The organism is Robertkochia sediminum, from assembly GCF_016786255.1.
Taxonomy (GTDB): Bacteria; Bacteroidota; Bacteroidia; order Flavobacteriales; family Flavobacteriaceae; genus Robertkochia; species Robertkochia sediminum.
In genome coordinates this window covers 22,517-137,859 of record NZ_JADMKT010000074.1, presented here as the reverse complement: position 1 = coordinate 137,859, position 115,343 = coordinate 22,517, and the positions used below count along the sequence as shown (strand labels likewise).

Sequence of the window (115,343 nt, the reverse complement as noted above, 5' to 3'; positions counted from 1 at the left end):
TCACGACAACCGATGCTGAAGGTTTTAGGTGATCTTCGAGATTGGTCTTGGAGATAAATCCGTCGATATGCGGATCTTCGGTATATTTCGCCACCGTATTATAGGGGTTCTTACTGGGAGCAAGCCACACTTCATTATTCTTATACACCGGTAATTTGCGGTCGGTATACCCGAAAGCAACAGGGTGGGTCAGGTCGAGGTCGACCTCAAAAATGGCTCCGCCAACCTCTTCTCTTCCGAGGTGTTCTGCATGATCAATATAGGGTTTGCGCGCTGTAATTTCCGATGCGTCCTTCTCTGGGGCTTCGGTAAGTGCGGCATCACCCATTTCATTTTCGATCACCCATTTTACAGCGCTTCCTGTAGCGATCAGGGTATTTCCTTTAGCTACCCAATCTTTGAGCTTTGCCTTTGCACTGCTGTCTAAGGCGTTATACCTCCCGGATACCATCACCATGGTGTTGTATGGGTCTAAAGAAGCGTTTGGCATATTTCGCATCGGGATCTTGGTAATGGGCATTTCAACACGCTGGTCTAAAAGGTGCCATACTTCCCCGGCTTCATAAGAGTTCACTCCCTGGCCTACGGGCATGAATACCTTAGGTGTTGTAAGAGGTACGACATGACGACTTCCGAGGTCGATTCCTTGTCCTCTGTTATAACCCGTATTCACAGGGTATACCGGTACTCCGAATCGTTCCACTCCTGCTTTGATCATCTCATACACTTCCTCAGCGTCCTGATCTTGCCTGCTCACGGGAATAATAAGGGTGCCCGGGCTAAATGTTTGTGCATTGCCGTTAATAGTGCTTGTAAATCCTTTAGCGGCCGATTGCACTCTGAGTTTCTGTTCCTGGAGGTAGTTGAGAAATGCCGCACTGTTGTAGTCTCTCCAGTCTACCAGGTAGGCATAATTAGATCGTGATAATTCTGGAATGGTTCCCAGGTCGGTGGTTGTGGTTACTCTGTCTCCGATTTTGATCCTGGTTTTTACCGGCTGGTATGTTACATTGTAGAAATTTGCCAGCGACCAGGCAGAAGCGTCGTAGAACACACTATCGCGATAGGAGTCGTAGGTTTCAAAAACGGTCTGCACCATGCGGTATTGTGGTTGTTCGGTAGGTACTATAAAACGGTCGTCTCCGCTTTTGTAGACTTCGATGCGGTGTATGAGTAATTTGTCCATGAACGCTTTCAGCCGGTTCAGGTCGTTCTTTACTTCGAATTCATAACCCCGGATCCCGCTTTTTCGGGCGTTATCCAATCCTGAACGGAAAAAACGCTGCTGGTAATCCCTGAGGTATTCTTTGTTATCTACTGCGGCTTTTACCGTAGCCATCCCTGAGGTGTATTGGTTTCTGATGGTGAAAGGAAAGGTCACTTGCCCCATATCGGTATCCTGAACATGTCCGCGGGAACTGGCTTGCTCAAAGAGAAGTCCGAGTCCGCCCTGCAGGTCGGGGTAAGACGATCCGTAACCGGGGTAGGTGCCGTCAAAGGCTTCACCGGTAAAATACAGTGATCCTATCTCGTCCAGTGCATCGGCAAAATAGTCCCCGAAAAGCTCGTTCAACTTTTCGTAATTTTCTTCAGGCATGATGGGGTCCTTGGACCCGATGGCTTTCATGGGTTCGAAAAAGTAGGTGCTTTGGGTGCCCATTTCATGAAAATCGGTCACCACATTCGGGTACCAGTGGTGATACCAGTTGAGCTTGCCCCGGCTTTCAGGGTGAATGGCCAGAAGCCAGTCCCGGTTGAGGTCAAACCAATAGTGGTTGGTTCTTCCCCTGGGCCAGCCTTCATTGTGTTCGATATCCTGGGGGTCTGCCACGAGTGGGTCACCCTTAAAGCTGTTGGCCCAATGGGTATGTCTGTCTCTGCCGTCCGGATTAATGGTGGGGTCCAGGAAAACAACCCCGTTTTGACGGTATTTACTGATCTCAGCGTGCTCAGATGCCACCAGGGTGTAAGCTGTTAGTAATGCTGCCTCTGAACTCGAGGGCTCATTTCCGTGAACATTGTATCCCAGTTGAATGAAAACAGGCAGGTTTGCCGAAGATTTGGCTTCTCCCTGAAGATTGTTCAGGTGTTCCTTGCGATAGTTTTCAAGGTTGGCCAGGTTGTCCGGTTCGCTAATGCGCAGGATCACCAGGGAGCGACCTTCGTATGTTTTGCCGTATTCTTCGATCTCAGCGCGGTCGGATACGGCAGCAAGGGTCTTGAGATAGGCAACGATGAGGTCATGACGGGTGTGTTGTTCTCCGATCCCGTAGCCCAGAAAATCTTCTGGTGTGGGGATCTCACTGCTATAAGGTTGGTATTTTTCTAAAAAGTAGTCCTGAGCCATCCCGAAATGAAAGGCAAGGAAGAGCACAGGGAGGAGTGGTTTAAAGATTTTCATACGGGTATATGGTGTTTAAACCTACAAGATATGGAATATCTTTCAGGCTTTACACGTTAAACATGCCCATATGTGTGCTTAGGTGAATCTTGCGGTTGGCTTAGGGTGTTCGAAAACAGTGACATAGGTGGTGGCAGCGATGGTGAAGAGGAAATAGATCAGCATCATTTCTTTACCGTAGGGGATGAGCTGCGAGATGCCGAACCATTCTCCTGTGGTCAGGATAAAGGCGATCCCGGCGATGGAACGCAACCATTCGATCCAGGCTCCCAGCGGATGGCCATCCATGAGGCTTGAGTATCCAAAGATCCCGGCAAAGACGAATAAGCCGAAAAGGAGCAGGCCGTCAAAACCGATCTCACTGTAGTTATAGAACATGAACAGCATAAGGGCTGTACTAAATACCAGTTGAAAAATGGCGTATCCCTGGAGAAAGGGTGTGGCCTCGGGAGCGTATTTCTTAAAGTGGTATACGTCCTCGATGATCGCTACGGGATATTTGTCTTTAACGTCCGCCGGGCGCCATCCAGTGGGCATGAACCAGATGCGGAGCTTATCTACCAGGCTTTTGGTGCGCCAGGCATCTTTTAAGAGTCGCCAGAAGTGTTGAAAATTAATGATCACCGGATTCCAGGTGGAGGCAGGTTTAAGCACACCATAGACCGGTGGTACTTCGTCCAGTTCTTCCTGAAAGGTGCCGAACATACGGTCCCACACACAAAAGATCTGTCCGAGATTCTTATCAATGTATTCCGGATTGATGGCATGGTGCACCCGGTGTTGTGATGGCGTTACGATAATGTATTCCAGCCATCCCATTTTACCGATATGACGGGTGTGATACCAGAATTGTAAAAAGAGTTGTACGGGAGCCAAAATGGCAATGACCTTTGGGGGTACGCCTAGAAAAGCTGCCGGTAATAACAACAGCGGAAAATAGGCGAAGATATTCGAAATAGATTGACGCAGGGCGCAGGCCAGATTGAACTCTTCACTACTGTGGTGGATCACGTGCTGATTCCAGAAAATATTCACCTTGTGACTCAACCTGTGATTCCAGTACCCTGCAAAATCAAGGGCTATAAATCCTATAACATAGACAGCCCAGGTGGCTTCGATCTCTATCAGGGCGAGGTGTTCTTCGAGAAAAGGGTAGGAGACCAGGACTACTGCGAGTCCCAGAGAGTCTTTAATGATGTTGGTAAGCCCGGAACTCAGGCTGGAAACGGTGTCCATGACCGTATGGGTTTGTTTTTTGGCAAAATATCCATAGAGGATCTCAAGCAAAACCAGTCCTATAAAAAAGGGGATGGCGTATAGTAATGCGGTGGCATAGGTTTCCATTGGTGGTGTAATGCGTTTGGTTCTTTTAAATATAAGGTATTTGGGGCATATCAGGCGGTAAGGGCCTCTTTTTTAGGTTGGATGATCTTCTTTTTATAGGCTCCCGATTCTCTGAAGTACACTTTGAAATGCACTCCGATCTCTGAGTCTTCCTTGATCAATTGTCCGCGCAGCTGGCGAACGAGGTTGTTGATAAGCCGTAATCCGAGAGAATTTGGTTTCCCGGTGAGAATGGCATCAGAAAATCCTATTCCGGTATCCTTAAGCTGTAGCAGGAAGTTGTCTTCGCTATCTTTCTCAAGGGTGATGGTGATCTGTCCGTGCTCTTCTCCGAGGATCCCGTGTTTCAGGGTGTTGGTAATAAACTCGTTAATGAGTAATCCCAGAGGGACAGCAGTATTTACGCCTAATTTTATATCAGACATTCTAATGTCAAGGTGGATGTTGTTATCTGCACCCTTTACAGAACGTACCAGTTGAGAAACAAGTTGTTCGGTGTATTCCTGGTATTGGATCTTTGAAATATCGTCGTAAGCGTAGAGCATCTCGTGGATGAGCGCCATGGAGATCACGCGGTGTTTGCTGCTGAGCAATAATTCGCGGGTGTTATCGTCATCAACTCCTCTGGATTGCATGCTGAGCAAGCTGGATACGGTTTGCAAATTATTCTTTACGCGGTGATGGATCTCCTTGAGCAGGATCTCGTCCTGGGCAATGCGCTTTTCGAGTTGGTTATTGTCGTGCCGGGCTTTGGATTGTGCCGATCTGAGGGCGTTTAAACTGCGGTGGTTGTAAAGCACGGTGGCGGTAATAAGAACAGATGCCAGTGCAACCAGCCATACGGCGTCAAGCTGGAAGTATGCTGCAGGGATCAGAAGTAATGAGAGAAATAGCGCCACCATATTAACCTTGTCGGCTGAGCGATAGGTAGGAGAGGTATTTTCCTTTTTCCGGGGCGTGTAGGCGTTCATCTTCGATCTTGGGCTTTAACGGTTGTTCCGTTTGCCTGGGGGCTTTACGTAATTCCGGTCCGGAGTTTCCCGGATCGGGGACTTCGAGCAGGTTTTCACCTGTCCGGTTTTTCCGTAATAAATATATTCAAAATTTGGGAATAAAAAAGGGGAAGCCTCATTTAAGCTTCCCCTTTTTTAAGGTTGTGAATCGTGAACTATTACGATCATTCTTCTGTAAGTACCCATTGGCCTGATTCGATCAGGGGAATGGCCTGTTTGAACTTCACGGTTTTGTTTTCTCCGTTGGCCACATTTTTAATGGTCACTTTTTCGTTCCTTCCGATCTTTGGACGTTCGCGAACGATGGTCTCAGTTACCTGAGGGCGTTGCGGGGTTTGTCCGGCGGCGCGATTTTGAGCGGCCATTTCGTCGGTATTCGGAATTTCTTCCTTCGAGGTTTTATAGTCTTCCTTTTTGCGAACTTCCTTGGCTTCCTGGATGTTGCTGGTATCTTCGGTAGGTAGTTCTCCTTTGAAAAGGAAAGAAACTACTTCGCGGTTCACCTTATCGATCATCGCTTTAAAGAGTTCGAAAGCTTCGAACTTATAAATGAGAAGCGGATCTTTCTGTTCGTGAACAGCCAGCTGTACCGATTGCTTCAGTTCGTCCATTTTACGAAGGTGGGTTTTCCACGAATCGTCAATAATGGCCAGAGTGATGTTCTTCTCGAAATCGTTCACCAGCTTTTTACCTTCCGATTCGTAGGCTTCCTTTAGGTCGGTCACTACTTTCAGGGTTTTTACACCATCGGTAAATGGTACTACGATACGCTGGAAGCGGTCGCTTTGGTTTTCAAAGACATTTTTGATCACCGGGAAGGCCGTAGCGGCATTTCGCTCCATTTTCTCCTGGTAGTAAGTAAAGGCTTCCTTGTATACTTTAGAGGCGATCTCTATATAGGTCATCGATTTGAACTCTTCTTCAGAGATCGGAGATGTTATAGAGAAGTGCTTGATCAGTTCGAATTCGAAGTTCTTGAAATCATTAGCCAATTTGTTGTTCTCGGCAATGCTTTCACAGGTATCGAACACCATGTTCGCGATATCCAGTTTTAAACGGTCTCCCTGAAGGGCGTGTTTTCTACGTTTGTAAACCACCTCACGCTGAGCGTTCATCACATCATCGTATTCCAGTAGTCGCTTACGAATACCGAAGTTGTTTTCTTCCACCTTCTTCTGGGCGCGTTCGATAGACTTGGTCATCATGCTGTGCTGGATCACCTCACCTTCTTCAAGTCCCATGCGGTCCATGATCTTGGCTACACGGTCAGACCCGAACAAACGCATCAGGTTATCTTCAAGCGATACGTAGAACTGTGAGCTACCCGGATCTCCCTGACGTCCTGCACGACCTCTTAACTGACGGTCTACACGGCGGGAATCGTGGCGCTCTGTACCGATGATGGCGAGTCCGCCGGCATCTTTAACTTCTTTAGATAGTTTAATATCGGTACCACGACCTGCCATGTTGGTAGCGATGGTCACAACGCCGGGGTTACCGGCCTGGGCAACGATATCGGCTTCTTTTTTGTGGAGTTTCGCGTTGAGTACGTTGTGCTCGATCTTTCTGATGGAAAGCATTTTTGAGAGCAACTCTGATACTTCTACAGAGGTTGTACCTACGAGGATCGGACGACCTTGCTGAACCAGCTTCACGATATCCTCGATCACGGCATTGTACTTCTCTCTCTTGGTCTTATAAATAAGGTCTTGTTTATCGTCTCTTGCAATAGGTCTGTTGGTCGGGATCTCGACAACGTCAAGTTCGTAGATCTCCCAGAACTCTCCGGCTTCGGTGATGGCAGTACCGGTCATTCCCGATAGCTTGCTGTACATACGGAAGTAGTTCTGAAGGGTAATGGTCGCGAAGGTCTGGGTCGCAGCCTCGATCTTCACGTTCTCCTTGGCTTCGATCGCCTGGTGGAGACCGTCAGAATACCTTCTTCCATCCATGATCCTACCGGTTTGCTCGTCTACGATCATCACCTTGTTATCCATAACCACATAGGCTACATCTTTTTCGAACAGGGTGTAGGCCTTTAACAGTTGGTTCAGGGTGTGGATGCGTTCGCTCTTTACAGAGAAATCTTTAAAGAGTTCTTCTTTCTGCTCTGCTTCAGCTTCGGCCTCCAGTCCCTGGTTTTCGATCTTGGCGATCTCTGTCCCGATATCGGGCATTACGAAGAACTGTGAATCGGTATCTCCCGAAAGGTATTCGATACCCTTATCGGTAAGTTCGATCTGGTTGTTCTTCTCATCGATCACGAACCACAAGGCCTCATCGACCTTAGGCATTTCGCGATTGTTATCCTGCATGTAGAAATTCTCGGTTTTCTGCAGCAGTTGTTTTACGCCTTCTTCACTAAGGAATTTGATAAGCGCTTTGTTCTTAGGTAAACCGCGATATACTCTTAGAAGTTGGAATCCGCCTTCCTTGCTGTCGCCGGAAGCTATAAGCTTTTTTGCTTCGGCAAGAACTCCGGTAAGGTATTGACGTTGCTTGGAAACGATGTCGGCAACCTTAGGTTTGAGCTCGTTAAATTCGTGGAGGTCTCCTTTAGGAACCGGCCCGGAAATAATAAGCGGTGTTCTTGCGTCGTCAATAAGTACCGAATCGACCTCATCGACGATGGCGTAATTGTGTTTGCGCTGTACCAGGTCTTTGTTGGTGTGCGCCATATTGTCTCTCAGGTAGTCAAAACCAAATTCGTTGTTGGTACCATAGGTGATATCGGCCAGGTAAGCCTGTCTTCGGCTTTCTGAATTCGGTTGGTGATTGTCGATACAGTCTACAGACAATCCATGGAATTCAAACAGAGGTGCCATCCACGCGCTATCCCTTCGGGCCAGGTAGTCGTTCACCGTAACCAGGTGCACCCCGTTTCCGGTTAAAGCGTTGAGGTATACAGGCAGGGTAGCCACGAGGGTCTTACCTTCTCCCGTTTGCATCTCTGCGATCTTCCCCTGGTGCATGGTGATACCACCGATGAGCTGCACGTCATAGTGGATCATATCCCAGGTAACCTCTTTTCCGGCTGCATCCCATGAATTGCTCCAAATGGCTTTGTCGTCTTCCAGGGTTACGTAGTCGTGATTGCCCGAGATCTCTCTGTCAAAAGGCGTTGCCGTTACGGTAATGCTGGTGTTATTGGTAAAGCGCTTGGCTGTTTCCTTAACCACAGCGAACGCCTCCGGAAGGATGTCGTTAAGCACCTGCTCGGTAGCCTTGTAGGCCTGCTCTTCCAGTTGATCGATCTCGTTATAGAGTGCTTCGTTCTTGTCGATATCGATAGAAGACTCGGCTTCGGTCTTTAATTTGGCGATCTTTTCGTCAAAGTCTGTACGGGCAGCTTTGATCTTAGTCTTAAATTCCAGTGTTTTTTGTCTGAGCTCGTCGTGAGAAAGCGATTCCAGGGCTGCTTCGTGAGATTTGATCTTATCTACAAGCGGCATCATTGCCTTTACATCTTTCTTTGCTTTATCTCCGACAAAGATCTTGATTACGGAATTGAGTAAACTCATTATTTTAATATCTTGTTAAGCACCCAAAATTAAACAAAAAAAAAGCCTCCTAAGAGACTTTTAACGTTATAATATCAGGGTGTATGTTAATATTCATCCTCGTTCCAGAGGTAGTCTTCTTCTGTTGGGTAATCCGGCCAGATCTCCTCAATTGACTCGTACATATCTCCTTCATCTTCCATTGCCTGCAGGTTTTCAACTACCTCCAATGGAGCTCCGGTTCTAATAGCATAATCAATTAATTCGTCTTTTGTTGCTGGCCAGGGGGCATCGTCTAAATAGGACGCCAATTCTAATGTCCAATACATATGCTATTTGGTTTAATGATTTTGTGCAAAAATAATTTTTTAAGTTAAAAAGTCAAGTAAAATCTATGTTATTTGCAAATTATTTCTAAGAACGTAAATAACGGCCGATCCTGTAAGGGATATCGTAATTAATGGTGTGAGTTTTCAACGGCCATTAAGACTTTTTTTCCGGTATCCATGGAACCTCTTCCGCCTGCAGATCTTTAGTCAACTTCCGTGCCAATACGAACAAATAGTCAGATAACCTGTTCAGATATCGAATAACGATCTTTTCAAAAGGCTCATTCTCATAGAGGTGGGTGGCTCTGCGCTCTGCCCGGCGGCAAACCGTACGCGCCAGGTGACAATATGACACGGCAGGGTGCCCTCCGGGCAAGATGAAATGTGTCATTGCCGGTAATTCGGCATCCATTTTGTCAATGGCCTCCTCCAGGATGGCGATATCCTTGTCTTCGATCCTCTCGATGTTCAGACGGTCTTTTCCACTTTTTAGTTTTTCCTTTTCGGGAGGGGTGGCCATAATGGCACCTATGGTAAACAGCTTGTGTTGAACCGCGATGAGCAAGTCTTTGGTCTCCTTGTCGATCTGCTGATCTCTGAGCAGCCCGATCCATGAGTTGAGCTCATCTACAGTGCCGTAGCTTTCTATTCTAATGTGGTGTTTTGCAACGCGGTCTCCTCCAAAAAGGGCAGTGGTGCCAAGGTCTCCGGTTTTAGTGTAGATCTTCATTCCTTGCGATGTTTTTATTTTTTTTCTTTTTCAAATGGTAGTTCTCTCCAAAGTTCCGGTGTCTGCGCGATCTGTTTCTTCGCATATTCGACCGGTTGTTCCAGAGGACTAACCCTAATAGCAAAGCTAAAATAAGGAACCCGATCAGGAAATCGTTCATTTCACTTGTCTTTTTTATAAGATAGTGAATTACAGTCTGATGGTGAAATTTTCTTTTGCCTGTTGTGCTCTTTTCCAGGCCATCCCTATGCGGTGGCAGTCAACGGTGAGGTGAATTTCAGGATGCTGTGTTAAGGCGCGCCAAAGCGGGGTGTCACTGGTTTTATTCAGGAGTATGACCGTTTCGTTCCCCAAACGTTCCAGCAGGGGTGCGATCGCAGTAGGTTCTAATTGGTCCTGTGACTCCAGGAACACTAGTGATGCCCCGGAAGTAAGCGTATTTACAAAGCTCCCAAGGGCGATAACGGGGGCCTCTGCTCCAAAGAGGTGGTGGAGGCTGTTGTTCAATGCTCTTTGGTATTTTCCCGGTAGGCTATCGAAAAACGGTAATTCTTTTGCCGTTGGATGCTTGGGCATTTTATCTTTATGTCGCAGGGCTTTGGTCACCAGGTCATATACGAAGGGGGAGTGAACCCCGTGTTCGTTGGTCGAGCGCAGCAGGTATTTAAAGTATGTGATCACGGGTTTCATGCGTACTTCAGGCACCTTCCATTTTCATGGAAAGTTCGAACCATCGTTCTGTTTTACTATCTATTTCATCAATGATCCCCTGGAGTAGTATCGATTGCTTGTCGATTTCATCACCTTCGAGCTCGCCGGTGGCAAAGCGTGCTTCGGCTTCTTTTTTCTCCCGTTCCAGTTTTTTTATCTCCCGCTCCAGGCGTTTGTATTCCTTCTGTTCGTTATACGAAAGCGAACTGTTGGCGTCCTTTTTCCAATTCTTTTTCTGTGCGGTCTCTTCAGAAGGTTCTTCTTCTGCCGGAGCAGGACTGCTCTCATAGGCGCGATAGTCGGTGTAGTTACCGGGGAAGTCCTCGATAACTCCCTCCCCTTTGAAAACAAAGAGGTGGTCTACGATCTTATCCATAAAGTACCTGTCGTGAGATACCACGATCAGGCATCCCGGGTAATCCAGCAGGAAGCTCTCCAAAACGTTCAGGGTAACGATATCGAGGTCGTTGGTGGGCTCATCCAGGATCAGGAAGTTCGGATTCTGAATAAGGACCGTACACAGGTAGAGGCGTTTTTGCTCGCCTCCACTGAGTTTCTCCACGTAATCGTACTGTTTTTTCCGGTCAAAAAGGAAGCGCTCCAGTAGTTGGGCCGCAGAGATCTGCCGGCCTTTGGTCAGGGGGATGTAATCTCCGAACTCTCGTATCACTTCGATCACCTTTTGTCCGGGTTTTATCTGAATACCTGATTGGGTGTAATACCCCAGTTTCAGGGTTTCACCGTGAACTACCTTCCCGCTGTCGGGTTTCATGGCTCCGGTGAGGATATTTAAAAAGCTGGTCTTTCCGGTCCCATTCTTTCCGATGATCCCTATGCGTTCGCCTTTTTTAAAGGTGTAATCGAACTTGTCCAGGATCACCTTGTCGCCAAAGCGCTTCCCGAGGTTGTGCAATTCGATGATCTTGCTCCCCAGGCGTTCCATATTGATCTCCAGCTGAACCTTGTGTTCTTTACGCCTCTGGTGCGCCTTTTCTTTGATCTTATAGAAATCGTCTATGCGCGACTTGGATTTTGTGGTTCTTGCCTTAGGTTGCCTGCGCATCCAGTCCAGTTCTTTGGTAAAGAGGTTCTTTGCTTTTTCAACCGATGCTTTTTCGGCCTGCATCCTGGCTTCTTTCTTTTCCAGGTAGTAGCTGTAGTTCCCTTTGTACTGGTAGAGCTTACCATTTTCCAATTCGATGATCTCGTTGCAAACACGCTCCAGAAAATAGCGGTCGTGGGTCACCATGAACAGGGTGATGTTCTCCCTTGCAAAATAGGCCTCCAGCCATTCGATCATTTCAAGGTCGAGGTGGTTGGTGGGCTCATCCATGATAAGCAGATCGGGAGTGTTGAGCAGGATGCTGGCCAGGGCCAGACGTTTTTTTTGTCCTCCGGAAAGGGATGCTACTTTCTGATCCATTTGGTCGAGCTTGAACAAGAAGAGCATCTGCTTGTACTGGGTTTCAAAATCCCAGGCGTTGTGGGCTTCCATCTGTTCGAAGGCCTGCTGATAGGCCTCCTGGTCTTCGGGTTGCAGGAGGGCCTGTTCGTACCGGTGAATCACTTTCAGGGTCTTATTGTCTGAGGCGAAGATGGTTTCTTCTACTGTGATCTCCGGGTCCAGGTCCGGTTCCTGGGGCAGGAAGGCAATATGGATCCCGTTACGGGAAACTACCTGGCCCGAATCGGGTTCTTCCTTTCCGGTAATGATATTGAGCAGGGAAGTTTTTCCGGTACCGTTCTTGGCGATAAAGGCAATTTTCTGGTCCTTATTGATCCCAAAAGATATGTCGGTAAAGAGTACGCGTTCCCCGTATGAGCGGGCGATATTTTCAACAGATAGATAGTTCAATCGCTGTAAGTTTTTTGCAAAAATAATTCAAAAGTCCCGGTAAACTCGCTTATTTCCCTTTTTTACGTCCGATGGCAAAAAGTACGATGAATCCGGACAGCAGGGAGGCTATTCGCGCAATGTAGTCGCCATAACGGGAATAGATGGTCGCCTGGTCGTTAATGGTAAGGGTACCTTTTAAGGTGCCTTTTTCTCCATACCCAAGGGTTTGTAGCAGTTCGCCTTTTTCACTGATAACGGCCGAGATCCCGGTGTTGGCGCTTCGGGCTATGCTCTTTCGATTTTCAATGGCGCGGAGGCGGGCATAGCTCAGGTGTTGTTGGTGTCCCTGGGTGTGGTCCCACCAGGCATCGTTGGTGATGATACACAGGAAATTGGCGCCTTTCTTGACGTAGTCGGTCACGAATTCTCCGTATACCGATTCATAGCAAATAATTGGGGCCGGACGCAGGTTACTGTTCGCAGAAGCGAAAACGCTTCGTTCTTCCTGGGTGGCTCTGGAGAGTACGGTTCCTCCCAGGTCGATCATGATATTTCCCAGGATAGGTTCCAGCACTTCTTTAAAGGGGAAATTTTCGACACCTACCACCAGTTTTGATTTGATATAGGTCTGGGTGTTTCCTTGGTTGTCGAGATTTAGCGCAGTATTATACACCTCGAACCAGTCTCCTCTAGGCGTTTTATTGGCCGAGGGAGAAGGTCTTTTCGGACCCTGATAGAGTTTGTACATATCGGCTCCTGTAATAAGCTGGAGGCTGTCGTAGCGCGACAGGAAACTTTCGAGGATATATTTTTCCCGGCTGAGGTTGAATCCGTCCATATTACTGGTGTTGGCCAGCATCGTTTCCGGGGCGATCACGTATCGCGTGGCCGCGCCAGTCACAGGTTCGGCCATGGCTACAAGAGATTCGGCAACCTTGTGGTTGGGGGCGTTGTATTTTTCGGTGTAGGGATCGGTATTGGGTTGTACGATCACTACTTCAGCCTTTTCCTTGCCTTCTTCATAGGTATTCCAAAGCACGAGGGAGATCACCACCGGGATGGCGATCTTCAGTACCTGTCGCCCAATGCCCAGGCTTAGCGTCTTTGGGTTTCCGGTTTCCCGGTATTTTAAAATGGCGTTATAGGTGCTTATGTTCACAAGCCATATCCAGAGGGCACCACCGAAAGATCCGGTGTATTCATACCACTGTATCCATGCTATCTGATCAGCGAAGACGTTCCCCAGGTTGAGCCATGGCCATGAGAAGTCCCAGTTGAGGTGGAACTTTTCAAAGGTCATCCAGATCGCCGGAAGAAAAACGAGATGGATCTTAGAGGGCAGTCTTTTGGCGACCCAGTGGTACAGGGAAAACACCAGGGTCATTAATAAGGTGTTTACCAACAGAGCGAAGATCATTCCGAAGGGGGTAGAATACCAGATCCACCAGGTGGTAATACTGTTCCAGATGAGAAAGGCGAGGTAGCTCAGGGCAAATACGCGAAGGCCCTTTCTGGGTTGGGCAGACAGGCGGATCTTGCGTTCCAGGAGCATGAGCGGGACAAATGCGAAGAAAATAAGCAGCGGCATGCCGTAGGTGGGCCATGCACCGGCCAGTAGCGCTCCGGAAAGAACCGCGAGTAGTAGTAGATTCCTCATAACTGTGGTTTGGAGTGCTAATATCAGCATTTTCTTCGAAGTTCTCCTGCTTGTCGGGATGTCCGGCCCTTGTTTGGGAGTCAAAAAGTGCTACGGTCGCAGAGAAATGCGCATTTAAAGTAGTATTTTTACTTAAAGTTTCACCTTCATGAAAAAGCACATTCCGAACCTGATCACCATGTTGAATCTGTTAAGTGGCTGTATTGCTGTGGTATTGGCGGTGCAGAACCATTTGCATCTTGCAGCATTCTTTGTCTTTCTCGGGATCTTCTTTGATTTTTTTGACGGATTGGCAGCGCGGGTGCTCAAGGTTCAGAGTGAATTGGGCTTGCAGTTAGATTCGCTGGCCGATGTGGTGACCAGCGGGGTAGTTCCAGGGATCGCCATGTACCAGATGCTGGCCATGTCTCAGGGCGGATTCGTTCTGGGCTGGGAGGGTACAGCAGCTTCGAAGGAGGTGGTATGGGTAGGAGAGGATATCGTGCCTTTAGCATTGGTCGGATTCCTCATTACCTTGTCTTCTGCCTATCGACTTGCGAAATTCAATATAGACGACGATCAGAAAACATCATTTAAGGGGTTGCCTACGCCGGCAAACGCCCTGTTCATTCTTTCCTTACCACTTATTCTTAAATATCAGGATAACCTGGTGATCAATAATTGGTTGATGAATCCGTGGGTATTGCTATTCATCACCTTGCTGAGTACCTATATGCTCAACGCTCCTGTGCGCTTGTTCGCATTGAAGTTCAAGAGTTGGGGGTTTAAAGGCAATGGGGTGCGGTATACCTTCCTGTTGCTTTCGCTGGTCATGGCGGCAACCATGAAATTCCTGGCCATTCCGCTCATCATTATTTCTTATGTGATCTTATCGGTGGTCGATACCCAGGTACTCAGAAAGTAAGGAATTAGAATTCCAGTTTCTTTCGGCGTAATTCGAAGTTTTGTCCCAGGTATACTTTACGTACCATCTCGTCTGCAGCAAGTTCTTCAGGTTCTCCGGCTTTAAGAATGCTACCTTCGAACATGAGGTATGAGCGCTCTGTGATAGCGAGGGTCTCCTGTACGTTGTGGTCGGTGATCAGGATCCCGATATTCTTATTCTTAAGCTGGGCAACGATACGCTGTATGTCTTCAACCGCAACCGGGTCTACCCCTGCGAAAGGTTCGTCAAGTAGAATGAACTTAGGGTCGGTCGCCAAGGCTCTCGCGATCTCTGTTCTTCTTCTTTCACCTCCTGATAACAGGTCGCCTCGGTTCTTGCGAATATGACCAATATTAAATTCGTCAAGAAGGGCTTCCACCTTCATTTCTTGCTCTTTCTTGGAGAGTTTGGTGAGCTGCAGTACGCTTCTGATGTTATCTTCCACGCTGAGCTTTCTGAATACCGATGCCTCCTGGGCCAGGTAGCCAATACCGTTTTGAGCTCGTTTGTACATGGGGAAGTCGGTGATCTCCATGTCGTCGAGAAATATCTTACCTCCGTTGGGTTTGATAAGTCCTACGATCATGTAGAAGGAAGTGGTTTTTCCCGCACCGTTTGGTCCCAGAAGTCCGACGATCTCTCCGCGGTTCACTTCGAGGGATATCCCTTTTACTACCTTTCGTCCTTTGTAGGACTTCATGATATTTTCTGCTCTTAACTTCACGGTATTTTGTTTTTTGCCTCCCGAAACGAATGTTCGGATCAGGTCAAATTTAACCAAATCCCCGGGATGGTCCCGGGGATTTAAGAATTAATTATCGTTGGTGGTGGCCTCCAGGGCGTCCCAATATTCGTAGGCTCTCCTAAGGTGAGGGATCATAATAGTACCTCCGATGAGGGTGGCTACCCCAAGGGCCTCTTCAACCTCTTTCCATGTAAGGCCTTCCTTATGACATGATTCCAGGTGATACTTTACACAGTCGTCACAGCGCAAAACTGCAGATGCTACCAATCCGAGGAGTTCCTTGGTTCTTTTGTCTAATGCTCCTGCGGTAAAGGCGTTGGTATCCAAATTAAAGATACGCTTGATGATCTTGTTATTATCGCCCAGGATACGATCGTTCATCTTTGAACGATAGCTGTTAAATTCTTCTACGGGATTTGACATTATTTTCTTTTTCTTAGTTTTTTAGCTTCTTTTTTTATCACGATCCTCGAAATATGGATGCTGATCTCGTACAGTACCAATACAGGGATCGATACTACGATCTGGCTGGCTACATCGGGCGGCGTAATAATGGCTGAAACGATGAGTACCAGAACAAGCGCGAACTTACGGTATTTTTTGAGGAATTCTGGAGTAACCAGTCCGATCTTGGTCAGGAAATAAATGATAATGGGAAGCTCAAAAATGAGTCCGCAGGCGATCACTGCAGCCCTGACAATAGCTATGTAAGAGGAGAGGTCGATGTCGTTGAATACCTCTTCACTTACCCGGTAGTTGGCGAGGAAGTTGATGGATAGCGGACTAACCACATAATAACCGAACAATACGCCTGAGAAGAAAAGCAGGGATGCGATAAAGATAAATCCTCTGGCATTTCTACGTTCGTTATCGTACAGTCCGGGGCTTATGAACTTCCACATCTCATAAAGGATGTAGGGGAAGGCAAGGATGAATCCGGCCCATATCGAGGTCCAGATGTGAGCAGAAAATTGTCCTGCCATTTGCCGACTCTGAATACGAAACTGAGGGCCTTCACAAAAGGCTTCGTTTAGGTTGAGCGATTGCGCGATATTACAGAAAAGACGATAGGTGGGGAAATCGGCCTTCTTAGGGCCAAAAAGTACCGTATCGAAAATAAAGTCTTTAGCTAAAAATGCTACTACGGCCACAATGACCACGGCCAGGGTCGACCGGATCAGGTGCCATCTGAGTTCTTCTAAATGATCGAGAAATGACATCTCTTGGGGGCTGGATTGTGCTGCCATTAAATAATGCCTTCTTTTATGAGGTCGTGTAGATGGATGACCCCTGCGTATTTACCATCCTGATGAACTAATAATTGGGAGATCTCCTTACTTTCCATGAGCTCCAGGGCGTCAACGGCCATCATGTCGGCTTCAACAGCCTTCGGATTGGCCGTCATGATATCTCCTGCCTTAAGTCCGTTGATGTCATGATGCTTTTTAAGCATGCGACGAATATCTCCGTCGGTGATGATCCCGACGATCTTATCGTTCTCAACCACTGCTGCCACACCGAGCATCTTTTCGGAGATCTCTACGATCACTTCGCGTATATCGGTGTCTTTGCTTACCTGGGGTTTCTGATTCACAGAAGAGATGTCTTCAACTCTCAGGTATAATTTTTTACCCAAGGCTCCTCCCGGATGGTATTTTGCAAAATCGTTGCTGCTGAAACCTTTGAGGTTGAGGAGGCAAATGGAAAGGGCATCCCCGATCACCAGCTGAGCTGTGGTGCTTGTAGTGGGAGCCAGGTTGTTCGGGCAGGCTTCTTTCTCAATGTAGGCATTGAGCACGTAATCGGCCTGTTGTCCCAAAAAGGACTCCTTGTTTGCTGTGATGGCTACCAGCTTGTTCGGACCGTTCTTGATCAACGGCACCAGGACCTTGATCTCCGGAGTGTTTCCGCTTTTGGAAATACAGATCACCACATCGTCTTCCTGAATGGTCCCCAGGTCACCGTGAATGGCGTCTGCGGCATGCATGAAGATCGCCGGTGTACCTGTAGAGTTCAGGGTGGCAACTATCTTTGTCGCTATAATGGCGCTTTTTCCGATACCGGTAATGATCACGCGCCCTTTGGAGCGATAGATCATTTCTACAGCACTGGCAAATTCTTCGTCAATGAAAGAAGCGAGTTCCTGAATGGCATGGGCCTCAGTTTCAATCGCCTCTCTGGCATCGGCTATGATAGCATTTTTGTCGATCAAGATTTTATTTTTTAAAAATTCAATAAGAAAAAGATTGCTTATCTTTAGTAGTGCAAATGTAAATAAAATAGTAAAACGGAAGGATGAGTACAGCTGAAATTGACTTGAGCGCGGCGCTGAAGAAGTATTTTGGATTTAGTCAGTTTAAAGGGCTCCAGGAGGAAGTTATCAGGAATATTGTAAACGAAAAGAACACATTTGTGATCATGCCCACCGGAGGTGGTAAATCGTTGTGTTATCAGTTGCCTGCCTTGGTGAAAGAAGGTACCGCGATCGTGATCTCCCCCCTGATCGCTTTAATGAAGAACCAGGTAGATGCTATTCGTGGCGTAACCGCCGAAGAGGGAGTAGCTCACGTGTTGAATTCTTCCCTCAATAAAAGTGAAGTTAAAAGAGTAAAAGACGATATAAGCAGCGGAGTGACCAAACTTCTTTATGTGGCACCCGAATCGCTTACTAAAGATGAGTACGTAGAATTTCTTAAAACAGTAAAGATCTCTTTCGTAGCTGTAGATGAAGCGCACTGTATCTCTGAATGGGGTCACGATTTCCGACCCGAATACCGAAACATCAAGACCATTATCAACCGCCTGGGCGACGATATTCCGATCATCGGACTCACAGCTACTGCAACCCCTAAGGTGCAGGAAGATATTCTTAAGAATTTGGCCATGAGCGATGCGGAAGTCTTTAAGGCTTCCTTTAACAGGCCTAACCTGTTCTATGAAGTACGGCCGAAGACCAAGAACGTCGACGCCGATATTATTCGCTTCGTAAAAACCATGGAAGGCAAGTCAGGAATTATCTATTGCCTGAGCCGGAAGCGGGTAGAAGAACTGGCGCAGACCCTTCAGGTGAATAAGATCAAGGCCGTTCCATACCATGCCGGTCTCGATGCTAAAACACGGGCTCGTCATCAGGATATGTTCCTGATGGAAGAGATCGATGTGGTGGTAGCCACGATCGCTTTCGGTATGGGGATCGATAAGCCTGATGTGCGTTTTGTGATACACCACGACATCCCTAAAAGTATAGAGAGTTATTACCAGGAAACAGGTCGTGCCGGCCGTGATGGCGGAGAAGGGCACTGCCTGGCCTTTTATTCCTATAAAGATATTGAGAAGCTCGAGAAGTTTATGAGCGGTAAGCCTGTGGCAGAACAGGAGATCGGTCATGCCTTGCTGCAGGATATGGTGGCCTATGCCGAAACGTCCATGTCCCGCCGTAAGTTCATTCTCCATTATTTCGGGGAAGAATTCGATGAGGTCAATGGGGAAGGTGCTTCCCTGGATGATAACGTGAGAAATCCTAAAAAGAAACACGAGGCCAAAGACGATGTGGTCAAGGTGCTGCGCGTGATCAAGGATACCAAAGAAAAGTACAAGGCTAAGGAGATCGTAAACACCCTGATCGGGAAGACCAATGCCCTGATAAAGTCTCACAAGACCAATGAGCGTCCTTTCTTTGGGGTCGGGCGTGAACATGATGATAAATACTGGATGGCGCTGATACGTCAAGTGTTGGTGAGCGGACTCATTCGCAAGGAGATCGAGCAATACGGGGTGCTGCATCTCACAGATGCAGGGAAGACATTCCTTAAAGCGCCGGAGTCGTTTATGATGACAGAGGATCATAGTTATGAGGACCTTGGTAACGAGGAGGTGGTCACGGCCAGTAAGGGTGGTGGCGCCGATGAGCAGCTTTTGAAGATGCTTAAAGACCTGAGGAAGTCGCAGGCGAAAAAGTTGGAAGTGCCGCCATTTGTGATCTTCCAGGATCCTTCTTTAGAAGATATGGCCTTAAAATATCCGGTAACACGAGATGAACTTATCAATATTCACGGAGTCGGTGAAGGGAAGGCGAAAAAATACGGAAAACCATTCCTTGAGCTTATCGAGAATTATGTGGAGACTAATAATATTCAGCGTCCGGACGACCTGGTCGTAAAATCTACCGGAGCAAATTCTGCACTTAAGCTCTACGTGATCCAAAATATTGATCGCAAATTACCGCTGGATGATATCGCTTCAGCAAAAGGTCTGGAAATGGATGACCTCCTGAAAGAAATGGAGCAGATCGTTTATATGGGTACCAAGCTCAATATTGACTATTGGATCGAGGATCATTTTGATGAAGATCAACAGGAGGAGTTACATGAGTATTTTCTGGAGGCTGAGAACGATAAGATCTCGGTGGCCATGGAGGAGTTCGATGGCGATTACGAAGAAGAGGAACTTCGATTGTTTCGAATTAAGTTCATTAGTGAAGTAGCAAATTAACCAACCCACTTTTATATTTTTAGAAAAGGGGAGGCTCCGGCCTCCCCTTTTTTATGTGTATACTTTTTTAAGGGCTTTGGTAAATGCCGTGACCTCTTCGGCTGTCCCCGTGCTTATCCGGCACCAGTCGGTAAAAGGGGGGAAGGGTCTGCCGATCTGTACTCCCTGTTCCAGCATGGCCCGGTGCAACTCGTGGATAGGTCTTCCGGAGTGGAAGAATACGAAGTTGGTTTGGGAAGGCAGGTATTCCAATTCCAGTTGGTCAAGGGTAGCGCAGATCATTTGCCTGGCCTCCTTGTTCTTTTTAAGGCTGAATTGGTAAAAAGCCTTGTCACTTAGTGCGGCCTTAGCGCCTTGTATGGCGGGAACATTGCTATAGGCCATCACCTTATCGCGGATCTTTTTTGCCAGCTTTTGGGTAGTCACCAGGTAGCCTATGCGCATACCGGCCATGCCGTATACCTTGGAAAATGTTCTGGATACGATCACCTGTTTACCCTCTTTAACCATTGCGACCAGGGAAGGGTACTCCGGGTCTTCGATAAAGTCATAATATGCTTCATCACTAAAAAGAATGGTTTTTTGGGCTATGGCTTCACTGTATTCGAGAAGCACATCTTTCGGGAGTAAGGTTGAGGTGGGGTTGTTGGGGTTGCACAAAAAAACAAGGCTGGTCTTATCTGTGATCGCGTTATTTATGGCGGGCATATCGTATTCCAGGGCATCGTTGAGCGGTACCCAGTTCACTTTGGATCCCCACTGACTCGCATAGGTCATCATGGCCAGGAAGGTTGGCTTTCCGGCAATGATCTCTCCGCCGTTAGCGGCAAAGGTAACCCCACAGGCTTTAAGGGCTTCGGTAGAACCTCCGGTGATAATGATCTGCTCCCTGGTTACTCCTTCTTTTGCCGCCAGCATTTCCGCCAGCTCGTCGGCATAGCGATAAGGATAGCGGCACGCGATGGAGAATGACTCCTGAACCGCATTGCGAACCGCTTCTGAGGGGCCGTAAGGATTTTCATTAGAGCTCAGTTTGATCACGTCTTCCAGCGGTCTTGGATGGAAGGTCGCGCGTTCTTTTGCGGTAAGGGCGTACAGGCCGTTAACGCCTCCTAATAGTGCCGCCCCTCCGCCCAGGGCAGTATTGCGGATCCAGTCTCTTCTGTTCATAATGTTCTTGATATTAGATGGTTGGTGAATTTAAAGATACGGTTTTTGGGCAATAGGGAATAGGGAATAGGTGCTCCTTCGCTAAAGCTTCGGAGGGTAAAAGGGTAAAAGGGTAAAAGGGTGAAGGGGTAAAGGGGTAAAGGGGTAGTCTAGTAGTCGTCTTTGCGAGGAGCGCAGCGACGTGGCAATCTCATGAAATTAGATAAAGGGGTGATAGGTAATACGTAAAGAGGGGTATTGTGGATTTTGAATTTTTCATACCTACGTAACTGCGTACCTGCGTAACCGGTACACGGAGTCAAGAATAAAGAGCAAAGAGTTAAGGCGGTTAGGTGTTACGAGTTAAGGGTTACGAGTTAGGGGTTTAAGTGAATAGTGGATTTTGGATTCCCTACCAGCATATCGCCTTTTACTTACATCACCGTGTCACCGCCTAACCGTATCATTGCATCTCTGCGTCACCGCGTCACTACATAGTCAGTTAACGGCGTCAATGTGACACAGTTCCCTTCAGCAATTTATCGCTTCAGCAATTCATCGCTTCAGCAATTTTAAAAATCTTCAGCGTCTAATTCGAGATCTGGTAGTACCGGTCAATACAGTCTTCCTTGTCGTTGTAGAATTCTTTGATAAACCGGAAGGTCGAATCGAGGATCTTTACAGAAGCCACATTGTTCTTATTCACGTAGGCCACGATCTTGCTCAGTTTCATGGTGTCAAAACCGTATCCCAGTAAGCCGTTGGTGATCTCCTTGCCGAATCCTTTTTTCCACTCTTCTTTCAAAAGGCGGAATCCGATCTCGTATTCGTCCTTTTCATTTTTCACCAGGGCGCAGGTGCCTATGAACCTATGGTCTTCGATACTCATGATGGCCCAAACCCAAAAGTCATTACCTCGCTTTTTGTAGAAGCTTATCACCCGTTCCAGATCGGCCTTGTTCTCTTCAAGGCTGTAGGTCTTACCTCCTACATAACGCATCACAGCATGGTCATTTTGCATGCGGTGGAATTCAGGGAGGTCTTCCCTGCTTAATTCACGTACGTATAGTCTCTTTGTGGTGAATAGCATGGCCTAAAGTTACTATAAATAAGCCTCTTTGGCTACTGCTTTTAAGTTATATAACGCTGTTTGTAAGTATTTTAACAGTTAGTTCGGAGGCGTTAAGCGTAACCGGTACACCGAGTGGGAGGGTGGCATTCTCGTCGATATGTCCAATGGGGAGTCCGTATGCGATAGGAATGTTCATGTCTCCGAATCGGTCGGTAAGTACTTCTTTCAGGGAGAAGGAGTCCGGATTTCGGGCCGTATTACAGCCGTTAAAGATGCCCAGAATCACCCCTTTGGCCTTATTAAAGGTTGCCGATTGTCTCAGCTGCGTGAGCATGCGATCAATGCGGTAGGGCTCTTCTTCGATCTCTTCAATAAAAACGATCTTATTGGTATAGTCGGGTTCAAATGGCGTTCCGGTCATGGCCGCAAGGAGGGAAAGATTTCCTCCGGCAAGAATTCCGGTGGATTCGCCTTCGCAAATGGTGTAGGGTGTGAATTCCGGTCCGTAGCTCTTCTCTTCCAGCTCATAAGGAAAAGGGCTCAGGGTCACTGTTTCCGTATTTCCGTCTATGATCTTTTGAAAGTGCTCCCGATTGAAATCCGTATCCAGGGTGGTGCCTACCGGTGCGTGAAAACATACGAGTCCGGTTTTTTCATGCATGGTGTTCAGTAGGGCCGTAATATCACTGAATCCGGCAAATACCTTGGGATTACTCTTTATAAGTTCCCAGTCGATATTAGGGAGTATTCTGGTGCATCCGTAGCCTCCGCGTACGCAAAGGATACCGTCAACATCAGGGTTGCGGAACATATGGTGCAGGTCTGCCAGTCGCTCTTCGTCGGTATTGCTCAGGTAGCCGTAATTGCCTTCAATGCGGGTAGTGTGATACACCTTGTAGCCCAGGTCTTCGATATACCCTATAGCCTCCTGGAGTTTTTCTGAAGAAACAGCATAGCCCGGGGCGATGAGTCCGAGCGTGGCTCCCGGGGTTAATCTTTTGGGTAGCACCAGTTCTTCAGTTGTTGTCTCAAGGGTAGGGGTCATGCCCATCAGGGTGCTTGCCGGTAAAAGAGATACTGCAGGTACAGCTATGCTTTTTTTGATGAAGTTTCTTCTTTCCATAAGGTTGTTCTGGTCTGTTTGGGAATAAATGTAACAGGAATATTTATAAAATCCTTCCTAAAAATCGGGGTAGTTGTCCCGGGGATTACAATTCATCCTTAAAAATCTACAATTGGGTAAGTCATCTTTCATGATATGTAAAAGGTGTGGCATCTTTGAGGTGTCGATCAAAAAGAACAGTTATGTTACGTATAATCTTTTACCTTGCAGTTGCGATGCTTGATCTTATCAGTGTCGATAAGGACAAGACCACTAAAGAACATGTCGCGAAGCAGGAGGTAGTGGTTGTTGAAACGGCACCTAGTACTGTTGGTAAAAGCGGCTGTTACCATGTGGGATCTCGCAAGCCATGAACCACGACCTAATGTAATCGAATAACCATGACCTTGAATCAATTCATAAAAGAGTTTGTCAAAGCCTTTCTTATAGGGGTGGCGGTCTTTTTGCTCGTGTTGGGTATCAACAGGATCTACAATGAAGACTTTACCCTGGTATTTAACCGGGAGTTGGGATTAGATTTTCTTCGCAACCAGGTGTTTTCCCTGCTTATTTATTTCGGGAACATGGTGGTTATTCGCTTTCTTCTGAAGCGTTATGGCGTGAATCTCTTTAAATTCAGACGTATGGCCCTGGCGGTCCTGTCGTCGGTTTTAGTTACCGTGCTTATGATCTTCCTGGCCAATGCGATCTTTAAGATCGGGGTCGATGGATACAGCCTGGAGGAGTTTCTTGCGCAAGAAAAGGTGGGGTATTACCGGTTTACCATCATACTTTCTTTAGTGATCACTTTAATGTTCTACCTCTTCTTTTACTACAAGCAAAAGAAAGAACGGCAGGTGGCACAACAGCAGGTGATCGCCGGAGCGGCTACAGCGCAGTTCGATGCCTTAAAGAATCAGTTGGATCCGCATTTTCTTTTCAACAGTTTAAATGTATTGAGCAGTTTGATCGAGGAAAATCCCGATGCGGCACAAAATTTCACCACCGGACTCTCAAAGATCTACAGGTATGTGCTGGAGCAAAAGAGCAAGGAGCTTGTATCTCTGGACGAGGAGCTCAGGTTTGCCCGAACCTATGTGCGCTTGCTTAAAATGCGTTTTGAAGAAGGGATACAATTCGAGATCCCTGAGGCAGCTTCAGATCCCGATTACAAGGTAGTGCCCTTGTCGCTTCAGCTATTGTTGGAGAATGCCGTAAAACACAATGCAGTAAGTGCGGCCGAGCCTCTGGTGATAAGAATTCGGGAAAACGACGGTTACCTCGAGGTAGTAAATAATTTACAACCAAAACAGGTTATAGGTAAGGGAAGTAGGGTTGGTCTGAAGAATATTGCAGATCGTTATGCCTTGCTTACCAAAAAGGAAATTTATAAGGATCAGTCCGGAGGGGTATTCAAAGTGAGCATCCCGCTCTTGACAAAAAAAGTATCAAATATGGAAGTGCAGGAAGAATATATCGAAAACCGCAAATACTTGCGGGCTAAAGAACGAGTAGAGAATCTAAAGGGTTTCTACTGGAATCTCGCCTCTTATGTAGTGGTGATCCCCTTTCTGGCATGGCTCAATTATCAAACCACCAGTTTTCCGTGGGTGCTTTTCCCTATGTTGGGTTGGGGCTTTGGGCTCGCCGCTCACGGCATGGAAGCCTTTGGGTATAATCCGATCTGGGGGAAACGCTGGGAAGAGAAAAAGATCCGCGAGATTATGGAACAGGAAAACAAGAATAAAAATATGTACTCATGAAAGACATGGATAAAGACAACCGATTATTGCGTGCCCAGGAACGGGTGCAGGAACTCAGGAAGTTCTACACGGGTATAGTTACCTATCTTTTCGTAGTGGGTATCCTGGCCGGACTAAACTATTACACCAATGAATTCAGGAACCCCTGGTTTCTATGGGTTGCCGGATTTTGGGGACTGGGGATCCTGTTCCAGGCGGCGAAACTTTTTGGGTTTAATCTCCTTTTCGGTAAGAAATGGGAAGAACGAAAGATTCAGGAATTCATGGAGGAGGAACGCCGTAATGGTGACCGCTCTACATGGGAATAAAACACAAGAACTATGGAAGTTAAAGAGCAATATGATCGCACGGCATATGAGCGTGCAAAGAAAAGGGTCGATGAACTCAAAGGGTTTTATTGGCACCTGGCGATCTATATCATTTTCAATAGCTTTAATTTTTTGAATTATTTTGTGGGGAAGGAAGCTTCCGATCACATGGAGCTTTGGATCGTGTTACTCATCTGTTTTGCCTGGGGTGTTGGATTGGCTTTACACGCCTGGCATGTGTTTGGAATGCATATTGTATTTGGAGCCGACTGGGAGGCGCGAAAAATAAAAGAATTTATGGATGAGGATGCCTGAACGAGGGTGCCTTCCCTGATGGATCAATCTAAAACTGTATTTACGAATGAAAGCGATCATTGTTGAAGACGAAGCCCCTGCGGCAAGACGGCTACAGCGTATGCTGGAAAGCAGCGATGTTACCGTGTTGTCCTGTCTGGCGTCGGTAAAGGAGGCCGTTCAGTATTTTTCTGAGCATGAGGCTCCGGATGTGATCTTTCTCGATATCCAACTATCAGACGGATTGTCGTTCGAGATCTTTGATCAGGTTGACCTTCCGAGTGCGATCATCTTCACTACGGCCTATGACGAATACGCATTGCAGGCGTTTAAGCTTAATAGCATAGATTACCTGCTAAAGCCTATTGATGTGGAGGAGCTCGAGCAGGCCTTGCATAAATACAGGAACTTTAAGCCTGAAGCCCAGCCCTTGCCGGTAGATCTTGAAGATATTAAAAGGCTGCTGGTACATCCCGAAGACCGTACCTATAAAAAGCGTTTCGTGACCAGGGTGGGGCAGCACCTAAAGCTTATTCCCGTGAATGAGATCGAGTGCCTCTACAGTGAGAACAAGGGTACCTATGCCTTTACCAATGAAGGGCGTAATTACTTGCTGGACCGCAGTCTCGATCAGCTACAGGAAGAATTGGATCCTGAAAAGTTCTTCAGGGTGAGTCGTAAGTTTTTCATCAATATCGATGCGGTTGCAGATATATTGAGTTATACCAATTCCCGACTCGAGGTAAAGCTACATCATTTTAAGGAAGGCGAGGTGATCGTGAGTCGCGAAAGGGTTCGGGACTTCAAGGACTGGTTGTCTTAATGGTCTTAGGGTTTGATCCCCGGGTCGGCATCTTCTTCAATGTAGTTATCGTTAAATGCCGATGGTAAAAGGCTCGGGATCATTTTCACAAATAAAGGGAGTAAGACTGCCCCTCCGGGCAGGGCGAAGATCGCCAGAGAAGGAATGGTCTTGAAGATATCCAGTAGTTGCGAACGCAAACGCTCCCGTTCTTCCGGGGTCAGGTCGCGCTGGGCCGACTGGCTGATCAAAAAAAGTAATTCCTTGCTTTCTCCCAATTCTTTTCTCAGGCGACGACTGTTTCTCAGGATTAGTTTTTTAACGGTAAACTGTGCGTTGTGGTACAAGGCGCGAAACGGATTGCTGTCTTTCAGGAAAGGGAGATGCTCTCTGTGCAGGGTGAAAAAATTCGTAGCGTGCTCTATAGAATAAGTTGCGATCTCTTCCGGGAGATGGAGTGTTTCTCTTAGCTCGTCGAGGGTTTCTTCCTGGATCACCCAGGTGCCCTGGTCTTCCAGTGCCGCCAGGCAGGCCAGGTCAAAAAAGTATTTGTTCTCCAGGGACCCTTCGTTGCGATCGATCAGGGTCATATAGCTGTCCATGCCTTTGTTTCTTTGTAAATGTGCCTGGCCGTATCGGGAAGATACTTCCAAAAGCTGGAGTAGCCGTTGGTCGTAATCTGACGGATTCGCCTTGGCATTGATCACGCGATAGCTGAGGTTCAGAATGATCTGTTCCAGCCGTTGCTCATTGGCTTTCAGGTTGCGTTCTCCTGCGAGATACTCGCTAAAATTGAGTACATCGGTAAATAGCATGGAGTTTGTGAGCATCTGGCTGAAATTCCTGGTGATCATATTGTCGTTGAGACTAATGCGCTGGTGAAGGAGGAATTCCAGTTGTGAGGATGCTTTTTTTCCAACCATGAGGCGGTCAAAGAACGAGAGTTGTTCGCTTTGCAACAGTTGGTAGAAGTCCAGCAGTTCTTCCAGAAAACTATTGAAATCGTTCGAAGCGTTTCGATGTCTGCTATAGGTTTGATGAAGGGCGCTCAGTAAATTGATCTTGGCCTTCTCTTCTTCTGATATCAGTAATGGCACCGGAATATGATCGATAGTTTTGATATTCACCCCGTAGATGAATCCCAGCGCGCGAAAATCCTGGTAGAATTTCATTTCGCTGTTGGGTGCCACGTTGCCGTGGATGTCTAACGATCCGAATTTTTCGATCCATCCCTGTGCTGAAGGGTTCATACTGATGAGGTTCGGTTAAAGGTTAAAAATACAACCTTCCTGAAAAAATAGCTATGTGTTGCCGGTAAAGTGCTGTAGAAAAAAGAAAGGCGCCACAAGGGCGCCTTTTAAGTTCGTAGGTGTTGATCGCATTATTCTACAACGGTAAATGGAACGGTTACGCGAACCTTACCCCATCCCATGTGCAGGTTAGCGCCATTTTCCTCAGGAGTAAAAGTCATAGATAGAGCGTCAAGCGACTTTTCGCCTTTTCCTGAAGGGACGTTGAAGCGAACAGCATCGTTTTCTTCATCATAACTATAAGCACCCCATACATCGATGTCCTTGTTCAGGATGATGGTCCACTCTTCTTTCCCCGGGATCGTGAAAAGGGTGTAGGTACCTGCAGGTACGGTCTGGTCACCCAGCATCATATCCTGGTAAAAGCGAATTTCGGTAGCCTCGTTGGCACCGGTTCTCCATACCTCGCCATAGCGAGCCAGGTCTACCCCAATTTGTCTGCCTTTTAATTGTGGTCTTGAATATACCACCTTCATCATCGGTGCAGCCCCTCTCGATGGACGATAATATGCGATGTCTGCGGGGCTCTTATCGAGTCCGCTGAATTCCTGAGCGCTAAGCTCTGTACTTATTCCTGTAAGTACTGTAAAGATAAATGCCGTTAATACGTGTTTGATCATGATGTTGGATAATTTTTATTTGAAGCTAAAACTACGAAAACGTTCTTTATTCCTTATTTATTGTGAAAAAATATCCCGGATGTTCATGCAATTACATCGTTTCTCTTACAGATCGTTGCGAATCCCGCGTATTTGCACGCCTCGAGGTTTCAGTTTGGGTTTATTACAATGTGTAATTTTTTAAATTGAAGCCAAAAACTATTTTAGTGTTTTAATTTGATATAATAAAAGTCATTTTTGGTTTGTATTTAAAATAAAAATCAACCTTATGTGTGGAATTGTATGTGCATTTGAATTAAAGCAACAGGCAGAAGTGTTAAGGCCACAGTTGTTGGATATGTCTAAAAAAGTTCGTCATCGCGGGCCCGACTGGAGTGGGGTTTACAGTAATGAAAAGGTGATCATGGTGCACGAGCGTTTGGCTATTGTGGATCCCGCCTCCGGGAAACAACCTTTGCTTAGCCGGGATGAAACAGTAGTTCTTGCAGTAAACGGGGAGATCTATAACCACCGTGAGTTGCGTAAGGAGTTTGAAGGCGAGTATGATTTCAGAACAGAATCCGACTGCGAGGTGATCCTGGCGCTTTACCAAAAGTACGGGGTCGATTTTGTCGATCGCCTCAACGGGATGTTTGCCTTTGCACTATACGACACACAAAAGGATATGTATGTAATATGCCGGGATCATATGGGGATCATTCCCTTGTATACCGGCCGCGATAAGCATGGCACCTTCTATGTGGCTTCAGAATTAAAGGCTCTGGAAGGGGTGTGCACTACCATAGAATTGTTTCCTCCGGGGCATTTTCTGACTTCGGAGAGCGGAACATTCGAGCGCTGGTACGATAGGGATTGGATGGACTACGAGGCGGTGAAGGAGAATCAAAGCAGTATCGATGAGTTGCGTGAAGCCCTTGAGGCTGCAGTGCACCGGCAGTTAATGAGTGATGTGCCTTATGGAGTGTTGCTTTCCGGCGGACTCGATTCTTCGGTGACTTCAGCCATCGCTAAAAAATATGCTTCCAAACGGGTGGAGAGCGACGATACCAGTGAAGCCTGGTGGCCTCGTTTGCATTCCTTTTCTGTTGGTCTGGAAGGTTCGCCTGATCTTAAAGCCGCCCGAAAGGTGGCGGATCATATCGGAACTGTGCACCACGAGATCGTATTCACGCTTCAGGAAGGGCTTGACGCGCTTAGGGATGTGATCTACCAGTTAGAAACCTATGATGTGACCACGGTGAGGGCTTCGACCCCGATGTATCTTATGGCGAGGGTTATTCGCTCCATGGGGATCAAAATGGTCCTGTCGGGCGAAGGGGCCGATGAGCTTTTCGGAGGGTATCTCTACTTTCACAAAGCGCCAACCGCAAAGGACTTTCACGAGGAGACTGTGAGAAAACTGGATAAACTGCATATGTACGATTGTCTTCGTGCCAATAAATCCCTCGCTTCCTGGGGAGTTGAGGGAAGGGTGCCTTTCCTGGATAAAGAGTTTATGGATGTGGCCATGCGCATGAATCCGCAGGATAAGATGATCAACGGGGAGCGTATGGAGAAATGGCTTATCAGAAAGGCTTTTGAAGATTACCTGCCGGAAAGCGTGGCCTGGAGGCAAAAGGAGCAGTTTTCTGATGGGGTGGGATATAGTTGGATCGATACCCTTAAAGCAGTGGTCGAAGAGCACGTTACCGATGAGCAAATGGCCAATGCAGCTTATCGTTTTCCGGTCCAGCCGCCTACGAGTAAGGAGGAGTATTTCTACAGGAGTGTTTTTGAGGAGCACTTTCCTTCTGATGCCGCTGCTCTCAGCGTCCCTTCAGTGCCTTCTGTTGCCTGTAGTACTCCCGTGGCCCTGGAGTGGGATGCGGCATTCAAAAACATGAACGATCCAAGCGGTAGAGCAGTGGCTTTCGTTCACGAAGAAGCATATGTAAAATGATTCGGCGTACTTAAAATAGAGTGATTAGTGAAGAAGGGGGCAAATGCTCCCTTTTTTTCACAATTAATGTTGATAACTTGACCCGTTAAAAGGGTATGTTACCCCTCGTTTTACCCCCGTTTTGTTATATTTGTCTGTTTGACAGAACGACCTAATATCTTAAAAGTTTATGAGCGAAGAACTTAATAAGAAACAGTACTCGGCCGACAGCATTCAGGCGCTGGAAGGTATGGAGCACGTACGTATGCGACCTTCCATGTATATTGGAGATGTGGGAGTTAGAGGTCTTCATCACCTGGTTTATGAGGTGGTGGATAACTCTATTGATGAAGCCCTGGCCGGTCACTGTGACACCATCAGTGTGATCATTAATGAAGATAATTCCGTTACTGTAGAAGATAACGGTAGGGGGATCCCTGTGGATATCCACAAGAAAGAGGGGATCTCTGCCCTGGAGGTTGTAATGACCAAGATCGGTGCCGGAGGTAAGTTTGATAAAGATTCCTATAAGGTTTCCGGTGGATTACACGGAGTAGGGGTGTCTTGTGTTAACGCACTTTCAGAACACCTTAAAGCTACCGTATTCCGCGATGGTACCGTTTGGGAACAGGAGTATAAAAGAGGAAAAACCCAGTATCCTGTTAAATCGGTTGGAGAGACCGATCAGAGAGGTACTGTGGTGACCTTTAAGCCGGATCCGGAGATCTTCAAGCAAACGCTGGAGTACAATTACGATACGTTGGCCAGCAGAATGCGGGAATTGGCTTTTCTTAATAAAGGGATCAGAATTACCCTTACCGACAGAAGGAATACCGATGAGAAAGGAGAATTCCTGGGAGAAGAGTTCTACTCTGAGGAAGGATTGAAGGAATTTATCAAATTTCTCGACGGAAACAGAGAGCCGCTTATTGAAGAGGTGATCTCTATGGAAGGAGAGAAAAACGGAATTCCGGTAGAGGTGGCGATGATCTACAATACCTCTTTTAACGAGAATCTCCATTCTTATGTAAATAATATCAACACCCACGAAGGAGGTACCCACCTTTCAGGTTTCCGTAGAGGTCTTACCACTACCCTGAAGAAGTATGCCGATAACTCGGGGCTGCTGGATAAGCTGAAGTTCGAGATCGCTGGAGATGATTTCCGTGAAGGACTAACAGCTATAGTTTCGGTTAAAGTTGCTGAGCCGCAGTTCGAAGGACAAACCAAGACCAAGCTGGGGAACAGAGAGGTAACCTCTGCAGTTTCTCAGGCGGTTTCTGAAATGTTGGAGAACTATCTCGAAGAGCATCCGAACGATGCCAAGACCATCGTGCAAAAGGTGATCCTCGCGGCACAGGCCCGTCACGCAGCGCGCAAGGCTCGTGAGATGGTGCAGCGTAAAACCGTAATGAGTGGTGCCGGACTTCCCGGGAAACTTTCCGATTGTTCGGAGCAGGATCCGGAGAAATGTGAAGTATTCCTCGTCGAGGGAGACTCTGCAGGGGGTACGGCGAAACAAGGTCGTGACCGTAACTTCCAGGCCATCCTTCCGTTGAGAGGTAAGATCCTGAACGTAGAGAAGGCGATGTCTCATAAGGTGTTTGAGAATGAGGAGATCAGAAATATCTTTACTGCTCTTGGAGTGACCATTGGTACTGAAGAAGATAGCAAGGCGCTGAACATGTCTAAACTGCGTTACCACAAGATCGTGATCATGTGTGATGCGGATGTCGATGGTTCTCACATTGCTACTCTGATCCTTACCTTCTTCTTCCGCTATATGAAGGAGCTTATCGAGAACGGCTATGTGTATATTGCGACTCCACCTTTATACCTTGTTAAAAAAGGGAATAAGAAGGAGTATGCCTGGAATGACAAAGAGCGTGATGACCTGGCAGAGCAGTTTGGCGGCAGTGTGAATATCCAGCGTTATAAGGGTCTTGGAGAGATGAACGCAGAGCAGTTGTGGGATACCACCATGAATCCTGAGTTCAGAACCCTGAGGCAGGTAACCATTGATAATGGTAGTGAAGCCGATCGTATCTTCTCTATGCTTATGGGGGATGAAGTTCCGCCACGAAGAGAATTTATTGAGAAGAATGCTATTTACGCCAATATCGACGCGTAAGAAATAACATATATTTTCACTAGAAAACTCCCTTTTTTAAGGGAGTTTTCTTTTTTTTGTAGGACCTTTTAAATCTTAAAATCTTCAATTCATGAAAAAGATCCTGCTTATATGCTTTCTGGGGCTCACTTCGCTGCTCCAGGCCCAAAACGATTTTGATGTGATCCTGGCTGCAGGTGTCGATGACGCCGAGCGTTTTGCTAACGACTATCTCGCTCCGGGAACCAACGGACTCATGTACAGTATGAACAATGGATGGTTTAATACCGCCGATGTAAAGCCTTTCCTTGGTTTTGAGATCTCGGTGATCGGAAATGGTGCCCTGATCAAAGATTCTCACCGTGAGTTTACCATGAATGTTGCCGACTATGAAAATATCACCTTCTCTGACGGGTCTGCTTCAAAAATGGTAGCAACGGCATTGGGAGAGAATGATACGCCGATCGATGTGGTGCTCACCTATGACGACCCTATATTTGGGGACCAAACCGTTGAGGTAACCCTCCCGAACGGTATTGGCGACGCCTCAAAGTTTATTCCTTCAGCTTTTATTCAGGCTGCTGTTGGTCTTGTTAAAGGTACAGAGCTAAAAGTGCGTTTTGTACCTGAGGTAACCTTTGATGAGGTGACTACTCAATTGTATGGTGTGGGATTGCAACATGAATTTACCAAATGGTTGCCGGCAGATAAGCTGCTTCCTGTGGCGATATCCGGATTGGTGGCCTATACAAGTCTTAACGGGTCTTATGATTTCACCGCTTCTTCCGGGATCGAGGGTGAGAACCAGCGACTGGAAAACAATACGTCAACATGGTTGTTCCAGGGGATCGTAAGTACGAAGTTACCGGTGATCAATTTTTACGGTGCTCTGGGATATATTTCCGGAACATCAGAATCTGATGTTTTGGGAACCTATCGTGTGACCGATGGTAACCTGGTGACAGAAGATATCGTGGATCCGTTTTCGGTATCAAGTGAAGTTGGTGGAGTAAGAGCGACACTGGGAGCAAAGCTTAAGCTTGCATTCTTTCGTTTTAACGCCGATTATACCTTTGCTGAGTTCGACAGCTTTTCTGTTGGGGTGAACTTTGGTTTCAGGTAGATCCTGGGTATGCAAAAACGATTACCAGAGCATCACATTGAAGCTGATGCCAAAACTTAAATATTCAAAATTCAAAGGGGCCTTCTGCGTGGTGTAGGAGGCCTCTCCGTTTTCGGGGATGTCGTCCAGGATGGTGATGTCTGCCTTTGGATTGGTCTTGGTGTATTCGGTAAAGAGTCCAAGCCCCATTCGCTTATTAATGATCTTGGTGAGCATGAGTCCGCCAATGATCGAAAAGTCCGACCCTTCTTCAACATCGGCATAAAGCAGGTCGGTTTGGGTTTCAGTGTCAATGATAAAGCTGGCCTCTGTAGACCGGGCATAACCAAAAAGTACCTTGCCTTGTAAAAGGAGGCTTTCACTAAACGGATACCCGAAGCTGGGACCTGCGGCCAGGGTGGACACCCCTATGGCATTAGACTCAATGTTGGTGGTGGGGTAGGGTACGGTGGCTTCTTCTTTTAAAGGGAAGCTCGCGAATTGCAGGGAGGCGGCCACTCCAACATACGGATTGAACATATAGTGGCCATCGACATTGATCTGGAAGCCATCGTCGCCAAAGATCTGTTTTGCCGGGCCGGAAAGTTCACTGAGGAGCTTGGCGTATCCCAGTTTAGAGCCAAAGAAAGACGGTTTTTCATAATTAGGTTCTTTCACCTTTATCTCCATTTCATTTACCCCATAATCCTTAAAGATCAGATCAGAGAGGTAGTAACCGAGTTCTGTGAGCCCGATCCCAAATCCTGCACCCGCCACGGTGTCTGAAAACCAGTGCCGGTTGTTAAGTTGGCGCATGGCTCCCACGGTCGTGGCTATGGTATACCCGGCAATGGGAATGTACGGATTCTTGTATCCGTATTCCTTGTTGAGCATATGGGCGGCCATAAAAGCCGTGGCGGTGTGTCCTGATGGCCAGGAATTGTCTGAAGAGTCGTCCGGTCTGGTGATGTCGATAACCGATTTTAGCCCTTGTATTCCTGCCAGCATGACTATCCCCGTAGTGGCGAAGTTCAAGGTGTATCGGGGAATGTTGTGGCGGCCTTTATAGCCCAGGGCATTCATGGCGTAAATCGCTGCGATCGGCGCGTATTGAATATAATCGTCGGTGGGGTCTTCAAAATTGGGCTGATACCGTTGCCTTACATTGTTAAAATTTTCATTTACGGAGATCAGGATAGCGCCTGTCGCTATCATAGTCCCTGAGATGATCAGCGACGACCGACTGTTTTTGCGGTTCCATTCTTCAAAGCTCAGGCTGTCCTGTGGTTGTGCGTTTTTCATTGTTTCAGGTCTGTCGCCAGTGATCTCTGAAAAAACTACGTGAGGGTTGGGGTTGTAGATGCGATATGTTGGTATAGTTGGGAGAGCGTAGTCCGGGGTGTATGGGGAAGTGGGAAAGCTCGAGGCATTTTCGTTGATTTGAGCCATGAGTCCTGATGCGATGAGCGTGAACAAGACCATTAATGGTATGATCTTCTTGTGTGAATACATGATGGTTGGTCTTTTTTTGATGATGATCAAGTTTAATATTAAACTATAAAGGATTGTAAATCAATGATTAAGGTCAGTTTGTTTGTGTGTGCTTCTGTTGTATGGGGGAGGTTGGTTAGCGAAAAGGTCCGGATTACCGTTTCTACCTGAATAAGATGAGGAGGAAGCTGCTATAGGCTATCCGGGTTTTCTCTGGATTGTAGCAGGTTGTTGTATCAAATATTATTAGATTTGTAGGAGTTGAAAATTCACGTTAAACAATAATATATTTTATATGAAAGTAACAGTAGTAGGTGCAGGTGCCGTAGGAGCGAGTTGTGCCGAGTATATTGCTATTAAAGATTTTGCTTCAGAGGTCGTGATCCTTGATATTAAGGAAGGACTGGCAGAAGGAAAGGCTATGGACCTCATGCAGACAGCCTCTCTGAACGGTTTCGATACAAAGATCACCGGATCAACCTCCGACTATTCAAAAACTGCCGGAAGTGATATCGCAGTGATCACCAGTGGTATTCCAAGAAAGCCGGGGATGACCCGTGAAGAGCTTATCGGGATCAATGCCGGGATCGTAAAAGATGTGGCTACGAACCTTGTAAAGCATTCTCCTGATGTGATCCTTATCGTGGTAAGTAACCCGATGGATACCATGACCTATCTTACGCATAAGGTATCAGGACTTCCTGAGCACCGTATCATCGGTATGGGGGGAGCACTCGATAGTGCACGTTTTAAATACCGTCTGGCTGAAGCTCTGGAGGCACCGATCTCTGATGTTGACGGCATGGTGATCGGCGGACACAGTGATACCGGGATGCTGCCATTGACCCGTTTAGCAACCAGAAACTCTGTTCCTGTATCAGAATTCCTTAGTGAAGAGCGTCTGGAGCAGGTGAAAGAAGATACCAAGGTTGGAGGGGCTACCCTGACCAAGCTTTTAGGTACCAGTGCATGGTATGCGCCAGGTGCTGCGGTTTCTGCTTTGGTTCAGGCTATTGCATGCGATCAGAAGAAAATGTTCCCTTGTTCTGTTAAATTGAACGGCGAATACGGACTTAAAGATATCTGTATCGGAGCGCCTGTTCTCATAGGTCGTAACGGTATTGAGAAGATCGTTGAGATCGAACTCGATGAGAAAGAAAAACAAAAACTGTCAGAAAGTGCTGAGGGTGTAAGAAAAACCAATGCGCTTTTAGAAGCTTAGGCTACATAAGAAGTCTTAACTAATTCATACTCAACCCTGTTAAACCCTTTGTTTTAGCAGGGTTTTGCATGTTTTAAATCCCTTTAAAAATAATTGTTTCTTCATATGGTAAATGCTATATTTGGCCGTTTGAAAGAATTGACCATAAAATAATTTTAGAATGCAGAACAAAGGACTTATCAGACTTTTTGCTATTTTGTTCGGTTTAGTCAGCATTTATCAGCTGTCTTTTACCTTCGTAGCAAACAAGGTGGAAAATGAGGCCGAAGCTTATGCTATTAGCAGTGTTCCGGATACAGAGGAAGACTACGTAGCAAAGCGAGAGGTTATTGAATCGAGGTATTTGGATTCGGTGTCTAATCAGGAGGTGTTCAGCCTGGGTGTTGCCGATTATACCTACAGCGATGTAAAGGATAAAGAACTGAACAAAGGTCTTGACCTTAAAGGAGGTATCAATGCGATCCTTCAGATCTCTGTTAAAGACATCCTCAAAGGTTTAGCCGATAATACCAAAGACCCCGTTTTTAACGAAGCGCTGGCACGTGCCGACGAGGCTTCGAAAGACAGCCAGGACGATTACGTTGAGCTGTTCTTCCAGGAGTTCGAAGCGGTAGCCAACGGTTCTACCAAACTAGCTTCCCCCGATATCTTTGCCAACAAAGCATTGTCTGAAGAGATCAACTTCCAGATGACCAATGAGGAAGTGAAGCCGATCATCAGAAGAAAAATTGACGAATCTATCGTTTCTGCGTTCGAGGTATTGCGTAAGCGTATCGATAAGTTTGGCGTTACCCAGCCAAACATTCAGCGTCTTGGAACTTCAGGACGTATCCTTGTGGAGCTTCCGGGAGCTAAGAACGTTGAGCGTGTTAAGAACCTGCTTCAAAGTACAGCACAGCTGGAGTTTTGGGAAACGTTCAAGACCGAAGAGGTTACGAACTTCCTGATCGCTGCCAATAATACGCTTGTTGATCTTGTAGAAACAGAAGCTCCTGAGGCTCAGGAAGAGGTATCGGAGATCGATTCGCTGCTTTCTGATGCAGGTCAGGATTCTCTTGATATTGCTACCCAGAACAATCCGCTATTCGAGCTTATTGCTGCTCCCGGATTCCAGGGATCACCAATGATCGCTACCGTAGCTATTAAAGATACTGCTAAGTTCTCTTCGTATTTGAATATGCCTGAGGTAAGAGCACTGCGTCCTGCTTCGCTGCAATACGCTAAGTTCGCCTGGGGTATTCCTGCTAAGAATGCTGAGGTAGTTAATCTTTACGCTCTTAAAAGTAACAGAGCTAACGAGCCGGCTATGAATGGTGATGTGATCACTGATGCTGCTCAATCTTTCGATATCGCAGGTCGTCCTGCAGTAAGTATGCAAATGAATACCCGTGGCGCAAAACTATGGGAGGAACTTACCGGGAAAGCGTTCCGCGAAGGTGGAAATATCGCTATCGTTCTTGATAATGTAGTGTATTCTGCGCCGGGAGTTTCAAAAGGAGCGATCTCAGGAGGAAACTCAGAGATCTCAGGAGACTTTTCTCTGGAAGAGGCCGATGACCTTGCTAACGTTCTGAGAGCAGGTAAACTTCCTGCCTCTGCAGATATTATCCAATCTGATGTGGTTGGACCATCGCTTGCAGAAGAAGCGATCAACAGTGGTATGACCTCCTTCCTTATCGCCATGGTATTGGTGTTGGTGTGGATGGTGTTCTATTACGGGAAAGCAGGTATCTTTGCCGATATCGCCCTGGTATTTAACATTGTATTGATCTTCGGTGTTCTTGCCGGACTCGGAGCGGTTCTTACCCTTCCCGGTATCGCGGGTATCGTGCTTACCATTGGTATGTCGGTAGATGCGAACGTACTGATCTTCGAGCGTGTTAAAGAAGAAGTGAAAAAAGGTAAAGGACAGAAGCAGGCCATCGAGGATGGTTTCAGCAATGCGTTATCTTCTATTCTTGATGCGAATATCACTACTGGTCTTACCGCTATCATTCTCTTGTTGTTCGGAACCGGTCCTATTCAAGGATTTGCAACAACGCTTTTGATCGGTATTGCAACTTCACTCTTCACGGCTATCTTCGTTACAAGATTGCTTATCGAGTGGTATCTTAAGAGTGGTAGTAAGCGTCTTGACTTCTTTACTGCAGCGACTAAGAATCTCTTTGCGAACATGAACATTGACTTCCTGTCTAAGCGTAAGGTTTCTTATGTGATCTCTGCTATCCTGGTTCTTGTAAGTGCTGTATTGCTCTTTACCAAAGGACTTGAAGGTGGGGTTGACTTTGTAGGGGGACGTTCTTATACCGTTCGTTTTGTTGATCCTGTGAATCCTGCAGAGATCGCTAACGATCTGTCTGCTTCTCTTGGAACTGCTGAGGTAAAAACCTATGGTGATCCAAACCAGGTGAAGGTAACTACCAAGTTCAAAGTAGACGAGGAAGGATCTGCAGTAGACGAAGAGATCCAGAACGCTATGTTCACGGCCCTGCAAAAGCACCTTCCTGATGGATTCACTTACGAGGAATTTATTCCTGGTGGTGAAGGGAAGACCTTGGGTATTGTTCAGGCGATCAAGGTTGGACCAACCATTGCCGATGATATTAAGAAGAACGCGGTTTGGGCGATCCTCGGATCTCTCGCCATCGTATTCCTCTATATCCTTTTACGATTCAGTAAGTGGCAGTTCTCTCTTGGAGCGGTTACAGCGGTATTCCACGATGTGGTTATCGTATTGGGGATCTTCTCTGCATTCTCAAGCATTATGCCGTTCAACATGGAGATCGATCAGGCCTTTATTGCGGCCATCCTGACCGTAATTGGTTACTCGCTTAACGACACCGTGGTTGTATTTGACCGTATTCGTGAGGTGATCAGTGAGAAAGGCTGGAGAGGTGGTGATAACGTGAACGAGGCGCTTAACAGCACCCTGAGCCGTACGCTCAATACCTCGCTTACAACCATCGTAGTACTTCTTGCTATCTTTATCTTCGGAGGAGAGTCGCTTAGAGGATTTATGTTCGCAATGATCATTGGTGTGATCGTGGGTACGTATTCATCCCTCTTTATTGCAACTCCTGTGATGTATGATACGTTGAAGTCTAAAGGTATTAGTGCCAAGAAAGACGAATAAAGCGTTAAAAGCTTATATATAGAAAAAAGCCATCTGAATGATCAGATGGCTTTTTTTGTACCCCGAAATTAACACGTTAAATAATTGGAGCTAGGATCGTAGTGAATTGGTGAATACACGAACGCCCTGTACCGAAGGTTGCGGCAGGGTGCTTCGGTTTACTGTGGTTTCACAGATCACACATTTCTTTGGTTCAACAGACCAGTATGAGGTTTTGTTCTTTGATTGATCGGCTACCAGGTCGTTATAGGTAAGCCAGGTTGAGGTGCTTGATATCTTTTGTTCGCTTATTGTGGTTTGCGCTGTGTTGCATCGCGGACACTGAGGTCCTTCCTGCTCTGTGGTTTTGCACTCGTGTAATTCGATCAAAGCCTTGGCCTTGATCTTGTTTAAGTTTCTTTCTTTTAAATAGTGCCAGATCTTCTGCCGGGTTTCTGGAGTGAGTTTAGGGGCGGTGTAGGTCGCAAAATAGGCGAGCTCGAGATCGGTTAATTCTCTTAGGGCTGCTCGTATAAGTCTCATGTTTAACAAGTTAGATTTCCGTCCAAATATAATTATAAATGGCAAACAGCCAAATAGTGTTGATAGTCAATAGCTTAGGGTTATTAACAACCCGGGCCGTACATCAGGGGCTTGATTAAGGTAAATTTAGTTAAACAAAATAGGTTAAAGTGCTGTAAATCAACGATGAAGAGTTGTTGTTATGTCTTAATGTGCTGGTATATAGCCTGTTAATAACTCTATCGACCGGATGCAAATTTTAACGTTTTGCGACCCATTTTTCGATAAAATGCACGATATCAGGGGATAAGGTGGTTGTGATCGTAGCGTATTCTTCGGGTAATCCGGTTGTCGCGGGTTGGAATAGATGGTTGAGGCCTTCAAGGTTTTTTACCTGGGAATGTGCCTTGATCTTTTCCGGTAACAAGGAGCAAAGTTTGGTGCTGTGAGTTTTGGCGTTTACCTGGATATCTTTAGATCCGTAAAGTGCGAGTACAGGCATACTCAGGCCGGTGATGTAGTATTCAGGCTTTGTCTTTAATAATGCTGTCATCCAGTCTGTACTTAATGTATTGGCCAGTTGGGCAGATTGTGATGCTGAAAGGGCGTTTTTGGTGAGTTCTTCCAGTTCTTTGATGATCGTGGTTTTTCTTTCTTCCCGATCGCCATCCATGTTCATTAGGGTTGTATAAAGTTTGCGGAATAATTGGTTTGAGGCAGTCACTGCCGGTTCGGGTATGCCCATTGCGGTTTCAACGTCCCGCTTTTGTTCCAGCATGAATTCATTGCCTTGTGTTACAGGGGTAGCCAGGAGGATCAGGAAGTCGGGTTTTTCGATGTGGTTTGCGGCAATAAGGGCAACGAGGCCACCTTCGCTATGGCCTGCGTATCCCACATGGCCTGTTGCTGTTTCCGGTTGTTCTTTTAACCATGCCAGGGCGGCATGAGCGTCGGTTGCAAAGTCTGTTGTGGTAGCCTGATCAAAATTTCCTTCAGAGGCGCCGATGCCTCTGTCGTCATAACGCAAAACAGCGATCCCGGCCCTTGTAAGCTGGTCGGCTAACACAGCGAACCATTGGTGACCTGCTATGGTTGCATCCCTGTCTTGCGGGCCACTGCCGCTTATGAGCACAACGGCTGGGAAAGGGGTGTTGCCATGAGGCACGCTAAACGTGCCTTTGAGTGTTATATTGGCCTCCTTATTTGTGAAACTCACATCCCGGCTAATATAGGGAAATGGAGGTTTTGGGTTTTGAGGGCGCAAAAGCAGTCTGGCATCCGTGCTTTTGTTCAAGGTTAGCGGAAAGGACATATTGTTTTGCAGAAAACGTGCATTTATAATGCTGTCGTTCGTAAAGGCGCCGTTTACCTCTATCCCCAGTGCATCGAAATGCAGTCTTATCGAATCCTTACTTATGGTGGTGTTGCTTGCCGGGTAGCGCACCAGGCCCTGTGCGGGTACGCTAAGCGTTGCGGAGGAATCATTCGGTACAGGCAGTTCGAAATGTAACTGCAGGGAGCGACCACTAAAGTTTAGTGTTCCTTTCCAGGTGTGGGAGGGGCTTTGCGCAGATGCAGCAAACCACGATATTAATAATACACAGGTAAAATGCAGTTTCATTATTTTAGGATTTTCCGTCCTAAGGTAAGAAAAAGCTTGTTCAGACAGTTTATGGAATGATACTGATGCTATCGTTCACCCGGATGTCCCAACGGTCTGCACTGCCGCCATTGAGTTCCAGTACATACATGGCGGGGTATTGTGAGGGTAAGGAGGCCTTGTTTAAGGGCTGTGCGTTCCTGATGATGCTTACGATCTTTTTGTTCTTGTCGGCATAGAGCAGGTCCAGGGGGATCAGGGTGTTCTTCATGTAGAAGTACCTTGGAGCTTCCTCTTCGAAAACGAACCACATGCCCTGGTCTTTTTCCATGCTTTCCCGGTACATAAGTCCGGTTTGGCGTTCGAAAGGGGTGTCGGCTATTTCGATCTTAAGGCTTCCTACAATAAGGGTGTCGCCTCTGTAGATCGCTCCGGCAGCCTCCTGCCTGAAGCTTACTTTGGTCTCTGTGATCGTGTTTTGATCCTTTTGTTTGCAGCTCATAAGAGCCATCAGCAATACGGCTGTGAGTAGATTACGCCACATGTTTTCTTTTTCTGAACATAAAATAGAAACCGGCAATAATGAACGGGATGCTCAGCCACTGTCCTGTTGTGAAGGTGCCTAAAGCCGATTCGAATCCGCCCTGAGAGCGCTTGTAGAATTCTGCGATAAAACGCACGGTCCATAGCAATACCAGGAAGAGTCCGAAAATATATCCCGGTTGATCTTTTTTGTCGGTTTTCCAGTATATCCTCCACAGTACGATGAACACGATCAGGTATCCGAAAGCTTCGTAAAGTTGTGCAGGATGTCTTGGGAAATTCTCGCCCAGGCGTGCAAAAATAACGCCCCAATCGCTGTTCGTAGGTTTTCCAACGATCTCAGAGTTGAAGAAGTTGCCTAAACGCACAAAAATACCTCCTATGGCTACGGGGATCACGATGCGGTCCAGGATCCAGATCATTGGCTTCTGTATGACCTTTTTGCTGTAGAGATACATGGCGATGATGATCCCTATGGCGGCTCCGTGGCTCGCAAGTCCCTGGAATCCGGTAAAGCGGAAGCTAGGGGTGAATTCAAAGGGGAGGAATACGCTTAAAGGGTCTTCAAGGAATACTTCTGGTTCGTAGAAAATGAAGTGGCCGAGCCGTGCGCCCAGCAGGGTAGCCACCACGGTATATATAAATAACGGGTCCAGCTTTTCTACTGAGACGTTCTCATTCTCGTATATGCGTTTCATGATGTAGAAACCTATAGAAAAAGCGATGATGAACATCAGGCTGTAATAGCGAAGGGGAAAGGATCCGATGTTGAAGAGTATTCCGTCTGAATCCCAGGTAAAACTTAAAAAATGCATGTTCGGTTAGTTTTGCCAGTAAATATAGCTAATTCGTTAGTATCTGAATGTGGGGTATGCGAAAACTTGCTGCCATCTATTAATGGTTTTAAGGAACGGGATCGTAACCCGAGCCGCCCCATGGATTACAGCTGGCAATGCGTTTTACGGCTAGCCATCCACCTTTAAAGAGTCCGTGTTTTTTCAAGGCTTCCAGGGTGTACTGGGAACAGGTCGGACTGTAGCGGCATGCCGATGGGGTGTAGGGGGAGATCGCCACCTGATAGAACCTGACCAGGAAAACAAAAGGGCTGATAAGGATGTTCTTCAGGCTTAGCTTCATACCGGGGTTTCTCAGGGTGTTTTCGCTTCTTAATTCAGGGAGAAGGACGTGCCTTCTTTGCTGTCTTTTAGTTGAATTCCCAGGGCAGCCAGTTTGTCGCGGATCTTGTCGGATGTGGCGAAATCTTTGTTGGCTCTGGCTTCTGCTCTCATGTTGATAAGCAGTTCTACTGCCCCGCTGAGCTTATCGGTAGATGCTTCTTCGGAACGGGTTTCATCAATTAGTCCGAGAACGTCAAAAACGAAGGCGCTCATGGTGGTGCGTAGTATCCCCAGGTTGTGCGTATCGATCTTTTGTTTCCCGTCCTTGATCAGGTTAATGTGTTTTACCGCGTCAAAGAGTTTGGCGATAAGTATCGGACTGTTGAAATCGTCGTTCATCGCATCGTAGCATTCCTGTCTCCAGGCTGCTACATCAAAATCGCTAAGCTGTCCCTGTGCCTGCAGCTTGTCCAGGTCCTGCAAACCTTCCATAAGTCTTTGGAATCCTTTTTCTGAGGCGCTAAGGGCGTCGTTGCTAAAGTCGAGAATACTTCGGTAATGGGCCTGCAGCATAAAGAAGCGGGTCACAGAAGGGGAGAAGGCCTTGCTCAGGATCTCATTGTCGCCCGAGAAGATCTCGTTCGGCAAAATGTTATTACCCGTAGATTTAGCCATTTTCTTCCCGTTAAGGGTGAGCATGTTGGCATGCATCCAGTAATTCACCGGAGCACTGCCTTTACTGGCTTCGTTCTGGGCGATCTCACACTCGTGGTGCGGAAACTTAAGGTCCATACCTCCGCCGTGAATATCAAAATGGTCTCCGAGATATTTAGTACTCATGGCTGTACACTCGAGATGCCATCCCGGGAATCCGTCGCTCCAGGGTGAAGGCCAACGCATGATATGCTTGGGTTCTGCCTTTTTCCAAAGGGCAAAATCCTGCGGACTCCTTTTGTCACTTTGTCCGGCGGTTTCGCGGGTGTTGTGGATCATGTCTTCGATGTTCCTTCCGCTGAGTTTTCCGTATTCGTGATCCTGGTTGAACTTGATCACGTCAAAATATACAGAGCCGTTCACTTCGTAAGCATAGCCTTTGTCAAGGATCTCCTTGATCACTTCGATCTGCTCGATAATATGGCCGGTAGCGGTGGGCTCAATACTTGGAGGCAGGTTGTTGAACTTGTTAAGGGTATTGTGAAAATCTACCGTATAGCGCTGCACCACCTCCATAGGTTCGATCTTCTCTAGTCGTGCTTTTTTTGCAATTCGGTCTTCTCCTTCGTCGGCATCGTTTTCGAGGTGACCTGCATCAGTGATGTTACGCACATAACGCACCTTGTAGCCAAGGTGTTTCAGGTAGCGAAATACAAGGTCGAAAGAAATAAAGGTTCGGCAGTTCCCCAAATGAACATTGCTGTAAACCGTAGGTCCGCAAACATACATGCCTACATGGCCTTCGTTAATGGGGTTAAACGCTTCTTTTTTACCGCTAAGGGAATTGTAAATGCTTAATTGCTGATCCTTGAATAATTGCATAGCCCGATTGTACTCTGAGTTCTTTTTATTTAGTGGTCTTGGGAGGGGTGATATGGCTTAAAATTCGGTGTCCAGGTTAATGTAGTCCAGGAATTCTCTTCGTACTGCAGCATCCTTGAACTTTCCTCCGAATTCGGCAGTTACCGTACTGCTCTCAATATCTCTGATCCCTCTTGAATTTACACAAAGGTGTTTGGCATCGACTACGCAGGCCACGTCTTTGGTGCCTAACGCCTGTTGTAACTCCTGAACGATCTGCATGGTCATGCGTTCCTGTACCTGTGGTCGTTTGGCATAATAGTCAACGATACGGTTCATCTTCGATAATCCGATCACGGTACCGTTAGAGATGTAAGCCACATGGGCGCGACCAACGATCGGCAGCAGGTGATGCTCACAGGTGGAATACACGGTGATGTTCTTTTCTACCAACATTTCACCGTATTTGTATTTGTTCTGGAATGTAGAAGCCTTGGGCTTGCGCTCAGGATGCAGTCCGGCGAAGATCTCCTTAACGAACATCTTGGCTACCCTTCTCGGAGTACCTCTCAAACTATCGTCTGTAAGGTTAAGCCCGAGAGTTTCCATCACCCGATAAATATGTGTTTCGATATCCTCGATCTTTTCGTCGTCAGACATGTCAAAGGCGTCTGCTCTCAGGGGAGTATCGGCAGAAGAACCAATATGCTCATCACCCAGTTCTTCGTATTGCTCTTCAAGTGCTTTATCTATCTTCATGTTTACATTTAAAATTTATGCCTTTGAAAAGTGAGGCCTGATGCCCGTAATTCAAAGCTAAGGTTTCCTCCTTTCAGGGAGAAAAAAATAGACTGCAAAGATAGGTATTTATCGACTATTGACGTAACCTCCTACGTAAGATATCGATTTTTGTGATTTTATTAGAAGTTGCTTCAAGAGTTTTGGTTTTTTCGCGATGAAAGAGTAATGGTTTCTTCAGTGCGTATTGGTAAAACCGAAAGCAGTAAAAAGCCGCAATCGGAAGCTTGTCCAATGCGGCTTATATGCTGTGAATTGTGCGGTGTGGGTGTTGTGCTTTAAAACCTAACAGAATAACTCACCACCCAATTATTGGTCTCATTGGCAATGAGGGCCGGAGTGGTGATACCCTGCGGATAGAGTCGGGAGCGACTATCGCGCTCGGCGGTGCTCCACGCCAGATCTATGGCGCTGCCTCCGAAGTCTAGTCCTAATCCAAGGGAATAGCCCTGCAGGTCGCCGATGGTCACTGCATTGCGATACGGACTTTCTTCAAAGCGGTATCCGCCCCTGAAGCTCCATTTTCCAAATCTGAATTCTGCGCCCATTCTCAGGGTTGATACGGCCTGAAGTTCGTTGCTTATGGTCGTGTTCTGCGCTGCAAAGAAAGGGTCGCTGGTTGGGCGTAACCTGGCATTGCTCATATCCTGATAGGTGTAGTCAACACTGATCAGTCCGGACTTGCCCAGAACCATGGCGCCACTGGCAGTAAGTTTAGATGGTATTCTTATGCTGTAATCGGGAAAGCGGTAGATCACATTTGGATACACTTCGACGAGATCGATCTCCCCGGTATCGGCATCGAGAAGGTCGGTGTTTATACCTTGCCAGAGTTCGTCGGCCAGATCATACCAGGTAGGGGTCTGATAACTTCCTCCCAATCGAAGGCTATTGCCCACCTTGGCGATCACCCCGAAATTAGCAGAAAATCCGCTTCCGAAGGTGTTGAGTTCATTGTCAAATTGTGTGTACTGTACGAAAGAATCCTGGTCGTAATTAAATTCGTCAAAGCGAATGATCCTTCTGCGATCTACGGCATGGAGGTTAAGCCCCATTCCGAAGTAGATGTTCTCGTTGTATTGCCCGCCCAGATTCAGGGTAAATTTACTATCGCTACCTCTTGTGGTGATGCGTTGTTCCTGGTCTACGCCGTTGTTCAGTGTTGCATTGGAAATGTATTGGTTATTATTTCCGGCCGGATCGATCACAAAGGCCTGGTAGCCTAAAAATCCTTGCTGGGCATCAAAGCCAAGTGAATTTCCAATGGCGATATAGGCATCAGCTACCGTTTCTCCGGAGAGTACGCTCAGGTCATCGGGTGAGAAACCGTTGGCATTGGCCACGAAGTAATCGGCGATCGATTCGCTGCCCCTTCCTAAGATAAAGATGTCGTTATCAAAATTGTTTTGCAGATCGTAGTTAAATGCCAGGGTAAACTTATTCCACTCGCTGTTTTGATCCCTGTTATTGAATACCAGTACGCCGCCAACCTGGTTGATCTCGTAGGTGGTATTCGTTCGGTTGCTGAAAGACCCGCCGTAATTCGACAGGTTCTTGTTTCTATAGGAAGCACCGGTAAAGGTGAACTCCGAATATTTGAATACGGCCGAGGCTGCGGGATTGTTGTTCAGTGCCGAAAGGTCGCCGCCGAGGGCTCCAAAGGCGCCACTTAAGGCACGATATCGCGCTGTTCCCACAAGGTCTGTAGTACCCAGATCAGTAACGTCGGTGATGTCCTGGGCCCAAATGGCGGGTACGGACAGGCCGGCAAGGATCATTGTTAGAATATGTTTCATTACAATGGTGTTTTAGGGGTTATAAAGAAAGCGACTCTAAGTTGTGGGGTGGTTTAGATTCCACCGCCACCGCGTGCTCCGCCACCACCGCCACGGGCACCACCGCCTCCGCCACGGGATCCGCCTCCGCCGCCACGACTTCCGCCTCCACCGCTGCTACGAACGCTGCCTCCGCTACCGCGGGAATAGGATCCGCCGCTTGGTCTGCTTCCGCTTGACGGACGGGTAGTAGTAGGTCTTCTTGTGGTATTACCGCGAGAATAACCAGAGTTACTTGGTCTTCCTGTACTTCGGTTAACATTACCGGAGTTGTTGTATCTTCTGTTTACTGTGCTGTTTCTGTTTCCAGTAGAGTATCCGCGGTTCCCCACGCTAACGCGTGCGCTGTTCGAATATCCGCGTCTGGCAGTGCTCTGACGACTGCTGTATCCTGGTCTTCGGGCTGTACTTCTGTTACGGTCGGTATACCCTGCACTACGCTGTGCCTGGTAGCGACGACTGCTGGCTATGCTGTTGTAATTGCTGTAACGACTTCCTCTTCGGGTATTTGAATAAGCGTATCTAGATGAGCGGTAAGGCCAGTTACCGTAGTAATTGGTGTACCCCCAAACCGGACTCCAATATCCGAATCCGAATCCGGGACCGTACCATCCGGGCCCCCATCCGAGACCCCAGCCCCATCCGCCGGTCCAACCGTATCTGGAACCGTACCAAGGACCCCATCCTGGCCCCCAAAAGGGATCATACCACCCGGGACCCCAGCCCCAACCGGGACCCCAGCCGCCCCAACCGGCACCCCAGGCCCAGTTGTTCCATCCCCAACCGGCGCCCCAGGCACCCCAGCCCCAGTTGTTGACGAAGGTGATGTCTACCCCCTGAGGATTGTCACCCCATCCGGGGTTCCCCATTTGGTATTCCAGGTCGTAATTTACATTATTGATGTTTTCCTGAGCTAATGCTATACTGTCCATGCTGCTGTAATCCTCTACATCGGTAAATACATCGGTTGAATCCATTTGTCTCAGGGCACCTTTAAGCGTCTCTGAAGTATTGCTGAAGTAATTCTCGAAATTGGTCATAGCTACAGATTCTTGCTCTTTTGGAACAGGTTTCTGAGCCTGAGGTCTTTCCTGATCTTCGTAGTATACAATATCATCGCTGTAAATACCATCACTTCCCGAGTAGGAAGCGGCTTCAAATGAGCCACATGAAGCTCCCAGCATTCCGAGGGTCAGAACGCCAATGAACTTGCTTATTTTATGCGTAGCGATATAAGATTTCATACAAAAGATTTTATTGTTGAACATAGTAAAATTAGTTAGTTTTGCCAAACTAATCTCAGCACTACAGATTCAATATCTGTGCCAAACTAAAGTAAATGGGTAAGAAATTAACAAAACGAGCAGAGGATTATTCAAAATGGTATAACGAACTGGTGGTCAGGGCAGACCTTGCAGAGAACTCAGGCGTACGTGGCTCTATGGTGATCAAGCCGTACGGGTATGCGATATGGGAAAAGATGCAGGCAGAGCTGGACCGTATGTTCAAGGAAACAGGCCATGAGAATGCATATTTTCCGCTTTTTATACCTAAATCTTATTTGAGCAGAGAGGCCGATCACGTAGAAGGATTTGCCAAAGAATGTGCTGTGGTTACCCACTACCGCCTCAAGAACGCAGAAGATGGAAGTGGAGTTATCGTGGACCCCGATGCCAAGTTGGAGGAAGAGCTTATTGTACGTCCTACCAGTGAGACCATTATCTGGGATACCTATAAGAAATGGATTCAGTCGTATCGCGACCTTCCGGTAAAGGTGAACCAGTGGGCCAACGTCGTGCGTTGGGAAATGCGTACCCGTTTGTTTCTTCGTACTTCAGAGTTTCTCTGGCAGGAAGGACACACGGCTCATGCTACTAAGGAGGAGGCCATTGAGGAAGCTGAGTTGATGATGAACATCTACGCAAAGTTTGCCGAAGAGTTTATGGCGGTTCCTGTAGTTAAGGGACTAAAGACCGAGAGTGAGCGCTTTGCAGGAGCTCTTGAGACCTATTGTATCGAGGCATTGATGCAGGACGGAAAAGCACTGCAGGCCGGAACCTCACACTTCTTAGGACAGAACTTTGCCAAGGCCTTTGATGTAAAGTACGCCACTAAGGACGGAAAGCAGGAATATGTTTGGGCCACTTCATGGGGGGTATCTACCCGCCTGATGGGTGCCCTGGTGATGACCCATAGTGACGATAACGGATTGGTGCTGCCTCCAAAGCTGGCGCCTATACAGGTGGTGATCGTTCCTATATATAAAGGAGAGGAGCAACTCGATGCGATCTCAGAAAGGGTAGCAGGTTTGGTACAGGAACTACGCGCTAAGGGTATTTCTGTGAAATTTGACAACCGCGATACGCATAAGCCGGGATGGAAGTTCAACGAATACGAACTAAAAGGAGTGCCGGTGCGTTTAGGTATTGGTATGCGCGATATGGAAAACAACACCTTCGAGGTGGCCCGAAGAGATACCCTGGAGAAACAAACCGTAGCTGCCGATCAGGTGGTCGATCATGTGTCGGCCCTGTTGGAAGACATACAGGAGAATATCTTTAAAAAGGCTATAGACTACCGGGCAACTCATATTACGGAGGTCGATACCTTTGAGGATTTCAAGGAAGTACTGGAAAATAAAGGCGGATTTATATCAGCGCATTGGGATGGTACTGCCGAGACCGAAGATAAGATCAAGGAGCTTACAAAGGCTACGATTCGCTGTATTCCGCTGGATGCCAAAGCGGAAGAAGGTGTATGTGTTTACTCGGGGAAACCTTCGGGTAGAAGGGTGCTGTTCGCAAAAGCCTACTAACCGAAAAAAAATCAATTTTTTTTCCAAGAGCGCTTGCAGAATTTAAAAATGTTAGTACATTTGCATCCGCAATCAAGAAAAAAATGGTCCGTTCGTCTAGGGGTTAGGACGCCAGGTTTTCATCCTGGTAGCAGGGGTTCGAATCCCCTACGGACTACGAAGATTAAGTTTATTGATTATTACCCGCCACATGCAAATGTGGTAATCCCGAAAGGGATGGATGGTCCGTTCGTCTAGGGGTTAGGACGCCAGGTTTTCATCCTGGTAGCAGGGGTTCGAATCCCCTACGGACTACTGAATATTGTAAAAAAAGTTTACGTAGAACAGGCAAATTAATGAATGTTCTACCTCTGATTAAAAGAATTAGGAAAAGATGGCAAATCACAAGTCGGCGTTAAAGAGAATCAGAAGAAACGAGGCAGTTCGTTTGAGAAATAAGTACCAGCACAAAACTGTTCGTAATGCGATCAGAAAGCTGAGAAGTACAGAAGACAAGAAGGAAGCTGCTACTATGTTGCCAACCGTTGTTGCTATGATCGACAAACTGGCTAAGCGCAACATTATTCACACGAATAAAGCTTCAAACCTTAAGTCTAGCCTTACTAAAAGAGTTAACGCTCTTGCATAAGGTTCGCTAAAAGGACAATATAACAGAGCGCCCTCCACGTTGGAGGGCGTTTTTTTATGGCCCTATGCGGGCCATAGCATTCTCCGGAATGTCTTAACTTTGCACCATTAAAAATATTTCAGCAGATGGAAAACGGGATATACGCAAAATTCAATACTTCAAAAGGAGAGATCCTTGTAAAACTAACCCACGATAAAACCCCGGGAACGGTAGGGAACTTCGTAGCCCTGGCCGAGGGAAATATGGAGAATGCTGCCAAGCCTCAGGGGAAACCGTATTACAACGGACTCAAATTTCACCGTGTGATCAATGATTTCATGATTCAGGGAGGTTGTCCGCTCGGAACCGGAACCGGTGATCCTGGGTATAAGTTCGACGATGAGTTTCATCCGGAACTCAAACACGATGCACCTGGTGTACTTTCTATGGCCAATGCAGGACCGGGAACCAACGGGAGCCAGTTCTTTATTACCCACGTGGCAACACCGTGGTTAGACAATAAGCATACGGTTTTCGGATTTGTGGAATCCGGTCAGGATGTGGTAGACACCATTGCTCAAGGCGACGAGATCGAAAGCCTGGAGATCGTGCGCGTTGGGGATGATGCTCAGAACTGGAATGCGATCGAGGCCTTCCGTACCTTCGAAAAAAGCAGAGAAAAGCGCATAGCTGAAGAAAAGCAAAGAGCGGAAGCTGCACTGGAGAAGCTCGCTGCAGGATTCGATAAGACTGATAGCGGACTTCGTTATAAGATCATTCAAAAAGGAGATGGTGTAAGTCCTGAGAAAGGCGATACCGTTTCTGTGCATTACAAAGGACAATTGGATAACGGACAAATATTTGATTCTTCATACAAGCGCAATCAGCCTATCGATTTTAAACTGGGTGTTGGGCAGGTGATCCCTGGATGGGATGAAGGGATCTCATTGCTTCGTGTTGGCGATAAGGCCCGCTTGGTGATCCCATCGCATCTGGCATACGGACGTTCAGGAGCAGGAGGTGTTATTCCACCGGATGCTAACCTGATCTTCGATGTGGAGTTGGTCGACGTAAAATAAAGCGTTAGCACTTAACGATATAAGGATCCTGTTGCCTAAATTTGGGTAACAGGATTTTTTTATGGAAGAAAAACAATTAGAGGGGTTAAAGTACCCCATAGGCAGATTTTCCCTTCCGGAGACCCCGGATCAGGAGGCGATAGCGCATAGCATAGCCATTATCGAAGGGTTTCCCACCCTACTGGGAAATGCTGTAGTCCATTTGTATACGTCTCAGCTCGAGACACCATACAGGCAGGGAGGATGGACCGTAAAGCAACTCATTCATCATATTGCAGATAGCCATACTAACGCCTATGTGCGTTTTAAATGGGGACTTACAGAAGATCGCCCGCAGATCAAGGTCTATAAGCAGGATGGTTGGGCAGGCCTGGCAGATGGCAAGGACGCCCCGGTAGAGCTTAGTTTAAATATGTTGACGGCGCTGCACGAAAAGTGGGTGTATTTACTCAAAGGCATTACCCCCACCCAATGGGAACGAGCTATTTTTCATCCCGGATTCGGGAAAGAAATTTCTCTGGCCCAACTGGTATGTCAGTACGCCTGGCATTGTGATCATCACCTGGCGCATATTACCAATCTTATCGAACGGGAAGGGTGGTCCTAATACGTGCTTTTGATCCCGGGATCAGGATTTCCATTTGATATTACAGCCTATGGAAGGTTTTTGCTTTTTATAGGTTTTCATACCCATCAGGGTGGCGTCTAAGGCTGTGCGTATGTCGCGTCCGGAGATGGGCAGACTGTTTCCCGGACGGGAATCGTCAAACTGACCGCGGTAAATAAGTTCCAGCTGGGCGTCGAACACATAAAAATCGGGCGTACAGGCTGCGTCATAAGCTTTGGCTACCTCCTGGGTCTCATCATAGAGATACGGGAAGATATAATCGTTCTCCTCTGCATTGAGCTTCATCTTATCGGGAGCATCATCCGGATAATTTTCCACGTCGTTACTGGAGATCGCCACGAAGCCTACATCCTTAGGCATATAGTCCTTGGCGAGTTTAGAGATCCCTTTGGTGATGTGCTTTACAAAAGGGCAATGATTGCAAATAAACATGACCACTGTGGCCTTTTCGCCATATACATCACTGAGTTTTAATTTTTTTCCGGAAACGGTATCGAGGAGTTCAAAGTCCGGTGCTTTGGTTCCTAATGGAAGCATATTGCTTTCTGTTCTGGCCATAAAATGTGTGTTTTCGTTCTTTCTTTTAAGATACGATTATTATGTGATTCTCCTAAAGTTATTGCCTTCCTTCCTGCCAATTCCGACTTGTATATATGTGACAGGAAATTTGGACGGGCCTCCTAGGTTTTGTAACTTTTTGATTGTTAAGAGTTAAGAGTTAAGAGTTAAGAGTTAAGAGTTAAGAGTTAAGAGTTAAGAGTTAAGAGTTAAGAGGGACGTAAGATGAGATATTATGAAAAAGGCGTATGAAAGTTTGTCGGTGGCCATTAATGCGTTGCGGGAAGAAGGATATACCTGTGATTTTAACCTCCGGGAAAAGGGATTGAAGAACAATAAACGCGGTACTTTGCACGAACCACAAGATCTTCGTGTGATCACCTATTACCGTTTCGAAGGCAAAACCAATCCCGGCGATAGCTCGGTGTTGTATGTGATCGAAGCCGCCAATGGCGAAAAGGGATTACTGGTAGATGCCTATGGAGCATATTCCGGACAGATCTCTCAGGAAATGCTGGATAAACTTAAAATGGATAAACATTAAACCCGTATAGATGAGTACGATTTCCTGGAGCGATTTTGAAAAAGTAGAGATCCGTATTGGTACGGTCGTTGGGGTTGAGCATTTTCCGGAAGCCAGAAAGCCGGCTTATAAGATCCGGATCGATTTTGGTGCCCAATTGGGCGTGCGTAAATCTTCTGCCCAGATCACCGATATTTACGGACATATGGATCTTTTGGGCAAGCAAGTAGTGGCCGTGGTAAACTTCCCACCCAAACAGATCGCCAATTTTCAAAGTGAATGCCTTGTTCTCGGGGTTGTTGGAGATGAGAAAGGCGTCGTACTATTGCAGCCGGAACGAGAGGTGCCCTACGGTAGCAGGATACTGTGAACCACGGTGCTTAACATCAGTCGGGGGATACAGCGGGTACAACTCAAAGAGATGCCCCCCTTGGGTTTAATCATACCTCTTGTAAAAATCTAATGTGGCGTTAAGTGTTTGCGTGCGCTGCTCGTCCTGTTCAATAAGCAGTTCGTGTTCGGCGCCTTCAACTTCATAGGCCACGCATTTTTTTCCGGCATCTTTTGCAGCAGTGATAAACTTTTGATGGGCATAGGGGGCTACAATACTTTCGTTTTCGGCAGAAAAGAGAATGAACGGAGTTTCTATTTGGTCGATATGATCGTACAGGTATTGAAATTGCTTGCACGATTCGCGAAGCCAGCGGTAGGTAGCTCCTCCAAGGCGGGCTTCCGGCACTTCGGCATAGGCTGCGATCATTCTGTCGTAGCGCACTTTTGAACCGGTTAAGGCATTATTCTTAAAGGATAGGGAATCTTCCTTATAGGCTGTTTGTCCCACAGCGTACTTCGGCTTTTCGCCTACCAGCACTTTTGCGGCACTGCATATTGGGGCTTTCAATCCCAACATAGGAGAGCTGAAAGCCGCTGCGTCAAAATCTTCAGGGAACTGCTCCAGGTAGGTCATGCCAATGGCACCTCCCATAGAGTGGGCCAGGAGGTAGGTGTGGTCGTAATTTCGCGGGGCAACGTGATCGTTGTAAAACATTTTCATATCGTCTATATAGGCCTGAAAGGCTTTTACATAACCCATCTGAGGGTCGTCGGTCATTCGTCCAGACTGGCCCTGGCCGCGATGATCGTGTATGTATACCGAATAGCCGTTGCGGTAGAGGTCGTAGATCACCTCTTTGTATTTGATGGCAGCCTCCGTTCTTCCCGAAGAGATCACGATCGCCTTTTCAGTGTCGGGATGCTCGAATTTTTTATAATAGATGCTGATGTTTCGCTTGCCCTCAAAGGTTCCTTCTTCACCCGAATCATAGAACTTATCGATCTCCCTGCTATGGGTCGTATCCAGGAGTTGTGTTTCTGTGGTTAACTGGTACCTGGTATCGCTGCTGAAGAACCGGAAGAAATTTCGGTTGCAAGACGATACCAGGAGCATTCCTGAAATGAACAGGAAAACAAAGACATGACGGTGAATTCTGAATACTGGCATATAGATAAAATTATAGCTACTTACGTTTTTAATAGGATGCAATGCAGGAGGTACCAAAAGTGCCCGCTAGTGCGAACAAGGGAAGATAAGGCAGGCAGGTCTAAGATAGGTATATCATTCAAATTGGCGTAAGAGAATAGTTATAATACATAGCGTAAGGGCTTAATGTGCAGATGGAACACCATAAAATTCAATTTTTATTTGGAACAAACGTTCTAATATATGTATGTTTGCAATGTAGAACGCACGTTCCAATAAAAATATTAAACTGAAATATTCAAAGAAAATGAGTCTATTAACAAACAAAGTAGCAGTAGTAACGGGTGGAAATAGTGGTATAGGTTATGCAACCGCCCAGGAATTGAAGAACAAAGGGGCGAAGGTGGTGATCACCGGGAGAGATAGCGACCGTGTAGAAAGCGCTGCCCGTGAACTGGGTGTAACGGGTATTGTGGCCGATGTATCGGATGTATCGGCGATCGATAGCCTGGTAGCAAAGGTAGCGGCACAGTACGACAAGGTCGACATCTTATTTGTCAATGCGGGGATCTTCCAGCCGGCACCGGTGGGACAGATCTCTGAGGCCATGTTCGACCATCAAATGGGGATCAACTTTAAGGGAGCTGTATTTACCATAGAGAAGTTTTTGCCCATTTTAAATGATGGTGCTTCTATCATCAACCTCTCGTCGGTAAATGCCTATACGGGAATGCCCAATACGGCCGTCTATGCCGCATCGAAGGCTGCCCTTAATTCGTACACCAGGACTGCTGCGACCGAGCTGGCACCAAGAAAGATCAGGGTGAATGCCGTAAATCCGGGGCCCGTAGCCACACCTATTTTTGGTAAGACGGGTATGGAAGAAGCCCAACTTAACGGATTTGCAGAGGCCATGCAGAACAGGGTGCCGCTAAAACGATTTGGTACGCCTGAAGATATTGCCAAGCTGGTTGCTTTCCTGGCTTCAGATGATGCGTTATTCATTACCGGGGGCGAATATAACATAGACGGGGGTATCAATATCAATCCGCTATTGGCCTAATTTTTTTATCATATTTTAGAATGATCATTCTTAATTGAAAGGCCTCTTATGTGATACGCGGTTGGTGCTGAGATATGCTAATGCAACCCTATCGCAAAAAAGGTTCAAGGGGTAAGTTCCCGGTAGTACTTCCCGAAGCGGTACTACCGGGCTTATCATTCAACCAGGTTTAACCATGACGTCTACGCTACCTGATGTAATTGACCTATGGTATCGTTAACCATCATATTTTTGGAATGCTTGTTCTGAAATTATTAAATTTGCGTCCAAAGCAACGATTATGCCCAGAGTAAAACTATTTGATGAAAATGAAGTCCTTACCAAAGCCATGCATCTGTTTTGGAAACAGGGATATGCTGCTACTTCGGTTCAGGACCTCGTGAGTCATTTAGGGATCAACAGGGCCAGCTTGTACAGCACCTTTGGCGATAAGGAGGAGCTTTTTAAAAAGGCCTTTGCCCTCTATCGTAAAACTAACAGGGAAGGACTGTCACAATTCTTTAACGACCGTCCGCAGGTCAAGGAAGGGCTCGCCGAATTATTTCATAACGCCATTCTGGAAGCGATAACCGATAAGGATAAAAAAGGCTGTTTTGTGGTCAATACCACCACAGAACTTGTTCCTAACGACGAGAGTATACTTGATATTTTGGAAACCAATAAACAGGATTTCGAAGCCCTCTTTTACCAATACCTGAAACAGGGACAGGAAAGTGGGCAGATCAAAGCAGGCCTCGATCTTCGCTCCACAGCTTCCCTGCTTTATACCCTTTACAATGGGATCAGGGTTGTGGCCAAGGTACGTCCCGATGAGCAACAATTATCAGCCTCAGTACAGGTAGCCTTGTCGGTATTGGAAGGCTAATTCACCTTAATTTTATAGGCGGTCCTTTTCCTAAAGGGACCAGGAAGTATGGAGTTATTTTCTTATTCGATATATTTCGAGGCTTCATATTCCCCATTCTTCACGCTACCTCTAAAGGGACCGTAGGCAAAGGTCGTCCCGTCTTCAGTGGGGAGTCCGTTTTCATCGAGAATGCACACCAAATAAATACGGTCGATGACCAATTGATCAGATCACTCCTTGAGGGTATAAAATGCCAAAATTTTCACCGTTCCTTTTTAAGGGCGAACACCTTTTGATAACTCAGGCAACGCCAGATCCATTCGAGGGGGCCGTATTTAAAATACGATAACCATATTTTACTAAAGATCACCTGGAGTGCAAAAACAAGGGTCGCCAGGAGGAGGGTTTTGGACGGACTAAAACTTTCGTATAGCCCCAGTCCGACGGAGGAGAACAGGAAAAGACCGATCACACTCTGGCCTATGTAGTGGGTAAGCGCCATTCGTCCGGCATATTTTAGCGGACTCAGTATTTTTTTCCATGTGGTGTTATACCATAGCCATCCCAGGAGCCAGAGATAGAACAGGCCCATGATCACATCTGATACTACCATGACCTTGATAAAAAGGGTGCGGAGCATAGCGGTTCTGTACATAGCGGTATCCGTAAGGACAAATAAGAAAAACAGGCGATAGACATTACTGATCACTGCCAGGGCTATAGCCGGTTTTTTGATGCGATCTATAAACTCATGGAGCGTGTTATATATCTTATTTTTTCCCAGGTAGACCCCAAGCAGAAACATGGCCATGGCAATAGGAGCCAGGAAACCGTAAAGCATAGGGATGTTAAAGACGTATTCTTTTAAGCGCAATACCATCCCCTCGAAATAGGAGCCTTGCGTAATGATATGATGTACAGTTGCCCCGGTTTGATCTTTAAGAATGACCTCCGGATGAAATTGCAGTAAGGAGAATAGCTGTTGGAGAAGCTGGTCGTAAAAGGGGAACAGGAGCAGTCCCAGTGATAAAAGCAACAGGGTTTTATTGGAGCATTTAATGAAGCAGACCAGAGGGAATCCGAGGAGTGCATATAAATGAACCACATCTCCAGACCAGAAGAGTACGATATGAAGGAGGCCAAAGATGAAAAGTAAGAACATTCTTCGGGGCAAAAACCAGCGGTCCGGGTTTCCTTTTTCTGACCGGTTTATGGTTTGCATGGCGATGCCCAACCCAAACAGGAGGGAAAAAATAGGGAAGAACTTCGTGTAGAAGAACAATTGAAGTATGCGTTCTGCGAGCTGGTCTATCCCGGAGGTCCATTGTTTCGCGAATTCATCCTGGTTAAGGAAGGTCGAATTCATGATCACAATATTGACCACGAAGATGCCATAGATGGCGAATCCGCGAAATACATCCAGGGGTTCAATACGCTGTTGGGTGGGGGTAGTTGGTTGAGGCAAGGAGAGATGGTTAACTGATCTTATGTTTTCGACCGTTCAATAAATACCAGAGTGACCCGAAAAATGGGACGAATAAAACCAATAACACAAAGGCGGTTTTTAGGTTGTTATTAAACTTATTCGTGGATACATCATACAGGCAAAATACCCAGAGGCCCAGAATAGCAATATTCAATAATTGCCAAAAAAAAAGTCCGAAACTGAAACCTGAATTAATGAGGCTCATCATAGTAGAGTTTAAGTGTAAATCATGTGTTACACAAATGTATTAATCATTCTTGTGTTTTACCCTGGTGAGATAGGCCAGCGGACCAATAAAAGGGATAAAGGTCACGATGATGGTATGCACCAATTGCTCATTTCCTTCTGTAGGTTGCCCAAGGATCCGACGTAAGGAGATGTACACCAAAATAAAATGAAGGATAAATACCATAAGGCCGATGAAGGGCATAAGCGGCAGTATCCCTGGTAGGGTGTCTTTGAATCCTGTTCCCCCTGAATTGTTAATATAAGACATATCAACGGGGTGATCGCCCATAGAGTTGATGATCCTGTTGAGCTGGAAAGCATCTGTTGATGAATTTACAGCAACCCGGAAGGGAATTTCCGCATCGGTATAAACGAATAGGTGTTTGTTGTTTTTTAGTTCAAGGTTTTTGATCGCGCCGGAGGGTGCAATTTCAGATAATAATTGTTCTTTGGAGATCTCCTGGTAGTCGTTTCCTCCACAGGAAATCAAGAGGCTGCTTAAGAACAGTAGGGTCATTACTAAATAAGTAGTCGATCGCATGGAATTGTGTTTTAGAATGCAGTTAAGTTTGTTCGTGTTTCAGAGGGAGAGGAACAAGTTGTGCTACCTTCACCCTGCAGCTACAGCTATTTTGGTTAATTCGGCATCTAGCTTGGCTAAAGATCCCGGATCAACGATTCCGGTATGGATCTTTAGTTGATGTTGATCGGTGGTCAGGGTATAGTCACCGGCGAATTTTTTAATCGTTTTAATTTCACTGAGGTTGATCTTTTTGGTAAAGGGTTTGTTCCCCCATATGTATCCGTTTTCAATGGTAATGTATTTGAAGATCTTCATATAGGCGTAAGACCCTAAATACAAAAAACCTATGAGCAGAAATCCATAGGCCGTCCAAAACGGCTCTGTGAATACAATATCCTGCAACCCGATTACAATCCATAAGATGCCGAAGATCAAGCTGTTCCTGAGCTGTTTTGCTGAATAGGGGATAATGATCTTTGAATGAAGCATGTCCATATTACCGGAATTATTCCTTGGCTAAACGCGCTTTTAACGCCTCGATCTCTTCTTCTTTATCTTCTACATCCAATTGATAGAACTTCATGGAAGTGAATAGGTAGGTAAGCCCAATGATCAGGTTGGTATCTGACGAGATCAGCCAGTGATCTTCCACAAATTTGGAAACGATGTATGCGGTAGCGCCGAGTAAAGCGGCAATGAAGGAAATTATGCGGAATGCTTTCTTCATCTTAAAGTCTGGTTTATGGTGCGTTAAGCAGATAAGGGTGAGTCAACTATGGTCCTAAAGTTAAGAAAATATTCTAAATACTGTAAGTTGTTAGGGAAGTTAACGAGGAGGCATCTTTACGTAAAAACGCCGGTCATCACCCGGGGCTATGAGCGAGTCTTTCCTTATGAGAAAACGTTCACTCCAAAAACGGGTGTTATAACTGTTAGAGTCTTCCTTGGGCAGGTAGATCTTTAGGTGAACAGGTAGTTCGGGTAATGCTGCTTTTGTAATCGTTAGCGGACTTGCCGCATAGAGGTCATCGACCACAAGCTCCTCCCAGATTTCGGGGAGCTCTTTTACAAGGATAATTCCGGAAGTTCCCTGAAGGTGTTTGATCGTTTTTCCCTTGTGAATAAGATAAACATCACCCTTATAAGACCTTCTATTGTTGAGGTCATGAATATCTATGGCCAGGGCAATACCTTTAGTATTAAGGGGAGCAGTTGTAAAATACGGTTGAGGAAAAGTTTGAGGTTCATGCTCCAGGATCAAGGTGTCATTTTTAACACGTATCTTTCCCGAACTTATATATCCACCATGATCATCAATTATGGTGGACATATGGAATGTAGAGTCGGTCAGGGTAATAAAGGACGACAGGCCTTTGTCCATGCCCTGATAGCTTCCCGTGTTTTGGGACTGAACCTGGGCAGTAAACAATATGACGATCGTTAGAAGATGTATATGCTTCGGCATCCTTTATTTTATTCGAACATAGTAAACGTCTCTGTATCGCCGGTTTTTAGCATCCCAAGTTTAGCCTCTGATACGAATTGCACGTGTCCTTTTTCAAGTTTTTCCAGGTCCGGATCCAGTGATCTGGCAAGTTCTCCTATCTCGTGTGCCATGGCCGCTTTCTCGGAAGGACTTAATGTCTTGAGATCAGAATCCTTCAGGGTAATGATTAGTTCATCGAGATTATTCAATTCAATATCTACGTTTTCAATATTGTATTGATCTTCAATGGTGTTGGAAAGAAGGTCCAGGGCTTTTAGCTTACCGGAAGTGTTTCCAAGGATGGCTGTGGCAAAGAAGCCCTCTCTGAATGCTTTTTCAGATGACTCTCGGTCGATAATCATATCGATGATCAGGATGGTGATCGCACCGATAAGAAAAAACTTTAGATCGCGTTTCGTGATTCTCATGGATCAGGTTATTTAAAATCAACTGTCAATATAGTGATTATATTCTATATAATGACAGAGTTTATAAGAAGTATAACGATCACACGGGAAATTGCGTTTTAGATCATTTCCTGTTCTTTGACCTGATGGTTTGCTATCAGGAGTATTTGGTTATTTTTTGATGATAGCATGTACAGCAGGGCTACTTTGTGTAGGACCTCTCCAAGTGTTTGCGATCCCAGTTCGAGGTGTTTGCTGCGGCTTCATAGGTGCTATGTAAAAAGGAAAACAGCATGCCTTCAGGGTCTTCTGCACATTGCACATCTTCGTATTTCAGAAAGAATTCACCCATCTCTTCACTGTAGAACGCCTGTTGCGGACTCACCCGTTGCTTCCCGAAATCGGGATGAGTGGGATAGGCGTAGGCGTAATAGGCCGGATAGGGGAAATCTGCCGATCCGGGCCAGAAGCCGGCACTGCTCACCTCATGTGAATAGGCTTCCTGCATGACGTCTAAAGGCATATTGGGCATCCCTCCCGGATGGACCGGGGCGTCTCTTCCCGAGAACCGGGTTACTGCGAGGTCGAATGCCCCCCAGAACAAATGCACCGGACTGGCTTTACCAATAAAATCACTTCTGAATTGTTGAAATACCTCGTTGCTTTTTAGCATAGCCAGCCAAAGTGCCGTAGCCTGGGATTCGTCGTAATTCTTATTCACTGTATTTTCTGCAAAGGGTATTGCCGGGTCCATTTCATTGGGACTGCCATGAATGGTTACCTCAATCCCCAAAGACCGGAGCTTTTCAAAGAGTTCCTTGTGAAAATCGGCTACGGTTCGTGGGTAGAGGCCCATGGAAGCGCTCCCTTTTTGTGAACATGTTATTTCCAGGTTGTGGGTCCTGAAGTCCATATCGATCTGGAATATGCGTCCGTTATGCGGGATAGATCCGGTAGTAAATCCCATCGGACTCACATATAAAGCGGTGTGCCACGAATGGTTTTGCCAGGGCATGGTACGTAGCCTGATCTTCCCTACGATCTGTATCCATTGGTGCAGGGTTTCGAGGGTGGGTTGTAGTTCAGGGAAATTCAGAATGGGCCAGTTTGCAGACAAATGAGTTTGTGAAGTCATGACGTATAAGGATTACGCAGTTGAATTGCAGTTTAGATCCTTGGTATGAATTGGGGTGCGGTACTTGTGTAAACGAAAGTTAGTGCAGTGTAAGAGAGGCGCCATCCGGAATTTCCGGTGGGTTCTTCGAAGGTAATCAATTATTGATAAAACTTCCAAGGTTCCTATTTAGAGGGGCTGTTCAAACGTTCTATAGGATCTCTTTCAGGAAGACAGGCCAAAGGGAGGATCTAAACGTTTCTTTGAAAACGCCGAAATGTCCGATACGGGCAACATGGTGATCTGCGGGTACGAGTGAGATGTGTTTGTTCTTAGCCTTTGTATATCGCTGGGCCATCCAATCTACAGCCTCTTTTGGAGCGAGGGTGTCATCGGCAATACTGAATGCAGTTAGGGGAGATGCGATCTTCTCATAAAAAGTAGCTTCAATACCGTGGTCACCGAACATATAATTAGGATGCATTCCCCATTTGCGCCATTGATTGGCCACCTCTTTAGGCAGGTTCTCCATGCCGGAGACCCTTTTAGATGGTAGGTACCCAAACATGTTGATCAGGGTGGGAAAAAGTACATGCCAGTTGAACCACATTTTATAGCGTGCAAAGCCTTTCCAATATTTCCAGTAACCCGATTGTGCGGCTACCAGTATTAACTTATCTGCGTGGGGTGATGAAGGTGCCAGACCGATAAGCTGTCCGCCAATGCTATGGCCCAGGATCACTTTTTTCTGTTCGGGGTAGTGTTTGGTCGCATATTGTAAAACGGCTTCGAGATCTTTACGGCCCCAATCGGAGAGTTGGTGTTGAAGTTGTTTTATGGGTGACCTCAGCGAGCGACCAATGCCTGTGTAATCGAAGGTGATCACGGTAATTCCGTTTTCAGCTAGGTAGCGGGCAAATTTTCGGTAGAATTCCTGTTTTACTCCTGTGGCCGATGCGATGATAAGAATAGCCGATGCTGAGGTTGACTCGTAAACGGTTGCCGCTAGTTCATTCGTGCCATTATAGAGGGTCAGGTCTTTCATTATAGCCTTATTGTGGCAGAGTTTAATATTCGATTACGGTTAATGGGTTGGCGTTATTTCGGGTACACCATGAAGTTTATGAAAATCTATTTTTAATGGCTTTCTCAATACGTAAGATCATAATGATCAACACGATGAGCTGCAGGAGCACTCCTAAGAACAGGGAAAGGGGAACGTTCAGGGTAACCATGGACAGAAGCAGTCCGAGGATGATCAAAAGCACGGCGGTCTTCACGAGTTCTTTGGCTGCGTAGCGCTGCGCAAAGTCCCAGGTTTCCTGGTTTTTCATGGCAGTGGATGTTCGGTAGCCGTAATACCAATTGATCTTTTTCGGTGGCCACTTGAGCATGATCCAACCGGCGATCAAAAAACAGGCGCCGGTAATTAGGGGAATTACAGACAGGGGACCGGGCATCATCGTTATGCTTTTAAGGGTGATGGGTTTGGTGCTTATAATGTTCTTTCTTGCGTAATAGCAGCTCTTCTCCCTATCAGGAAATAAAGGATGCTACCCACGAAATTAAAACACAGGATGGTGATCACCCAGATGAGTTTATCATATCCGTTAAATTCTTTTCTAAGGACATCGATAAGCGCCAGGATGGGTAATACCAGGAGTGTTAGGGAAATCGATAAAATAATAAGTAACTGCCATGGACCGATGGCTAAAAAAATAGTTTCCATGTTATGGACAATTAGTGTTGATCACTTCTAAATTGGGTAAAATTTTCTAAATAAAAAAATAATACACGTTAAGGAGAAGTGATGGGTGGATGAGCGTTAAGGAGCCTGAGTTTTATCAGCAAGAGGTTTACAAGGGCAACATGCCGGCCCACTTCATCAATAAAATGATCAGGAGGGTTACTCCGGTACCCACAAAAATGACGCCTTGCCAGCGGTAGGTTCTCGTAGACCACTGGTTCAATTCCGTTTTGCTCAGTTGCTTTTTGTAATACCCTCGGGTACTCCACCAGAATAACAACGAAGTAGTAATAAACAGAGCAAAGGCAAAGATCCATGTGGTAACCATAATGAAGCGGTTTTAGGTTGCGTTTATTACAATATAATTATTTTCTGAATAATAGGGGAATAGATCCCATCTTTCAGGTGGTGTCAGTTTCCTTATCCGGAAGAGCGGCATCGCCAAAGATCTTCTTATACTTTTGGGGAAGGGGATCTTCAAGGTATAGCGTTTCCCCGGTCATGGGATGTTCAAAACGAAGGGACCAGGCGTGGAGGTAGAGGCCTTTCCCCTTTAAGATGAGGTTGTCGTGAAAATAGGTTTGGTCTCCCAGGATGGGGTTTCCGATGCTGAGCATATGTTTTCGCAACTGGTGTGTTCTGCCCGTATGCGGACTTAATCGTACCAGGTTCAGGTGGCCGAATCGTTCAGAGGGTACACTGGCCATAACTTTGTGATCAGACCGGGCAGGCTGATGGTCGATGGCAGCGGTGGTAATACCTTCCGGTGTCATCTCCCCAATGGTTACGGCAAAGTAGGTTTTGATTATTTGCTTTTCGGCGAACATGGTATTCAGTGCCCTGATACAGCTCGCTGTCTTACCCACCAGTAAGATCCCTGTTGTGGGGTGGTCCAGGCGATGCACGGGTTGTGGGGTGGTTGCATCAGGTTGTGTGCTTATTTCCAGGTTCTGAGGAAGGGCATGGGCTATGGTCTTAAACTTGTTCCCGCTTACCGGAATTCCAGCAGGTTTATGAACCACGGCCAGGTATTCATCTTCATAGATCACCTTAAGCGGTAGTTCCAGTTGTGCGTGCCGGTCATCGGTTTCGGGGATGTTGAGGTTGATGTGTTCGCCACCGCGAATGATCGTAGCCGTTGAGGCCTTAACTCCATTTACCTTGACATAGGCTTTTTTGATGGCCTTTTTCAATGCCGATCTGGTGGGTACGGCCATAAAAATACCTGCCCCATACTCCTGTAATCGCATGGGAGTATGGAGTTCGGGCACGATATGATCTTCTGATATGGTGATGGTTTCTTTGGTATTAGATACTTCGATTAAATATACCATAATTTACCCGCAATCATACTTGTTTACAAACCGCAATGGCTAATGTAAAGGGAGGTGTTAAATGGTCATCCTTTTAGCGATCTGGATTCTGTAAGTGCATCGAGGAGTTCAGCGCATCCTCCTTTCTGTATAAAACGACTGTGTTGCAGAGGGCTTGTGAATGTGGTTCCGGTTATTTCGGAGCATAAGATCTTTTTACCTGTAACCCGGTCAAAATGCTGGGCGATCGCTTTCAGCCGGGGATCCTTGAAGGCAGACATATCCTTTTGTTCATTACTGTACCATTCCAGGGAACGCATCCATAGGGCGGCACTCAACGCCCCACATGCTTGTCCGCTTAATCCGAGTCCGCCGGCAAACCCCGCAACCATAACCGCCTGTTCTTCGGTAGCACCCATATTTATCGCTACCGTTGTTGCGCAGCTGTGGCAGGGGGTGTGGGGTGAAGGAGCCTCATTAGCTAACGCTTCAGCAGCAGATCGTACCGCTTCCGGAGCCCATTCCTGCGCGAGGTTGAAGCAGTGCAAGAACCTTCCGGAGAACATATACTTATAATAACTCCATTTATTGGAGAAGTCACATCTGGTAATGTCCCTGCAGTTCATGGTGCCTTCCCGCATATTGAATGAAACCATAACGTTTTGAGTGGCTTTTATAGCGATAGGAATGGCGAGGTTTCTATTGGCCGTACTGCGGTAAGCTTCAGCGCCTATGGCCAGGGAAGCACCCCAGAGCATTCCGCATTGATGACCTTTTTGAAGGATACCTCCGGCCAAGGCATCGGCAGCACGTTCTTCCAGTGTTTTTGGGTGACCAAATTCCCTGTTGAGTATATGAAAGAAGGTCCTGGAACAGGTGCCTAATTGCCGGAATACTTTTTTTCCATCATGGGGTCCGCTTGCAACATCATGAACATTCATTGGTTTAATGCTTTGAAAATGAAGCTGTAACCTACGAAAATAAACCCGGTGAAGAAATGATGTGCATCATTCTTGTATGTATGCGAGTTAATTTGACGGTTAAAAGGTCTGGATCACCCTCAATACGGCAGAGAAATCGGTGCCACCATCAAAAAATTTAGAGCCCGCCCCGAATTGGAAGGAGAATCCGTTGTCGTATTCCCGATGTACCTGTGGGAGAATGAGCAATTCCATTTCATTGTTATCGATACCCTGGAATGTGGGGTCAGAGTTGTTGATCTCCAGTCCGACTGCCGTGTGTTCATTGAGGTCGGCAAATACCGATGCATTTAGTAGAATGGTATGGTCTTTTTCGGCTTTGTCGTCGCCCGATTCGAGCATAACCCCAAAGAGTCCGATGGCGCTCCAAACCTCACTGAATCTATAAGCGGGGACATACAGCAAGCTTACCTCCAGCAGGTCTTCGTGGATGAAGGTTTCACCGATCACCTGGATACCGTGAATAAATTTGTTGTTTGAAGAATTGCCTATGGTCCATTGCACCGCGACCTTGTAGGCCTCCAGTTCCCAATCTTGCATGGGGAATTCCAGCTCTACGGCAAAGTTGTTAAAAACGGCATATTCGATCTCCGGTGCCCATTCTACACCTCTTGCTTTTGCATCGTTCAGGGGGAAGTCGGCCAGGGCATTGATCTCGAGTTCGCCCTGTCGAGCACCGAGGCCTCTAACCAGATCGAACATAAGGGGTTCAGGGATCTCTACAGCATGAATTGTATCATCTTCCTGGGCGTTGGTGTTCACAGCAATGAGCAAGAACAAAACGAAGATAAGGTGTGGTCTGATGGTGTAAATGGATCTCATGATGTGTGTTTTTGGTATGGGCATATGCAGGTCAGAGGAGGGATTGCTTCTTTTTTATTTTATAGCTTTTAATAAACAGGAGTCCAACCGCCACAAAGGGAAGGGTGATGAGCGCAATAATTTGGAGGCTCAGCCAGATCGATTTGTTCATTTGGTAGTTGTGTACAAAGACCAGAGGTGTAAAAACTAGTCCGATAGCTGTAAACAGGATTCCGCCCACCAGCTCCCATTTCCAGGCAATGATCAGGAATAGGGTAAGGATGAAGGAAGGGATGAGGTGCATGGTAAAGTCAAGGAGTTGCTCCCCCGGGGATTTTCCGGGTTGAAAAGCATCCAGGGCAAAAATACTTACGAACAGAATAGCCAGAATACAAAGTATTCGCGGTATCCAGTGTATGAATTTGATCTTCCCTTTCATCCCCTTGAGCTTAGATGCTCTATAGCAGGTTCCGGGACATGGTGAATACAGTTCTTAAGGCTTCTTAAATTTAGTGAGTTTTGTTGTTATCATCACTATGGTTCTAGTGATTATGGGTATGCATTGTCACCGAAAGGGACTATTATTGGTAGTGATCATATAATGGTTAAGCGTATCCAACAAATGCTCTCCTCTTAAATTCTTGGCAATGATCTTCCCATTGGGGGCGATAAGGAAGGAGGTAGGAAAAGTGTTAATTTGGTACACCTCTCTTATACCGTTTGATTCAGACTCCAGGGCCTGTAGCCATTGAATATCATATTTGTTTATCGCATTGGTTACAGCTTCCCGGGTATTGTTTACCGCAACTCCAAGAAACTCAATATCCTCCCGTTGGGTTCCGGCATAGGCTTTTTTAAGATTTGGGAGCTCATCTATGCAAGGTCTGCACCAGGTACCCCAAAATTCTAAATACAGGAACTTACCCTTGAAATCTGATAAGGCAAGGGAGTCGTTATTCTCCAGTTTTTTAATGTGGAAGGGTAGAGCATTAAATCCTACCGCTGTAGAATAGATCAACGTGTCTTTTGGCATTTTAAGGAGCTTCAGTTTTTGGGCTCCCGGGTCTATTCCGAGATTTTTGTAGATCCCGTTTTCCAAGAGAAGAAATTCGTTAAGATCGGCACGGTTATCGGGGTCGGTTGCTTTTGCAACAAAGGAGTGGTCATCAAAGGTGATGTTTACAAAACCATGACTTACCAGAAGTTCCTGACCCGATAGCTTTGTTTTAAAGTGTGTGGGGATATTGTAGATCAATCCACCTCTTTTATTGTCGAGGATCACCAGCTTTACGGTTTCAGAGACGATACCTTGATCCGAGCTTAATGCTACTTCAACTGCAGGAGCTTCCTGTATGACCTTTTCCAGGTCAAGATACGGACTCATTTTTTGAGCGATGTAGAGGGTTTCATCGCTAAAGTCCCTGTCATGGTCGGTGTCTATAATTTATTCCAGTTGGTTGGTGGCTGTTTTTCCAAAAGCGACATGAACGAAACAGTTTATGGGTTCTTCCGATAATTTTCGTCTGGTAAGATCAATATTCCACGACTGCTTAAGTTTATTGAAGAATTCTTCAGGAAGCTTCCCCGCATTATAATTTTGATAGGCAAACTGATGGGAGTCCAGCCAGATCTGGTCTACGTTACTATAGATCCAATGCTGCGGAACCCCGGTTGTTGGCATGGTAGTTTTTGCCCATTCGTTATTGTCGCTTTTAGGAGTCCAGTTGAGTGTAGCAAATTGCTAGGGGAAAGGACCATAGCCATCTATAGCTTCCAGGGGTAGTTCAATGATTGCCGTAGCTTCATTTTTATCTGTATTGCAAGCCAGGAGTAGAAGCAGCAAAGGAAGCCCGAGTATACGTTTCATAACACTTTATAATTTTTCAGGTTGGTTCAGGAATGATCTTTATTCCCGATAGATATATAGTCCTGAATATAAGAAAATAGTCGAAATTAAGTAGTTCCATATCTATTGATTACTTCCAGGGTAGCATGGAAAGGGTCACAGCTCTTTCTTCATCTTGAAGTTATTAAGTTCTATATCCATTCTCACTATGGTTTGTTCTTTCATCACTTCGAAACCCTGCTTCTCAAAAAATAGCCTTGCCGTCTTGCTAATGTCTGAGGTCAATTGACTATGTCCTTGTCTTAAGGCTTCTGCTTCGATCACCGTGTATAGTTTTTTGGCTATGCCCTGTCCTTGATGGTCTTTGTGAACATAGAAGAAGTCGAGATAATTGCCCTGGTCCAGGGTGGCGAATCCAATGATCTTGTTTTCCTTTTCTGCTACCAATACGTATTGATCTCTGATCATATCGCTCCAGCGCTTTTCGTTCTCCACGCTCGCGGTCCAGACCTTAATTTGTTCCGGAGTATAATCTTTACGGCATACTTCTTTGATGGTCTGTACAAAAAGTGTCTGCAGTTCATTCAGGTCGGAGACTGTTGCTTTACGTAAGGCTGTTGGTTGCGTCATGAGAGAAAAAAAGGAGGGGCAAGCCCTCCTCGTATAAATTTAGGTTTGGTTACGATCTATTTTAAGGTTTCATCCAGCCATTTAAAGAACTCTTTTTGCCATACGATCCCGTTCTGAGCGCTGAGTATCCAGTGGTTTTCATCCGGGAAATAGAGCAGCTTGCTTTTTATGCCCTGAAGCTGCGCAGCCTGGAAGGCTTCAAGCCCTTGTCCGATAGGCACCCTGAAATCCTTCCCTCCCTGGATGACCAGGATGGGGGTGTTCCAGTAGGCCACATAGTTTACCGGATTGAATTCATTGTAGGCCTTTTGGATCACCGGGTCGTCTTTCTTCCAATAAGGACCGCCGTAATCCCAGTTCAGGAAGAACAATTCTTCGGTGGTGCCGTACATGCTTCGGGTATTAAAAATACCATCATGGGCAATGAACGACTTGAATCTGTTCTCATGGATCCCGGCCAGCATGAATACAGAATACCCTCCATAACTGGCTCCTATGCATCCCAAGCGGTCATTGTCTACAAAAGGTTCTTCGGCCAGGGCATCGATAGCCGAAAGGTAGTCTTGAATAGCCTGGCCACCGTGATCCTTGCTGATCTGTTCATTCCATTCGACGCCATATCCGGGCATCCCACGGCGGTTGGGAGCTACGATAATATAGCCTTGAGCGGCCATAAGTTGGAAGTTCCATCTAAAGGAGTAGAATTGAGAGAGTGCCGATTGGGGACCACCCTGGCAATAGAGCAGGGTAGGGTATTTTTTAGATGGATCAAAATCCGGCGGATAGATAACCCATACCAGCATGTCCTTACCATCGGTGGTTTTTACGAGTCGCTTTTCGGTTTTGCTTTTCCCGATCTGGTCGTACATCGCATCGTTGACATGGGTGAGTTGTTTCATGTCTCCTTTCTTAAGGTCGACCGTATAGAGTTCTGAAGCACTATTGAAGGAGGTTCTGCTTACCACCAATTGATCTTTATATTCCCCAACGATCCCGGAAACATTGAAGTCGCCATCGGTGAGTTGTTCGATCACAGGAATCTTTCTCGCCAGTCCGGGGTTATCGACCACGAAAAGTTGAGTGGTTCCTTTTACCGGGGCTATAAAGTAGATGTTTTCACCATTAGCAGCCCAGTGAAAAGAATTCACCGTGCCGTCCCAATGTCCGGTAAGGTTTATGTTACCACCACGGGTTTTTACTATGATATCGTTCTTATCTGATTCGTAACCATCGCGCTTCATTTGCAACCAGGCCAGTTCCCCTCTGGAAGAGAATTGGGGAGCCGTGTCGTACCCTTTGTTGTCTGGGGTGAGGTTGGTGGTTGTCCCACTTTCAATATCATAGGCGAAGATGTCGGTATTCGTACTTACCGCGTATTCGGTGCCGTGCTTTTGCTTGGTCACATAGATCACCTGTTTGCCGTCCGGGCTCCATAGGTAATCTTCACTGCCGCCAAAAGGTTTTGTCGGACAGTCATAGGGTTGCCCCTCCATCAGGTCCTTGCCTTCTCCTTCATTGGATGTAGTGTACAAGAAGAGGTGGTCATACGCTCCATCTTCCCAGGTATCCCAGTGGCGGTAGTTCAGGGCGTCGTAGATGTAGACATCCGATTTTTTCAGTTCGGGATAAAAATCTTCCCCACTTACCTTCATCACTTTTACCGATTCGGTACCTAATCGATATTTACCGTCTGGTGATATCGCAGCATCCGGAAGATAATCTTCGGTGGAGGCGAGTTCTTTGGGAGTACCTCCTTCCACCGGAATAGCGTAATATTTTCGCGAAGAAGTATTTTCGGTGAGATCATAATGGGAAACACCGTAGATCACCTGGTCTTCATGTATCCCCATGCCGGAAACCCTGCCTAATTCCCAGAGTTTTTCGGGAGTAAGTGGTTCCTGTGCGGTAATAGGTAAGGTTAAAAGGAGGGCGATGAAGGATAGATAGAATAGTCTCATAATGATTAAATTGAACGTACCCCGAAATTACGAAAAAATGTATTGGGGAAGTCAACCTTCGCCAAGGCTACGGTTGATGATATGGGGGAGTGGGGAAATAGGGAGTAGCGAGGTCAACCTTCGCTAAGGCTACGGTTGATGAATAGGGAGTAAGGTTACGATGGTAAGAGGGCAGCGGTAGGATTAAAAAATCTAAAATCTAAAATTCAACATTCAAAATTCCTACCAACTCTTAACTCCTTACTCTTAATCCGGGTGATGTACAGATCACATGTCTTTTGCTATGATCATTGCTCTAAATTCCCGCCATTTGTCGGGGTCGCCATTTATGATATAGGTTTTTGGATTCTTGAAAAGCGCAGTAAGTCCGCCAATGGCGGCCCCCAGGCCACCACCTATGAGCGTACCTCCCATGAAACCTTCTCCGGCGGTATAGCCTAAAATGGTATCAGGATCGGCAGTAGCTGCACCCAGGATGGCTGCCGGGGCTCCTACTATTACAGCGCCCATAAAGACGTTATGGCCTGCTGACCGCTTGGTTTTTATCTTACCAATAGCGCTAAGGCCGATATCATAGATCTTGCCTTCGCGTTTTAATTGAAGAACGGTGTCGGAAACTGATTGGATCACACCCTTGTGCGTTTTATTTCTATTGAGGTCATAAACCCTGATAAATTCTCTGATCTCCATGGGTTTTTCCTGTGCATGGAGATTGAAGCCTACAGACAAGATGATGGCAAAGAATACATACTTCATCGTACTTTCTTTAAAGGTTAGGTAACCATCAGGGCACGAGAAGGCCGGAAGCAAAGAACATGGTCGAGGTCGTGTCGGGTAGCGTGAAGTTCCTTCAAACTGAGACGTATGGACAGAAGGTATTTGTTATATGAATTTCCACTATCTAAGTTACGAAATTCTAAAGGAAGTTTAGTCCTTGAATTAAAGCTGGGATGAGATTGCTATTGGGTACTGATCTTTTTTTTGATCCATTATACAGCGGGTGAAAAAACATGGACATTAGTGATCTGCTACCACCGATTTTCCATTCCATTGATAGCTTTTGAGTACTTCTACCGAATCAACTTCATATTGATCGTTGAGGTAAGACTTGACCAGGAGTATGTGGTCTTTTATGCCGAATTTTTGATTAGGGAAACGGTATTCGGTGATGGGGGTTGGTCCGTCACAATGCAGGTACTCTGTTTTCGGTAATTTGATGAGGGCTCCGTCTTTAGTTTTCAGGAAGTAGGTGGAATAGATATTTGAACAGCATACGTCGTAATCAGTTCTCAGATGGATCACCTCTGCTACATTGGAGAGGGATTGTCCGTTTGATACGGTAACCGAACTTTCGCTATAGGATTCGAGATCGGTTATTTTAAGGTCGTGTAATACTTTCCCATTTTCGTCTTTGAGGTATACCAACATGGTTTCTGGTTGTTTGCCGGAAGAAAAGGCTTTCCAATATGCCGATCTGGTGTCTTCATCAATATCAGTAACCGTGTATCGTGAGGTCTCCAGGAACTCACCGGTCGTTTGAGCGCCTGCGCGGGCATACAGCAGCGCTAAGCAGGATATCATGAGGTATTTGAACATATGCATTTTTGAGCTGTTTTTTTAGAGGAGCAGACGGATCTTTTTTATTGTAGCAGCGTTTCGATGCGCTTTAAATTTTCTGCATTCTTTCCGTAATCTACAATGGTGGTGACCACCTTCGGCTTGCTCCTTACTTCATATTCAAATCTGCCTTCGCCTTCCGACACCATGTCGATACGGATATTTTCTCCCCAGGATTTCCAGGTAATCCCCGACCTTAGCCATATCCCTTTGTCGGTTTCGGTGATCTTCATTTTACCAAACCTGGTATCTTTCCTGATCTTTTCCATCAAAGCATCAGGAGCCATCTGCGAAGTAAACCTTTTCACCTGGATCACCTCAAGATCGCTATCGCTAAAGGTAGTGCCATCTTTGTCTTTAAGGGATCTTTTATAGGAATACGCTGCGATGATGGCCATGGGTAAACCAAATCCAATACCACGTATAGCCATTTTCCATGGTTGGAGATCTTCCCCGGAGGTAAGTTCGAATGCGGTCATGATCCCCGTAAAGGTGATCCCTGTTATGAAAAACGTCCTGAGAAATAGTTTCGTGATCGGTGTCATGAGGTTTTATTTTGATCGATTACATATGATCATGAATTAAAGGAAGCGTTCCATCGCCACCCTGGCATCTTCAAGCCCCTTGGCGTATAAGGCTTCCAGCTCGGCTTTCGCTGCTTCGGTATCACCCAGCTTTGCCTTGATCACCGCTCTTGACATCTGAAAGTCTAAACGGTCGGGAGCAAGACTGATCGCTTTTTCTATATGCTTTAATGCCTTTTCGTGATCGGGTGTCGCAAATTGTTCAACGGTATGCCAGATCCCTAGATTGTTATGTGAAATAGCATTGTCGGGATCGTATTCCAGGGAATGCATAAAATCTGATGATGACAGCAATGCCACTCCAAGACTTAAATACAGTTCACCTCGAAATTGATAGATCTCAGAGAGCAACTTCCTGTCGGGGCTGTCTTTTTTCTTTTCAATAGCAATAGCGTCAGCATACATGTTCACAGCCATTTCAGGGTCGGTAGCCCCTTTGGCCAGAGCGAAGAGCAATCGCGGATCTGCCACTTTTTTATCGACAGGATGGATCTCGGGTTGCGTCTTTTTCTTTGGTTTGAAAAATTTGAACATAGCGTAGGTTATATCTAATTTAATTATGAATATAGTCTATAATTGTCGATTTACCAAAATGCCGGAGTCCCGGGGGTATTGGACGGATAAGACTCCGGGCCATAAAAAAAGCACCCGAACACGGGTGCTTCTCATTCATTTTTATGAACGTTTGTTTACATGATCTTACCAAAGAAGATCGCGTTCATCAGGAGTTTGTTTGTTCCGTACCAGAAGGCCCTGAAGTTGGTGTTATCGGTGAATCCGCTCACACGACCACGTCCCATTCTGTTGGTCTGAAAAGGAACGCTGTTCTTGAGCAGTTCCAGGTTCTCTTCTGAGATATAACCGCTAAGCAGTGGCTCGTTTGTATACACTATCGGATTGTAAAAACTCTGCTCATTAGGTTTTAGGTAGATGTTCGTATTGCGGAACAAGGCGATCTCATTGTTCTTATAACCCCAGTTTACCGGATGCGAGCGGTCGGTTTTGGCCTGGAAGATGGCACCACCCGTTACCTGAGCTCCGCGGAAGTTTCCGGCTTGCTCAAAGCTTAGTCCTTTTGCCTTCATAGGCTCTTCTGCCTTTTTTCTATCTGCTTTCAGGAAGCCATTGCTCATGAGCCAGGTTACCGAATCTCTGTACCCGATGAGGTTCCCCCCTTCGTTTACCCATTCTCGCAATGCACTGGTAGTTCTTTCGTCCATGGCATAGCTGCTCATGCTTGGTAATATGATGGTCGTATACTTTGAAAGGTCGGTACGGCTCATATAGCTCAGATCGAGTTTGGTGAGGGTAATATCGTACCGTTGATCGAACAGGTGCCAGATCTCTCCGGCGTCGTAAGAGCGTACGCCATTACCAACGACCATGGCGATATGCTGTGGTTTCAATGCTTCAAAATCGTTGCTTCCCAGGTCGATCCCTTTGGTGAGTCCGGTGCCTACGGCTGTGATATCGATATGACTTTCTTTGGCGATGGCACTTAATTTTTCATAGAGGGCATCGGAATCCAGTGCTTGTCCCTGTACCGGCACCATGATGGTTCCGTAGTCGTAGTTTTTTCCGCTAAGTTCAAAAGGCGTTTTACCCACTTTGGCTCTTAGTCCTGCATTCAAAATTGCGTTCAGGGCCTTTGGGGTGTAATACTCGTGCCATTCGAACAGGTAAGCGTATGGGCTCTTTCCGGATACCTTTCCTTCTTTGAGTGTTGGTGTTACCTGTGTGGCATTTTTTGGTGCGGACTTCACCTGGGCGTATTCCAGGTTAAAGGCTAGTGGGAAGGTCCATCCGCTAATGTCGTAAAAAAGGCTGTCTGTGAAGGTGGTGCGCTTTTCGAACATGGCTTGTACCAGTCGTGGATTCTTTTGGTTCTTAGGAACAATATAGCTATGTCCCGGAGTATAGGTCTTTCCGTTAATGGTCACGGGTTCTGTTGGCTCCAGGAGATCGATCTCATGACGCTTGAGGATCTCGGCCAGGTGATAGGCTTTTGCGGCATCTTTTTCATCACCGAAGATCCAGGTTTGTCCTTCTCCGGCCACGTCCTTAAAGAATCCTTGCTGATAGTTCAGAATATCTTCCCTCAGGGCATTTGCCGCCTGGAGCGTCGAGAGTCCGGTAGTGAACTGATTCCTGATGGTGAAGGGGAAAGTTAAAATTCCATTCTCACTCTCCTGGATATGACCTCTCGAACTTCCCTGCTCGAAGAGGATCCCAATACCGCCATTCACATCGGGGAAAGTAGATCCTTTTCCGTAATAATAGTCGTCGTAGTTCTCTTCAGAATAGTACAGGGAACCGATCTTGTCCAAAGCCTCGGCGTGGTATTTCCCGATCTCTTTGGTGAGCTTCTGGTTCATATCGGGAGACAGGGGGTGCACACGCATAGGTTCTCCCGGCTGGAAGAAGAAGGTGGAATTGGTGCCCATTTCGTGGTGGTCGGTAAGGATGTTCGGCTTCCATTTGTGAAAGGTGGCAATACGTGCACGGCTTTCAGGAAGCTGCACCGGCAGCCAGTCGCGGTTGAGGTCGAACCAATAGTGGTTGGTTCTTCCCCCGGGCCATACCTCGTGGTATTCCCTGTCGTTGTTATCTGCGGTAAGGTTCTTATTCTTATTGGTGTTCGCCCAGTAAGCAAAACGCTGCAGTCCGTCGGGGTTAAAGCTGGGGTCGAAGAGGATCACCGTATGCTTTAAGAGGTCTTCGATGGCGACTCCCTCGGCAGCTGCCAGGTGATAGGCCAGTGCCATAGATGCGTTAGATCCGCTGGGCTCATTTCCGTGAATGGAGAATCCCTGGTATACGACAATAGGCATATCGCTTACCGAGTGATTTCCCTTTCCGTCGGTAAGGGCCAGGTGTTCTTTCCGAATGTTCTCGAGGTTAGCATGATTATCGGGATGGGTAATGGTGAGCAGGATCAATGGTCGCCCTTCGAAAGTCGTGCCGCGGTTTTCCAGGGTAATACGGTCTGAAGCATTGGCCAGGGTTTGCATATAGGTGAGCAGTTTGTCGTGGGTAACGTGCCATTCTCCTACCTCATGTCCTAAGATGCTCTGAGGGGTGGGAATAGCCTCGTTATAGGTGGTGTTTTCCGGCAAATAATACCCCAGATCCGGTGTCTCCTGTGCCGAAAGGAATAGGGTACACATACATAGCAGTATGGATGATAGTGTTTTCATAATAGTGATGTTTGGATTTTTTGAAAAAAAAACCACCTTCCCGGAAGGAGGTGGCTTTTATATAAAAGTTGGTGTGGTTTAAAGGTCTTCGAAACTGATGTCGCTGATCTTTTCGGCGGTAGCACTCTCGCTAACCATCTCAGATTCCTCGTCCTCATTCAGTGTACTTTTCTTAAAGTCTTTCTGGTGACGTTCAGAGATCACTTCTTCTCCTTTCTCATCGATAACAAAGTTGGTCATCTCCTCGAGAATGTTCTGAAAAGCACTGAAGTCTTCTTTGTAGAGATAGATCTTGTGTTTTTTGTAGTGGTAAGATCCATCGTCGTGGGTAAACTTTTTACTTTCGGTTATGGTGAGATAATAATCTCCGGCTTTGGTGCTTCGTACATCAAAGAAATACGTTCGTCTTCCGGCTCTTAAAACTTTAGAGAATATCTCTTCTTTCTCTGCAAAACCTTTATCGCTCATAATCTCTATTAAGTGCTTAAATTAAATGTTAACAAAACCAAAAATGTAAAAAAAAATGAAATATAACAACAAATTCAGAAGTTTTCTTTTTCTGACAATTGACTTAAGTAAAGTTCCTTATAATAGCCTTCTTGGGTTATCAATTGATTATGAGAACCTTGTTGTTTTATGCGGCCATCTTCGAGTACGATAATTTTGTCGGCATTTTTCGCAGAAGAGATCCTATGGCTTACAATTATGGTGGTAGCCTGTTCTGAAACGGCCTTTAAATTCGCTAAGATCTCTTCTTCGGTTTCGGTATCTACGGCCGAAAGGCAATCGTCAAAAAGGTAGATCTTTGGCTTTTTGATCAGGGCCCTGGCAATGGAAACCCTTTGCTTTTGTCCGCCACTTAGGGTAACCCCTCTTTCACCAAGGACCGTATCATAACCCTTAGCGAATCCTTCAATATTCTCATGAACGGCGGCTTGCTTTGCAGCGTTGAGTATCTCCTCTTCTGAAGCGTCGGCCTTACCAAAACGAATATTATTGCCTATGGTATCAGAGAACAGGAAAGCATCTTGCGGCACGGTACCCGTACCTTCCCGCAGCGAATCCAGGTTGATCTCCTGTATAGGGGTGTCGTCTATAAAAATGGTTCCGGTGGTAGTATCGTGTAAGCGGGCCACAAGTTCCAGAAGGGTCGATTTTCCCGAACCTGTTTTTCCGATCACGGCCAGGGTTTCGCCCGGTTCTACGGTAAAGCTTACGCCGTTCAGGGCTGTGATGTTCGTATCGTCGTAGGTGAAGGTAACATCTTTGAATTCGATCTTACCTTGCAAGTTTACCGGTGGGGTATTGGGATTTTGGATCTCCGGTTCTTCCAGGAGGAATTCGTTAATACGCTTTTGAGAAGCCTCGGCCATTTGAACGATCGAGGTTACCCATCCGACCGTAGCTACCGGCCAGGTGAGCATGTTTACGTAAATAATAAACTTCAGGATCACCCCGGTAGAAGCGATCTCCCCATTGATATATTCGCGACCTCCCATATAGATCACAAAAAGGTTACTGATCCCGATCAGGAGGATCATAAGCGGAAAGAACCAGGAGTTGACCTTGGCCAGCGCCATGCTGGTGTCTTTTCCCTTTTGTGCCAGGGTATTCCATTCTTCGCTCTGACGCCCTTCGATACCATAGGCCTTGATCACTGAAATACCGGAAAAGGTTTCCTGGGTAAAAGTCGAAAGTTCAGACAGGAATTCCTGAACCTTAGTACTCCTCACGTGGATAATGCGGCTTATGCGGTAAATGAGTACCGAAAGAAAGGGGAGGGGGATCAGGGTATACATGGCCAATTTGGGTGCCGTGTAGAACATGAGTGGGATCACACAAACAAAAAGGGTGAGGGTTTGAATGCTGTACATCAGGGCAGGCCCCCCGTACATGCGCACTTTACCCACATCTTCGCTAATGCGGTTCATCAGGTCGCCCGTGCGGTTTTGTTTGAAGAAGCTCAGATTGAGACGTTGGTATTGTTCAAATACCTCATTCTTCATATCGTATTCGATATAACGCGAAACGTTGATAATGGTTTGACGCATTAAAAACGTAAACAGAGCAGTGAGCGCTGCCGATCCTATAATAATAATGATGTTTCTGAGCAGGATGGCCTTGATACTGTCAAGGTCTTTGGTCTCGTTAAGCAGGTAGGGTTCAATGGCGTCTACAGAATACTGAATGTACTCGGGCATGACCAGGGAGAATACCCTGGCAATAATGGTAATAAGGATACCAATGAACAGCTTACCACGGTATTTGATAAAAAATTTGTTAATGTATCGAAGTTCCTTCATAGCAATGGTCGAGATCACATAAGATTAATAATAATGCAATAAAAAACCCTGTATTTGTGATAGTTGTGAATTAAGTATTACTTTTGCCCTCGATTTTTGAAATAATCACAACTCAAACGATATAGTTGAATTAAATCCTAAACAATGATTTCAGAAGTAATGGCTTCGGCTGAAATTAAAAAAGTTGACCCGGTTTTTGGTCAGCTTTCCTTTAACGATCACGAACAGGTTGTTTTTTGCCAGGACAAAGATACAGGTTTAAAGGCAATAATCGGAATTCACAATACGGTGTTGGGACCAGCCCTTGGAGGTACCCGTATGTGGAATTATAACAGTGAGTGGGATGCCCTGAACGATGTGTTGCGTCTCTCGAGAGGGATGACCTATAAATCGGCCATCACCGGACTCAACCTCGGTGGAGGGAAGGCCGTGATCATCGGGGATGCCAAAACCCAGAAAACTCCGGAGCTTATGAGACGCTTTGGGGAGTTCGTAGATTCTCTTGGTGGAAAGTATATCACTGCTGAAGACGTGGGAATGGAAACCGCCGATATGGATACCGTTCGTGAGGTGACTCCTTACGTTACCGGAATTTCTGAGGAAAAAGGCGGTGCCGGAAATCCGTCGCCTATTACAGCTTATGGTGTATTCATGGGAATGAAGGCCGCTGCTCACTATTGCTTTGGTGATGACAGCCTTGAAGATAAGAAAGTGCTCGTTCAAGGCGTTGGACACGTAGGTGAGACCCTGGTCGATTACCTAACCAATGAAGGGGCACGCGTATTTATCTCTGATATCAATGAAGAGCGTCTTCAGGAGCTGAATAGAAAATACAAGGCCAATATCCTTGGCGGGAATGACGTGTATACGGCCGATGTAGACATCTATGCGCCTTGTGCATTAGGTGCTACGCTGAACGATGAGACCATCACTGCCTTAAAGGCCAAGGTGGTGGCAGGTGCTGCTAACAACCAGCTGGAAGACGAATTGCGTCATGGGCAAATGCTTAAAGATCGCGGGATCGCTTATGCGCCCGACTTCCTGATCAATGCAGGTGGTATCATTAATGTGTTCGCCGAACTCGAAGGTTATGGTAAACACGAGATCATGAGAAAGACCGAGAACATCTATAATACGACCCTCGAGATCTTTACACACTCCGATAAACACGGAACAACAACCCATAATTCGGCCCTGAGCATTGCGCAGGAACGTATTGATACCCGTAAAATGGAGGGTAAAAAATAAGTTGGGTTTCTAAAATAGTCTTATTTTTGCAAGGCGAAAGTTCTTAGTGACTTTCGCCTTCATATTTTTAATCGTTTTATAAGTTCTTTTAGCATGTTAACAAGGAGACATATCAGGGTGAAGGTGATGCAGTCGATCTATGCCTTTATTCAATCTCAGGATTCTGACCTGAAGAAGGAAGAGAAATTTTTAAATGCAAGCATGGAGAATATGTACGGGCTTTATCTCTACCTCCTCGGACTCCTTGCAGAGATCAGAGATCACGCTGAAGAACAATTACAACTTTCCCAGAAAAAGTACCTGGCGACCAACGAAGACAGGAATCCCAATCGAAAATTCGTAAACAATGCCCTATTGCGCCAACTCTCTCAGGACGAGGCGTTGAAAGAAAAGCTCGCCAACCGTTCCCTGAGCTGGGAGCTCGATGATGAATACATTAAGATCCTTTGGAAGGCCATACAGGAAAGTAAGCAATACGAGGCGTATATGGGTTCGGGTAAGAGCGACTTTGAAGAAGATAAAAAGTTCGTTCACGATATTTATCAAAAGGTGATCGCACCTAATGATAAGCTCTTTGAACACCTCGAAGATAAAAAGCTTACCTGGATAGACGACCTCCCCCTGGTGAATACCTTGATCCTTAAAATGATCAAGAAGACAACGAAGGAGGCGGCAGAAGATTATTTCTTCCCTGCCTTGTATAAAGATGAGGACGATATGGAGTTTGCCAAGACACTGTTTCGAAAGACCATTCTCAATGATGAAGTGATCCAGAAGGAGATCGAAGGGAAAACCCCGAACTGGGATACCGAGCGTATTGCCGAAATGGATAGTATACTTTTGAAAATGGCGATCTGCGAATTTTTAAAGTTCCCTTCTATCCCGGTGAAAGTAACCATTAACGAATACCTGGAGATCGCCAAAGAATATTCTACACCCAAGAGCAGTATTTTTATTAATGGTATCCTCGATAAATTGGTCAAAGAATACCAGACCAATAATTCCTTAAATAAGGTAGGACGCGGATTGATGTAAAGGAAATATTTCTTTACATTTGGGACCGTTAGAGACTTAACGATATTAATTTTACCTGTGACTTACAGGTATGCTATTGTAACACAAATCAAAACCAGTATTATGAAAAAAGCGATCTTTTTATCCGGAGTAGTAGCTTTTATGGCTTTTACTTCTTGTAAGGAAAATGCTTCAGAAAAAATTAAAAGTGAGAACGTAGAAATGGCTGAGCAAAGAGATCAGGCCAATTCTAAGCACGCAGTGATGACCTTCGAGGCTACCGACCACGATTTCGGTAAAATCGTTCAGGGTACACCTGTAGAGAAAGTGTTCACTTTTACCAATACCGGAGATGCACCGCTTATCATTACCAATGCCAGCAGTAGCTGTGGGTGTACTATTCCACAATACCCTCAAAACGAGCCTATCGCTCCGGGAGAGTCTGGAGAGATTCTTGTGAAATTTAACGGTAGCGGAATGAACGAGGTGAACAAAACCGTTAGGCTTATTACCAATACCGAAAAAGGGACCGAGCAGCTTCGTATCAAGGCTTTTGTAGAGCCTAAAGATGCAGCCCAATAAGCGGTTTCCTGAATTATAAATTATTTAAACCATTTAAATGGAGGCATTAAATCAATTTGCTCCTTTTATCCTGATCTTTGCGGTAATGTATTTCTTTATGATCCGCCCGCAGATCAAGAAGCAAAAACAGGAGAAGAAATTTGCATCAGAACTTAAAAAAGGTGATCGTGTGATCACCAAAAGCGGACTTCATGGTAAGATCGTCGATCTTGGAGAAGACGACACTTGTATTATCGAGACCATGGCCGGAAAAATGAAGTTCGAGCGTTCAGCACTTTCGCTGGAGCTCTCTCAGAAACTTCAGCCTAAAGCTCCTGCTAAGAAGTAATTCACCAGAGTATATGCAATAATAAAAAAGCACCGTGATCACGGTGCTTTTTTTATGTTCTGTATTTGTCGTTTAGGCCCATACCCGAACGAATAAGTTCTCCAATACCTTTTGCAGTCGCCTTTGCTGTGTGCTTTCGCGTTTGGCCTCGGCGATATGTTCCGAAAACTCTCTTTTCTTGAAAGGTGGAAAGGCCTCATATACTTGTTTTAATGCAGTATCATTTGCTAGGGCTTCGTGCAATAATGAGTGAGGCTTGGTGTTCGTGGCAGCTTTATTTGCTACCGATGGCTTAGGAGCCTCGTGAACGGCGGCCAGCTCTAAAGTTTGTTTGAGGTAGGCCCTTACATGTTCCTTGTCGATCTCGTCGATACCGGAGAATTTCCATTGTCTCAGGTATTTGGTTTTCCCTTCCTGTACATTTTCTAAATGGCCAAAAGCATCCTCCAACAGATAGCCTTCGTAGAACCAAAGGGAGAAATGGTTTTTAAAGGCGGCTATCCCTACCAGGTTTCGTCCGTATGCCGTATACACCGGGGCTTTCCATTTAAGGGTTTCCTGAAAAGGGTGTTCCAGTAACAGGCTCCTCAGGGTCTTAAGGGCGCTGCTCCATCGCGGGTTCTTTTCAATATAGGTCGCTATTTTATCCATGCCGGAGTTAACAGATTACGGTTTTCAGTTAGCAGTTAGCGGTTTGCAGATTAAATCCTTCAGCCTACCGAATAAGGCGTATAGCTTACAGCATTTTTTCACGCATCAGCCTTCACTCCTCTCAGTTGTGGTTAACAGTTTTCAATTTACGGTTTAGAGCTCAAAGCCTACCGCGTACAGCTTACTGTATTTTAGCCTTCTTCACTCATCACTCATCACTCATCACTCTTCACTACTCCCTATCTATATTTATCAGCTGTTAGCTCAGCGATCTTCACGATCACCTTGGTAGCTTTTTCCATGCTTTCAACAGGCACGTATTCGTATGGCCCGTGAAAATTGTGTCCTCCCGCAAAGATGTTCGGGCAGGGTAGACCCATATAGGATAGCTGTGAACCGTCGGTACCACCGCGAATCGGTTTAATAATAGGCTCGATATCCAGGTCTTTCATGGCCTGTTCTGCAATGTCTACAATATGCATTACGGGAGCTACCTTCTCTTTCATGTTAAAGTACTGGTCCTTGATCTCCAGGTTGGCTACATCCCCGTACTTGTTGTTCATATTGGTAACCATCTGCTCCAATAGCTCCTTGCGGGCCTGGAACTTATCGCTGTCGTGATCTCTTATGATCCCTTTCACTACGGTAAGCTCTACTTCACCGTGAATATCGGGGAAGTGAAAGAATCCTTCCCTTCCTTCGGTGTGCTGAGGGACTTCGTTTGCAGGAAGCATGCTCAGGAATTCTGTGGCGTATAATACTGAATTTTGCATCTTCCCCTTGGCGTATCCCGGGTGAACGCTCTTTCCTGTGAACCTGATCTCTGCAGATGCCGCGTTAAAGTTCTCGTATTCCAATTCTCCGATCTGTGAGCCGTCCATGGTATAGGCCCATTCGGCACCGAATTTGGCAACATCGAACTTGTGCGCCCCTCTACCGATCTCTTCATCGGGGGTGAAGCATACGCGAATCTTACCGTGTTTGATCTCAGGGTGCGCGATGAGGTATTCCATGGCGCTTACGATCTCGGTGATCCCGGCTTTGTCGTCGGCTCCGAGGAGGGTAGTCCCGTCTGTAGTGATCAGGGTTTGGCCTTTATAAAGCTTAAGGTCTTCAAAATAGTCTGGAGAGAGTACCATTTTACCTTCTTTGTCAAGGGTAATGTCCTTACCATCGTAATTCTCGATGATCTGCGGATTCACATTGGTGCCTGAGTAATCGGGAGAGGTGTCAAAGTGTGCCACGAATCCGATCACGGGAACGTCGTGGTTTACATTAGCAGGTAGGGTAGCCATGACGTAGGCGTTCTCGTCTATGGTCACCTCTTCCATGCCTATTTCTTTGAGTTCGTCGACCAGTAAATTGGCCAGGTCCCACTGTTTTTCGGTACTGGGAGTGGCTTCAGATGCAGGGTCGCTCTGTGTGTCTATAGTGATGTAACTAATAAATCTGTCCTTAATATTTTTCATGGATCTTCATTTTCCCCAAAAATACTACTTTCACCAGCAATCACAGGGATGCAATCCCCTAAAAAAAAGCTTCGCTATGTAGGGGGATTCATTTATTTTTGCTTAAACATTAAACTTCATGTATAAGTCCCTTATTCGTCCCCTGCTTTTTAAGTTCGATCCGGAAGATGTTCACCATTTTGTTTTTGGAGCTATTCGCTTTATACACCGTATTCCCGGAGTGCCTTCCTTGATCAGAGGGATCTTCCAGGTAGAGGATAAACGTCTTGAAAGAGAGGTTTTTGGCCTTAAGTTCAAGAACCCTGTGGGGGTTGCAGCCGGATTTGATAAGGATGCCAAGCTTTTTCAGGAATTGTCAAATTACGGCTTCGGATTTGTGGAGATCGGGACCTTAACCCCAAAGCCCCAGCCGGGAAATCCGCGCAAGCGCCTGTTTCGTCTTAAAGCAGACCAGGCTATTATAAATCGCATGGGGTTTAACAATGGCGGTGTCGATGAGGCCGTTGAGCGCCTAAAGAAAAATAAGAACGTTCTTATCGGGGGAAATATTGGTAAGAATAAGGTCACGCCTAACGAAGAGGCTGTAAATGACTATATCTACGCTTACAATGCCTTGTTCGACTATGTGGATTACTTCGTGGTGAACGTTAGTTCGCCCAATACTCCAAACCTGAGGGCCCTTCAGGATAAGGAGCCGCTTACCCACTTGTTGAATACACTCCAGACCTTGAATAAGAAAAAGGAAGCGCCAAAACCTATACTTCTTAAGATCGCTCCGGACCTTACCGATGATCAACTTACCGATATCATTGATATCGTTAATACTACGGGTATCGCCGGGGTCATTGCGACCAATACTACTATTGGCAGAGACGGACTCAAGGATGCGAATAAGGAAGAGACCGGCGGACTCAGCGGAAAGCCCTTAACGGCTAGATCTACCGAGGTGATACGCTTCCTGGCGGAAAAAAGTGGGAAGTCGTTCCCGATCATCGGGGTAGGAGGGATACACACTCCCGAAGATGCGATCGAAAAACTCGAGGCGGGTGCCGACCTGGTACAACTATACACCGGATTTATCTACGAAGGTCCGGCTTTGGTAAAGGCCATTAATAAAAAGTTGCTGGACTAATTTTGAATGCCGAGATCCTCTTAGCCTTTGTGCTTTCTTCAGGTGTTCTGGCCCTTTCTCCAGGGCCCGATAATATCTATGTGCTTATGCAGAGCCTGGTGCACGGGGTTAAATACGGGATGGCTACCGTGGGCGGACTCATGACCGGGTGCCTGGTACATACTTCCCTGGTGGCTTTTGGCGTTTCTGCCCTCATACGTCAAAGTCCATGGCTGTTCACCGCGATCAAGATCTTTGGTGCGGGATACCTGTTCTACCTGGCGTTTATGGTGTACAGGAGTAGCGGGCAGATCGACCTTAATGAAGGGGTTCCCAAAAAGAAGCCTTCAGCACTGTTTGTGCAGGGCTTTTTTATGAATGTGCTCAATCCTAAGGTATCTATATTCTTTCTGGCCTTTTTTCCCGGTTTTCTGTTTAGCGACGCTATGAACACGGTGGGGCAGTTCTATGTGCTCGGACTATTGTTCATCTTGGTATCCGGGATCATTTTCTCTCTTATCGCCATGCTGGCAGGGCGTATTTCGGGGTATTTAAAAAGACATAAGCGCAGCGGACTCGTCTTCAAATGGGTGCAAATTGTAGTGTTCGTGCTTATAGGTTTCTTTATTCTGCTATCAGAAAATTAATTGTTTATAGGTAAGAGGTTCGTTATCTTTGGTGGAATTGCCAAATTCCGGGTATGAACAAATTTCTCATCTTTGATATGGATGGGGTGCTCGTAAACAGCGAACCCTTTCATAAGGAGGTCCTTCTTGATGTTTTTAAAAGGCGATCGCTGGTTATGAGTGATGCCTATTACAGTAGTCTTGTGGGGATGGCCAATCGCGCTATTTGGGAAAAGGCCAAAACCGATTTTGATCTTGAAGAACCTGTACCCGACCTTATGCATACGCATATGGAGCGGTTGTTCGACATGCTTGAAGATCGGGATATTCCGCAACCGGAAGGCATGCCTGAATTACTGCAGCGATTGCGGCAAAGTGATATTCGCTGCTCTTTAGCTTCATCCAGTCCGATGCGACTTATCAATGCTTTTACAGACCGATTGGGGATCGATGATCTCCTTGATCATAAGGTAAGTGGTGAAGACCTGGAGCGAAGCAAGCCCTTTCCCGATATCTTCCTTCGTGTGAGTGCGCTTTACGGCGTTGCTCCCGAGCATTTCTGGGTGATCGAGGATAGCGGTCACGGAGTCAGGGCGGCTGTGGCGGCCGGCATGAAATGCATAGGGTATATCAATCCCGATTCAGGGGCTCAGGACCTGGGGCCGGCACATATGAAGATCGACCATTTTGATACACTAAATGATACGGTACTGAATACATTATGGAGCTAACCGATAAAGTGAAACTCATTGAATGTCCGCGCGATGCCATGCAGGGCATACGCGATTTTATTCCTACCGAAAAAAAGGTGGTATACCTGCAGGCCTTATTGCGCTGCGGATTTGACACCATAGATTTTGGAAGCTTTGTATCGCCAAGAGCGATACCGCAAATGCGGGACACTGCCAAGGTGCTGGACAGGCTCGACCTGAGTGCGACGCAAAGCAAACTCCTCGCGATCGTAGCCAACGTTCGTGGTGCTAATGATGCTTCCGGTTTTGAGCAGATCGACTACCTGGGCTATCCGTTTTCGATCTCCGAGAACTTTCAGATGCGTAATACCCATAAGACCATAGCAGAGAGCATTGATGTCCTTCAGGAGATCCTAGAGATCGCCGATGTCTCCGGGAAAGAAGTGGTGGCCTACCTGTCTATGGGATTCGGTAATCCTTATGGGGATCCCTGGAATGTTGATATTGTAGCAGACTGGACCGAGAAATTGCATAAAATGGGCGTTCGCATCTTATCGCTTTCCGATACGGTGGGCACTTCGACCCCCGAGGTGATCTCCTATATATTTAGCGGACTCATTCCTGCGTATCCTGAAATGGAATTCGGAGCCCACCTGCATACTACCCCCGATACTTGGTTCGAAAAGGTCGATACTGCTTACGGGGCCGGATGCCGTAGGTTCGATGGTGCTATTCAGGGGTATGGCGGTTGCCCAATGGCCAAGGATAAACTTACCGGAAATATGCCTACCGAAAAACTCCTTTCGTATATGAATAGTAAAAAGGCCGACTGTGGGGTCCGGGCAATGAGTTTTGAAAGTGCCTATAACGAGGCGTTAAAGATATTCGGAGCTTATTTTTAAAGATGGTGTTACACCATAAAAAAGTCCCCTGTTCATAAGAAAGGGGACTTTTTTTATGTTAAGATACAGTATGATCTAGAATCCGAAGCGTAGCCCGCCATAGGCTGCGAACGGAAGTCCCGGGCGCAGTCCTGCCGGAACGCGCGACACGGCATAGGTCTCGTTTAAAAGGTTCGAGATGTTCCCTGTGAGACTCAGGTGCTTTGTCAGGTGGTAGTTCGCCGCCATGTCTATAACAAAGTTCGAAGCTACTTCCTGGTCGGCAGGTATTGCACCACTTCCGGCCTGGGTTCTGAAGGCCCCGTTGTAACGCCCTGAAAGGTTAAGGTCAAAACGCTTGTGAACAAGGCTGAGCATAGCGTTGAACTGGTGCTTGGAGATATAAGGCATCTCATCGCCAACTGCCACATCGCCCCAGAGTTCGTCTGAGCTGCTGAAACTGTTTCTGAATTCGCTATCGGTGTAGGTGTACCCAAAAGTAACAGGCAGTGAGAATGCTTTATTCTCTTTAAGGAATTCGTAGTTCAGTAAAACTTCCATACCTATTACATTTACCTCCCCGGCATTGAACTGATCCAGGTTTCCGGTACCTCCGGTAGCAGCAAAGTCGCTCCCAAGAAGATTGCTGTAGTCGTTGAAAAAACCAATGAGTTCTCCGCTTAGCAGGCCAAAGCTGAATCGCGATCCCAGCTCGTAGTTGATACTTTCTTCTGCATCCTGGCCTTCGGTACTTCCCGGAGGAGAGAATCCTTTGTGAATACCTCCAAATACACTTACCCTGTTGTCGAGGTTGTAGTTGAATCCGATGCCCGGGATCCATACATCTACCTTGTTCTCTCTGCTGGAAAGGTCGATCCCTGTTCTGTCTACATCGTTCTTTCCGTAATCGTCCCGGGCAAGGGTCATGCTTTCAAAACGCAGTCCGGGAGTTAGGGTCAGGTCTTTGTATTTGAACTTGTACATGGCAAAGGCCGCCAGTGCCGTGGCATTGTGTATGCGGTTAGAGTCGGTACCTGGAATACCGGCCGTTTTCAGGTTCATGATACCATTGGTTATGCTGTAATCGTCTACCCATTGAAAACGATCCATTTCGTCGGTGTGGTAGCGAAGTCCGATCTCGATATCGTGAAAGGTTTGGTCGCCTCTCCAGTGGTAGTCAAGCTTGGTCTGTACCCCTCTGGAGTCGTATGCTCGGTTGTTGGCCTTTACCATCAAGGCATCACCAGCATTGTTTGCAGCGCCGCTAACCACAGCGTACTCTTCGGTATAGGTGAACGGATCGTTCATGATGCTGGCAATACCAACACTACCGTTACCGGCATCAACCTTGTCCAGTTTATACCAGTTTCTTTTAAAGGAGTTGATGTAACCGGTGGTGCTGATGCGAAAATCCTTGCTGAGGTCGAGCACGTGCGTAGCCGTAAATTGGGTGTGCTCATTATCCATATTATCGATCTGCGTTCCCGCATACCTTCTGAAGGGCGTAGCGTTGAAGTCGTTTTGAGATAACCCGAGGTAGGTTTCGTTCGAATCTTCATCGCCATATTGAAATTTAAGGGTAAGCGATTGCTTAACGGCTGCCTCAGGATCGGTGTTCACTCTGAATTTTGCTACCAGGTCGTTCTTGTCGAAACCGGTGTTGCCACCATTGTCAAGATCTTTGAATCCGTCGGAAGTGTAATTGAGGTATTCGATCATATAGCCAAAATGCTTTCTGCTGTCGCCAATGCGAGCCTGTGCCCTGGTGCTGTTGAACGAACCGTAAGTAGCTTCAGCCATACCGGAGAAATTGTCTGGAATAGGGGTAGAGATCAGGTTGATAGCACCTCCGGTGGTATAGGGCCCGAATTGTACCTGGCTACTTCCTTTAAGTACTTCCACAGCGTGCATACGTGCTATGGTCGGGAAGTAATAGGCGGCAGGAGCACTATAAGGGGCGGGGGCTATAAGTACACCGTCTTCCATAAGGGTGATCTTGGCGCTTCGCTCAGGAGACGTACCGCGTAAAGAGATGTTCGGACGAAGCCCGAATCCGTCTTCCTCGTACATATTCACTCCGGGAACACTCTTAAGCACACGATTAATATCGGTGTAGTTGAATTTTTGAATTTCTGCGGGAGAAATATAATAGGAAGAACCGGTGCGGTTTCTCGCTTCAAACTTGCTTCCAAAGATCACATTGGCAGAAAGTACCACCTCGTTGAGTTTGTATATCGAGTCGAGTGTGGTTAGAATAGGGTCGTTTTCTTGTTCTTGCTCTTTTTCCTGGGCGAACGTCTGTCCGAGGAAGATCATGCAAAAGATAAGGGGGAGGTATTGCTTTAGAGTCATCTTATTAAGACTAATTAAAAATAAATTCAAATTCTTAATGCAAAGTTAAAATGGAGTTTTGATTGACCCAAATTTATTTAGATTAATTATAGATAGATAAGTAAATTTTATGTGATCCCCGGTTTTCACTTGTATTATTTATGGTAATCTCCAGGCGACAGGGAAGGGGTGTATTTTTTGAACCAGGTTTAGCAACTATTGGAATGATCCTTAAACGTGTGTTTGGCCTTGCAGGATATTTCATTTTAGGTGGGATTGAATCGCGATAATCTACTTCATGAATGACCGCTTAAAACTGTAGAATGTCGTGAGATCATGGATGGAAAGTGGGCATCATGGAAAGGAATAGGAGGTCAGGTACCGGATGCTGCCTTACCGTTTTCACAAGATCGGGATCTGTATTGCATAGGTTATCAAGGCTTTATGTTCTTGAGGTTAACAGGGATTATCTGTCTAAATACAATCATAATGTATTTTTATTTGAAATTAATCTAAATAAGTTTTGACTTCCTGCTGTTCGTTATTATTTTTGTTTCCCGAAATCAAACATTATTTAAATTTAATCTAAATAAAAAGATGAGGAAACGATTCTTAGGCATAATTGCCCTTGCACTACTTACCACTGCTTGTTCAGACGACGATAATCAAATGGATATGGGGAACATCCAGGCCCCTTCAACGTACGAATTTACACGTGACGGTGCGTCTACTGTTAGTTTCAGTGGTCAAACAACAAGAATACAAATGGGGGAGGCCTTAGGGAAGGCACTTATGGACCCTGCTACCTCTTCAGAAGCACTAAAAGCGATGTACGCTCACGAGGCAGGGACACCTAATTTTGACGATGAGACGCTTAACGCTTCTTCTAAGAATATCCGCAGCAAAGTAGCTGCATCAAGAGATTATTTCTTTACCAACAGCACGCTTTCTGCTGCGATCAAACAGGATTTTGAAACATGGATAGACGGACAGGCCAATGAGGTGTTTTCAAGCTGGAACCAGGAAGCTGCAGCCGGAGTTCCCGGATTTATCCAGGAAGCCGGTGGGGGATCTGTACGTTATGTAAACGCCAAGGGTCTGGAGTACGATCAGATCGTGATCAAAGGACTTATCGGTGCGTTAATGACCGATCAAATGCTCAATAATTACCTGAGCGTATCGGTGCTTGACGAAGGGGCCAATCGTGCTAACAATGATAATGGTGTAACCGAGGAAGGTAAGTCGTATACTACCATGGAGCACAAGTGGGATGAGGCCTACGGCTATCTTTACGGTACCGAAGGCAACCCTGCATCACCGATTCTCGGAGCCGATTCTTTCCTCAGTAAATACCTCGGACGTATGGAGGGGGATCCAGATTTTGCAGGGATCGCTCAGGAGATATTTGATGCTTTTGCTCTTGGTAGACAGGCGATTGTGGAGAAGAATTACGAACTTCGCGATGCCCAGGCAGATATCATTCGTGAGAAAGTTTCTATGATCATCGGTGTTAGAGCTGTCTATTATTTGGAATATGGAAAGCAGGCTTTTGCAGCAAACGACAAGGCTGCGGCTTTTCACGACCTTTCTGAAGGGGTAGGGTTTATCTATAGCCTTCAGTTTACCAGAAATCCGGAGACCAACCAACCGTATTTCACCCATGAGGAGGTGACCAATTACCTGGAGACCCTGCTTGCAGGAAATGGGTTTTGGGATGTAGAGGCTTCAACACTGGAGAATATGGCTGCCGAAATTGCTGCCAGATTCCCTTTCACCGTAGCCGAAGCACTGTAATAACCTTCTCGAAAGAATAGAAAGAACCGAAAGGTGAGTATAATAAATGAAGTGAGTTATGATACGTTTTGTTAACCGATCTTTAGCATGCTTGTGTGCTGTGGTGCTTTTTACCGCTTGCAGCAGCAGCGATAATGGTAATGGAGGCACGCCTCAGGACCAGTTCGACAGACAGGCAATGCTTACAAACTGGGCCGATAATATCATTATTCCTGCTCTGGCAGACCTGGAAAGCAAGTTGGCGGTCTTAGATGATGCGGCGAATAGCTTTGCCGGTAGTCCGGATCAGGCAGGTCTCGATCAATTGCGCAGTGCCTGGCTTGACGCCTATGCTACCTGGCAGTACGCAGAGATGTTCAATATAGGAAAGGCGGAGGAGTTACAGTACAATTTCCAAATGAATGTGTACCCCGTTTCTACTACCGACGTGATGAATAACATTGCATCCGGAACCTACGATCTTTCCAGTGTGAATAATCAGGATGCGGTAGGGTTTCCGGCGGTAGATTACCTCATTCACGGGATCGGAGTTACCGATGCAGAGATCATCGATCAGTATGTGAGTTCTGCCGATGCTGCGGGGTATAAAACCTATCTTACCGATCTTACTGCCCGAATGGTGGCTTTAACCGGCGAGGTGGCAGGCGATTGGAGTACCTCTTATCGCGATCAATTTGTGAACAATACGGCCAATACGGCTACAGGAGCTGTAAACAAGCTTACCAACGATTTCATTTTTTATTACGAAAAAGGATTGCGCGCCAATAAGATCGGGATCCCTGCAGGAGTCTTCTCAACCCAACCCTTGCCAGACAGAGTAGAGGCGTATTACGGTAGTGTTTATTCTAAGATGCTCGCCATGACCGCTCTGAATGCTGTTCAGGATTTCTTTAACGGAAAGGCCTATGGAGGTTCTTCTGTTGGGGTGAGTTTTGACGACTACCTCGACTACCTCGAATCCATTCAAGGGGGAGATGGACTGGCAGGATCGATCAATGGGCAGTTCAACTCGGCCAGGTCACAAATGGAAATGCTGGGCGACGACCTATCGCAACAAGTAACCACAGATAACGCAGCAATGACCCGTACTTACGATGAGCTGCAGAAGGCTGTTGTCCTCTTGAAGGTCGATATGGTACAAAAAATGAATATTACCATAGATTACGTCGATGCAGATGGCGATTAATTTGTTAGCGACACTGGTTAATTCTTAAGATATTGAATGTCCCCGGTCTTGATGGCCGGGGTTATTCGTGTTTATGCAGGCGAACTTGAACACATACCTTCAACGTACTACCGATGCGGCCCCCCTTGTGGTCTTCAGGGTGTTTTTTGGCATCATGATGCTGCTTAGTATTATCAGGTTTTGGAGCAATGGGTGGATCGAAAAGCTTTACCTGGAGCCAAAATTTCATTTTTCGTATTACGGTTTTGAATGGGTAAAACCGCTGGGTAATGCTACCTATATTCTCTTCGCGGTCTGTGGGGTTGCGGCTCTGATGGTTGCGCTTGGCTACAGGTACAGGCTGTCTATCGCCCTGTTCTTTCTGTCGTTCACCTATATCGAACTGATGGATAAAACCACCTATCTCAATCACTATTATTTTATAAGCATCCTCAGTTTTCTGATGATATTTCTTCCGGCCAATGCGCGGTTTTCGCTTGATGCACTGAGAAAGGGAAGGGCATATATGGAGGTGCCAGCCTGGGCCATCGATGCAGTAAAGTTGATGCTGGGTATTGTGTATTTTTACGCAGGTCTGGCCAAGATCAATTCCGATTGGCTCTTTCGGGCCATGCCACTCAAAATATGGTTGCCCTCCAGGTTCGATCTTCCATTGCTGGGCAATACCTTCATGCAACAGGAATGGTTTCACTATGCCATGAGTTGGGCCGGGATGGTCTACGATCTGTCTATCCCCTTCTTATTACTGTACAAGCAAACACGACTTTTGGCCTTTGCCCTGGTGGTGTTCTTTCATGTGTTTACCCGTGTGCTCTTCCCGATAGGGATGTTCCCTTATATCATGATCGTTTCTGCACTGATCTTTTTCGATGCGGGATTACACCATAAGATCATATCCCGGATCAGGCATGCAGGGCGTATTGCCGGAATAGGAAAGAGCACTGCCAACCTTGAGCCATTCGGGGTTTATCCCATTAAGGGGTGGCAGAGAAAAGGCATACCGGTTATCCTTACGCTATTTTTTACGCTTCAATTGGTGGTGCCGTTCCGTTACCTGGCTTACCCCGGAGAGTTGTTCTGGACCGAAGAAGGTTTCCGGTTTTCGTGGCGGGTAATGCTTATAGATAAGGTGGGGTATACCACGTTTACCATTGTGAATGGGGAGACAGGGGAGGCTTTTGAAGTTGATAATACTGATTTTTTAACCTCTTTTCAGGAGAAACAAATGAGCTTTCAGCCTGATTTTATTTTGGAATACGCTCATTTTCTGGGCGATCATTTTAGCGCCCAGGGCCATGAACATGTACAAGTGTTTGCAAAAAGCTATGTAGCCCTGAATGGCAGGACCGGTAAGCCCTATGTCGATGAAAAGACAGACCTTTACCGCGAAAAAGAATCGTTTAAACACAAAACCTGGATACTTCCATTCAAAGATGACATCAAAGGCCTATAGTTTTTTGTATTGTTTTTTATTTACCCTTGCCGCAATGGCTCAGACTACCGTGAAAGGGCTTGTTACCGATGGTGATTCCGGTGACCCTTTGCCGTTCGTTGAGATCTACGATAAGACCCAGGGACTCCTTACGACCACCGATGCTGAGGGGAGATATGTCTTTACCACCCGTAAGGAAAACCTAACACTGGTATTTTTCTCTTATGACCATACGCTGAAGGAGGTGGTTTGGCGTTCGGGTAGCGATAAGAATGTCCTCGATGTGCGCCTGGAAGGATTAAGCGTTAAGCTATCGGCCGTAGAGGTAACTGCCAGGCGGAAACAGGTTTTTGAACTATCGCGACTTCGCGATGTGGAGGGTACCGCGATCTATGCGGGTAAAAAGACAGAGGTAGTACTGGTAGATCAGTCTATGGCTAACCTGGCTACCAATAATGCGAGGCAGATCTACAGTAAGGTAGCCGGACTTAACATTTACCAAAATGACGATGCCGGTTTGCAACTCAATATCGGCGGACGTGGTCTCGATCCTAACCGAACTTCTAATTTCAATACCCGCCAAAACGGATACGATATCAGTGCCGATGTACTGGGGTACCCCGAAAGTTATTACAGCCCTGCTTCAGAAGGGTTGCGCGAGATCCAGGTTATTCGCGGGGCAGCCTCCCTGCAATACGGAACACAGTTCGGAGGGCTAGTGAACTTTCGTATGAAAGAGCCTGTAGAAAATAAGCCTATCGAAGTGCTCACCAGGAATACGACCGGAAGTTTTGGTCTCTACACTAATTTTACCAGTCTAAGCGGGACGGTGGGAAACCTGAGCTATTACACTTTTTTTAATTACAAGCGTGGCGATGGTTTTCGCCCAAATTCCCAATTCGATTCGAAGAATACCTATACGTTTCTGGGGTATAAGATTGGGGAGCGTACCAACATTTCTGCCGAACTCACCTGGTTGAGCTATCTCGCTAAACAGGGGGGCGGACTCACAGACAGGATGTTCGAAGAAGATCCCTTTCAGAGCAACAGGAGCAGAAACTGGTTCCAGGTAGATTGGTTGTTGTATAATTTGAAGGTCGAACACGCCTTTTCTGATCGCACCAATTTTACCGCGAACCTCTTTGGTCTTAACGCCTCGCGCTATGCTCTAGGTTTTCGCACCAACAGGGTCGATCAACCCGATCCGGGAGGAGAACGGGACCTGATCACCGGTGATTTTAAGAATTACGGATTGGAGGCTCGTTTACTGCACAGGTATACGATCCTGAATCGCAAAGCGACCTTTCTAACCGGGATCAAATATTACGATGCCAATAACTACCAGCGGCAGGGGCCGGGTAGCGATGGGACGGATGCCAATTTCAAGTTTTTTGAATCCGATTTTCCGGCCTATCCGCAACAATCAGAATTCGACCTTCCTAACCTGAACTTCGCATGGTTCGGAGAGCAGATCTTTTACCTGAGTGATAGGTTTTCGGTAACGCCGGGGTTTCGCCTGGAGTATATCCGAACACAGAGTGACGGATTTTACAAGCGTATCAATACCGATGCTGCCGGAAATGTGATCCTTGAAGAGATCGTTGAAGAAGAACGTGATTTTGAGCGCGACTTCCTGCTGTTGGGGGTTGGCCTGAGCTATAAACCCAACAGCCATCTTGAAGCCTATGGAAATATTTCGCAAAACTACCGGTCGGTAACCTTCTCAGATATCAATATCAATAATCCGGCCTTTGCGGTATCTCCCGATATCACCGATGAGAGCGGGTATACCATTGATCTGGGAGCTCGTGGCGATCTCAAGGAATTTTTAAGCTATGATGTTGGTGGTTTTGCCATGTTCTATAACGACCGTATTGGTTTCGTGCAAAAGGCCCTGGCCGATGGCAGGGTGGTGAGTGAAAGAGGGAACGTGGGTGATGCTCTTATGTTTGGTCTGGAGGCCGTGCTGGAGACCAACCTCGCAAAACTCACCCAAATGTCGAATGATTTTTCATGGAATCACTTTGTGAACCTGGCCCTGATCAATTCAGAATACACCAGATCTGACCAGCCCGGGATCGAAGGCAATCAGGTGGAATTCGTTCCCGATGTGAACCTGAAAACGGGAATGCAGTTTGGCTATCGCAATATCGCTGCCAATGTGCAATACACGTACTTGTCTCGCCAGTTTACCGATGCCACCAATTCGGTAGCCTCGAACATTAGCGGTGTGATCGGGCAAATACCTGCCTACGATATTCTCGACCTTTCCCTGTCATATACCCTCGGTGTGCTGAGGTTTGAAGGAGGTGTGAACAACCTTCTCGACAATACCTATTTTACACGCAGGGCAACGGGGTATCCCGGTCCCGGGATCATCCCTTCGGCACCCAGAAACTGGTACCTGACCCTACAGGTGAAATTGTAATTGGGTATCCGTTTCACACCCCTGATAAGGATGTGAGATTTTATAGATGAGATCGTTCCTTTTTTCAGGAATTTTTTATGATTTATTAGGGGTTGTTCTCCAGAGAAAAAGCAGTATATTTGCATGCAACTAAATTAGAAGTTGCATATGAAAGCACATGATGCTAAAATTGTAGGTGAGGGGTTAACCTACGACGATGTCCTTCTCGTTCCCAATTACTCCGAAGTACTTCCAAGAGAGGTAAGTATCCAGACAAAATTTACCAGAAACATTACTATTAACGTTCCGATCGTATCTGCCGCTATGGATACGGTAACCGAGAGCGATATGGCTATTGCCATGGCCCGTGAAGGGGGAATAGGGGTGTTGCACAAGAATATGACCATTGAAGAGCAAGCGCTCCAGGTGAGAAAGGTAAAGCGTGCGGAGAGCGGAATGATCATCGATCCTGTTACCTTGCCTTTAACCGCCAAGGTAAAGGATGCCCAAAGCAGCATGAAAGAACACCGCATCGGTGGGATCCCGATCGTTGATGATAACGGTTTCCTGAAAGGGATCGTTACCAACAGAGACCTTCGTTTTGAAAAGAACGTAGAGCGTCCGATCGTTGAAGTGATGACCAGCGAAAAACTGGTTACTGCAGCAGAAGGGACTTCTCTGGGAGACGCCGAGGAGATCCTCCAGGAAAATAAGATCGAAAAATTACCGGTAGTGTCAGACGATAACAAGCTTATCGGTCTCATTACCTTTAGAGATATCACCAAGCTTACGCAAAAGCCTATTGCCAATAAAGACCGCTATGGCCGTCTTCGCGTTGCTGCTGCCCTTGGGGTAACTGCCGATGCGGTAGAGCGTGCCTCAGCCCTGGTAAAGGCCGGAGTAGATGCTGTGGTGATCGATACCGCTCACGGGCATACCCAAGGAGTGGTTACGATTCTAAAGCAAGTAAAAGAGAGCTTCCCGGAACTCGAAGTGGTGGTAGGAAATATCGCTACTCCCGAGGCCGCTAAATACCTGGTAGAAGCTGGTGCCGACGCCGTTAAGGTGGGTATTGGGCCCGGTTCTATTTGTACGACAAGGATCGTTGCCGGAGTTGGATTTCCGCAATTTTCTGCAGTACTCGAAGTAGCGAACGCTATTAAAGGGTCGGGCGTACCGGTTATCGCCGATGGTGGTATTCGTTATACAGGTGATATTCCTAAGGCTATCGCTGCCGGAGCCGACTGTGTTATGCTTGGGTCCCTGCTGGCAGGTACCAAAGAATCACCGGGAGAGACCATTATCTTTGACGGTAGAAAATACAAGTCGTATCGCGGAATGGGATCTGTAGAGGCCATGACCAAGGGAAGTAAAGACCGTTACTTCCAGGACGTGGAAGACGATCTGAAGAAACTGGTACCGGAAGGTATCGTAGGACGTGTTCCTTACAAAGGAGAGCTCAATGAGAGCATGCACCAGTTCATTGGCGGACTTCGCGCCGGAATGGGGTATTGCGGAGCCGGAGACATTAACGCCCTTAAAGAGAACGGACGTTTTGTTAAGATCACTTCCAGCGGTATAAACGAGAGTCACCCACACAATGTGACCATTACCAAAGAAGCACCGAACTACAGCCGTTAGTTATAACGCTTAGCATATAGAAAACACCCCACAATGTTGGGGTGTTTTTTTGTCTATTAACGTTTTGTTTTACGTTTTTAAGTAAACTTTAAACAAAATAAATGTTTGTAACGCTTTCGTTTTCATAGTTTTACACAAACCAAAAACAATAGATTATGAAAAAGTTGATGAAAGTAAGTTTAATGTCGCTTGTATTGATCCTGGGGTTCGGTCAAATGACAGCGTGGGCGCAACACAATGATCAGGCTGCAGCAGAGAATAGCGCGAAGGCTTCTGTAGTAGGAATAGCTGCCAGTCTCGATGATTTTTCTACCCTGGTCACTGCAGTGAAGGCTGCTGAGTTGGTAGAGACCCTCGATGGCGAAGGTCCGTTTACAGTGTTCGCTCCTACGAACGAAGCTTTCGGGAAATTACCTGAGGGGACTGTAGAGAGTCTTGTTCAGCCTGAAAATAAAGAAATGCTAACCGCCATATTAACCTATCATGTGGTAGCAGGAGAATATAATGCCGCTGCAGTGATCGAAGCGATCAACAATTCTGGAGGGTCGTTTACCATACCAACCGTTCAAGGTGGTGAGTTAACTGCTACATTATCTGATGGGAATGTGATCATTACCGACGCACAGGGTAATTCGGCAACCGTAGTGCAGACCGATGTAGATGCCTCTAACGGAATCATTCATGTGATCGATAAGGTGGTCTTGCCGTAAAAACAGCTGAGTAGAATTGATTTTAGCAAAGAGTCACCCTGTAAAGGGGTGGCTTTTTTTATGCCTGTACCGCGCGGTGCGGTCGTAGCCTGTCGCGAATGAGCTTCAGGTGTGCTGCAGAAGTGGTAAGGTATGCCGTGGCTTGTGCCTCGTTGATCTCCTGGTGACCGGTTTCAAAATCATCCAATGCTTCCATCCGGCAAAATTCTTCCAGATGTATCTCATGGTGCCTGGCTGTTTGCAGGGCGCCGGGGCCGCGGAAATCCCATATAAATTTGATCTTCTTCATCGTAAAAGCGTATTGTGCGTTGCAAAATTCATGAATTTTTGAGAAACCATTGGCATTAGATCGCTTAAAGTGAATGGAGCCCCTGACTTGCTTTGTATGCCTTTATTGTTAAATTTGTTCGCATACACCTCATATATGAAGAAGATCAGGAAGTACGGTACACTGGTGGCCGCGGTAGCCGCAGCCATTGCCCAAACAGCGTGCAATTACATTGCTACCCCCGATGCAGAGGGTGCAGTGGCCAGGGTAGACGAACACTACCTTTTGAGATCAGAGCTGGATCCCGCGTATAACGGAGCTTTGAGTCCGGAAGACAGTATGGTTGTTGTCAATAACTACATTAACGAATGGGCAAAAGACCAATTACTGTTCGAAAAAGCGCAGATCAATCTTTCTGAAGAAAAACAGGAGGCCTTTGAAAGGCTGGTGACCCAGTACAGGGCAGATCTTTATATCAATGCCTATAAGGAGGCCTTGGTCAATAAAGGGATGGATACGGCAGTGAGCCGGCAAGAGCTGGAAACCTACTACGAGGCTAACAAGAACAACTTCATGCTCAATGAAGACCTGGTGCGGTTGCGCTATATAAGTTTACCGGTAGATTTTACCGGGCAGGGCGATATTGCCGATGCCCTGAAGCGGTTTGGGGAAGACGACGTGCAACAGCTACAGGAACGCGCCCTGAAATTCAAGTTCTATTCGTTAAACGATTCGGCCTGGGTAAGGGTGTCTGAAGTGGTGCGTAAGATCCCGGTGTTAACCGTTGATAACAAGGATGATTATTTAAAAAAATCACAATTTTTTGAGCTATCTGATTCTTTAGGGGTATATTTGGTAGCTGTGGAAGATGTGCTTAAACGCACGGAAACACCGCCTTTGGACTACGTGGAGCCTACCATAAAGAAGATCCTTTTAAACAAGCGAAAACTGGAGTACATCCGAAAGCTGGAAGAGGAACTTCTGGATGAAGCCACGAGAGATAAAGTGTTTGAAGTATACATAAAATAGACAATACAAATTGCAGACTTTTGGTGTAATGCCGAAGGTCTTTTTTTAGAATACAAATTGATGAAGAAATTATTTTTTGCCGCCGGTCTTACAATGATGATGAACGCTATGGGATTTGCTCAGGAAGCCGATTCCCTTGCTATTGCTGAAGTGCCGCCGGTTGACTCGGTTAAGGTGATCAAAGAGCGCAAAAAGATCGATGGGGTTGCTGCCGTTGTTGGTGATTTTGTGATCCTGGAATCTGATATCGAAAAGCAGTTTATCGATATGGAGCTTCAGGGGGTTGATATCAGTCAGATCAGTCGCTGTGAAGTGCTGGGCAACCAGATGGAAAATAAGTTATATACCCACCAGGCCATTCAGGATAGTGTCGTGGTAGCAGATGCCGAGGTGAACAGCTATGTGGAAAGTCAGATCGGACAGCTAACTGCACAGTTGGGAAGTATTGACAAAGTGCTGAAGTTCTACGATAAGGATTCTGAAAAAGAGCTCAGGGATGAATTGTTCGAGATCGTTAAGAACGCTCAGCTCTCCATGAGAATGCAGGGTAAGGTGGTTGAAGAAGTAGAGATCACTCCCGAAGAAGTACGCTCGTGGTACGAGGGGCTTCCGGAAGAAGATCGTCCGTACTTTGGAGATGAGGTTGAGATCGCCCAGATCATCAAGCAACCGGAACCATCAGAAGAAGAGGTGCAGAAGGTGATCGACCGCTTAAAGGATATCAAGCGTGATGTGGAAGAGAACGGTTCCAGCTTTGCGATCAAGCAGACCTTGTTTTCTGAAGATCCCGGGAAGGTGCAAAATGGAGGGGTATATTCGATCAAAAAGAGCTCCAACTTTGTTCAGGAATTCAAAGATGCCGCCTTTGCGATGAAGCAGGGGGAGATCTCCGATCCTTTCAAAACCCAATTTGGTTATCATATCGTATATGTAGAGCGTGTTCGTGGAGAAGAGCGCGATGTACGTCATATTCTCCTGATGCCTGAAGTATCAGAAGACGACCTGAGAGAGGCCCGCGAGGAACTCGAAGATATCCGCCAGAAGATCATAGATGGAGAGTTTACCTTTGAGGAGGCTGCCCAAAATTTCTCAGATCAGAAAGAGACCAAGTTCGATGGAGGAGTGTTAAGAAATCCTCAGGATATGAGTACCCGTTTCGAGCTTACTAAAATGGATCCAGTACTTTACAGCCAGGTGAGTCCGCTGGAAGGAAATACCATTTCTCAGCCGATCTTCGGTGAGTCGCAGGGAGGTAAGACCTACTACAAGATCATTAAGGTGAATAAGCGCTTTAAAGCCCACCGTGCCGATTACATCCAGGACTACGTAAAGATCAAAGAACTGGCGCTTAAAGAAAAACAGCTCAGAGAGATCGGGGAATGGATGGAAGAAAATATAAAAGATACGTATATTAGTGTAAGTCCTTCCTACCAGGGATGTGACTTCAGTAATAACTGGTTGAAAAAATAATCCTACCCTATGTCTGATGTTGTAGCTGCAAAAGATCTTGTTCAAAAACACCAAGCTCTAAAAAAAGAGATCGCCCGTGTCATTATCGGGCAGGAAAAGGTGATCGATGAGATCCTGCTGGCTATTTATTCAGGCGGTCATGCCTTGCTTATCGGGGTGCCCGGATTAGCGAAGACCCTGATGGTAAATACCATCGCCCGAGCATTGGGTCTTGAATTTAAACGCATACAGTTTACACCAGACCTCATGCCCAGTGATATTCTGGGTAGTGAGATCCTGGACCGCGAAAGGCAGTTCAAATTTATCAAGGGGCCTGTTTTTGCCAATATCATCCTTGCCGATGAGATCAACCGTACCCCTCCAAAAACCCAATCGGCCTTATTGGAAGCCATGCAGGAACGCGCCGTTACGGTCGCAGGGCATCGCTACCAGCTCGATATGCCTTATTTCGTATTGGCAACGCAAAACCCCATTGAGCAGGAGGGTACGTATCCGCTGCCGGAGGCTCAGCTCGACCGGTTTATGTTCGCCATCGAATTAGATTACCCCTCATACGAAGAAGAGGTAGCTGTGGTGAAGGCGACCACTACCGATCGTGAGTACCCTATTACTCCGCTTTTCAATGCCGAGCAGATCGTAGAGATCCAACATTTGGTGCGCCGTATCCCGGTGGCCGATAATGTGGTGGAATACGCCGTAGACCTGGTGGGTAAAACGCGGCCTAACTCAGACAGGGCTGCCGAAATGGTACGTAATTATGTGGATTGGGGTGCAGGGCCGAGAGCTTCTCAAAACCTGATCCTGGCAGCCAAGGCCATGGCGCTCATCAAGGGGAAATACGCTCCCGATATCGAAGAGGTTAAAGACGTAGCTTACGGAATTTTAAGACATCGCGTGCTTAAAAACTACAAAGCAGAGGCCGAAGGCATTACTGTAGAGCAGATCATCACTTCCTTATTGTAATTTATTACAGGTTTTTTTACGAAATCGTTATATATGGCCTCGCAGAATTAAGGGGTTTTGAATTTTAAGCAGGTTTTTGGCGACTTCTTTGAAGCTTGTTTAATGTTTTCTCTTATCCTTTAAAAATCATTGCGTTTTTCGTATTTTCGCAACACTCTGAAATCAAAAAAAAATCGATTTATGGCTTTTGATATTGATATGATCAAAAAGGTGTATGCTTCCATGCCTGGAAAGGTAGATAAAGCTCGTGAGCTTACAGGAAAGCCTCTCACCTTATCTGAAAAAATATTGTATTCCCATTTATGGGATGGTAACCCGAGCAAAGTGTTTGGTCGAGGTAAGGATTATGTGGAGTTCGCTCCCGATCGTATTGCTTGCCAGGATGCAACGGCCCAGATGGCATTGTTGCAGTTCATGCACGCAGGGAAACCTAAGGTTGCGGTACCTACAACCGTGCACTGTGATCACCTGATCCAGGCAAAAACAGGAGCCGATGCCGACCTTAAAAGAGCCAACGAGACCAGTAACGAGGTGTTTGACTTTCTCGAGTCTGTTTCTAATAAGTATGGGATCGGATTCTGGAAACCCGGAGCGGGGATCATTCACCAGGTAGTACTCGAAAATTATGCTTTCCCGGGAGGAATGATGATCGGTACTGATTCGCATACCGTAAATGCCGGTGGACTCGGAATGGTGGCTATCGGAGTTGGTGGTGCCGATGCGGTAGATGTTATGGCAGGAATGCCATGGGAGCTTAAATTCCCAAAACTGATCGGGGTAAAACTTACAGGAAAACTTTCAGGTTGGACCGCTCCTAAGGATGTGATCCTTAAAGTGGCCGGGATCCTTACTGTAAAAGGAGGTACCGGAGCTATCGTAGAATACTTTGGAGAGGGAGCAACCTCGATGTCTTGCACGGGGAAAGGAACCATTTGTAATATGGGTGCAGAAGTTGGGGCTACCACTTCGACCTTTGGATACGACGAGTCTATGGATCGCTACCTGCGTTCCACAGGAAGAGCCGATGTGGCCGATGCCGCCAATGAGATCAAGGACTACCTGACCGCCGATCCTGAAGTATATGCAAACCCTGAGCAGTATTTCGATCAGGTGATCGAGATCAACCTCGACGAACTCGAGCCACACCTTAACGGACCATTCACTCCGGATCTTGCGACTCCGATCTCTGAAATGGGAGAGGCTGCCAAGAAGAATGACTGGCCGCTTAAAGTGGAGTACGGACTTATTGGTTCTTGTACGAACTCTTCTTACGAGGATATTTCCCGTGCTGCCTCCCTTGCCAAGCAGGTGGCCGATAAGAAGCTGAAAACAAAATCGAACTTTACCATAACCCCGGGATCTGAGCAGGTGCGTTACACCATCGAAAGAGACGGGTTTATCAATACCTTTAATAATATTGGAGCTACGGTATTTGCCAATGCCTGCGGACCGTGTATCGGAATGTGGGACCGTTATGGCGGTGATGCCACAGAGCAGGATAGAAATACCATCGTACACTCCTTTAACCGTAACTTCGCAAAGCGTGCAGACGGTAACCCCAATACGCTGGCCTTTGTAGGTTCACCTGAGCTGGTAACGGCTATCGCTATTGCCGGGCGTCTTGACTTTAACCCGATCACCGATACGCTTATCAACGAAGACGGAGAAGAAGTGAAGCTGGATGAACCAAGAGGTTATGAGCTTCCACCGGAAGGATTCGCTGTAGAAGATGCCGGGTATGTTGCTCCTGCAGAAGACGGAAGTGGCGTTGAAGTTGCTGTTGCAGGAGACTCGGAGCGTTTACAACTCCTTTCTCCTTTTGCTCCATGGGACGGTAAGAACATTACCGGTGCCAAACTGTTGATCAAAGCAGAAGGAAAGTGTACTACCGACCATATCTCTATGGCGGGACCATGGTTGCGTTTCCGAGGTCACCTTGACAATATCGCGAACAATACCCTGATCGGAGCAGTGAACGCGTTTAACGGGAAAACCAACTTCGTGAAGAGTCAGCTTACCGGAGAGTACGGTGGGGTGCCAGATACGCAGCGTGAGTACAAGGCCAAAGGTATTCCAACCATCGTAGTTGGAGATCATAACTATGGTGAGGGATCTTCGAGAGAGCATGCAGCCATGCAACCACGTCACCTTGGAGTACGTGCAGTATTGGTGAAGTCTTTCGCGAGAATTCACGAGACCAACCTCAAAAAGCAAGGTATGCTCGCGCTAACCTTTGCTAATGAGAGCGATTACGACAAGATCAAAGAAGACGATACGATCAACTTTATCGACCTCGAAAACTTTGCACCGGAAACACCACTTACGCTTGAGCTGGTACACGCCGATGGAAGTAAAGAGGAGATCGTTGTGAATCACTCCTATAATCAGGGACAGATCGAATGGTTTAAAGCCGGATCTGCATTGAACCTGATCAAAGCACAGAACGCCTAAACATAAATACAGGTATACTGTAAAAGCCCCCTCATAGCGAGGGGGCTTTTTTTGTAAGAAATACTATTAATTTACGACCTAGTGTTTGACAATCAACCAATAAACTTTCTTCGTAATGAATACTTTATGGTTCTTTGAGGGTGTAAACCTTTTCGATATTCTGTGTCCGCATAAGTACGAAAACTTTAAAAGATCCCATCAGGTAAGGTCGTATCATCGCAATGATTATGTGTATTTTGAGCAAGAGCGATCGGGTAAGGTGTACCTGGTAGAGAAGGGCAAGGTACGTTTGGGATATTATACCGAACCGGGAGAAGAAGTGGTAAAAGCGGTGCTTACCCGGGGAGAGATCTTTGGAGAAAAGGCCCTGCTGGATAGTCAGTCAAGGAATGAATTTGCCCAGGTGATAGATAATGAGACCGTGATCTGTGCGGTAAGTGCCGATACCTTACAAGAGCTTATGCGGGAGAATAAGACCTTTAGTTTACAGGTGTACAAGTTTATAGGGTTTAGATTCCGTAAGCTGGAAAGGCGATTGCGCTTATTGTTGTTCAAGGACAGTCGTACCCGTTTGATCGAATTTCTCAAAGAGCTGTGTGAGGAATACGGCGATGTTTGCCGGGAGGGAGGATTCAGGCATATTCGACACCCTTATACCCAAAAAGATATGGCCTCTCTCATAGGTACTTCACGGCCAACGTTGAATGTTCTGCTCAATGAATTAAAGGAAGAGGGGGTGTTGGAGTTTTCAAGAAAAGAAATAAAATTATGGAAAGATCCTGCTTCTGTTAGCTAGCTAACATTTCGAGGGGACAGGCTATTGTAGTTTTAGAAGTGTAATCTTTTAAAATCAATAGCAATGAGAAATTTAGTTTGTAGATCCATCTTCGCGATGGTGTTTTTGTTAGCCCTTCCGGGGTGTAGTAATGATGATGACGGCAGTGAAATGATCGTCGTAGATGCCGGAACCATTAGTGGAGGGCCTTTTGAATTTTGTGTAGACGGAACACCCGATAATGTGAGTGGTATTACCCTGTCGTCTACCGGGAATAAAGGAAGTAACAGTACGTGGGTTATCACTGATGCTGAAGGAAATATTTTAGGTTTACCTCCAACAACGGAAGCGCTTGAAGGGGTTGATTTTGATGGTGCCGGAGCCGGACTGTGTTTGATCTGGTACCTGACCTATGAAGGGGAGATCACCGGTGCAGTAGCGGGAAATAACGCTGCAGATATCACGGGGAACTTCGATCTTTCGAATGCTATAGAAGTACAGCGTCGTCTCACCGAGGCTGGTGATATTACCGGAGGTCCCTTTAATTTTACGGTTGATGATACGCCCGATTTCGTTAGTGGTATTGGTATAGCGTCTGAAGAACTATCGGGTAGTAACAGTTCCTGGGTAATTACAGATGATCAGGGAAACATCCTCGGGTTACCTCCGACTGTTGAAGATCTCGAAGCTGTTGATTTTAATGCGGCGGGTCCCGGGGTGTGTCTGATCTGGTATTTGCGATTTGAAGACGGACTCGAAGGAGCCGAGGCAGGAGCGAATGCCGCGGACCTGGAAGGGTGCTTTGATCTTTCTAATCCAATAACAGTAAACAGGCTGGATCCTTAGCACGTATAAAGTAATATAAGTTGCATACAGCCAAGACTAAAAAGTGTATTTTCGTAATGCTGAAAGTACACTTTTTTTATGGCTATATTCAATAAGAAAAACATATCAAACCTGGTGTTCCTGGTTGTTTTCGGAGTGATATTCTTTACTCCGCTGGGAACTCCTGTAAAAGTATTTGTGCAACGCCTTATTGCCTTTTCACCTTCTGTAAACGATACAGAAGATACGGAGGTGCTTAAGGATTATATTTGGATACTGGAAGATATGCAGGGTGAGCGTGCGTATTTTGAAGATGCCAAAGGAGAGGTCGTGGTATTGAATTTCTGGGCCACCTGGTGTCCGCCCTGCATTGCAGAAATGCCCTCCCTTCAGGAGTTGTACAGCGCCTATGGCGACCAGGTGAAATTTATGTTCGTAAGTCAGGAGAAAATTGACAAGATCCAGGCCTTTCTCGATAAGCGTGGTTTTGATCTTCCGGTATATCGCCCGTTAAGTAAGATCCCTTCGAATCTGTATTCCCGAAGTATTCCGGCTACCTATATCATTGATCGCGACGGCCGAATTCGTGTATCTAAGGTGGGGGTTGCCGATTGGAATTCGGAGAAGGTGCGAACATTGCTCGATGAACTTGTTCAAGGCAGCAACTAATGGCACAGATCACCACCCTTACTGTTTTTCGATACAATGACACCCGTGGAAAGCTTTGGGCTTTCTGGATGATGCAGTTTGCCCACCGGCATCTGAAAAATGTCAACGGCTGTAGCTTTTACAAACTCATGGGGAGTGGTAAGGAAGGATTTGATCCAAGACCCGATTGGAGTACCTACGCCCTGTTACAGGTTTGGGAAAGTGAAAGAGACGCAGCAAAGTTTTTTGAAACTTCAGCATTAGTCACACGATACCGTAAGCGATCTGCAGAGATGGGCACCTTTTTTCTTAAAGGATTAAAAGCGCACGGAGCCTGGTCAGGAGGGAATCCCTTCCAGGTGCACCCCGATCCTGACCCTTCGAATCAAAAGGTTCTGGTGATCACCAGGGCAACGATCAAAAAACGCTTCTTACGCCGATTCTGGAATTATGTACCTACCTCTCAGCGTCCTTTACGCAATGCCGAGGGATTGTTGTATACTAAGGGTATAGGGGAGTGGCCGGTGATACAGATGGCAACGGTTAGCCTTTGGGAATCGGAAGCGCATTTAAAGCGTTTTGCCTATGAGAGTGAGGAGCACCGCAAGGCGATCATGCATACACGAACCCTGGGGTGGTATAAGGAAGAGCTATTTTCCAGGTTCCAGCCCTACCGTTTTGAAGGGTCCCTTAGCGGGAATACCTTCTCCTTTTAAAAATGTAACCAGAGATAGAATACCAAAAAGAAACATGCCTGCGCCAGAAAGAGATGGAGGCTAAAGCGATAATTGCCTTTTATCTTCAGGTAGTTGTAGGCTATTTGCATAAGCAGGGCAAGGAGTCCCCAACAGATGTAATTAAAAAGAGGAGCGTCTCCACCACTGAATTCCCAAAAGTCAAAAGGAGGTGCGATCCCCTCCAGTAGCACATCGAGTAATAGCATAAGGGCTACCCCTCCGATCACCCGCAATACTGGAAAACTGATCCATGTATTGGCAATACATCCCGTAATAAAGGAAAGCACAGCCCAATTGATTCCTATGGTATACGGAACCCCGTAAAATTTAGGCCCCAGATTTTCGCCATAGGCGTAATCGCCAAAGAGAATGCCTGTTTGTACTCCGGTGATCTCAGCCAGCATACCGGCCAGGAACAGGGTGCCGAACAGGAGTATCTCTTTTTGTCGCCGTATAGGGAATACCCATACAAGGAGGAATAAGCACAGTAAAAGATTGAGAGGGGTTTTGGTTATGAACCATGAGGTTTGATCGAACAGCAGGCTTCCGATGAGTGCAGAAATGTGAAAAAGCCATACCGTGAAGATCGCTATAGTTGCTTTGGAGAATGTTTTCAATGGCGTATTCATGGTGTTCATGCTCATGGTTGTTCTACCAGGTCATCTACGATCTTTGCAGAGAGTAAGCATAACGGAATGCCTCCTCCGGGATGTACGCTACCGCCGCAGAAATACAGGTTCTTAATATGCTGAGAAAAGTTAGGGTGTCTGAGGAAGGCGGCAAATTTATTATTGCTCGCGGCCCCGTATAGGGCACCCCGGTAGGAGCTGGTATTGGATTCTATGCCTCTTGGGTCGAGAATGTATTCTTCTTTTATGTGAGGGCTGATGTCTGTTTTCAGGGTTTTTTTGATCTTTTTGATCATGTTCTTCCTGGTTCTGGAAATGAGTTCCGGCCAATTCTGCCCGTAATTCCCGGGGGCATTGATCATAACGAACCAATTCTCGTGACCTTCGGGAGCATCGCCCTTTTCGTGTTTGGAGGTGATGTTGATGTATACGGTCGGGTCGTTACAGATATCTTTTTTGCTGAAGAGGTGGTCGAACTCGTTTTCATAATCTTCCGAGAAGAGTATGTTGTGTAGATCTAATTCGGGGAATTCCCGGTCGATACCCCAATAAAAGATAAGCGCAGAGCTGGAGCGTTCCTGCTTCAGTGTTTTTTCCGGAGCCTTTGCTTGCGGGAGCAGCTGCCTGTAGGTGGGAACAACATCCATGTTCGAAACCACCACATCGGCGTCTATAGTACCGCTGCCTGTTTGGACCCCTTGTACTTTGCCGGAAGCTACCCTGATGGAGGTAACCTTTTCTCCGAACTTAAATGCCACTCCCTGATCAACCGCCAGGCGATACAAGCTTTGGCTTATCTCATGCATCCCGCCCTTAGGAAGGTAGGTGCCAAAGAACATTTCAAGGTGTGGGATCATCGACATGATCCCCGGGGTAATATAAGGTGAGCTTCCGTTATAGGTAGCGTAGCGGTTAAAGAGCTGTATGAGTTTTGTATTCTTGAAATAGCTGGCGTTGGTTTGGTGTAGCGAGCGTGATAGGTCAAGACGGTGTATTTGCGTAATGGCTTTAAGCGTCCCGGTACTCAGGTAGGTGTTGAGCTTGTGCAGGGAGCTTTCCAGAAATAGCGGCGCCGTAAGGTCGTATTTTACTTTGCTGTTGTGTAGGTAGTCCAGAATACGGTCTTCCGGTTCGTTAAAGGTGGTTGAGGCAGCCGAGGCAAAAGCTTCAGGAGCTGCCTTGGCAGAGAAAAAAGTGCCGTCGTCCCAAAAATAATTACAGATGGTGTCTTTGCGAATATAGCTGAAATGATTTTTAGGGTCCTTGTCAAAAAGGCGAAACAGCTCGTCTACGAACTGTGGCATGGTAAACAGGGAGGGGCCGAGATCAAATCGGTAGGGGCCCAGGGAAATGGCGTGTAATTTTCCTCCGGCGTAATCATTGGCTTCGAGTACTGTCACGCAATACCCTTTTTTTCTGAGTCGTAGCGCTGTGGCTATTCCACCAATACCGGCACCAATGACCAGAGCTTCAGGCATGCTTATTTGGTTTTAAAGTACTTCAATGGAGGGAGTAGCATCCCAAAGCATTCGCCATCTTCTTTTCCAAGGTGCTTGTGATGCATCTTGTGCGCTCTTCGGATGCCTTTAGCGTACCAGTTATTCGCATTTCTGAACATCTTAAATCGCTGGTGGATAAATATATCGTGCACCAGAAAATAAGCTGCCCCGTAGGCCATGATCCCAAATCCGATGGGAAAGCCATACCAGAATTCAGAGTTAGACGCGTAAAGGATAAAGCTCATGCTAACAACAGCGTAGAATATGAAAAAGGCGTCATTGCGTTCGAACCACGAGTCGTGGTCCTTGCGGTGATGGTCTTTGTGTAGTACCCATAAAAATCCGTGCATAATGTATTTATGGGAGAACCAGGCCATGAATTCCATAAAGCAAAAGGTGGCCAGGAAGATCAGAATCCAGAGTGCGATCTGCATAACGTTTGAGGGTTATAATAGGTTTAATCGGTAATTTACGTAAGAGCGGGCTAATAAACCAAACTTCTGATAATTCGGAACCCGAATTCTTCTGTTCTTGATCTCCAACGGCGGGGTTTTCTTGAGCTTGTGCAGTAGCTTATGGTAATAACGGTAAGCGGTATACACTCCGAAACGCGCTTCCATCGGAAGTTTGGTGATCCCTTCGTATCCCTTCTGGAAATCGGCTTCTATCTCTTCGACGATACGTCTTTTGCTTTCCTCATCAAGGTGGTCAAAATTCGTATTCGGGAAATAGGTGCGTTCCAGGTCGTCGTAATCGGCTTTCAGGTCTCTGAGGAAATTCACTTTTTGGAAAGCAGAACCCAGAGCCATAGCGGCATCCTTGAGATCGTTGTATTTTTCTTTATCTGCATTCACAAATACCTGTAAACACATAAGGCCTACCACATCGGCAGAACCGTAGATGTATTCTTTGTATTCTTCTTCTGTGGTGTATACTTTTTTGGTGAGATCCATACGCATACTCTTCATAAAAGCATCGATAAGCTCCCTGTCGATCTGGTATTTATGGACCGTATCCTGGAATGAATTCAGGATAGGGTTCATCGATATTTTATCGGAAAGCGCATTCTCCAGATCATTTTCAAAGCGCTCGAATAAGGTCTTTTTGTCGTAATCGTGAAAACTGTCTACGATCTCATCGGCGAAACGCACGAATCCGTAAATATTGTAAATGTCCTTGCGAATGGCAGGTGCAAGCATTTTTACGGCCAGCGAAAAGGAAGTACTGTAAGAGGTGGTTACCAGCTTACTGCACTCATAAGAAACTTGGTCAAATAGCGTTTTCATTACTTAAAGGTGTTTTTGGATCAGTTCAGATACCAGTTTTCCTGATATCAATGATGGTGGTACTCCGGGGCCTGGAACGGTTAATTGTCCCGTAAAATAAAGATTCTTAACTTTTTTGCTCTTTAGTTTTGGTCGTAAAAAAGCGGTTTGCAAAAGGGTGTTAGCCATGCCATAGGCGTTTCCCTTATACGAATTGTACTCTTTTACGAAATCGTTGACACAAAAGCTTTCCTTAAATATAACATTATTTCGCACATCTTGCTGTGTAACTTTCTCAAAACGAGATATTATGATATCAAAATAACGCTCGCGCATTTCGGGAGTGTCTTCCAGACCCGGAGCCAGCGGAATTAAAAATATCCCTGCTTCTTTGCCTTCAGGGGCAACTTGCTTATCGGTAAGCGACGGGAAGCTGGCGTAGAAAAGTGGTTTTTCAGGCCATTCCGGATCGTCGTAGATGGCACGTGCATGATCTTCAAATTCTACATCGAAGAAAAGGGTGTGGTGGGCTACATGGTCCAGCTTTCGATCAAATCCTACATAGAAGAGCAGGGAAGAGGGGGCAAAGGTCCTCGATTCCCAGTACTTTTCGCTGTAAGCACGGTATTCTTCATCCAGTAGTGTTTCTGAATGGTGATAATCGGCGCCGCTAAGTACGATATCGGCAGCGATGGTCTCTCCCTTAGAAACGATCCCTTTGGTGGTGCCTTGTTCAACGAGGATCTTATCTACTGGGGCTTCTGTATGAAGGGTTACACCCAACTCGAGTGCCAGGGCTGTGATCCCTTCGATCACACTGTACATCCCGTTCTCCGGATGCCAGGTTCCTAAACCGAAATCGGCGAAGTTCATGAAATTGTAAAAGGCAGGGGTGTCAGAGGCCTTGGCTCCCAAAAATAGCACAGGGAATTCGAGGATCTGTGCCAATCGGTTGTTCTTGAATTCTTTGCGGACTTCTCTCTGAATATTACTGATAAAAGACTTCAGCTTGGTCACTGTTTTTGGGGTCACCAGTTCCAGGGGTGATACGCCCGGATTGTAAACCAGGTCCTTGATCGCGATGTCGTAGTTCTCTTCGGCTTCGGCGATGAACTTGCGCAATTTTGCCGCACTTCCGGGTTCTTCTGCTTCAAAGGCATCGCAGATCTTGTCGAGGGTGTCGGCAATAGCGATGTAATCGTTTTCTCCGAAGTAAACGTGGTATGCCGGATTGAGCTTGGTTAGTTGATAAAAGTCTGATGGCTTTTTCTTGAAATCGCCAAAAAAGCGTTCGAAAACATCGGGCATCCAATACCAGGTGGGGCCGATATCAAAGGTGAAGCCGTCCCTGCGCAACTGACGAGCGCGTCCGCCAATATCGGCGTTCTTTTCGTAAACGTGAACCTGGTGTCCTTGTTGCGCCAGGTAGCATGAGGCTGCTAATGACGAGAAACCGGATCCAATAACAATGATCTTCTTTTGCATAGAAAGGTATTTAGGGTTACCTGATGGGTAGAAGCGTTGGTTTATAGTGTTTCGATCACCTCTTCGATAGATTGGAACATTCTTACGTGTTCTTGTGGCGCTGCTTCGGCGGCCTCTTTAACCTGTTGGCCGAGCATCCAAAGTTCACAGTTCTTATCCTTGTTTACGATATCCTGAAATTCGGCAATGTATTCATGAACCTTTTCAGCGGGTGGTGCTACGGTAAAATACGATAAGTAAACAATGTTGTCGTAATAGCGCTGAAGATCGACCAGTGGTGCCAAGGGGATGGTTTGTCCCAGGTAGATCACGCGATAGCCGCGTAATACGATCTCGTAATTAAGATAGAGCAAGCCGATCTCATGAATCTCGTTATCAGGCAGGAATAAAACAAACGTTGGGTCCTGTTTTGTCGGTTCTGAAAGTTGTAATTTCTCGATGTTCAACAGGATCTTTTGTTTAACCAGGGCGGTAACAAAATGTTCATGGGCAGGCGAAATAGTGTCTGTTTGCCAAAGGAGTCCCAGCTCGTTGAGTAGCGGGAGGAACACCTCATGGAAGATCTCTCTGAATGAACGGTCTCCCAGTAAACTGTTATAGGTGTTCAGGAACAGGGTCTGATCAAAATTGATCATAGCCAGTTTAAACGCATTGATCGATTTATTCTTGATGCTGTTCTCCGAAACGATCTCCCGAACGACCAATGGAAGCTCATCTTCCGGGATGTCGGCGATCTTGGAGATCTTATATCCGTTGTTGTAGAGGAGGGTGATGTTTAAAAGTTTCTGAAGGCTTTTAAGTGAATAGTATCGTATGTTGGTATCGGTGCGGCTTGGGGTGAGCAGATTGTAACGCTTCTCCCAGATGCGAATAGTGTGCGCCTTGATACCGGACAGGTTCTCCAGGTCCTTAATACTAAAATTAACCTTTACGTTGTTCATCAAAATCTACAATTCTTTAAACAAAAATAATTAAATATCTGTTGAAGTCAAGGTTTTGAATCCATAAAATTCTCACAAAAAAAATATTTTAGGGGAGAAGCGGTGGTTTCATGGGATTTAGGGGTCTGCTTTTTGTAAAAAAATGAGGATATTTGCCCCAGTTTTTGAGAAGGTAAGTTTTAAACAAAAATTACTTGAAATTAGCATGGAGAAGATTTTAGTTACCGGTGCAGCCGGACAATTGGGAACAGAGCTTACTCAGGCATTAGTTGAAAAGGTTGGGGCCCAGGCTGTAGTAGCTTCAGACATTAATGAGCGTGCGGCAGACCGTTTTACCTGTGCTTTCGAGGTGCTTGATGTTCTCGACAGGGATCGTATGGAAGAGATCATCGATGCGCATGGGGTCACCCAGGTGTATCACCTGGCGGCCATTTTATCTGCAGCCGGAGAGAAGAATCCGCTGTTTACCTGGGACCTGAATATGAAAAGTCTTCTGAATGTGTTGGAGCTTGCCAGGGAAAAGCAACTGAACAAGATCTACTGGCCATCATCGATCGCCGTTTTTGGCCCGGGCACGCCCATGGTGAATACCCCACAGGACTGTGTAATGGATCCTACTACAGTGTATGGGATCTCTAAGCTTGCCGGTGAGCGTTGGTGTGCTTATTACAATAAGGTGTATGGGGTTGATGTGCGAAGCATCAGGTATCCCGGCTTGATCAGCTATAAGGCTGCTCCCGGAGGAGGTACTACCGACTATGCGGTAGAGATCTATCATGCGGCATTAAAAGGAGAGACCTTTCCGTGTTTCCTTGAGAAAGGAACCTACCTGCCTATGATGTATATGCCCGATGCGATCAAGGCTACCCTAGATCTTATGGATGCGCCGGAAGAAAACATCAAGGTGCGATCGTCTTATAATGTAGGTGCGTTGAGTTTTGACCCGGAAGGGATCTATGAGAGCATCAAGAAGTATATCCCCGAGTTTGAGATCGAGTACCATCCCGATTTTCGCCAGGATATCGCTAATTCATGGCCGGACAGTATAGACGACAGCGCAGCCAGAGAACAATGGGGCTGGGAACCGGAATATGATCTGGATACAATGACCTCTCACATTCTCGATAACCTGAAGGTAGAGAAATAGTGCATTGGAAAGATATCAATATATAAAGGCCCTTCGGGGTCTTTTTTTGTGGAAGATTACCTCGCTTTGCTCGGTGATCAAAAGGGGTGGTTTTACCCAAGATCCCGGAACTGCTCTCGCAGTTCGCGGGATTTTTTGTTTTATCCCCTTACGCAGGGATACACTGCTACTGGATAGGTTGGATGGTTTAAGATGTCTGGTGTCGTCTTTTGTCTTTGCTCTTGCAGAAGATTACCTCGCTTTGCTCGGTGATCAAAAGGGGTGGCTTTACCCAAGATCCCGGCACTGCTAGCGCAGTG

Annotated in this window: 110 protein-coding genes and 2 tRNA genes (1 of these 112 cut by a window edge); 44 read left to right on the top strand and 68 right to left on the bottom strand. The window is 46.4% G+C overall.

Annotation, left to right across the window (positions count from 1 at the left end; genetic code table 11):
• The 9 genes from IS446_RS07480 to lnt form a co-directional block, all read right to left on the bottom strand.
• Positions 1–2,401, bottom strand: partial view of a M14 family zinc carboxypeptidase gene (locus tag IS446_RS07480; RefSeq protein ID WP_203059420.1) — the 5' portion only. Its footprint begins 125 nt before the window's first position; only the first 2,401 of its 2,526 coding nucleotides appear in the window; the start codon lies at positions 2,399–2,401; its stop codon lies off the left edge, out of view.
• 78 nt (positions 2,402–2,479) lie between these two features.
• Positions 2,480–3,745 carry a sterol desaturase family protein gene (locus IS446_RS07475; RefSeq protein ID WP_203059419.1) on the bottom strand — a complete coding sequence of 422 codons (1,266 nt, stop codon included), beginning with the start codon at positions 3,743–3,745 and terminating at the stop codon, positions 2,480–2,482.
• Positions 3,746–3,795: 50 nt separating this feature from the next.
• On the bottom strand, positions 3,796–4,716 hold the full coding sequence (locus tag IS446_RS07470; protein WP_203059418.1) for a sensor histidine kinase: 921 nt from the start codon (positions 4,714–4,716) through the stop codon (positions 3,796–3,798).
• A gap of 206 nt (positions 4,717–4,922) precedes the next feature.
• Positions 4,923–8,279: a preprotein translocase subunit SecA gene (secA, locus tag IS446_RS07465; protein WP_203059417.1), complete on the bottom strand. Its 3,357-nt coding sequence runs from the start codon at positions 8,277–8,279 to the stop codon at positions 4,923–4,925.
• A gap of 86 nt (positions 8,280–8,365) precedes the next feature.
• Positions 8,366–8,587, bottom strand: coding sequence for a DUF2795 domain-containing protein (locus IS446_RS07460; protein ID WP_008612884.1), 222 nt, complete (start codon positions 8,585–8,587; stop codon positions 8,366–8,368).
• Between the two features lie 154 nt (positions 8,588–8,741).
• Positions 8,742–9,317 carry a cob(I)yrinic acid a,c-diamide adenosyltransferase gene (locus IS446_RS07455; protein ID WP_203059416.1) on the bottom strand — a complete coding sequence of 192 codons (576 nt, stop codon included), beginning with the start codon at positions 9,315–9,317 and terminating at the stop codon, positions 8,742–8,744.
• A gap of 189 nt (positions 9,318–9,506) precedes the next feature.
• The gene (locus IS446_RS07450; protein ID WP_235996442.1) at positions 9,507–10,022 is read right to left on the bottom strand and encodes a hypothetical protein; all 516 of its coding nucleotides are present in this window, start codon (positions 10,020–10,022) and stop codon (positions 9,507–9,509) included.
• Entirely contained in the window at positions 10,015–11,883 is a 1,869-nt protein-coding gene (locus IS446_RS07445; RefSeq protein ID WP_203059413.1) for an ABC-F family ATP-binding cassette domain-containing protein, read from the bottom strand. The genes IS446_RS07450 and IS446_RS07445 overlap by 8 nt, the downstream gene beginning before the upstream one ends.
• 49 nt (positions 11,884–11,932) lie before the next feature.
• On the bottom strand, positions 11,933–13,522 hold the full coding sequence (gene lnt / locus IS446_RS07440; protein ID WP_203059411.1) for an apolipoprotein N-acyltransferase: 1,590 nt from the start codon (positions 13,520–13,522) through the stop codon (positions 11,933–11,935).
• A gap of 148 nt (positions 13,523–13,670) precedes the next feature.
• Here lnt and IS446_RS07435 point away from each other — a divergent pair, with 148 nt between their 5' ends.
• On the top strand, positions 13,671–14,426 hold the full coding sequence (locus IS446_RS07435; RefSeq protein ID WP_203059409.1) for a CDP-alcohol phosphatidyltransferase family protein: 756 nt from the start codon (positions 13,671–13,673) through the stop codon (positions 14,424–14,426).
• Between the two features lie 4 nt (positions 14,427–14,430).
• Here the strand turns inward: IS446_RS07435 and lptB are convergent, their stop codons facing one another.
• The 4 genes from lptB to IS446_RS07415 all read right to left on the bottom strand — a co-directional run bounded on the left by lptB (position 14,431) and on the right by IS446_RS07415 (position 17,404).
• Positions 14,431–15,171 carry an LPS export ABC transporter ATP-binding protein gene (lptB, locus tag IS446_RS07430; RefSeq protein ID WP_203059407.1) on the bottom strand — a complete coding sequence of 247 codons (741 nt, stop codon included), beginning with the start codon at positions 15,169–15,171 and terminating at the stop codon, positions 14,431–14,433.
• 87 nt (positions 15,172–15,258) lie between these two features.
• Positions 15,259–15,615, bottom strand: coding sequence for a carboxymuconolactone decarboxylase family protein (locus IS446_RS07425; RefSeq protein WP_203059405.1), 357 nt, complete (start codon positions 15,613–15,615; stop codon positions 15,259–15,261).
• Positions 15,615–16,439 carry a twin-arginine translocase subunit TatC gene (gene tatC / locus IS446_RS07420; protein WP_203059403.1) on the bottom strand — a complete coding sequence of 275 codons (825 nt, stop codon included), beginning with the start codon at positions 16,437–16,439 and terminating at the stop codon, positions 15,615–15,617. The genes IS446_RS07425 and tatC overlap by 1 nt, the downstream gene beginning before the upstream one ends.
• Positions 16,439–17,404: a KpsF/GutQ family sugar-phosphate isomerase gene (locus tag IS446_RS07415; protein WP_203059401.1), complete on the bottom strand. Its 966-nt coding sequence runs from the start codon at positions 17,402–17,404 to the stop codon at positions 16,439–16,441. Before IS446_RS07415 ends, tatC begins: the two co-directional genes overlap by 1 nt.
• Positions 17,405–17,487: 83 nt before the next feature.
• Here IS446_RS07415 and recQ point away from each other — a divergent pair, with 83 nt between their 5' ends.
• Entirely contained in the window at positions 17,488–19,683 is a 2,196-nt protein-coding gene (recQ, locus tag IS446_RS07410; RefSeq protein WP_203059399.1) for a DNA helicase RecQ, read from the top strand.
• 51 nt (positions 19,684–19,734) lie between these two features.
• Here recQ and IS446_RS07405 read toward each other — a convergent pair whose 3' ends face one another.
• The 3 genes from IS446_RS07405 to IS446_RS07395 form a co-directional block, all read right to left on the bottom strand.
• Positions 19,735–20,853: a pyridoxal phosphate-dependent aminotransferase gene (locus IS446_RS07405; RefSeq protein WP_235996441.1), complete on the bottom strand. Its 1,119-nt coding sequence runs from the start codon at positions 20,851–20,853 to the stop codon at positions 19,735–19,737.
• A 568-nt stretch (positions 20,854–21,421) separates the two neighbouring features.
• Positions 21,422–21,922: a GNAT family N-acetyltransferase gene (locus IS446_RS07400; protein ID WP_203059397.1), complete on the bottom strand. Its 501-nt coding sequence runs from the start codon at positions 21,920–21,922 to the stop codon at positions 21,422–21,424.
• A gap of 46 nt (positions 21,923–21,968) precedes the next feature.
• Positions 21,969–23,027 (bottom strand): S66 peptidase family protein, encoded by a 1,059-nt coding sequence (locus IS446_RS07395; RefSeq protein WP_203059395.1) that lies wholly within the window; start codon positions 23,025–23,027, stop codon positions 21,969–21,971.
• 386 nt (positions 23,028–23,413) lie between these two features.
• Here IS446_RS07395 and IS446_RS07390 point away from each other — a divergent pair, with 386 nt between their 5' ends.
• Genes IS446_RS07390 through IS446_RS07375 form a run of 4 tightly spaced genes read left to right on the top strand, consistent with a single transcriptional unit; the run spans position 23,414 to position 26,194 of the window.
• Positions 23,414–24,769, top strand: a complete 1,356-nt coding sequence (locus tag IS446_RS07390) for a 2TM domain-containing protein (protein ID WP_203059393.1) — start codon at positions 23,414–23,416, stop codon at positions 24,767–24,769.
• Positions 24,766–25,077, top strand: coding sequence for a 2TM domain-containing protein (locus IS446_RS07385; protein WP_203059391.1), 312 nt, complete (start codon positions 24,766–24,768; stop codon positions 25,075–25,077). Before IS446_RS07390 ends, IS446_RS07385 begins: the two co-directional genes overlap by 4 nt.
• 12 nt (positions 25,078–25,089) lie before the next feature.
• The gene (locus tag IS446_RS07380) at positions 25,090–25,392 is read left to right on the top strand and encodes a 2TM domain-containing protein (RefSeq protein WP_203059389.1); all 303 of its coding nucleotides are present in this window, start codon (positions 25,090–25,092) and stop codon (positions 25,390–25,392) included.
• A 46-nt stretch (positions 25,393–25,438) separates the two neighbouring features.
• Entirely contained in the window at positions 25,439–26,194 is a 756-nt protein-coding gene (locus IS446_RS07375) for a LytR/AlgR family response regulator transcription factor (RefSeq protein ID WP_203059387.1), read from the top strand.
• Between the two features lie 5 nt (positions 26,195–26,199).
• Here the strand turns inward: IS446_RS07375 and IS446_RS07370 are convergent, their stop codons facing one another.
• On the bottom strand, positions 26,200–27,423 hold the full coding sequence (locus tag IS446_RS07370) for an LETM1-related biofilm-associated protein (RefSeq protein ID WP_203059386.1): 1,224 nt from the start codon (positions 27,421–27,423) through the stop codon (positions 26,200–26,202).
• Positions 27,424–27,554: 131 nt separating this feature from the next.
• Positions 27,555–28,103 carry a DUF2911 domain-containing protein gene (locus tag IS446_RS07365; protein WP_203059385.1) on the bottom strand — a complete coding sequence of 183 codons (549 nt, stop codon included), beginning with the start codon at positions 28,101–28,103 and terminating at the stop codon, positions 27,555–27,557.
• 268 nt (positions 28,104–28,371) lie between these two features.
• Between IS446_RS07365 and asnB the strand changes: the two genes are divergently transcribed.
• The 3 genes from asnB to IS446_RS07350 all read left to right on the top strand — a co-directional run bounded on the left by asnB (position 28,372) and on the right by IS446_RS07350 (position 33,254).
• On the top strand, positions 28,372–30,042 hold the full coding sequence (asnB, locus tag IS446_RS07360) for an asparagine synthase B (protein ID WP_203059384.1): 1,671 nt from the start codon (positions 28,372–28,374) through the stop codon (positions 30,040–30,042).
• Between the two features lie 169 nt (positions 30,043–30,211).
• Positions 30,212–32,152 (top strand): DNA topoisomerase (ATP-hydrolyzing) subunit B, encoded by a 1,941-nt coding sequence (gyrB, locus tag IS446_RS07355; protein WP_203059383.1) that lies wholly within the window; start codon positions 30,212–30,214, stop codon positions 32,150–32,152.
• 91 nt (positions 32,153–32,243) lie between these two features.
• Positions 32,244–33,254 carry a DUF6588 family protein gene (locus tag IS446_RS07350; RefSeq protein WP_203059382.1) on the top strand — a complete coding sequence of 337 codons (1,011 nt, stop codon included), beginning with the start codon at positions 32,244–32,246 and terminating at the stop codon, positions 33,252–33,254.
• A 21-nt stretch (positions 33,255–33,275) separates the two neighbouring features.
• Here IS446_RS07350 and IS446_RS07345 read toward each other — a convergent pair whose 3' ends face one another.
• Positions 33,276–34,745, bottom strand: a complete 1,470-nt coding sequence (locus tag IS446_RS07345) for a phosphatase PAP2 family protein (protein WP_203059381.1) — start codon at positions 34,743–34,745, stop codon at positions 33,276–33,278.
• Between the two features lie 274 nt (positions 34,746–35,019).
• Between IS446_RS07345 and mdh the strand changes: the two genes are divergently transcribed.
• Together mdh and secDF are read left to right on the top strand one after the other, a co-directional pair.
• Positions 35,020–35,946 (top strand): malate dehydrogenase, encoded by a 927-nt coding sequence (mdh, locus tag IS446_RS07340; RefSeq protein WP_203059380.1) that lies wholly within the window; start codon positions 35,020–35,022, stop codon positions 35,944–35,946.
• A 160-nt stretch (positions 35,947–36,106) separates the two neighbouring features.
• Positions 36,107–39,079 (top strand): protein translocase subunit SecDF, encoded by a 2,973-nt coding sequence (gene secDF / locus IS446_RS07335; protein WP_203059378.1) that lies wholly within the window; start codon positions 36,107–36,109, stop codon positions 39,077–39,079.
• A gap of 90 nt (positions 39,080–39,169) precedes the next feature.
• Here secDF and IS446_RS07330 read toward each other — a convergent pair whose 3' ends face one another.
• From IS446_RS07330 to IS446_RS07290, 9 genes are all read right to left on the bottom strand, one after another.
• Positions 39,170–39,601: a hypothetical protein gene (locus IS446_RS07330; RefSeq protein ID WP_203059376.1), complete on the bottom strand. Its 432-nt coding sequence runs from the start codon at positions 39,599–39,601 to the stop codon at positions 39,170–39,172.
• Positions 39,602–39,839: 238 nt separating this feature from the next.
• Entirely contained in the window at positions 39,840–41,201 is a 1,362-nt protein-coding gene (locus IS446_RS07325; RefSeq protein ID WP_203059374.1) for an alpha/beta hydrolase family protein, read from the bottom strand.
• A 49-nt stretch (positions 41,202–41,250) separates the two neighbouring features.
• Positions 41,251–41,724 (bottom strand): DUF192 domain-containing protein, encoded by a 474-nt coding sequence (locus IS446_RS07320; RefSeq protein WP_203059373.1) that lies wholly within the window; start codon positions 41,722–41,724, stop codon positions 41,251–41,253.
• Positions 41,714–42,538, bottom strand: coding sequence for a prolipoprotein diacylglyceryl transferase (gene lgt / locus IS446_RS07315; protein ID WP_203059371.1), 825 nt, complete (start codon positions 42,536–42,538; stop codon positions 41,714–41,716). Before lgt ends, IS446_RS07320 begins: the two co-directional genes overlap by 11 nt.
• A gap of 88 nt (positions 42,539–42,626) precedes the next feature.
• Positions 42,627–42,860, bottom strand: coding sequence for a membrane protein insertion efficiency factor YidD (yidD, locus tag IS446_RS07310; RefSeq protein ID WP_203059369.1), 234 nt, complete (start codon positions 42,858–42,860; stop codon positions 42,627–42,629).
• 29 nt (positions 42,861–42,889) lie between these two features.
• Positions 42,890–44,377, bottom strand: a complete 1,488-nt coding sequence (gene cysS / locus IS446_RS07305; RefSeq protein WP_203059367.1) for a cysteine--tRNA ligase — start codon at positions 44,375–44,377, stop codon at positions 42,890–42,892.
• 57 nt (positions 44,378–44,434) lie between these two features.
• Positions 44,435–45,115, bottom strand: coding sequence for a GTP cyclohydrolase I FolE (gene folE / locus IS446_RS07300; protein ID WP_203059365.1), 681 nt, complete (start codon positions 45,113–45,115; stop codon positions 44,435–44,437).
• A 317-nt stretch (positions 45,116–45,432) separates the two neighbouring features.
• Positions 45,433–46,950, bottom strand: a complete 1,518-nt coding sequence (locus IS446_RS07295; RefSeq protein ID WP_203059363.1) for an aromatic hydrocarbon degradation protein — start codon at positions 46,948–46,950, stop codon at positions 45,433–45,435.
• Between the two features lie 53 nt (positions 46,951–47,003).
• Complete coding sequence (locus tag IS446_RS07290) at positions 47,004–48,233, bottom strand: hypothetical protein (RefSeq protein ID WP_203059361.1); 1,230 nt, start codon at positions 48,231–48,233, stop codon at positions 47,004–47,006.
• Positions 48,234–48,328: 95 nt separating this feature from the next.
• Between IS446_RS07290 and proS the strand changes: the two genes are divergently transcribed.
• From proS to IS446_RS07260, 6 genes are all read left to right on the top strand, one after another.
• On the top strand, positions 48,329–49,804 hold the full coding sequence (gene proS / locus IS446_RS07285) for a proline--tRNA ligase (protein WP_203059359.1): 1,476 nt from the start codon (positions 48,329–48,331) through the stop codon (positions 49,802–49,804).
• An 85-nt stretch (positions 49,805–49,889) separates the two neighbouring features.
• Positions 49,890–49,961: transfer RNA gene (locus IS446_RS07280), tRNA-Glu, on the top strand.
• Between the two features lie 65 nt (positions 49,962–50,026).
• Positions 50,027–50,098, top strand: a tRNA-Glu gene (locus tag IS446_RS07275).
• A 79-nt stretch (positions 50,099–50,177) separates the two neighbouring features.
• Entirely contained in the window at positions 50,178–50,432 is a 255-nt protein-coding gene (rpsT, locus tag IS446_RS07270; RefSeq protein WP_203059357.1) for a 30S ribosomal protein S20, read from the top strand.
• Between the two features lie 125 nt (positions 50,433–50,557).
• Positions 50,558–51,490 carry a peptidylprolyl isomerase gene (locus tag IS446_RS07265; protein WP_203059355.1) on the top strand — a complete coding sequence of 311 codons (933 nt, stop codon included), beginning with the start codon at positions 50,558–50,560 and terminating at the stop codon, positions 51,488–51,490.
• Between the two features lie 61 nt (positions 51,491–51,551).
• A complete protein-coding gene (locus IS446_RS07260) occupies positions 51,552–52,097 on the top strand; it encodes a YfiT family bacillithiol transferase (protein WP_203059353.1) in 546 nt (181 codons plus the stop codon).
• 21 nt (positions 52,098–52,118) lie between these two features.
• Here the strand turns inward: IS446_RS07260 and IS446_RS07255 are convergent, their stop codons facing one another.
• On the bottom strand, positions 52,119–52,676 hold the full coding sequence (locus IS446_RS07255) for a thioredoxin family protein (RefSeq protein ID WP_203059352.1): 558 nt from the start codon (positions 52,674–52,676) through the stop codon (positions 52,119–52,121).
• A gap of 235 nt (positions 52,677–52,911) precedes the next feature.
• Between IS446_RS07255 and IS446_RS07250 the strand changes: the two genes are divergently transcribed.
• Together IS446_RS07250 and IS446_RS07245 are read left to right on the top strand one after the other, a co-directional pair.
• Positions 52,912–53,220 (top strand): phosphoribosylpyrophosphate synthetase, encoded by a 309-nt coding sequence (locus tag IS446_RS07250; protein ID WP_203059351.1) that lies wholly within the window; start codon positions 52,912–52,914, stop codon positions 53,218–53,220.
• 10 nt (positions 53,221–53,230) lie between these two features.
• Positions 53,231–53,569 (top strand): tRNA-binding protein, encoded by a 339-nt coding sequence (locus tag IS446_RS07245; protein ID WP_203059350.1) that lies wholly within the window; start codon positions 53,231–53,233, stop codon positions 53,567–53,569.
• A 66-nt stretch (positions 53,570–53,635) separates the two neighbouring features.
• Here the strand turns inward: IS446_RS07245 and IS446_RS07240 are convergent, their stop codons facing one another.
• The gene (locus IS446_RS07240) at positions 53,636–54,700 is read right to left on the bottom strand and encodes an alpha/beta fold hydrolase (protein ID WP_203059349.1); all 1,065 of its coding nucleotides are present in this window, start codon (positions 54,698–54,700) and stop codon (positions 53,636–53,638) included.
• Positions 54,701–54,986: 286 nt separating this feature from the next.
• On the opposite strand from IS446_RS07240, the gene IS446_RS07235 reads away from it, so the two are divergent.
• Positions 54,987–55,742 (top strand): SDR family oxidoreductase, encoded by a 756-nt coding sequence (locus IS446_RS07235; RefSeq protein WP_203059348.1) that lies wholly within the window; start codon positions 54,987–54,989, stop codon positions 55,740–55,742.
• Between the two features lie 280 nt (positions 55,743–56,022).
• Entirely contained in the window at positions 56,023–56,607 is a 585-nt protein-coding gene (locus IS446_RS07230; protein ID WP_203059347.1) for a TetR/AcrR family transcriptional regulator, read from the top strand.
• A gap of 244 nt (positions 56,608–56,851) precedes the next feature.
• Here the strand turns inward: IS446_RS07230 and IS446_RS07225 are convergent, their stop codons facing one another.
• The 28 genes from IS446_RS07225 to IS446_RS07095 all read right to left on the bottom strand — a co-directional run bounded on the left by IS446_RS07225 (position 56,852) and on the right by IS446_RS07095 (position 78,809).
• Complete coding sequence (locus IS446_RS07225) at positions 56,852–58,054, bottom strand: DUF418 domain-containing protein (RefSeq protein ID WP_235996440.1); 1,203 nt, start codon at positions 58,052–58,054, stop codon at positions 56,852–56,854.
• A 10-nt stretch (positions 58,055–58,064) separates the two neighbouring features.
• On the bottom strand, positions 58,065–58,280 hold the full coding sequence (locus IS446_RS15590; RefSeq protein ID WP_394370962.1) for a PLDc N-terminal domain-containing protein: 216 nt from the start codon (positions 58,278–58,280) through the stop codon (positions 58,065–58,067).
• A 42-nt stretch (positions 58,281–58,322) separates the two neighbouring features.
• Positions 58,323–58,844, bottom strand: coding sequence for a hypothetical protein (locus IS446_RS07215; protein WP_203059344.1), 522 nt, complete (start codon positions 58,842–58,844; stop codon positions 58,323–58,325).
• Between the two features lie 69 nt (positions 58,845–58,913).
• Complete coding sequence (locus IS446_RS07210) at positions 58,914–59,321, bottom strand: hypothetical protein (RefSeq protein ID WP_235996439.1); 408 nt, start codon at positions 59,319–59,321, stop codon at positions 58,914–58,916.
• Positions 59,322–59,331: 10 nt separating this feature from the next.
• Positions 59,332–59,553 (bottom strand): hypothetical protein, encoded by a 222-nt coding sequence (locus IS446_RS07205; protein WP_203059342.1) that lies wholly within the window; start codon positions 59,551–59,553, stop codon positions 59,332–59,334.
• A gap of 99 nt (positions 59,554–59,652) precedes the next feature.
• Complete coding sequence (locus IS446_RS07200) at positions 59,653–60,291, bottom strand: hypothetical protein (RefSeq protein ID WP_203059340.1); 639 nt, start codon at positions 60,289–60,291, stop codon at positions 59,653–59,655.
• A gap of 8 nt (positions 60,292–60,299) precedes the next feature.
• The gene (locus IS446_RS07195) at positions 60,300–60,740 is read right to left on the bottom strand and encodes a hypothetical protein (RefSeq protein ID WP_203059338.1); all 441 of its coding nucleotides are present in this window, start codon (positions 60,738–60,740) and stop codon (positions 60,300–60,302) included.
• A gap of 181 nt (positions 60,741–60,921) precedes the next feature.
• A complete protein-coding gene (locus tag IS446_RS07190; RefSeq protein ID WP_203059336.1) occupies positions 60,922–61,854 on the bottom strand; it encodes a DUF5996 family protein in 933 nt (310 codons plus the stop codon).
• Positions 61,855–62,044: 190 nt separating this feature from the next.
• On the bottom strand, positions 62,045–62,878 hold the full coding sequence (locus IS446_RS07185; RefSeq protein ID WP_203059334.1) for an alpha/beta hydrolase family protein: 834 nt from the start codon (positions 62,876–62,878) through the stop codon (positions 62,045–62,047).
• A gap of 76 nt (positions 62,879–62,954) precedes the next feature.
• Positions 62,955–63,296, bottom strand: coding sequence for an SdpI family protein (locus IS446_RS07180; RefSeq protein WP_203059332.1), 342 nt, complete (start codon positions 63,294–63,296; stop codon positions 62,955–62,957).
• A gap of 32 nt (positions 63,297–63,328) precedes the next feature.
• Positions 63,329–63,562, bottom strand: a complete 234-nt coding sequence (locus IS446_RS07175; RefSeq protein ID WP_203059330.1) for a PLD nuclease N-terminal domain-containing protein — start codon at positions 63,560–63,562, stop codon at positions 63,329–63,331.
• Positions 63,563–63,689: 127 nt separating this feature from the next.
• Entirely contained in the window at positions 63,690–63,908 is a 219-nt protein-coding gene (locus IS446_RS07170) for a hypothetical protein (RefSeq protein ID WP_203059328.1), read from the bottom strand.
• A gap of 73 nt (positions 63,909–63,981) precedes the next feature.
• A complete protein-coding gene (locus tag IS446_RS07165; RefSeq protein WP_203059326.1) occupies positions 63,982–64,914 on the bottom strand; it encodes an RluA family pseudouridine synthase in 933 nt (310 codons plus the stop codon).
• A 65-nt stretch (positions 64,915–64,979) separates the two neighbouring features.
• Positions 64,980–65,834, bottom strand: a complete 855-nt coding sequence (locus IS446_RS07160; protein WP_203059325.1) for a C-GCAxxG-C-C family protein — start codon at positions 65,832–65,834, stop codon at positions 64,980–64,982.
• A 99-nt stretch (positions 65,835–65,933) separates the two neighbouring features.
• Positions 65,934–66,695, bottom strand: coding sequence for a hypothetical protein (locus IS446_RS07155; RefSeq protein WP_203059324.1), 762 nt, complete (start codon positions 66,693–66,695; stop codon positions 65,934–65,936).
• Between the two features lie 31 nt (positions 66,696–66,726).
• The gene (locus tag IS446_RS07150) at positions 66,727–67,113 is read right to left on the bottom strand and encodes a DUF7670 domain-containing protein (RefSeq protein ID WP_203059323.1); all 387 of its coding nucleotides are present in this window, start codon (positions 67,111–67,113) and stop codon (positions 66,727–66,729) included.
• A gap of 126 nt (positions 67,114–67,239) precedes the next feature.
• Positions 67,240–68,058 (bottom strand): TlpA family protein disulfide reductase, encoded by an 819-nt coding sequence (locus tag IS446_RS07145; RefSeq protein ID WP_203059322.1) that lies wholly within the window; start codon positions 68,056–68,058, stop codon positions 67,240–67,242.
• 60 nt (positions 68,059–68,118) lie between these two features.
• Positions 68,119–68,355 carry a hypothetical protein gene (locus IS446_RS07140; RefSeq protein WP_203059321.1) on the bottom strand — a complete coding sequence of 79 codons (237 nt, stop codon included), beginning with the start codon at positions 68,353–68,355 and terminating at the stop codon, positions 68,119–68,121.
• 60 nt (positions 68,356–68,415) lie between these two features.
• Positions 68,416–68,541: a hypothetical protein gene (locus IS446_RS15520; RefSeq protein WP_262896243.1), complete on the bottom strand. Its 126-nt coding sequence runs from the start codon at positions 68,539–68,541 to the stop codon at positions 68,416–68,418.
• Positions 68,542–68,676: 135 nt separating this feature from the next.
• On the bottom strand, positions 68,677–69,150 hold the full coding sequence (locus IS446_RS07135) for a GNAT family N-acetyltransferase (protein WP_203059320.1): 474 nt from the start codon (positions 69,148–69,150) through the stop codon (positions 68,677–68,679).
• Positions 69,151–69,206: 56 nt separating this feature from the next.
• Positions 69,207–71,108, bottom strand: a complete 1,902-nt coding sequence (locus tag IS446_RS07130) for a S9 family peptidase (protein ID WP_203059319.1) — start codon at positions 71,106–71,108, stop codon at positions 69,207–69,209.
• A 267-nt stretch (positions 71,109–71,375) separates the two neighbouring features.
• Entirely contained in the window at positions 71,376–71,864 is a 489-nt protein-coding gene (locus tag IS446_RS07125) for a hypothetical protein (RefSeq protein WP_203059318.1), read from the bottom strand.
• A 261-nt stretch (positions 71,865–72,125) separates the two neighbouring features.
• Complete coding sequence (locus IS446_RS07120; protein WP_203059317.1) at positions 72,126–72,710, bottom strand: anaphase-promoting complex subunit 10 family protein; 585 nt, start codon at positions 72,708–72,710, stop codon at positions 72,126–72,128.
• Positions 72,711–72,748: 38 nt separating this feature from the next.
• Positions 72,749–73,270, bottom strand: coding sequence for a hypothetical protein (locus IS446_RS07115; protein ID WP_203059316.1), 522 nt, complete (start codon positions 73,268–73,270; stop codon positions 72,749–72,751).
• 36 nt (positions 73,271–73,306) lie between these two features.
• The gene (locus tag IS446_RS07110) at positions 73,307–73,843 is read right to left on the bottom strand and encodes a tetratricopeptide repeat protein (RefSeq protein WP_203059315.1); all 537 of its coding nucleotides are present in this window, start codon (positions 73,841–73,843) and stop codon (positions 73,307–73,309) included.
• A gap of 155 nt (positions 73,844–73,998) precedes the next feature.
• Positions 73,999–76,506: a M14 family metallopeptidase gene (locus IS446_RS07105; RefSeq protein ID WP_203059314.1), complete on the bottom strand. Its 2,508-nt coding sequence runs from the start codon at positions 76,504–76,506 to the stop codon at positions 73,999–74,001.
• Positions 76,507–76,584: 78 nt separating this feature from the next.
• A complete protein-coding gene (locus IS446_RS07100) occupies positions 76,585–76,974 on the bottom strand; it encodes a PUR family DNA/RNA-binding protein (RefSeq protein WP_203059313.1) in 390 nt (129 codons plus the stop codon).
• A 74-nt stretch (positions 76,975–77,048) separates the two neighbouring features.
• On the bottom strand, positions 77,049–78,809 hold the full coding sequence (locus IS446_RS07095; RefSeq protein ID WP_203059312.1) for an ABC transporter ATP-binding protein: 1,761 nt from the start codon (positions 78,807–78,809) through the stop codon (positions 77,049–77,051).
• Between the two features lie 144 nt (positions 78,810–78,953).
• Here IS446_RS07095 and IS446_RS07090 point away from each other — a divergent pair, with 144 nt between their 5' ends.
• The 4 genes from IS446_RS07090 (at position 78,954) to yajC (ending at position 81,981) form a co-directional block, all read left to right on the top strand.
• A complete protein-coding gene (locus IS446_RS07090) occupies positions 78,954–80,057 on the top strand; it encodes a Glu/Leu/Phe/Val family dehydrogenase (protein ID WP_203059311.1) in 1,104 nt (367 codons plus the stop codon).
• A gap of 93 nt (positions 80,058–80,150) precedes the next feature.
• Positions 80,151–81,092 (top strand): transcription antitermination factor NusB, encoded by a 942-nt coding sequence (gene nusB / locus IS446_RS07085; RefSeq protein ID WP_235996438.1) that lies wholly within the window; start codon positions 80,151–80,153, stop codon positions 81,090–81,092.
• Between the two features lie 102 nt (positions 81,093–81,194).
• Positions 81,195–81,653: a DUF1573 domain-containing protein gene (locus IS446_RS07080; protein WP_203059310.1), complete on the top strand. Its 459-nt coding sequence runs from the start codon at positions 81,195–81,197 to the stop codon at positions 81,651–81,653.
• 37 nt (positions 81,654–81,690) lie between these two features.
• Positions 81,691–81,981, top strand: coding sequence for a preprotein translocase subunit YajC (gene yajC / locus IS446_RS07075; protein ID WP_203059309.1), 291 nt, complete (start codon positions 81,691–81,693; stop codon positions 81,979–81,981).
• Between the two features lie 72 nt (positions 81,982–82,053).
• On the opposite strand, the gene IS446_RS07070 is transcribed toward yajC, so the two are convergent.
• On the bottom strand, positions 82,054–82,632 hold the full coding sequence (locus IS446_RS07070; RefSeq protein ID WP_203059308.1) for a DUF1801 domain-containing protein: 579 nt from the start codon (positions 82,630–82,632) through the stop codon (positions 82,054–82,056).
• 239 nt (positions 82,633–82,871) lie between these two features.
• A complete protein-coding gene (gene pepT, locus IS446_RS07065; RefSeq protein WP_203059307.1) occupies positions 82,872–84,101 on the bottom strand; it encodes a peptidase T in 1,230 nt (409 codons plus the stop codon).
• A gap of 118 nt (positions 84,102–84,219) precedes the next feature.
• On the opposite strand from pepT, the gene IS446_RS07060 reads away from it, so the two are divergent.
• Genes IS446_RS07060 through IS446_RS07045 form a run of 4 tightly spaced genes read left to right on the top strand, consistent with a single transcriptional unit; the run spans position 84,220 to position 87,432 of the window.
• The gene (locus IS446_RS07060; protein ID WP_203059306.1) at positions 84,220–85,233 is read left to right on the top strand and encodes a quinone-dependent dihydroorotate dehydrogenase; all 1,014 of its coding nucleotides are present in this window, start codon (positions 84,220–84,222) and stop codon (positions 85,231–85,233) included.
• 2 nt (positions 85,234–85,235) lie between these two features.
• A complete protein-coding gene (locus IS446_RS07055) occupies positions 85,236–85,859 on the top strand; it encodes a LysE family translocator (protein WP_203059305.1) in 624 nt (207 codons plus the stop codon).
• A 53-nt stretch (positions 85,860–85,912) separates the two neighbouring features.
• Positions 85,913–86,569 (top strand): HAD family hydrolase, encoded by a 657-nt coding sequence (locus IS446_RS07050; protein WP_203059304.1) that lies wholly within the window; start codon positions 85,913–85,915, stop codon positions 86,567–86,569.
• On the top strand, positions 86,560–87,432 hold the full coding sequence (locus tag IS446_RS07045; RefSeq protein WP_203059303.1) for a hydroxymethylglutaryl-CoA lyase: 873 nt from the start codon (positions 86,560–86,562) through the stop codon (positions 87,430–87,432). The genes IS446_RS07050 and IS446_RS07045 overlap by 10 nt, the downstream gene beginning before the upstream one ends.
• Positions 87,433–87,507: 75 nt before the next feature.
• Here the strand turns inward: IS446_RS07045 and IS446_RS07040 are convergent, their stop codons facing one another.
• Positions 87,508–89,763, bottom strand: coding sequence for a TonB-dependent receptor family protein (locus IS446_RS07040; RefSeq protein ID WP_203059302.1), 2,256 nt, complete (start codon positions 89,761–89,763; stop codon positions 87,508–87,510).
• Between the two features lie 576 nt (positions 89,764–90,339).
• Here IS446_RS07040 and IS446_RS07035 point away from each other — a divergent pair.
• The 6 genes from IS446_RS07035 to IS446_RS07010 all read left to right on the top strand — a co-directional run bounded on the left by IS446_RS07035 (position 90,340) and on the right by IS446_RS07010 (position 98,912).
• Positions 90,340–91,536: a DUF4856 domain-containing protein gene (locus IS446_RS07035; RefSeq protein WP_203059301.1), complete on the top strand. Its 1,197-nt coding sequence runs from the start codon at positions 90,340–90,342 to the stop codon at positions 91,534–91,536.
• A gap of 58 nt (positions 91,537–91,594) precedes the next feature.
• On the top strand, positions 91,595–92,722 hold the full coding sequence (locus tag IS446_RS07030; protein WP_203059300.1) for an imelysin family protein: 1,128 nt from the start codon (positions 91,595–91,597) through the stop codon (positions 92,720–92,722).
• 73 nt (positions 92,723–92,795) lie between these two features.
• A complete protein-coding gene (locus IS446_RS07025; RefSeq protein ID WP_203059299.1) occupies positions 92,796–94,175 on the top strand; it encodes an HTTM domain-containing protein in 1,380 nt (459 codons plus the stop codon).
• 34 nt (positions 94,176–94,209) lie between these two features.
• Positions 94,210–96,582: a TonB-dependent receptor domain-containing protein gene (locus IS446_RS07020; RefSeq protein ID WP_235996437.1), complete on the top strand. Its 2,373-nt coding sequence runs from the start codon at positions 94,210–94,212 to the stop codon at positions 96,580–96,582.
• Positions 96,583–96,729: 147 nt separating this feature from the next.
• A complete protein-coding gene (guaB, locus tag IS446_RS07015) occupies positions 96,730–98,202 on the top strand; it encodes an IMP dehydrogenase (protein WP_203059297.1) in 1,473 nt (490 codons plus the stop codon).
• Positions 98,203–98,357: 155 nt separating this feature from the next.
• Complete coding sequence (locus IS446_RS07010) at positions 98,358–98,912, top strand: fasciclin domain-containing protein (RefSeq protein ID WP_203059296.1); 555 nt, start codon at positions 98,358–98,360, stop codon at positions 98,910–98,912.
• Positions 98,913–98,970: 58 nt separating this feature from the next.
• Here the strand turns inward: IS446_RS07010 and IS446_RS07005 are convergent, their stop codons facing one another.
• Positions 98,971–99,201 carry a hypothetical protein gene (locus tag IS446_RS07005; RefSeq protein WP_203059295.1) on the bottom strand — a complete coding sequence of 77 codons (231 nt, stop codon included), beginning with the start codon at positions 99,199–99,201 and terminating at the stop codon, positions 98,971–98,973.
• A gap of 135 nt (positions 99,202–99,336) precedes the next feature.
• On the opposite strand from IS446_RS07005, the gene IS446_RS07000 reads away from it, so the two are divergent.
• The 8 genes from IS446_RS07000 (at position 99,337) to IS446_RS06965 (ending at position 108,057) form a co-directional block, all read left to right on the top strand.
• Positions 99,337–100,209, top strand: a complete 873-nt coding sequence (locus IS446_RS07000; protein WP_203059294.1) for a peptidyl-prolyl cis-trans isomerase — start codon at positions 99,337–99,339, stop codon at positions 100,207–100,209.
• A 60-nt stretch (positions 100,210–100,269) separates the two neighbouring features.
• Complete coding sequence (locus tag IS446_RS06995; RefSeq protein ID WP_203059293.1) at positions 100,270–101,679, top strand: peptidylprolyl isomerase; 1,410 nt, start codon at positions 100,270–100,272, stop codon at positions 101,677–101,679.
• Positions 101,680–101,688: 9 nt separating this feature from the next.
• Positions 101,689–102,642, top strand: coding sequence for an AAA family ATPase (locus IS446_RS06990; RefSeq protein ID WP_203059292.1), 954 nt, complete (start codon positions 101,689–101,691; stop codon positions 102,640–102,642).
• A 180-nt stretch (positions 102,643–102,822) separates the two neighbouring features.
• The gene (locus IS446_RS06985) at positions 102,823–105,093 is read left to right on the top strand and encodes an aconitate hydratase (protein WP_203059291.1); all 2,271 of its coding nucleotides are present in this window, start codon (positions 102,823–102,825) and stop codon (positions 105,091–105,093) included.
• Between the two features lie 115 nt (positions 105,094–105,208).
• Complete coding sequence (locus IS446_RS06980) at positions 105,209–105,889, top strand: Crp/Fnr family transcriptional regulator (protein WP_203059290.1); 681 nt, start codon at positions 105,209–105,211, stop codon at positions 105,887–105,889.
• 63 nt (positions 105,890–105,952) lie between these two features.
• Positions 105,953–106,714 carry a hypothetical protein gene (locus IS446_RS06975; protein ID WP_203059289.1) on the top strand — a complete coding sequence of 254 codons (762 nt, stop codon included), beginning with the start codon at positions 105,953–105,955 and terminating at the stop codon, positions 106,712–106,714.
• Positions 106,715–106,792: 78 nt separating this feature from the next.
• Positions 106,793–107,362 carry a TlpA family protein disulfide reductase gene (locus tag IS446_RS06970; protein ID WP_203059288.1) on the top strand — a complete coding sequence of 190 codons (570 nt, stop codon included), beginning with the start codon at positions 106,793–106,795 and terminating at the stop codon, positions 107,360–107,362.
• The gene (locus IS446_RS06965; RefSeq protein ID WP_203059287.1) at positions 107,362–108,057 is read left to right on the top strand and encodes a DUF3291 domain-containing protein; all 696 of its coding nucleotides are present in this window, start codon (positions 107,362–107,364) and stop codon (positions 108,055–108,057) included. The genes IS446_RS06970 and IS446_RS06965 overlap by 1 nt, the downstream gene beginning before the upstream one ends.
• On the opposite strand, the gene IS446_RS06960 is transcribed toward IS446_RS06965, so the two are convergent.
• The 6 genes from IS446_RS06960 to IS446_RS06935 are packed head-to-tail and all read right to left on the bottom strand — an operon-like array spanning position 108,054 to position 113,897.
• Positions 108,054–108,716 carry a carotenoid biosynthesis protein gene (locus IS446_RS06960; RefSeq protein WP_203059286.1) on the bottom strand — a complete coding sequence of 221 codons (663 nt, stop codon included), beginning with the start codon at positions 108,714–108,716 and terminating at the stop codon, positions 108,054–108,056. The genes IS446_RS06965 and IS446_RS06960 overlap by 4 nt on opposite strands.
• A 2-nt stretch (positions 108,717–108,718) precedes the next feature.
• The gene (gene crtD, locus IS446_RS06955; protein ID WP_203059285.1) at positions 108,719–110,185 is read right to left on the bottom strand and encodes a 1-hydroxycarotenoid 3,4-desaturase CrtD; all 1,467 of its coding nucleotides are present in this window, start codon (positions 110,183–110,185) and stop codon (positions 108,719–108,721) included.
• 2 nt (positions 110,186–110,187) lie between these two features.
• The gene (locus tag IS446_RS06950) at positions 110,188–110,640 is read right to left on the bottom strand and encodes a sterol desaturase family protein (protein WP_203059284.1); all 453 of its coding nucleotides are present in this window, start codon (positions 110,638–110,640) and stop codon (positions 110,188–110,190) included.
• A gap of 12 nt (positions 110,641–110,652) precedes the next feature.
• On the bottom strand, positions 110,653–111,492 hold the full coding sequence (locus IS446_RS06945; protein WP_203059283.1) for a phytoene/squalene synthase family protein: 840 nt from the start codon (positions 111,490–111,492) through the stop codon (positions 110,653–110,655).
• 3 nt (positions 111,493–111,495) lie between these two features.
• A complete protein-coding gene (locus IS446_RS06940; protein ID WP_203059282.1) occupies positions 111,496–112,956 on the bottom strand; it encodes a phytoene desaturase family protein in 1,461 nt (486 codons plus the stop codon).
• A gap of 41 nt (positions 112,957–112,997) precedes the next feature.
• On the bottom strand, positions 112,998–113,897 hold the full coding sequence (locus IS446_RS06935) for a MerR family transcriptional regulator (protein ID WP_203059281.1): 900 nt from the start codon (positions 113,895–113,897) through the stop codon (positions 112,998–113,000).
• Positions 113,898–114,102: 205 nt separating this feature from the next.
• On the opposite strand from IS446_RS06935, the gene IS446_RS06930 reads away from it, so the two are divergent.
• The gene (locus tag IS446_RS06930; RefSeq protein ID WP_203059280.1) at positions 114,103–115,044 is read left to right on the top strand and encodes an NAD-dependent epimerase/dehydratase family protein; all 942 of its coding nucleotides are present in this window, start codon (positions 114,103–114,105) and stop codon (positions 115,042–115,044) included.
• Positions 115,045–115,343: the final 299 nt, after the last annotated feature.

Coding starts and splice junctions, on each gene's coding strand:
- IS446_RS07475 (WP_203059419.1), bottom strand. CDS start 3,745: ATGGAAACCTATGCCACCGCATTACTATACGCCATCCCCTTTTTTATA.
- IS446_RS07470 (WP_203059418.1), bottom strand. CDS start 4,716: ATGAACGCCTACACGCCCCGGAAAAAGGAAAATACCTCTCCTACCTAT.
- secA (WP_203059417.1), bottom strand. CDS start 8,279: ATGAGTTTACTCAATTCCGTAATCAAGATCTTTGTCGGAGATAAAGCA.
- IS446_RS07460 (WP_008612884.1), bottom strand. CDS start 8,587: ATGTATTGGACATTAGAATTGGCGTCCTATTTAGACGATGCCCCCTGG.
- IS446_RS07455 (WP_203059416.1), bottom strand. CDS start 9,317: ATGAAGATCTACACTAAAACCGGAGACCTTGGCACCACTGCCCTTTTT.
- lnt (WP_203059411.1), bottom strand. CDS start 13,522: ATGAGGAATCTACTACTACTCGCGGTTCTTTCCGGAGCGCTACTGGCC.
- IS446_RS07435 (WP_203059409.1), top strand. CDS start 13,671: ATGAAAAAGCACATTCCGAACCTGATCACCATGTTGAATCTGTTAAGT.
- IS446_RS07425 (WP_203059405.1), bottom strand. CDS start 15,615: ATGTCAAATCCCGTAGAAGAATTTAACAGCTATCGTTCAAAGATGAAC.
- tatC (WP_203059403.1), bottom strand. CDS start 16,439: ATGGCAGCACAATCCAGCCCCCAAGAGATGTCATTTCTCGATCATTTA.
- recQ (WP_203059399.1), top strand. CDS start 17,488: ATGAGTACAGCTGAAATTGACTTGAGCGCGGCGCTGAAGAAGTATTTT.
- IS446_RS07405 (WP_235996441.1), bottom strand. CDS start 20,853: ATGAACAGAAGAGACTGGATCCGCAATACTGCCCTGGGCGGAGGGGCG.
- IS446_RS07400 (WP_203059397.1), bottom strand. CDS start 21,922: ATGCTATTCACCACAAAGAGACTATACGTACGTGAATTAAGCAGGGAA.
- IS446_RS07395 (WP_203059395.1), bottom strand. CDS start 23,027: ATGGAAAGAAGAAACTTCATCAAAAAAAGCATAGCTGTACCTGCAGTA.
- IS446_RS07385 (WP_203059391.1), top strand. CDS start 24,766: ATGAAAGACATGGATAAAGACAACCGATTATTGCGTGCCCAGGAACGG.
- IS446_RS07380 (WP_203059389.1), top strand. CDS start 25,090: ATGGAAGTTAAAGAGCAATATGATCGCACGGCATATGAGCGTGCAAAG.
- IS446_RS07375 (WP_203059387.1), top strand. CDS start 25,439: ATGAAAGCGATCATTGTTGAAGACGAAGCCCCTGCGGCAAGACGGCTA.
- IS446_RS07370 (WP_203059386.1), bottom strand. CDS start 27,423: ATGAACCCTTCAGCACAGGGATGGATCGAAAAATTCGGATCGTTAGAC.
- IS446_RS07365 (WP_203059385.1), bottom strand. CDS start 28,103: ATGATCAAACACGTATTAACGGCATTTATCTTTACAGTACTTACAGGA.
- asnB (WP_203059384.1), top strand. CDS start 28,372: ATGTGTGGAATTGTATGTGCATTTGAATTAAAGCAACAGGCAGAAGTG.
- gyrB (WP_203059383.1), top strand. CDS start 30,212: ATGAGCGAAGAACTTAATAAGAAACAGTACTCGGCCGACAGCATTCAG.
- IS446_RS07350 (WP_203059382.1), top strand. CDS start 32,244: ATGAAAAAGATCCTGCTTATATGCTTTCTGGGGCTCACTTCGCTGCTC.
- IS446_RS07345 (WP_203059381.1), bottom strand. CDS start 34,745: ATGTATTCACACAAGAAGATCATACCATTAATGGTCTTGTTCACGCTC.
- mdh (WP_203059380.1), top strand. CDS start 35,020: ATGAAAGTAACAGTAGTAGGTGCAGGTGCCGTAGGAGCGAGTTGTGCC.
- secDF (WP_203059378.1), top strand. CDS start 36,107: ATGCAGAACAAAGGACTTATCAGACTTTTTGCTATTTTGTTCGGTTTA.
- IS446_RS07330 (WP_203059376.1), bottom strand. CDS start 39,601: ATGAGACTTATACGAGCAGCCCTAAGAGAATTAACCGATCTCGAGCTC.
- IS446_RS07325 (WP_203059374.1), bottom strand. CDS start 41,201: ATGAAACTGCATTTTACCTGTGTATTATTAATATCGTGGTTTGCTGCA.
- IS446_RS07320 (WP_203059373.1), bottom strand. CDS start 41,724: ATGTGGCGTAATCTACTCACAGCCGTATTGCTGATGGCTCTTATGAGC.
- lgt (WP_203059371.1), bottom strand. CDS start 42,538: ATGCATTTTTTAAGTTTTACCTGGGATTCAGACGGAATACTCTTCAAC.
- yidD (WP_203059369.1), bottom strand. CDS start 42,860: ATGAAGCTAAGCCTGAAGAACATCCTTATCAGCCCTTTTGTTTTCCTG.
- cysS (WP_203059367.1), bottom strand. CDS start 44,377: ATGCAATTATTCAAGGATCAGCAATTAAGCATTTACAATTCCCTTAGC.
- folE (WP_203059365.1), bottom strand. CDS start 45,115: ATGAAGATAGATAAAGCACTTGAAGAGCAATACGAAGAACTGGGTGAT.
- IS446_RS07295 (WP_203059363.1), bottom strand. CDS start 46,950: ATGAAACATATTCTAACAATGATCCTTGCCGGCCTGTCCGTACCCGCC.
- IS446_RS07290 (WP_203059361.1), bottom strand. CDS start 48,233: ATGAAATCTTATATCGCTACGCATAAAATAAGCAAGTTCATTGGCGTT.
- proS (WP_203059359.1), top strand. CDS start 48,329: ATGGGTAAGAAATTAACAAAACGAGCAGAGGATTATTCAAAATGGTAT.
- rpsT (WP_203059357.1), top strand. CDS start 50,178: ATGGCAAATCACAAGTCGGCGTTAAAGAGAATCAGAAGAAACGAGGCA.
- IS446_RS07265 (WP_203059355.1), top strand. CDS start 50,558: ATGGAAAACGGGATATACGCAAAATTCAATACTTCAAAAGGAGAGATC.
- IS446_RS07260 (WP_203059353.1), top strand. CDS start 51,552: ATGGAAGAAAAACAATTAGAGGGGTTAAAGTACCCCATAGGCAGATTT.
- IS446_RS07255 (WP_203059352.1), bottom strand. CDS start 52,676: ATGGCCAGAACAGAAAGCAATATGCTTCCATTAGGAACCAAAGCACCG.
- IS446_RS07250 (WP_203059351.1), top strand. CDS start 52,912: ATGAAAAAGGCGTATGAAAGTTTGTCGGTGGCCATTAATGCGTTGCGG.
- IS446_RS07245 (WP_203059350.1), top strand. CDS start 53,231: ATGAGTACGATTTCCTGGAGCGATTTTGAAAAAGTAGAGATCCGTATT.
- IS446_RS07240 (WP_203059349.1), bottom strand. CDS start 54,700: ATGCCAGTATTCAGAATTCACCGTCATGTCTTTGTTTTCCTGTTCATT.
- IS446_RS07235 (WP_203059348.1), top strand. CDS start 54,987: ATGAGTCTATTAACAAACAAAGTAGCAGTAGTAACGGGTGGAAATAGT.
- IS446_RS07230 (WP_203059347.1), top strand. CDS start 56,023: ATGCCCAGAGTAAAACTATTTGATGAAAATGAAGTCCTTACCAAAGCC.
- IS446_RS15590 (WP_394370962.1), bottom strand. CDS start 58,280: ATGAGCCTCATTAATTCAGGTTTCAGTTTCGGACTTTTTTTTTGGCAA.
- IS446_RS07215 (WP_203059344.1), bottom strand. CDS start 58,844: ATGCGATCGACTACTTATTTAGTAATGACCCTACTGTTCTTAAGCAGC.
- IS446_RS07210 (WP_235996439.1), bottom strand. CDS start 59,321: ATGGACATGCTTCATTCAAAGATCATTATCCCCTATTCAGCAAAACAG.
- IS446_RS07205 (WP_203059342.1), bottom strand. CDS start 59,553: ATGAAGAAAGCATTCCGCATAATTTCCTTCATTGCCGCTTTACTCGGC.
- IS446_RS07200 (WP_203059340.1), bottom strand. CDS start 60,291: ATGCCGAAGCATATACATCTTCTAACGATCGTCATATTGTTTACTGCC.
- IS446_RS07195 (WP_203059338.1), bottom strand. CDS start 60,740: ATGAGAATCACGAAACGCGATCTAAAGTTTTTTCTTATCGGTGCGATC.
- IS446_RS07190 (WP_203059336.1), bottom strand. CDS start 61,854: ATGACTTCACAAACTCATTTGTCTGCAAACTGGCCCATTCTGAATTTC.
- IS446_RS07185 (WP_203059334.1), bottom strand. CDS start 62,878: ATGAAAGACCTGACCCTCTATAATGGCACGAATGAACTAGCGGCAACC.
- IS446_RS07180 (WP_203059332.1), bottom strand. CDS start 63,296: ATGATGCCCGGTCCCCTGTCTGTAATTCCCCTAATTACCGGCGCCTGT.
- IS446_RS07175 (WP_203059330.1), bottom strand. CDS start 63,562: ATGGAAACTATTTTTTTAGCCATCGGTCCATGGCAGTTACTTATTATT.
- IS446_RS07170 (WP_203059328.1), bottom strand. CDS start 63,908: ATGGTTACCACATGGATCTTTGCCTTTGCTCTGTTTATTACTACTTCG.
- IS446_RS07165 (WP_203059326.1), bottom strand. CDS start 64,914: ATGGTATATTTAATCGAAGTATCTAATACCAAAGAAACCATCACCATA.
- IS446_RS07160 (WP_203059325.1), bottom strand. CDS start 65,834: ATGAATGTTCATGATGTTGCAAGCGGACCCCATGATGGAAAAAAAGTA.
- IS446_RS07155 (WP_203059324.1), bottom strand. CDS start 66,695: ATGAGATCCATTTACACCATCAGACCACACCTTATCTTCGTTTTGTTC.
- IS446_RS07150 (WP_203059323.1), bottom strand. CDS start 67,113: ATGAAAGGGAAGATCAAATTCATACACTGGATACCGCGAATACTTTGT.
- IS446_RS07145 (WP_203059322.1), bottom strand. CDS start 68,058: ATGAGTCCGTATCTTGACCTGGAAAAGGTCATACAGGAAGCTCCTGCA.
- IS446_RS07140 (WP_203059321.1), bottom strand. CDS start 68,355: ATGCCAACAACCGGGGTTCCGCAGCATTGGATCTATAGTAACGTAGAC.
- IS446_RS15520 (WP_262896243.1), bottom strand. CDS start 68,541: ATGAAACGTATACTCGGGCTTCCTTTGCTGCTTCTACTCCTGGCTTGC.
- IS446_RS07135 (WP_203059320.1), bottom strand. CDS start 69,150: ATGACGCAACCAACAGCCTTACGTAAAGCAACAGTCTCCGACCTGAAT.
- IS446_RS07130 (WP_203059319.1), bottom strand. CDS start 71,108: ATGAGACTATTCTATCTATCCTTCATCGCCCTCCTTTTAACCTTACCT.
- IS446_RS07125 (WP_203059318.1), bottom strand. CDS start 71,864: ATGAAGTATGTATTCTTTGCCATCATCTTGTCTGTAGGCTTCAATCTC.
- IS446_RS07120 (WP_203059317.1), bottom strand. CDS start 72,710: ATGCATATGTTCAAATACCTCATGATATCCTGCTTAGCGCTGCTGTAT.
- IS446_RS07115 (WP_203059316.1), bottom strand. CDS start 73,270: ATGACACCGATCACGAAACTATTTCTCAGGACGTTTTTCATAACAGGG.
- IS446_RS07110 (WP_203059315.1), bottom strand. CDS start 73,843: ATGTTCAAATTTTTCAAACCAAAGAAAAAGACGCAACCCGAGATCCAT.
- IS446_RS07105 (WP_203059314.1), bottom strand. CDS start 76,506: ATGAAAACACTATCATCCATACTGCTATGTATGTGTACCCTATTCCTT.
- IS446_RS07100 (WP_203059313.1), bottom strand. CDS start 76,974: ATGAGCGATAAAGGTTTTGCAGAGAAAGAAGAGATATTCTCTAAAGTT.
- IS446_RS07095 (WP_203059312.1), bottom strand. CDS start 78,809: ATGAAGGAACTTCGATACATTAACAAATTTTTTATCAAATACCGTGGT.
- IS446_RS07090 (WP_203059311.1), top strand. CDS start 78,954: ATGATTTCAGAAGTAATGGCTTCGGCTGAAATTAAAAAAGTTGACCCG.
- nusB (WP_235996438.1), top strand. CDS start 80,151: ATGTTAACAAGGAGACATATCAGGGTGAAGGTGATGCAGTCGATCTAT.
- IS446_RS07080 (WP_203059310.1), top strand. CDS start 81,195: ATGAAAAAAGCGATCTTTTTATCCGGAGTAGTAGCTTTTATGGCTTTT.
- yajC (WP_203059309.1), top strand. CDS start 81,691: ATGGAGGCATTAAATCAATTTGCTCCTTTTATCCTGATCTTTGCGGTA.
- IS446_RS07070 (WP_203059308.1), bottom strand. CDS start 82,632: ATGGATAAAATAGCGACCTATATTGAAAAGAACCCGCGATGGAGCAGC.
- pepT (WP_203059307.1), bottom strand. CDS start 84,101: ATGAAAAATATTAAGGACAGATTTATTAGTTACATCACTATAGACACA.
- IS446_RS07060 (WP_203059306.1), top strand. CDS start 84,220: ATGTATAAGTCCCTTATTCGTCCCCTGCTTTTTAAGTTCGATCCGGAA.
- IS446_RS07050 (WP_203059304.1), top strand. CDS start 85,913: ATGAACAAATTTCTCATCTTTGATATGGATGGGGTGCTCGTAAACAGC.
- IS446_RS07045 (WP_203059303.1), top strand. CDS start 86,560: ATGGAGCTAACCGATAAAGTGAAACTCATTGAATGTCCGCGCGATGCC.
- IS446_RS07040 (WP_203059302.1), bottom strand. CDS start 89,763: ATGACTCTAAAGCAATACCTCCCCCTTATCTTTTGCATGATCTTCCTC.
- IS446_RS07035 (WP_203059301.1), top strand. CDS start 90,340: ATGAGGAAACGATTCTTAGGCATAATTGCCCTTGCACTACTTACCACT.
- IS446_RS07030 (WP_203059300.1), top strand. CDS start 91,595: ATGATACGTTTTGTTAACCGATCTTTAGCATGCTTGTGTGCTGTGGTG.
- IS446_RS07025 (WP_203059299.1), top strand. CDS start 92,796: ATGCAGGCGAACTTGAACACATACCTTCAACGTACTACCGATGCGGCC.
- IS446_RS07020 (WP_235996437.1), top strand. CDS start 94,210: ATGGCTCAGACTACCGTGAAAGGGCTTGTTACCGATGGTGATTCCGGT.
- guaB (WP_203059297.1), top strand. CDS start 96,730: ATGAAAGCACATGATGCTAAAATTGTAGGTGAGGGGTTAACCTACGAC.
- IS446_RS07010 (WP_203059296.1), top strand. CDS start 98,358: ATGAAAAAGTTGATGAAAGTAAGTTTAATGTCGCTTGTATTGATCCTG.
- IS446_RS07005 (WP_203059295.1), bottom strand. CDS start 99,201: ATGAAGAAGATCAAATTTATATGGGATTTCCGCGGCCCCGGCGCCCTG.
- IS446_RS07000 (WP_203059294.1), top strand. CDS start 99,337: ATGAAGAAGATCAGGAAGTACGGTACACTGGTGGCCGCGGTAGCCGCA.
- IS446_RS06995 (WP_203059293.1), top strand. CDS start 100,270: ATGAAGAAATTATTTTTTGCCGCCGGTCTTACAATGATGATGAACGCT.
- IS446_RS06990 (WP_203059292.1), top strand. CDS start 101,689: ATGTCTGATGTTGTAGCTGCAAAAGATCTTGTTCAAAAACACCAAGCT.
- IS446_RS06985 (WP_203059291.1), top strand. CDS start 102,823: ATGGCTTTTGATATTGATATGATCAAAAAGGTGTATGCTTCCATGCCT.
- IS446_RS06980 (WP_203059290.1), top strand. CDS start 105,209: ATGAATACTTTATGGTTCTTTGAGGGTGTAAACCTTTTCGATATTCTG.
- IS446_RS06975 (WP_203059289.1), top strand. CDS start 105,953: ATGAGAAATTTAGTTTGTAGATCCATCTTCGCGATGGTGTTTTTGTTA.
- IS446_RS06970 (WP_203059288.1), top strand. CDS start 106,793: ATGGCTATATTCAATAAGAAAAACATATCAAACCTGGTGTTCCTGGTT.
- IS446_RS06965 (WP_203059287.1), top strand. CDS start 107,362: ATGGCACAGATCACCACCCTTACTGTTTTTCGATACAATGACACCCGT.
- IS446_RS06960 (WP_203059286.1), bottom strand. CDS start 108,716: ATGAACACCATGAATACGCCATTGAAAACATTCTCCAAAGCAACTATA.
- crtD (WP_203059285.1), bottom strand. CDS start 110,185: ATGCCTGAAGCTCTGGTCATTGGTGCCGGTATTGGTGGAATAGCCACA.
- IS446_RS06950 (WP_203059284.1), bottom strand. CDS start 110,640: ATGCAGATCGCACTCTGGATTCTGATCTTCCTGGCCACCTTTTGCTTT.
- IS446_RS06945 (WP_203059283.1), bottom strand. CDS start 111,492: ATGAAAACGCTATTTGACCAAGTTTCTTATGAGTGCAGTAAGCTGGTA.
- IS446_RS06940 (WP_203059282.1), bottom strand. CDS start 112,956: ATGCAAAAGAAGATCATTGTTATTGGATCCGGTTTCTCGTCATTAGCA.
- IS446_RS06935 (WP_203059281.1), bottom strand. CDS start 113,897: ATGAACAACGTAAAGGTTAATTTTAGTATTAAGGACCTGGAGAACCTG.
- IS446_RS06930 (WP_203059280.1), top strand. CDS start 114,103: ATGGAGAAGATTTTAGTTACCGGTGCAGCCGGACAATTGGGAACAGAG.